Below are 104953 nucleotides of genomic sequence, written 5' to 3'. Positions count from 1 at the left end.
CACACCATCCCCTGCGCGCCCGGAAGGAAAGACCGCGTACGACAGCAACCGGACCAGCCTGCAAATTCCACAACGACATCAAAGAACACGGCTGGACCGTCACCCAACCAACACCAGGCCGATTCCTCTGGACCAGCCCACCGGACGCACCTACGACGTCACACCCAACGACGAATACCCACCACCACCGTTCTAACGGTAGGAAGGAGCGCCGGCGAGGGTCCGTCGGAGGCAATATTTTTGGCCTTGAGCCCCGCAATCGGCACTGCCCTACCCCCGAGTGATGAGGATAGTCGTCTTCCTGGCCGACATGAACAACCCGCGGTTCACCATCGGGACCGCACTCGCGGTAGTCGAACGCGATCATGTCGTGGCCTGCGCTCGGCGTAGTGCCATCCCCTGCGCGCCCGGAAGGAAAGACCAGACCACCCCCGAGGGAGGAATACCCCGCCGTTACGCGATTTCCACGCATCAGTGCCCAGCGACAAGGGACTGCGGGACCGCATGTTGCGCTGTCAGTCGACGGCGTACGCGCGAAGGAAAGTGTCCACGGCGACCTTGCGTGCCTCGGCGGCGAGGACCCGGCGGGTGCCCAGCCGCGACCGGGTCTCCATCGGCGCGGTGAGCAGCGCGAGAGATCGAAGCTAGCAGATTCGGCCCGGGTCTCCGATCCAGCAAACCTGCTTTTTGCCGACGACGCACTGGCCCGAACAGTTGTTGACCTTCAACGTGTACTTTATCGTGTTCATGCGGCCGTTGTAACAAACGCGAACGGGGTTCGCGCAGCTGTCACAGGGGTCCGGCGGGCGACACGCGGCCGCGGTCGTACGGGGCAGCAGCCACCGGACGGCGGCGTCGGACAATTTCGCGAGGGACATGTGGTCTCCATTCCGTCGGGAATTACTGGACAAATCCGCTAACCACGCAGCCGGCGTACGACAACGCCAGGCACCACGTCCGCGAGCAAAGCGACCGCACGTTTGATCAACCACGGCGGCCTCCAGAACACAGGTCGGAGTCATGGGTGTCTCGGACCACCGTGGCCGCGACCAGCCGCGCCCGTACGACCAGCGGTGACACCGAGCGGGAGCAGCTCGAGCGCGATCATGAGCGGAGTGTTCCCCCGGGCCGCTAACACCTCGCTAACACGATCCTGTCCAGAACGATCAGACCGTCCGTTCCGGCACTGTGAAACACCACGCTGACCACTTAGGTTGGGGTCGTGGTGGCGCACCAGGAAATCGAGTTCGGCGTATTGGGCTGCGTTGAAGCGTGGTCGGGTCCCAGGCGGCTGGAACTCGGGCCGCCGAAACAGCGGTTGGTCCTCGCCGTCCTGCTCCTGGAGGCGAACCGGGTCATCTCGACCGAACGACTCGTGGACCTGTCCTGGCCACAAGACCCGCCGGCGTCGGCGCGGACCGCCATCCACGGCCGGATTTCCCGGCTGCGGGCGACGATCGCGGCCGCCGACGGGCTCGCGCACGGGGTGGCGTTGGTCAGCGAAGGCTCGGGATATCGGCTGAACATCGATCCAGAACTGGTCGACGCACACCGCTTCGTCGCGACGCTCGGGCAAGCCCGCGAAGCCGCCACGGACGAGATCGCCGTCGGGCTGTACGACCGCGCTTTGCGGCTGTGGCGGGGAACGGCACTGGACGGCGCGGTGTCCTCGGACGTACGACTGCGGCTGTGCGGAAATCTCGAAGAGGCTCGGCTGCTCGCACTGGAGGACCGGGCCGACGCCTTGCTGCGCCTCGGGCTGCACCGGAGCCTGATCGACGGGTTGACCAGCCTGCTGGAGGCGCATCCGATGCGGGAGCGGATGGCCAGCCAGCTCGTCCTCACGCTCTACCGGTCGGGTCAGGCCGGTCATGCGCTGCAGGTGTGCCAGCGGGTACGGGCGAAGCTGCGCGACGAGCTCGGGATCGATCCCGGTCCGGCGCTCAGTGAGCTCGAACTGGCCGTACTGCGCAACGACGAGTCACTCCTGGCGCCCGCCGATGTGCGTCTTTCGGTCGGTACGGCCAATGCCACCAGCGAGACGACACCTCGACCCGCCCGGCAACTGCCCGCCGCGCCGACTGGGTTCGTCGGCCGGGAGGACGCCTTGGCGCACTTGGACGCGGCACTGGCCGACGACACCGTCCGTATTTCCTCCATTGCCGGATCCGGTGGGATCGGCAAGACATGGTTGGCGCTGAACTGGGCCCACCGGCATGCCGACCAATACCCAGACGGCCAACTTTTCGTGGATTTGCGGGGTTTCAGCCCGGACACCGCACCGATGGACCCGGCCACCGCTGTCCGCGGATTTCTCGACGCGCTGGGCGTCGGGCCGGACCGTATCCCGATCGACCCGCATGCCAGGGCCGCGATGTTCCGCGATCTGGTGGCGGACAAGCGGATGCTGATGGTGCTCGACAACGCCACCGACAGCGGCCAGATCGTCCCGTTGTTGCCTGGCGGCCAAACCTGCACCGTGGTGGTCACCAGCCGCACCCGGCTGACTGGCCTGATCACCCGGCACGCGGCCCAACACGTACCGCTTGACGCGCTGTCCGAGACCGAGGCCGGCGCCCTGCTCACCAACCGGCTCGGCGAGTGCCGGGTGGCGGCCGAACCGGCCGCGGCGGAGCAACTGATCGAGTTGTGCGGCGGATTTCCGTTGGCACTGAGCATTATCGCCGCGCACGCGCAGGTCCGCCCGCGGCTGCCGTTGGCCGTACTGGCCGACGAGCTGCGCGACCTCGGACTGGACGCGCTGGCCGACGACGATCCGACCGCCAGCCTGCCAGCCGTACTGTCCTGGTCACATCGTGCGCTCACGCCTCCTCAGCGAACGACGTTCGCGCTGGTCGGCATCGCGCCCGGACCGGACATCGGGCTCGCCGCCGCCGCCAGCCTGATGCACCACGACCCGAGCGACACCAGAAAACTGTTGGGTGGCCTGGAACAGGCCTCGCTGATCACCCAGAGCGCCGACGGCCGATATCGAATGCACGATCTGATTCGGCACTACGCCAGCGATATCGCGAAGTTGCTGCCCGAAGAACGACGAATCTCGGCGTTGCGCCGCCTCTGCGACTTTTACCTGCACACTGCCCACAACGCCGACCGGCAGCTCAATCCGCATCGCGAGCCGATCAGCCTGACGCAACCGGTGCCCGGCACTCGCGCGTACTCGCCGCCCGACGACCAGTCCGCGCTGACCTGGTTCGACAGCGAATACCGTTGTCTGCTGGCGACCCGAGAGACCGCCATCAGCCACGAATGGCACCAGTGCGTCTGGGGCCTGACCTGGACCGTGGAGCCCTTCCTGCGCCGGCGTGGGCAACTCCGCGACCGGCTGGCGATTTGGCAGACCGGCCTGGCCGCCGCCCTGCACCTCGCCAACCCGACCGCCCACATCCTGGCCCACCGGCTGCTCGGCCGGGCGCACGCCGATCTGGGCGAGCACGACGAGGCGATCGACCACCTCCACCAGACCCTCGCGCTCGCCGAACAACACCAGGACGACACGAACCAGGCACACACTCACCGGACCGGACCCTTGCCGCCGCGTGGATGACGCGCGGAGACATCGGCAAGGCGCACGATCACGCCATCCAAGCCCTACGACTCTGTCGTACGCTCGACAATCCCTTCTGGGAAGCCGGCGCCCTCAATGCCGCCGGCTGGTACGCCGCACAGCTCGGCGACCACGGCCAGGCCCGCGAGCACTGCCATGCCGCGCTCGAGCTGTTCCGTCGCCATGACGCTCTTGAGGGACAGGCGACGACGCTGGACAGCCTCGGCTACATCGCCCACCAAACCGGACACCACGATCAGGCCGTCGAGCATTACCGGTCGGCCCTTGCGTTGCTCAGCCGCATTGGCTCGACTTACCTGCTGGCATCCACCCTGGACCGGCTCGGCCATCCGTACGAGTCTCTCGGCCAGTACGACCACGCCCGCGAGGTGTGGCAGGAGGCGCTGGATCTCTGTCGGCAGCAAGGACGCGACGAAGACGCCGAAAACCTGCGAGACAAAATCAATGCCCTCCGGTGATATCGGTCGTCAGAAGAGGCGGTCGCTTGCCTCTATTCGCTTGATAGCGCTTCCTCGATCCCCATTGGGCGATCCTGTGGTGCCCGTACAGAACCTGTCCTGTGCCGGGAATGCTCCGCTGACCAGGAACTGGGTGGCGATATCGGCCGCACAGGCATTCTGGCTCAGCAGATAGACACCGTGACCGCCTTGGTCCACGCTCACCAGCCGAGCCCGATTTCCCAGTGCCGCGCGCATTTGTACGCCACCGGGATAGTAGGTTGCCGGGTCGCGCAGATTCTGCATCACGAGAATGTTCGACGGACCGTCCGCGGTGATCTTGACCAGCGGCTCTTTCGGGGCCACCGGCCAGAAAGCGCATGGCCAGACATTCGACGCCATCGCGCCGGAAATCGGGTAGCGCTTCGCGTCACGGACACTGTCCGCTTGGTACGTGGCGAGGTCCTTCGTCCATGACGTGTCTCCACAGATGATACTCAGCAGCACAGCCGTGCTGGAGTCATCCGGCTGGTCGGCCAGTGCCGTACGTTTCACCGTCCCGTTCTTGTCGACCTGCTGCCACATCTGCGCCAACTCAGGAAAGTTGTCATCGCTGATGAGGGCCACGCGGGTGGTGTTACGGAAACTGTTGCCGGTCAGGTCTTCTTGCGGGTGCGCGTCGAGCTTCGCCGCCAAACCGGAAGTAAGTCGCGCGTACGGCGTCCGGGGTCGCGCCGAGCGCGTACGTGTCATGGTGCGCCGCGGCGAATTTCTCGAAGTCGGGAAAGCGAAGTTCGTTCGCCGGCCCAAAGCCGCGGAACTGGTCCCGCCACACCAGCCGCGGACCGACGGAGCTGTCCAGCAGGACCCGATCGGTTCGGGCCGGGAACAGCGTCGAATAGACCGCACCCAGGTACGTTCCGTACGAGAACCCGAAGTAGGAGATTTTCGGCTCCCCCAAGGCGATCCGGATCTGGTCCATATCGCGAGCGGTGTTCGCGGTGGTGAGGTACGGCAGGACCGACCGCTGCGCGCGAAACACTGGTGAACGAGCTGTTTCTGGCTGGCCGCGTCCGCGGCGAACCCGGCGGAGGTCGGATACGGCGGCAAGATGCTTTGCTGGTCCGGGGTCGTGCCGCAGGTTTGTGGCGTGCTGCGGCCGAGTCCGCGCGGATCGAACCCGATCAGGTCGTACGTCCGCAACAGGCTGGCCGGCGCCAGCCCGCCCACCTCCAGCGGCCAATCCAGCCCGGGACCGCCCGGACCGCCCGGGTTCAGCAGCATGACACCACGCGCCGTTGCCCGCCGGCGATCGCTGGAAGTTTCGATACCGCAACGGAAATCTGCCGCCCCTGTGGGTTGCGGTAGTCCAGCGGCACCGAAATCGAGCCACACCGCAGCGCGTCGCCGCCCGGCTCGGCGGCGATATCCGGCGGACACACACCCCAGGCGACGGTGGGCCGCGCAGTGCCGGCCAGCAGTGCGGTGGTGGCTTGAGCCGGCGCTGTCGCGGTCAGCAAAGCTGTCGCCACCTGCGTAGGCGCGGCCGCGGCCGCCAACGCCGTCACCGCGACGAGCGCGCCACCGCCAGTACGCCTACGCGTCTGGTTCTGCGCATTCTCTTCCTTTCTGGGAATCGAGACGTGTTCACGATTCCCAGAAAGACAGCCGAATGCGTCGCGCGGCGGGATGAGCCGTACTGCTACTCGCGGACGACCTCCGGCTCGCGAATGTCAGCCTTCGTCGGGCCAGTGCGGGGAACGGCCGAGCAGCGCGACGATGTGGTCGAGGTCCGATCCGCCGGACCAGGTCACCTCCGGCCCGAATGCGGCGTCCGGCGAGAGGCGTGCCGCACCGGACGGCACGGTTTGGGCGACCGTGACTCCGACTTTGAGCAGTTCCGCCTCGAATTCCACCGGCCGGCCCAGAGTCTTCGCGACGTCCCAGGAATGAACGACGTAGTCGATGAAATGCGCGCAGATCCCGATCGCCGCGGTGAGGGTCGCCGCCGGATTGATTTCCGGTAGCGCGAACCGTTTTTCCAGGATGTTCTCGGCCGCGAAGGCCGCCATCAACCGCTCCGCGGACGCTCGGTATTCCTCGATCGGATGGTCACTCAGCGGCCGCTGCGCCCATGCCCGCGGATCGGTGCCGCCCTCCGCCGCGGACGCGAATCCGTTGTGCTGGGCAATCATGTGGCTAAGCAGTTCCCGCAACGTCCACTCCCCGCAGGGAGTTGGCGCGGCGAGATCGGCGTGGGTGAGGTGGCTGACAAGGTCGATGCTGGTGCGTACCGCTTGGGCGTCCAACGCGACCAGATCAACCTGCGTTGCCAGCCGGTCGTACGCGTGAAGCTCATTAGTAGGCATGTGCTTATGATCTATCTGCGCGTACGATCTGTCAATCGGTATCCTGAGCGACATGGATGCCGACCGCCGCGACCTCGCCGCGATGCTGCACCCACTGGTCGAGTCCCTGATCGCGATGGAGCTGCCGATCCTCGCCGAACACGGCATCTCGATGTGGGCATATTCGGTGCTCAGCGTCCTGGACGACAGCCCGATCCGGACCCAGGCCGCGCTCGCCACCGCCATCGGGGCCGATAAGACCCGGATCATCAGCACCCTCGACGCACTCCAGGCCGCCGGCCACATCACCCGCGAACCCGACCCGCAGGACCGCCGCGTCCCGCCTGCTGGCGATCACCGCACAGGGCCAGAAAGTCCGCCGGTCCGCCCGAGCGCGCATCCAGGCCGCCGAGGACCAGCTGTTGTCCGGCCTGACGACGGCCGACCGCCGGGCATTTATGCGCGTCGCGCGGCTATTATCGAACCTGTCACATTAACCGCGGAATTACCTTTCCCTTCCGCGTGAAGTTAACGAAAAATCCTGATCACCGTCCGTTTTGTCCGTCATTTTCGAACAATTCCCGAAGGACGTTGACAGCGGGTATTTCGCGATATACGTTGCGAAATTGGAAACATTTTCACATGACGCGACATCGCACGCGTTTTCGCCGGGAGATGTGCGAGATGACGGCAGCGATATGACCACGGTGGACGCGGCATTTGACGAAGCAAGGGCAGCGCACGCCCGGCTGGCCGGGCAGAGCCGCTGGGGCGAGGCAGACGTGATCGTCACCGCGGCGATCGAGGGAGCCAGTGCCGGCCACCGGCAGCGATTCGGCGAGCTGATCCACGTGCCAGGCGGCCTCTGTTCCGACAGCCAAGACGCGCTTATGGCTGTCATGATGACCAATCGCGGAGCTCAGCGGGAAGCCGCGGTGGCCGCCGCGCGTCGGGTGCTGGCCGCGCCACGATGGCGACTGGAGGCGTTCTGGCTCGCCATTGTCGTGCTGTTCGCGGCCGACGAGATCGGGTACGCCACGCAGGCTCTGCGGCACGCTTGGGAGTGCCTCGGCCGAGCCGTGCCGACCCGCGATCGGGACGCGTTGGCGCTGCTCAGCGGCCGGTTGGCCGGACTGGTGGGAGAGCCTGGCAGGGCCGCGGAACTGCTCGCCGGAGCACTTGACCGGGGCGTCCGACCGGGCCTGCGGGACCTGGCGCTGGCCTGGCGGGTGGCCGCGCTCGCGGACGCCGGCGAGGTGCAGGACGCGTACGACGACTTGCTGGACGCCGGGTTCGTCGGCGCGCTGGACGACGCTGCGGAGCGGATCGACCTGCTGGCTGCCCGCGCCACCCTGCACGCCGCCGCCGACCGCCTCGACCTCGCGTACGTACGCCGACTGGCTCGCCTGCGGCCGAGCGCTCGGCGAGCGAGCGGTGACGTGCCCGGCGGTGCTGCCGTGGCGGTCGCGGGCGGCGCTTTGCGCGTACGCGATGGGAAGAACGGTGTTCGCGGAGGCGCTGGCCCGGCAGGAATCGATGGCCGCCGAGCGCTGGGGCAGCCGCCGCGCGATCGGCGTGGCGACGCATGCGCTGGCGGTCTCGATCGGCGGTGACCTCCCGCTGCTGCAGCAGGCGGAGGAGGAGGAGCTGGTGGGCAGCCAGGCGATCGGGGAACTGCTGCTGCGCGTCCGGCACGATCTCGCGTTGGCCCTCGCGGCGGCCGGAAAACGCCGGGAAGCGGTCCGGCTGGTGGAGAAAGTACGCGCGGAAAGCGGCGGCTACCGGCTGTGGAAACAGCGTGCCGACGCCACCTGGCACCGGATCGTGAACGGCACCGGGGTGGCGGCGTTGACCCGGCAGGAGCGCAAGATCGCGGCGCTCGCGCGGGCCGGCCACAGCAACCGGCGGATCGCCGAGGAAGAGTCGCTCACGGTGCGTACGGTCGAATTCCACCTGTCCGGGGTCTACCGCAAGCTGGGCATCGCCGGCCGCCGTGAACTGATGACATTCTTCTCGCGAATTTAATTGACAGGCCCGCCCCAACCAAGGGCGAAGCGGGCCGGCAAGACAGACTAGTTGACGAACTTCCAGGTGACCTGGATGACGCCAATGTCACGGTTGGCCAGCGATCCGAAGGCCGGCGCGCTGAGATCGATGTGCGAGGCGTCGCAGCTCGGGCACTTGTCCCGCACCGGAACGCGAATCGTGTTGCCCTGGTAGGTCACCTCGATCGAGAGGTTGCAAATCGGGTCGTTGTTGGGGTTCGCGGTCGTCCAGTATGCGTACGGCGCGGCCACCAACCAGTCGGTCGCGGCGTTGAGTTGCGTGCCGCAAGCGCCGTAACCAGCGTCGTTGTACCAGGTGGAGATGCCGTTTATCGGCTGACCGATGGGAATGCTGGCGGATGCGGGACTCGCGGTGGCCGCGACGAAAGCGACCGCGATGGCCAGAACAGCCGCGTACCTACGCAGTCTGGGCACGTGGATTCACCAACCTTTCGGGGAAAAAGAGGGTTGACCATCAGACCTGATGGAAGGTGATTCGGAAGCCGTTGCACGAGTTGCACTGATAAACGACCTGGTTGCCAGGCTCCTGGTCTTGTTTCGACCACGCGTACGCCTTCGGGCAGTGCGATTTGATCGCGTCGCTGTAGTCCGTTTGCGCGTCCCGGTTCGGATTGACGCATTCATCGGCCGGCCGTCCGGCCAGTGCTGCAGGTAGGCGGAGGGGCAGTACGGCAGCAGGTTTTCCGGGCAGCCAGCGGTGCCGCAGGACGTGGTCGCGTTAACCGGCTCAATGGTGATCGGCACCGAGAATGCGTTGACGTAACTCACGTCGTACCAGGGCGCCAAACCGTCGGAGCTGTCGAAGTTGAATTCGGCGAGGCTCGCCGGCTGTTCGCCGAGGCTGCACCGGTCGGCGTACGGGCCGCAGTCGGCGACCTGGCAGTGAAAACTGGAGCCGGAATTGCCCGAACACCCCTGCCGGGCGAAGAACTTGCCGCGCCAATGGCCCGGGTCGGTGGTCTCCGGAATGGTGATCGTTGCGGACTGGCCGTTCGCGAGCGTCGGCAGGCCAGCGAAATTGACCGAGCGATCGGCGTTCACCGTGCTGCCGATCCACACCGTCTGCCCGGTCTGATTGACGAAGGTGACCGTGTGGTTGATCGCCGCCGCCGCGGCCGAGAATCCGGCTCCGGTGACTGCCATCGCGACCGCCAACAGCGCCGCGACTGTCCAACGTCTGGTCATTTTTGACCTCCCGTGGAGAATGTGCGGACCATTATTCGACCGCTTCCCCGCGCCGTCTCTACGGTCGTACCGACCGGATCGGCGCCGCCGACCACGCGAGGTCCTCACGACCGGCGATGCCGAGCTTGGCGTACGCCCGCGACAAGTGCGCCTCGACGGTGCGTACGGCCAGAAAGAGCTTGTTGGCGATTTGCCGGTTCGTGTAACCGGCGGCGGCCAACCGGACCGCCTTGACCTCCATCACCGACAGCCGGCCGGTCGGCGACCGGGTCGGCAGCCGCCGCAGCTGGTCGTCGGCCCGGGCGGCCCGCACACCGTTTCCCACCGCGACAAACAATCCGCGAGCCCGCTCCAACCGCTGCCGGGCGGCTGCCGGCCGATCGGCGGCGAGCCGGCAGCCCAGTTCGTACAGCACCGCGCCCTGTTCGGCCGGCGCCCGCGCGATCTCGAACAGCTCGGCGGCATCGGAAAATAGGTCCGTACGAGCGCTGCCGCCATCCACCACGCCCAGCACGAAAGTGGCCCGCCCGAGCGCGTACGGCTCGGCCCAGCCACTCGCGGCGGTGTATGCCTGCCGGGCGAGCACGGTGGCAAGCCGCTGCCGGCCGGTCGCGTGCGCGCACAGCGCCGCGTTCGACCGCCAGCAGGAGACCGCCGGGCCGCGAATGCCACGTGCTCCGAATTTCCGTCCAGCATCAAGATAGTCGGACAGCGCCGCCCCGAAATTTCCGTTGCATCGGTGCATGGCCGCCCGGCCGATCCGCAGGAACGGCGCGCAGGTCACCCCGGCCCGCAGCGCCGCCTCCAGCTCCGACCCAGTGATCAGCGCGGCCGCGAGGTCCGGGTCCTCACGCTGGGCCGCCAGCTCGGTCGCCGCCGCCGCGCGCCAGTAGCCGCAGCGTCGGGTCGGCGGCGGACCGACCCAGCTTCTGGTAGGCGTCCAAGGCTCCATCGAGGTCGCCTCGACGGCCCGCCAACCGCCCGTTGAGCAGCACGATCGTGTCCGCAAGTGCGGGCGCGTCGGTTGCCGTTCGACGCAACGGTTCAGCCAGCTCATCGGCGAGGGTCAGCTGGCCGGCGTAGACGAACACCGCGAAGGCGCGTACGAGACAGGCCGGCTCGGTCCGGCAGGGTGGCGTCCGCAACGCGTGGGTGGCCCGTTCGACGGCCCCGCTCCAGTCCTTGCCCGCCAACACCAGCCGCAGCGCCGACATGTCCGGGCATTCGGCGGCCATCGATGCGACAGCGGGGCTGAACCGGTTCAGGGTTTGCGGCACAATTTCCCTTTCCACCCATGAGAGGACTTTTCGGTATCACCACCGACATCACCGCAAAAAAATGACTATCCCTGCTGGCAGCCGAGAAGTCCATCACCGTCACGTTCCAGCCCCGTCACCAAGGAATCGGGCCGTGCGCGCTGAGATAGCCGCCGGTCTGGCCGTCGGGTCCGATCTGGGCCATCCGTACGATAATCTCGGCGCCTTCCTCGACGGTCTGGATGCCGGTGTTCGCATTCAAATCCGTTTTGGTGTAACCCGGCTCCACCGCGTTGACGCGCATGTTCGGAAGAGCCTTCGCATACTGCACAGTGATCATGTTGACCGCGGTTTTCGAGGCCGGGTAAGCGATCCCGGGATAGCCGAAGGTCGGCAGTCCGGGAGCGGTGACCGCGGCCAGCGAGCCGAGCCCGCTGCTGAGGTTGACCACCACCGGCGCGGCGGAGCGCTGCAGCAGCGGCAGGAACGCGTGCGTCACCCGTACCAGGCCGAAGACGTTTGTTTCGAACAAAGTCCGCATCTGGTCGGCGGTCTCGTCGGCCGCACCGACGACTCCCCCCCCCATCGGGCGTACGCCCCTCCACGCCGGCGTTGTTGATCAACACGTCCAATCCGCCGTCGGCCTCGATCGTCTGGACCGCAGCGGCCACCGACGCATCGTCCGTGACATCGATGACAACCATTCGGGCGCCGATCTTTTCGGCCGCCTGGCGGCCCCGATCGGCGTCCCGGCTGCCGAGGTAGACTGTGTGCCCAGCGGCGATGAGTTGGCGGGCGGTCTCGAAGCCGAGACCCTTGTTCGCTCCGGTAATCAGCATTGTTTTCATGCCCCCAAGACTGCGACCGGGCCGTGCTGCCAGCCAGTCGACCCGTCTTCCTGGGACTGCCGATACCAGGCAGGCCAGCGATTTTCGGCGCACACTTGTCAATATGACAGCGACCGAGTTCGGGCAGGCCGTACGACGGTGGCGCGACCGGGTCACGCCAGCGGCGGCCGGGCTGCCCACCGGCGGTCACCGACGCGCCGCCGGGCTGCGCCGGGAGGAACTGGCCCTGCTGGCCGGCATTTCGGTCGACTACGTCACCCGGCTGGAGCAGGGCCGCGCCGCCAACCCGTCGGCGCAGGTCGTGGAGGCCCTGGTCCGGGCACTCCGCTGCTGGCCGGAACCGAACCGAGCGCGGTCACCTGTTCGAGCTGGCCGGCCTCGCCGCGCCAGGACGGGACACCGTCCCGGCGCACGTCACGCCGAGCGTCCAGCGGATGCTGGACCGGCTGACCGGCACCCCCGTCGCGGTCTACGACGCGACTTGGACGCTGCTGGTCGCCAACCAGCCGTTCGCCGCACTGATGGGCGACCCGTCCGAGCTGCGCGGCAACGAACGCAACGGCGTCTGGCGTACGTTCCTCGGCCCAGTCAACCGCGTCCAACCGACCGCGCAAGCCCGGCGCCAACTGGAAGCCGCCCAGGTCGCCGACCTGCGTGCCGCCGCTGGCCGCTATCCGGCTGACCAACGGCTCCGGCAACTGGTCGCTGACCTGCAGACCCGCAGCGAGCGGTTCGCCGAGCTCTGGGACACCGGCACAGTCGGCAGCCACGAGGCGGCCCGCAAGACCCATTCACCATCCCGATGTTGGTCCGGTGACGCTCGACTGCGACATCCTGACGGTGGCCGGCAGCGACCTGCGGATCATGATCTACACCGCCGAACCCGACAGCCCAGACGCCGAACGCCTCGCGCTGCTCACCGTGCTGGGCACCCAGACACTAGCTGCTCGGGATCATCAGTGACTTGCCGCCGTTGAGCCGATACCAGGCGAGGGTCTCGGCGATTCCAGTCTCGTAAGGTGTCGCGTCCGCGTCGAATCTTTTGTGGTATTTGCTGGAATCCACCACGAAAGGTTGCTCGAATTGGTAAAGCACCTCGCTGCCGATCCGAGCCACCGTCGACACCAGTCCGAGCATTTTCGCAGTCCGGCTGGAAAGGGTGCGTACGCCAGCGGCCCGACCAACCTGGCCGCACAGCACGCCGGCGAATGCCCGGCCGGTGATCGGCGCCCCGTGCGGCACGTGCCACACCTCGCCCCAAGCCTCAGGATCCGCCGCAACACTGGCCAATCCCTGGGCGAAGTCGTTGATGTAGGTGGGCGTGATGATCCGGCTGGTCGGGGTCGCCAAACCACATCGGCTTGCGGCCAGCCACCGCCCGCCCGAACAGGCTGCCAGCGAGCACCGAGTCAACGCGCGGGCCGTAAAGCTCACCGGCTCTTGCGACCACGACCTGGGCGTCGCCTCGGTAGTGAGCGGCCAACAGCATGTCGGCCATCCACGCCCGCATGACCCCGAGCCCACTCACCGGCCGCGACGGCAGGTCCTCGGTCATCGGGCCGTCGACCTTGCCATACATCCACGTGTCGTCAGCGAAAACCAGCACCGCGCCGGCCGCCCCGGCAGCGGTCACCAGCGACCGGTTGACCTCCGGATAGACCGATCGCCACACCGGCAATGGCGGCCGTACGCAGTGGTAAACCGCGGCCGCGTCCGCGCAGACCGCACGCATCCGAGCGGCATCGCAAGCGTCGGCCGCCACCGCTTCCACCCCATCCGACCCGCTGCCACCACGCCGGCTGACCGTACGAACCGGCAGCCCACGACCCCGCAGCTCGCTAACCAACGCCGTCCCGGTGCCGCCGGTGCCCCCGACCACCACATGCGTTTTCATCTCGTACCCCTCTCGATTGCGCTACACTACTGTAGCGCAAAGGAGGGTAATGGGACGTACACAGGATCCTGACCTGGATGCGGCGATCGGCACGGCGACACTGGAACTGCTCGGCGAAATCGGCTTCGACCGGCTGAGCATCGCCGCGGTCGCCACCCGGGCCGGCACCGCCCGCACCTCGATTTACCGCCGCTGGCCTGATAAAACGTCGCTGGTCATGGCCGCGATCCGGGAGGCGCTCACCGGCCCCGATGGCATCGACGACACTGGAACCTTACGTGGAGATCTCATAGTCCACGCCCGTGCCCTCGCGAACCGCCTCGAACCCGGGATTTTGGCCGGACTTTTGACCGCCCTCCGCGACAACGCCGATCTCGGCACCCTCGTACGAGCCAGCATCGTCGCCCGCGACCAGAAGATCATGGTCGCGGTGATCTCAGCCGCGCCATCACCCGCGGCGAACTACGCCCAGACGCCGCCGCGGACGACCTGGTCACGACGGTCGCTGTGTCGATGATGTTCGCCCGTACGGTCCTTATGGACCTGGCGCTCGATGACGAATACGTGACCCAATTGATTGATCGAGTGGTGTTGCCCCTCTATCGCCCGTACGCCCAGGTAACGTCTCGCCGACGGGGATATACGTCGCCGTCCCAAGCGTCATAGGCTAGCAATTCCGGAGAATCAGCCCTCTCGCTCGTACGTCGGAGTTGAACCCGCGCTCTATGTTTCGTTGGGATTATTGTGAAAGTATCCATTTCCTGATTGCCCGTACGCGGCCATATTGTCGGTGCCGGCGGTAGAATTGATGTCATGGCCGCCGGCGACGAAGTCACCTCTCCAGAGCTCTGGAGGTGTGACCCGGACGAGCTTGGTGAGTTGCTGCAGGAGAAAGAAAAAGCGGTCCGGCTGCTGCAGGTCGAGGTGCTGGGACATTGTCGCGGCGATCCACCGGGGAAACGTCGGCAAGACGCTCGGGCACCGCAACACCCTGGGCATGCTGCAAGACCTCCTGCGACTGTCCCCCACCGAGGCATCCCGACGCTACAAACGGGCCCTGAACCTGTGCCCCAGCCAAGCCCTCACCGGGGAAACACTCGCACCCACACTCAGCATCGCCAGTGAAGCGATGCGCCGCGGGGAGCTCGCCGACTCCCAAATCGACACGATTGTTGGGGTCGTGACCAGGCTCCCGGCCAGGGTGACCATCAAAGACCGTGAAGAAGCCGAAGCGTCGCTGGTGGAGCACGCGAAACGGTACACCGCACCAGGCCTAGCCAAAGTCGGCAGGCGCATCCATGATCACCTGGACCCCGACGGACCCGCGCCCTCCGAACACGAAAACGAGACACCACGCCGAGAACTATCCCTCCACACCGGCACAGACGGACGACTGAACTTCAGTGGCTCCATCGGCGGCGAAACCGGGACCTTCAGCGAGATCCTCAGCCCCCTGGCCAAACCCCGCCCGGCCGAGAACGGCACCCCTGATCAGCGGTCAGTGTCCGAGCGCAACGGGGACGCGCTCGCGGAGGCCCTGAATCTGATCGCGGACTCCGGGAAACTCCCCATCCAGGGTGCGGAGCGGCCGCATCTGACTATTACGATGACGTGGGACATGCTGCGGGACCGGCTCGGTGTCGCTTATCCGCACAGTGGCGCACCGATTTCCCCCGAAGGCGTCCGCCGGCTGGCGTGTGACGCGGACATCATCCCGATGGTGCTGGGCAGCGACAGCGTACCGCTGGATGTCGGACGCAACGAACGACTCATCACACCAGCCCTACGCAAAGCCTTGATAGCGCGAGACAAAGGCTGCGCCAGATGCGGCCGACCACCCCGCTGGACACGGGGCCACCACGTGCAGCACTGGGCCGATGGTGGGCATACCTGCCTTGACAATTGCGTACTTCTCTGCGATCGCTGCCATCGTTTAGTGCACCACGGCGGCTGGGACGTACGCATCGTCGACGGAATTGTTGAATTCCTACCGCCCGCGTACGTTGACCGCGAACGAAGACCCATCCGCGGCATCAACCAGCTCGCCGCATAGAAAATCCACCCGGCCGCCGGGCACCACCACACCCGGCGGCCCACACCCCTTGCCGCCACCCACCAAATCCGCGCCTGTCGACCGCTACTGTAGATGACCTATGCCAAGGGCGTGGCCTGCGCAGAAGTTGTGGCGAGGGCGTCCATGATCGTTTGTGACGAACAACCTGGACACCCTCGCTACCGCACTGTAGGTGACGGTAGACGACTGCTCAGACAGTCTCCTGGGCTGGCGCCGTGGCGACCTGAGGTGGGCATCGCGCCGAAGCTGACCGGTGCGGAGTTGGTCACCTTGGCGGTGATGCAGGCCTTGCTCGGATTCACCTGGGAGTCATGATGGTTGCGCCACGCTCACGCCCATCTGATGCGCCTGTTCGGGTATCTCCCTAACAACCTGGCTACAAAAAACGGCTCAGGGCCGCGGCTGAGTTGATCAAAACAGTGATCCGCGTGCTGTTCATGCCCACGTAGTCGCTGGCCCGCACCGGGTCGTACGCGATCGGCTCGGGGTCGCGGTCGACCAGGCCGAGATAGTTCTCCAACGCCCAGCGCCCAGCGCCCAGCGCCCAACGGCCTGCTTGAAGGGAATGCCTTCAAGTTAGGCACATAACGGCGTACGGGTGCGTCCAACTCGACCAGTCTGTCCGCGACCAGGCGCATCACCATGGTGGCCGTGACGGTCTTGGAGACCGAGCCCAGCGCGTAAATCGTGTCTCTATCGACCGGCAGCGGGTTCTCCAGGCTGGTCACGCCATGACATGCGTCCCACTCCTGACCGCCGGCCCAGACTCCGACAGCTACCGCCGGAATCCCCCACTTGTCGGCCGTTTGCCCAACGAAATCCACGAGATGCGACATTTTCTCCCCCTCATCAGCGACGAGGGTTCATAGTCGACCCCTACCCTCGGGGGCAAGGTCAAGCTAGCCGGCGTACGCGCGCAGGTGCCGACCAGTGACGGAGTGGTCGGCTCGTACGAGATCACCTGGCGTGCCCTGGAAAACCAGCCGCCCGCCATGCCGGCCGGGACCGGGGCCGAGGTCGACCACCCAGTCGGCTTGGCTGACGACGTCCAGGTTGTGTTCGATCACCACCACCGTGCTGCCACCGTCGACCAACCGGTTCAGCAGCCTGATCAGACTGTCCACATCGGACATATGCAGGCCGGTGGTCGGCTCGTCGAAGACATATACCTGGCCTTGTTTTCCGAGTTCGTCCGCTATCTTGAGACGCTGTCGCTCACCGCCGGAAAGTGTGTTCAGGGTCTGGCCAAGGCAAAGATAGGTCAGCCCGACCTCGCCGAGCCGGTCCAGCACCCGTGCGATGGTTGGCTCCGGGAAGACCTTGCCGGCTTCGCCCACGCTCAGGTCGAAAACGTCAGCGATGGTCAGCCCTCGCAGCCGGTGCCGCAGCGCTTCCTCGGTGAAGCGGCTGCCACCGCACTGCTCGCAAGTGGTGGCGACGACGGTGTCCAGAAACGCGAGATCCGAATAGACGACGCCCAGCCCGTTACAGCCCGGGCAGCCACCTTCGGAGTTGGGGCTGAAAAGTCCGGCACTCACGTCGTTGTCGGCCGCGAACAACGCGCGAATCGGATCCAGGATGCCGGCGTACGTGGCCAGGCTCGATCGTCTCGAGCCGCGGATGGCCGTTTGGTCGACAATCACCGCGGCCGGCAGATATCCGCGTACCAGTGTGCTTTTCCCCGAACCAGCCACACCAGTGACGGCGGTCAGGACACCGGTCGGAAAGTCGACATCGATCCCTCGCAGATTGTGCCCAGTGGCAGCCCGGACCGACAGCACACCGGTCCTTTCTCGTACGACCGACTTCAGCCGGGGCCGCCGGAGCAGTCTCCGGCCGGCCGGGGTGTGGTGAAAATCGTTGCCGGGCCAGCGAAAACGATCTCGCCGCCGTGCTCGCCAGCGCCCGGCCCGAGGTCGACGACGTGGTCGGCGGTGGCGATCACCGCCGGATCATGCTCGACCACCAGCACCGTGTTTCCCTTGTCTCGCAAGGCATGCAGCAGGTCAGTCAGCTGACGTACGTCTTCCGGGTGCAGACCGATCGTCGGCTCGTCGAAGACATAGAGCAAATCGGTAAGGCTGCTTCCCAGGTGCCGCACCATTTTCACCCGCTGTGACTCGCCGCCGGACAGCGTCGCGGTGGCCCGCGCCATCGTCAGGTAGCCGAGGCCGATCGACACCAGCCGGTCCAACTGCGCGACCAGCGCGGCGACCACCGGCGCACTGCCGTGCGCGTCCACGTTCCGGATGACCTCGGCGAGGTTTTCCGCCTCCAGGTTCGAACATTCCGCGATATTGCGGCCATTCACCCGGCAGGACAGGGTCTTTTGCGACAGTCTGGCGCCATCGCAGTCCAGGCAGGTGCCTTCGGTGACTACCCGTTCAAATGCCTCCCGGGTGTTGCCCTTGAGCGTTTGTACGTCCTTCGGCAACCAGATACGTTCGAACCTGCCGAGCACGCCTTCAAGTTTTTCCGGTACACCATAGAGGAAAGCGTGCCGCTCATCGGCGCTGAAGCGGTCAATTGGCCGATCCACGTCGAAAAGGCCGGACTCCGCGAACGTACGCCACGTCCAGCCGCCGACGTGAAAGGTCGGGAACCGGATCGCTCCCTCGTTCAACGACCGCTTCTCGTCGATCAGTTGGCCAACATCGACCGTACGTACGTGACCAATGCCTTCGCAGCGCGGACACATGCCTTCGGCTTCGTTGAAGGAAAATGCGTTCGAATAGCCGACAAACGGTCGGCCGACCCGGGACCACAGCAGCCGCATCAACGGCTGGATGTCGGTGACCGTCCCCACTGTGGAGCGCGAGGTGCCGCCGAGCCGTTTCTGGTCGACCACGATCGGCGGCCGGCAGGTGCTGGATCGAGTCAACCTCGGGCTGGCCGTAGTGCGGCAGCCGGTGCCGGACGTACGCCGGAAACGTCTCGTTCAACTGGCGCCGGGACTCCGCCGCGATGGTGTCGAAAACCAGCGACGACTTGCCCGATCCGGATACCCCCGTGACGACCGTGAGCTGGCGTTTCGGGATGGCGACGGTGACGCCCTTCAGGTTGTGCTCGCGGGCGCCGCTGACGGTGAGGTGTTCAGCCATGAAATCCACGCTAGGCTGAGTTGTGGCCAGATAGTGTCCACAATTGTGGACGACCCTGTGGATAACTCCTGTGGACAAAGGTCGGAACCCGTGAACGGACCCAGCGTCCGGATGTTGGAGCTGCTCTCGGTGCTGCAGAGCGGTCGCAGTTGGCCCGGTGGCGAGCTCGCCGAGCGGCTGCGTACGTCCCCTCGTACGCTCCGCCGGGACATCGACCGGCTCCGGGAGCTCGGCTATCCGGTGCTGTGTCCCACCCGCGGCCCGGGCGGCAACTACCGGCTGGTCGCCGGCCGGGCCATGCCGCCGCTGCTGTTCACCGACGACGAGGCGGTGGCCGCCGCGCTGGGCCTGCGGATGGTCGCGTTCGGGCAGGTGGAGGGCGCCGCCGACAACGCGCTGCGCAAGCTGGAACAGGTGTTGCCTGCGCCGCTGCGGCACCGGTTGGAAGCGGTGTCCGCGTCCACCGAGGCGGCCTCCCGGAGCGGGCCGACGCTCGATCTGGACGTGCTTCGGCGGCTGAGTACGGCCGCGTACGCACACCAGGATGTCCGCTTCTCGTACCGGAACCGGGCCGGCACCAGCAGCCGGCGGCGAGTCGAGCCGTACCGGCAGATCCTGCTCGGCCGCCGCTGGTATCTGCTCGGCTGGGACCTCGACCGGGCCGACTGGCGCACCTTCCGGCTGGACCGGATCACCGAGGTGACCACGTCCGGCACCACCTTCCGGGCCCGTGACCTGCCCGAAGACGGCGCCGCAAGCTTCGTCCAACGGACCACCAGCGGCCCCGACGCCAGCCGGCAAGGCGTCGTACGGTTCGCCGCACCGGCCGAGATGGTGTCCGAGCGGCTGGTCGCCGAGGCCGGCTCACTGACCCCGATCGATGGCCACAACTGCCGCTATGTCACCGCCGCCGAGTCGTGGGAGTGGCTCGCCGTCGCGCTCGCCGCGGTGGGCGTCCCGTACACCATCGAAGGCCCGCTGGAACTGCTCGCGCACTCCCGCACCCTCGCCGCCCGCGTCACCGCGGCGACCGCCTGAGTCAGGAAAACAGCGGCAAGCTGAAAGGTCCGCCGTGGCGGGACAGCCGGCGGAAGAATCCCAGCGCACCGGCCACTCCGAAGGCCAGCGACGCGCTGCCGTCTTCGACGGATTTCGCGGTGAGGACGGGATGATTCGCCGGGCCGGCGGCACGGATGAGAATGTGCGCCGCGGTCGCCTGGGCGGGCGCCCAGTTTCCGTCGCGCAACGCGAGCGAGGTCATGAGGAAATTGCCGGCCCCAACCAGCCCACAGCACTGGATGGGCACGATAATGTGCGGAAGGAAATCGGTGACCGCGGCACCGGTTTGGTACGCGAGACGAGTCAGGTCCACGTTGTCCAGAACCTCGCCCGCCCGCAGCAGGGTCTGTCCCACGCCGGCGAGGCCCTGACACCAGGACGCCGACAGCGGCAAGGTGAATCGGGTGCCCATTCGCGTCAACAGCGACTCGGTCCGTTTTACCAGCAACTCAACGAAATCATCGACCGCGGCCGCCGCCGCCGGATCGTACGGGCTCGCACAAAGCAGGAATTCGGTGATCCCGGCCAACCCGTGCGCGCTGCCCACCGACGGTTCCACCGCCGCCGCGGGCGGGAGCGGATCTGGGTCGCCGCCGACTGGATCGGCCGCCAGCACCGCTCGTACGCACCGCCGGACCACAGCCAGATGGGCCGGATCACGATCGTTGCCATACAAAAGAAGATGGCCGATCCCGACCCGGCCGAACCGCCGATCAAGTCGGCAATGTCGGTGTGCCAGCGGTCGCCTGGAATGACCGGACCGGGGTGCCCCGGAATGTCAATGCCCAGGCTTTGCGCTCGTTGCAGGAAAATGTCGACACCGGTACGGCCCAGCAGCAGACCCGGCTGCAAGTGGACCGCCGTCGCCGCCCGCAGGGTGAATGCCGCCAGCTGGGTGATCCGCTCGGGTACCCCCGGCCGGTCGACATGCTCCAGCAACTCCAGACCAATGCCAGCGGTGCCGGTGTAGACGCTCGCGTCGTAGGCTGTTGAATTCCCGGTCGTTCCGGACAGAATCTCGTCCGTACGCACCAGCACGTCCGCCAGCAAGTTGTCGGTAATCTCGGTGGCCAGCTCGCCGGTCACCACCGGCAGCGAGGGCAACGCGGTTTTGGCCGTACGCGTCATATTCCCGGCCAGGCAACGGGCGGCGGCGCGGACGATTTCGTCCTCGCCGCTGAGCAGGTCCGCGACGATCGCGATCACCCCGGTGGGCGCCGGACCAAACCGGGCCCGCAGCAATTGCAGTGCCCGCTGACGCGGAATGTCATGGTCGTCCGCAAAAGAAACCGGACTGACGTAAATGGCGGCGGACAGCAACGTCATGCCCAGGGCGTGCAGATCATCCACGTCGAGCGCCGGTTCACCGCGCCGCTGCCGCGCCGGCGCGTAGCCTGGCGTCGAGCCGTTGATCCCCGAGCCGTCATAGTCGGCCAACCCGAAGTCGACGATGCCGATGTGGTCTGCGTCGACGACGACGATTTTTTTCGGTGCCAAGTCGTGCATAACGACGCCTCGGCGGTGGATTTCGGCCAGGATGCGAGCCAACCGCTGGCCAAGACGCTCCAGCGTACGACCCGGATCCGCGAGCGGATCGTCCGCCGGCAGGTAGCGACCGTTGCGTACCACGTCCTGCGAGAGGTTTTTTTCGGCCCGAGATCGCTGAGAGCGAGGAACTCGTCGGCGCCGTGCCGGAAATGGTCGAACACCCGCGGAACACCGTCCACGTCGGCCAGCGCGGCCAGCACCCGACGCTCGTTGCGCAACCGCGTCCGTACGTCCCCGGAGTTGTCCTGTTCGTCCACCAGCGCCCGAGCCTGCTTGACGATCAGCGCGGTGCCGTCCCGCTCGTCCACGGCGCGATACACGTTTCCGCGCCCAGACTCGAAAAGCCCGGAAGTGATCCGGTAGTGATCGCCCAGAATCGCCGGACCGGTCAGGTCCTGGGCGGCCGCGCTGGTAAAGGGGTCGGTCTCCCAGCCGGGCTGCCGATAGTTCATGGTGGCCAAGCCGCCGAATTCCTCGCCGTCCGGCCCGTGGACGACGGTCAGCAGGCGGCCGTCCGAAGCCGCCTTCCAGGACCGCGAGAACGGTCCGTACCGGTAATAGACCGGAGCCAGCGGATCCACCTGCCGGTCGCTGAGAACCCGCGGGCCTGGCCGGCCGCGCAGGAGATCCGCCAGCCTCAGGCCCAGGTCGCGTACGCGGGCCCGCTCTGGGTAAACGGTGAATGCCTTACCCACCGTGGCCGGCGAGGTGTGCCCGTCATTCACTGTCCGCAACACCGCGGTTGAACGCGCGAACTTGAAGGCACACCCCTCGGCCAACAGAACAGGCACCACCACGGCGGCCAGTTCGGAGAAGTCGGCCGCCCGCGACGATAGATGAATTTTCCAGCCGTGCTCCGGAAGGACCACGCCATCTGGAGCGACCACAGTCCAGACTGGTCCGGTCCGAATCATCCGGCCGTCATGGTCTCCCAGGATCTTCGCGGCGAGATCCATACTGTCAGCATCCGTCACCGCGACAATCCTCCCCGTTCCGGGCAACCATGTCGGCTACTGGGTCGGCTACTGCGTTGCCGAGTGGGTATTGATGTTGATGTTGGTGAAGTCGAAGCAGCATCCAGCGCACTTCGACATCTCCATCAACGGATTAGTACCGGCGGCGAACGCGATCGCCGGCTCAACCACGTCCGTGCCAGCTACTCGCGGCTCCAGACTCGACAGCACTGGTGGCATGACTACCCGCCTTTCGTTGAAATCGGAAACCCACGTCACCGTTCTGTAGCCGATGACAGTCCGAAGCCAACCAGCCAGGGTTGTCATCTCGTTGTCACCCCGTTGTCATGAGCGTGCACACGCGCCACCGCATTCGTCCTCACGCGGGTCAGAGCCGGTAACAACGCCATGACAACGCCATGACACGACTCTTTGATTTGATCCAATGGTCGGCACGTACGCCGGCAGAAGAGGGACTGCTCACGCCGACGAAAGGACACGTTGTTTTGAACAGCACAAAATGGTCGAGGCTGCTCCTGGCCGCCACCGGCACTGTGGTCATCGCCGGGTCCGCCCTGGCCGCCACGGCTAGCCCGGCGATGGCGTCGTCCCACAAACCCTGCACCAACACGTTCGAATGCTTCAACGGCTTCAGCTTCGGCGGCGGCACGCTGAGCATCGACATCGACGCCATCGGCGGCCCGCAGCGGAACCTGCAGTGGCAGGTCGACGGCGTTTGCTCCGCCACGTACACGACAAACGACCCGCCGAGGTCGTGGGTGTGCCGAAACGTTCCCGCCGGGAACTACACCTTGCGCACCTCGGACGATTTTCGGCACAACTGGAGCATCGGCACCCGCCCGTAAGTTCCTTCCCCGAGACACAAGCGCCGTGCGTCAGCGCTGGTGGATCGCCTCTCCCCACCAGAGTCGGTCCGGCAGCACCGTCGCACGGCGCTTGCCTGTGCCATGATCTGCTGAGTGCGGCAAGTGACGCCACCGTCGAGCGGAGCACGGCAATGCAGGAGTTCCTGGTAGAAATCACCACCACGCCTCCGGAGGGCACCCCGCAGGCCGAGGTCGATGAGCGCCGGGCCGCCGAAGCCGTACGGGCGAAGGAACTCGTCGCCGCCGGCCATCTCGCGCGGTTGTGGCGCCCGGTGGGCGAAAAACGCAGCCTCGGCATCTGGCTCGCCGCAGACGAGGCCGAGCTACAGGCCAAGGTGCTGGACACGCTGCCGTTGCGGCCATGGATGACGGTGAAGGTCACCCCGCTGGAGTCGCACCCGAACGATCCGGGAAAGGTCAGCTGACCTCAGCCCGGCGCGATCCGAACCTCCAGCAGGTGTTCGCGGCGCGGGCACACGATGAGCAGCGGAGTGTAGGCTTCCAGCAGTTTTTCGCTGCCACCGCCCTAAACCAGCCGAGAGCCCGGCAGCCGGATCGGCACCCGCCCGACATTTCGCAGGATCCACTGGGATCCGATCCGACTGATGTGACCCTGCTCGCGGCTGACGTACGGGTCGTCGACACCGACCGACACGTGCACGTACGGCTCGTTTCGGCCAAAGACCAGCCGGAACCGTGCGGTCGGCGCCACCCGCATCCCGCCGTAGGCGCCCAGCACAAACAATGTTCCGGCCGGCGCCGGTGGGAGCTCGCCCGCCGGCAACACCGCTACCCCCCCCCCCCGGCGGCAAATCCACGCCCACTCCTCACTGTCCGCACTCCGCCCGCACGCTAACCCGGCATCCGCGAGACCGGTCCCGGCGGGAATGCCCGGGCGTCGGGCGCTGTTGTCCACCGCCAGACGACCGAATTTCCGAGGAGTTCAGATGGTCAAGGCAGTGCGGCTTTCCGAATACGGTGACGTCAACGTGTTGACGGTCGAGGAAGTGGACCAACCGGCGCCGGCCGCGGGACAGGTTCTCGTACGAGTGAAGGCCGCTGGAATCAATCCTGGTGAAGCGACGATTCGACGCGGCCTGCTGCACGAACGCTGGCCGTCGACCTTTCCGTCCGGGCAAGGCAGCGACCTGGCTGGCGTGGTGACCGAAGTCGGCCCAGAAGTGTCCACAGTGGACGTTGGCGACGAGGTGATCGGATTCACCCACCAGCGCGCCAGCCATGCCGAGTTTGTGCTGGTGGAGGCCGAAAACCTGACACCACGACCGAGTGCGGTTTCCTGGGGGAGGCGGCCGGCGCGCTTTTCGTCGCCGGAACGACCGCGTATGCGGCGGTGGCCGCCGTCGCGCTTAACCCAGGCGACACGGTGGCAGTATCGGGAGCGGCCGGCGGAGTCGGCAGCCTGGTGGTCCAACTGGCCAAGAACGCCGGCGCGACGGTGATCGGGATCGCGAGTGAGTCGAATCATCAGTGGCTTGTCGACCACGGTGTCATTCCGGTCGCGTACGGCGACGGTGTCGCTGATCGCATTACCGCCGTCGCTGGCGGAAAGAAAATCGACGCGTTCGTCGACACGTACGGTGCGGACTACATCGAGCTCGCGCTCGGCCTTGGCGTGCAGCCGGACCGGATAAACACGATCATCAATTTCGCCGACGCGCAGAAATACGGCACGAAGACGGATGGAAATGGGTCAGCCGACTCGGCCGCGGTGCTCGCCGAGCTGGCCGAGCTGATCGCGGCCGGCAAGTGGATCTGCCGATCGCCAGGGTCTATCCGCTCGAACCAGGTCCGAGAGGCCTTCCAGGAGCTCGAAAAGCGGCACACCCGCGGCAAGATCGTGCTCCAGCCGTAGCCGGGAGTTGCCTGCAGCGCCCCCATCGTCGAAAGTGGTGCGATGAAGGCTGCTGGCGAAGAGCGGGACGGCGTGCCGCTGACCAACCTCGACCAACCCCTGTTCGAGGGCGCGGACGCCACCAAACGGGACCTGGTGGACTATCTGGACGCGGTCGCCGACCGGATCGTGCCCGAGCTGGCGGATCGCCCGCTCTCGGTGGTGCGAGTCCGCCTCGGGCAACCGCAGTTCATGCAGAAAAACGTCCCGAAATACACGCCGCCGTGGGTGAAAACGGTGTCGTTGTGGGCGGAAAGCTCCAAGCGCCAGGTTTCCTACGCGCTGTGCGATGATCGTCGCACCTTGTTGTGGTTCGCGAACCAGCGGGCAGTGGAATATCACCCGCCGCTGGTTCGCGGTGGCCGGCAGACATATCTGGTGCTGGACATCACCCGCCTTCCGCGGATGCCTTCACGTTGGGCGTACGCAGCGCCGAGTTGGTCCGCCAGGCACTGGCCGACGCCGGAATGACTGGAGCGGTCAAGACCAGCGGCGCCAAGGGTGTACACATTTTTGTGCCCCTGGAAGGCCAACCGCCGATCGAGGACGTGGCCGCGGCGACCCGGGCGCTGGCGGCTCGGGCCGAGCGGATCGACCCGGCGCTCGCGACTACCGCGTATATCAAGGAAGACCGGCAAGGAAAGGTCTTCCTCGACTCCACCCGGGCCGGTGGCGCCACGATTGTGGCGGCCTACAGCCCCCGCGTACGCCCCGGCGCCACCGTGTCGTTCCCGGTCGCCTGGAGCGATCTGGACCGGGTGTCGCCGGCCGATTTCACCATTCGTACGGCCGTGGCCCTGCTGGGCGACCGAAATCCGTGGGCCGAGGCGATGCCCGCTGAGCAGACGTTGCCGGCGGATCTGATCGAGGAAGGGCACACCATCCCGGTCGCCCGGGTGGTTGCCATGCACGAAGGCAAACGCCGGGCCCGGGCCCGCGCGGCGAAGGACGAAGCTGCCGAAAAATAGCCGGAAGACTGTGCTGATCACCGGCGGACGGGCGCCGGTCGCGCTGGATTTGGCCCGCAAGTTCGCCCGCCGCGGCGCGCGGGTGGTGGTGGTCGCCGAGAGCGTTTCCGCGCAGCTGTGCGGACGGTCCAGAGCCGTCGCTCGTACGCACCGGGTGCCGCCTCCACGACAACGGCCGGCGGCTTTCGTTGCCGCACTTGCCGATATCGTCCGGCGCGAGGAAATCGACCTGATCGTGCCCACCTGCGAGGAGATTTTCGCTGTCTCCCGCGGCTTGGACGCGTTGCCCTGCGAGGTGCTGGCCGCGCCGCTGCAGGTTTTGCGGCGGCTGCACAGCAAGTGGGAGTTCATCGAGGCGGCCCGCGCACTGGGCTTGCCAGTGCCGGCCACCTGGTTGATCACCTCGCCCCGGGATTTGGCGGGACATTCCGCGGCCGTACGTGCTCAAGCCAGTCTTTTTTCCGCTTCGGCACCCAAGTCCGGACAGTGCGCGATTCGCCGCCCGCAGTGCACATCAGCGCGGAACAGCCGTGGGTGGCGCAGGAATTCCTGACCGGCCAACAAATCTGCACGTACTCGGTCGCGTCCGGCGGACGGCTGCTCGCACATGCGGCATACGCGACAGAGTTCACCGCCGGCCCCGGTGCGTGTATCGCCTTCGAACCCTGTGACCAGCCCGAAATCGAGGCTTGGGTGCGGCGATTCGTCAAGGGATTCCCGGCGGACGGCCACATCGCCTTCGATTTCATCGTCACCGACGCCGGTGAGGCACTGCCGCTGGAATGTAATCCGCGGGCCACCAGCGGTGTCCACCTGCTCGGCGACGAGTTGGCCGACCTGATGTTCGGTGCCCTACCAGCACAAACCCTGCGGCCGGCGGCCGATGCGCGAGCCATGATCGCGATGGCGATGTTCTCTTTCGGGCTGGCCTCGGTCCGGTCTCGGCGCGAGCTGAGGCGGTGGACGCAAGTCGTCCGCGGCTCGTACGACGTGATCGCGGTGCCGGGTGATCGCCGGCCGTTCTGGGCGCAGTTCGCCGTTCTGGGCCACAATCTGTGGCAGGCGGCCCGGACCCACCGATCGCCGATCGCATGCTCCACCTCCGACATCGAGTGGGACGGCCAGTGACGGTCGAGCTTTACACCAGCGCGAACCTCGTGGACCTACGCTGGCCGGACACCGAGAACGGCCGCTATGCCCGCGACTATCTGACGCCACTGATCACCCAGGGACCGGACCGATTCGTGGACAACATTCGTACGACGTACGGCGCGCTGTTCGTTGACGACTCGGTGATCCTGCCGGTCTCCTGGAACACCACCGACTACGACAACTCGTATGTGTGCTCGCCTTACACGCATTATGTGACGTACGCGAAGGAAGAGCTGCGGTTGCTGAAAAATCGCGCCCTTCGTTCGACACTTTCCACCGCTCTCTCGTCGTCGTGGGCCTGCTCTGTCGTTTCTGCAGCGTCAACAAGGTCGTCCTGGTCAACAACTGGCTGCTGTCCACCAACCTCTATCCGGCCCTGAGCGCTGGCCAGGTGGCTGCGGTGACGGCATTTCTGCGAAGCCATTTTCCGCACCACGCCATCGGCTTCTGCTCGGTCAACAACACCCTCATTCAGGCCTGCGTGGCCGCTGGCTGCCTGCTCGTACCGGGGCGGCAGATCGCGCTGGCCCGCCCGTGCGACCATGCCGGCAAACTGCGCCGCCGGTGGCGACGGGATCTGCTGCTTGTCGACCGCCGCGGCTACCGGATCGGCGAGCCCGGTCCGGCCGAAGTGCCACGTCTGGTCGAGCTCTACAACAACCTCTATCTGGACAAATACTCCAGCAACAATCCACAGTTCAACGAGCATTTCGTCCGCGAAACGCTCGCACGCGGCACCATCACGTATATCACGCTGACACGCGACGACCGGATCGACGGCGTGCTCGGCTATTTCGTCCGAGACGGCGTGATGACCACACCAATCTTCGGATACGACACCGCGCTTCCCCAGCAGACCGGTCTCTATCGAATGCTGGGTGGCATTCTCTACGACCTCGCCGCGCAGAAAGGCTGGCTGCTCAACGACAGCTCGGGAGCGGCGGAATTCAAGCGGCTCCGCGGGGCGGTGCCGGAGCTTGAATATCGAGCGGTCCACGTCCGCCACCTCCGATGGCGGCAACGGTTCGGTTGGGTGACACTTTGCTTCTTGTTCAGTAAAATCGCCGTACCGCTCGCCCGACGCTACGAGTTGTGAGGTGCTATGGACCTGGTCCGCGAAATTCTGGACTCATGCGCTCGTACGCCGGCAGCCACCGCGATCATTGGTGCGCGCGGGGACAAACTGACATATGGCGACTTCGCCGAGCGAGCGCTGCGGATCCGCGACGACGGTTGACCGCGGCCGGCCTCACCCGCGGCGATGGAGTGCTTTACGCCGTCGAGCCGTCGCCTGATGCGATCGCGGTGGCCCTCGGCGTGGTCGCCGCCGGCGGCGTACTGGTGCTGGCGGATCCCGGGTTGGCTCCCGGAGTTTTGCAGGCCCGACTGAAACTCGCACGGCCGCGCTGGGTGGTGGCCGAGTCGCGGGCTTTACGCCCTCACGTCGTTCGGGCCGCTACGGGCTTTGGTACGCCGCCGCGGGATTCTGCTGCCGGACCTGCGGGATCCCCTGCCTGGCTGGAAACTAAGCCACGCGTACACCGGCCGCTGGCTGCCCGGGGTGCCATCGGCAGCGGTCCGGCTGCGCGGCCTCACCGGCCCGGCGAACCCGGTGCTGGAGCAGGCAGATCTCGATGATCCAGCGGCCATCATCTTCACGTCCGGCACCACCGCCCACCCGCGAGCGGTCGTGCACACTCGCGGATCTTTGGCCGCTGGCCTGGAGATTTTTCGTGGTCGCCTGCCGATGGGACCTTCGGACGTGGTGCACACCGACGGCCTGATGCTCGGCCTGCCGGCGCTTATCGCCGGCGCGACCTGGTCGATGCCAGGACATCCGGATCTCATCGCCGAGCGCGACGTGACCCATCTTTACGCCGTGCCAGTGGAACTGTCGAACCTCATCGACCGCGTCGGCCAGTTCCCGGCCACTGTCCGGCACATCCTGCTGGGCTCCGCTCCGGCCCCACCCGCCGTGCTACGCAAGGCGATCGCCGCAGCCCCGCACGCGGAAGTTCTCAGCATCTACGCCATGACCGAAGCGCTCCCCATTGCTTTGGCCACCGCACAACAGAAACTCAACCATCTGGACGGCGACCTGCTCGGCCTGCCGTTGCCCGGGGTGGGCGTACGACTCGCCGACGACGGTGAGTTGCTGGTCAGCGGGCCGCACCTGGCCCTGGGCTATCTCGGTGAACCTGCACACCTGGAGGTCGCCACCGGCGACCTCGCCAGGATCGACGAAGACGGGCAGCTTGTCCTGCTGGGACGGAAAAAGGACATGATCCTCCGCGCCGGCTTCAACATTTACCCGAGCCTCTACGAGCCGGCCGTGGCCGCCCAGCCCGGAGTCGCGGAGGCGGCGATCGTCGGCCTCGCCGACCCGGACACCGGCGACGAGGAGGTCGTGCTCGCGGTCGTACCCGCTGAGGGATTCCGCGAGGACCGGCTGCGGGCCGCACTCCCGGACCTGCTCGACGCGGGTGCCCTGCCCGATCGGATAGCGGTGGTGACCGCCTTCGCACGTACCGGCCGATCGTCCAAACTGGACCGAGCCGCTTTACGCGAAGCCGTACGACATCACTGAAGCCACCGTTATTCGCCGTAGAGTTCGGCCCACATCGCCGCCGCCTCGGAATCGCGTCCGGTCGCCTCCAACACCCTCGCCAGCACATCCTGCGCCTGCTGCGTTGCCCCTTCCGGCGGGTCGTCCCGCAGCACCCGGCGCACCATTTCCTCAGCCGCCACGAAGTCCTGAAGATCGAACAGCAGACTTCCCACCAGCACAGAGGAACTCGCCACACTCTCCAGATCCCCGGCTATCAAATAGCCGTCCACGGCGTTGCGTGCCATCTCCAATGCGGCCGAGAACTCGTCTCGCTGCTGCAAAGCGCGCGCCACGTCGTCGGCGGCGTCCGCTCTCATCCATCCCACGTCATATTCCTCGGACTCCGGCAATTTCAGAGCCCGCGCGTACGCCTGTCGCACCACCTCGAAAATTTCGTCCGCGTCCGGGTCATCGGAGCAGAAGAGCGCGCGGGCCCTGCGTTGCAGCGCGACGATCGCGCCGCATTCCCAGTCAGCCTGTTCAAACATCCGCAGAGCCTCGGTAAACTGCTCCAACGCGTCGGTGGATTCCCCTAGTCGCAGCGAAACCGTGCCTGCCTCCAGGAGTTCCTCGCCGGCCCGACGCGGTTCACCCAGCGCGGCGAAGCCGGCGGCCGCCGTGGTCAGGTTGTCCACACCATCGGCACGCTCTCCGAGCCTGACCGAGCGGTCCCCAACAACGAGCGTGCCACCCAAACATCGAACCCCTCGGCCATGCCGGCCGCTTCCCACCCATACAACGTTTGTTCCAGCGTTTCGGCCGCGTCCAACCACTGCTCACGGTTGAAATGCGTGATCCCGAGATGCAGGCTCGCGAGCACCGCCCCGATCCGCTCCCCGCCGGCGTGCCAGTTTTCCAGCGCTGCCAGGGCTTCGTCCAGCGCCTCCTGGTCAGCCACCCGGCCGGCGTCACGCAGCACCATCCACCGCAGGTCGTGCACCCGCGCCAGAATTCCCTGGACGTGCTTGGTCGCCGGCGCGGTGATCCCCAGCGCCGCCTCGGACATCTCGTACGCCTCAGCCAGTCTTTCGTTGTTATAGAACAACTCTGCCAGCGTCTGTGTCTGCCGCAACAGGACCGACGCGCTGCCGGCCTCGCCCGCCAACACCCGGGCCTGCTGCACCGCCGCCATGCCCTCGTCCGGCCGATCCACCACAGAGAGCCAGGCCGTAGAGGCAGAGTGCCTCCGACTCCAGAACCGGCAGGCCGGCGAGGCTGGCCCGTTCGGCGGTTTCCTTCGCGGCGACCAAAGCGTCGTCATAGCGATCAGCCTGCGCCAGCGATCTGCTGCGGAGAAACATGATCTCGACCAGAACGTCCACTTCGCTCAACTGCTGAGCGGCCTCGTACGCTTCCTCCACCGCCGCGAGACCACCGGAATGGGGGGTTCTTCTGCAAGGTCATCGCGGCACCGAGGGTGGCCGACACACGTAACCGGCGGGACTCGTCGCCCATCCCGTCATAACCCTCGACAGCGGCCTTCGCGTGCTCGATCGCGACTTCGACCGAACCGAACTGCAGTTCCGAGTCGGCTCGCGCCTCGGCTAGCCGTGCCCGCAGGTTGGCCGGCAACCGGCCGGCCTTTTCCAGCTCCGCCAACCGATCCCAGCCGGCCTCGGACTCCTCGCGACGCGCCCCACCGCGCCTCATCCGCGAAATGGGCGATTTCCTCGGCGGACATCGCTTCCGGGATTTCCACCGGCGGCGCGGCCGGCGCCGTAAGGCCGGGCGTGGCGGACTCGGTCAGCTGGTCAACCAACGGCCGACTCGCGAGGAGTTTCCGCAAGACCTCGCTCTGGTACGTGTTCGCGTTGCGGGCATCGAACTGGGCTGCGATGGACAGCGCTCGCTCGGTGAGTTCGGCACGCAGGTCGGCGACCGCTACCTCGGCCGCCACTCGGGTCCCACAAGCGGGCCGGATAAGGGAAAGATCGCCGTGGCCGAGTTCTTCCAGCCGCCGCAACACCACCAACGCGCCGCTGGCCGCGAACGCCATGTCCGAGTAGGGCTCCCGGGGCCGGTCCACCCACTCCAGGTGCCGGGTGAGAATCTCCAGCCCACGCATCTCGTTTCCGGTCAGCGCACAGAATTCCAGGTGGTCGGCGATGTCGCCCATCGAGTCCCGGTTGCCGCGATGGTGCCGATACGCCCGCTGGTGCGCAGCCCCAGGCCTCGCCAAGGCGGCCGGCCCGTACCAACGGAAACATCATCGCGGTGAGCATCGACTGCGGCTGCTCCCGGCAACCGCGTTCGCCCGCCAAGGCCGGCTCGGCCAGCGCCAAACCCTCCGCGTCCCGGCCCATCCAGACGTGATGGTTGAGCTGCTTGGTCGGCTCGCAGCCAACACAGTCACTGTTTTCGTCGCGAGGGCTGGAAAGCCAACTCCCGAATTCTTTCTCGGCCGCCTCCCGGTCACCGAGATGACTGTGCACCAGACAGCGCAACATGTGCACCGCGTGCATGCTGTGCCCACCAGCCCGATAGCGGCGCTCCATGTCCGCGAGCGCCGCATACACCTGATCCAGGCTGATGCTCGGGAACCGGCGCATCGCGCCGATCATCCATTTGTAGTACCAGCGCAGAAGTTCCGCGTCCCACGCGCTGAACTCCAGCTCGCCGCGGTCGAAAGCGGCGAGGCACCAGGCGAACGGCACGAATGCCCGGTCCGGCAGGGCACCGTTCTCGTAGCAGCTGATCAGCTCCATTCGTACGTCGAATGCCAACTTCGACATACCCAGAGCGTCTGTCCGCACCAGGATTTCCTCGACCACCGCCGTACGGGCATCCCCGTACGGCAGTTGCTCGCTGTCCTCCAGACGGTCGCGCAGTTCCGCCTCGGACATGGTCATGCGATCTCCTACGCTGTCATTTTTTTTCGAGCCGGTCAGCCAGATCCCGGGCGCTGCCGCTCGCGGATCCTACCCTGCAACCAGAGCGCCTTGTCGACGTCCTTGACACCTTTTTCCATGCCTGCGGCGGCAAACAGGTCCAGTGCCGCGGCCACCGTGTCGGCGGCCTCGGGAAGTCGGTCTTCTTCCAGACAAATCAGCGCGACCAACCGCAAAGTGGTGGCAGCGGACCGACGCAAGGACGAGTTCTCGTATTCTCCCGCCGCCTGGCGACCGACCTCTATCGCCTCGTCGTTGCGGTCCAATTGCCAGAGCGCATAGGCGATGTCGTAGGTGGTCGACGCCTTGAGCCAGGCATACTGCGAATATGGGGGCAGTTCACCAGCAAGCTCGTGCGCCCGCACCGCCACCTCGTGTGAGGCTTCGTAGTTTCGGGCATCGGCAAGGGCATCGACCTGCTCACGCAGCAATCTCACCGCGTCGAGGGGAGATCCTTCGGCCAGGTGCGCGGCAGCCGCCTGGCCGTATCGAACAGCGGCCTCCGCCGGCTCACCACCCTCGGCCAACGCCTGCGCTGCATTGGCGAACAACATCGCGGTCCGCTCTGTCTTTCCGGCCGCCGCCAACCGGTCCGCCAACTGCCCGAAGGTCGCGCCGGCGTCCAGGTCCTCGTGCAGCTCCTGCTGGCATTCCCCGAGCAGGATCAACGTTTCCTCGGCCTCCGGCGAAGAATCGGTGAGACCTGCGGCCTCGAAGTCGTACCGAGCCAGTTCCAGCGCCTCGGCCGCGTCTAGCCACTCGGACCGCTCTTCATAGGTCAAGCCCAGCCGCAGTTCGGCGATCGCCCGGCTGGCCCGGTCGTCGGTCTGGCGCCATAGTTGAACGGCCGACAACGCGATTTCCAGCGCCTCCGGTGATTCCAGCTCGTATGCGTCCCGCAACCGCAGCCACTGTTGGTCGTACTCCAGCGCCGCGGCCAGCAACTCTGGCCCTTCCAGCGGCTGGCCCGACGGAGCCGACACAGCCGGCACGAGCACGCTGGTGATGCGCTCAGGTGCGGACAACGGCAGGAAATCCACCAGCGGTTCGGCCGCCAGCAAATCCTCGGTCACCCCGCCCTGATAGCTGTTTCCGTTGCGTGCGTCGAACTGTGCGGCGATCGACCGGGCCCGCTGCTCAAGCTCGGCACGCAACTCATCGATCGGAACCCGCGACACCGGCCGCATGCCCAGCGCCGGCCGCTCGACCGTCAACCCGGCCGGGCCGACCTTTTCCAGCCGGCGCAACAACAAGGCCGCGGACGCGGTGAAGGTCAGCAGCTCACTCGCCGGATCGGTCGGTTGATCGAGCCACCCGACATGGCGAACCAGGATCTCCAGCCCACGGGCCTCATTTCCGGTCCGTGCACAGAACTCCAGGTGAGCGCCCATTCGGTCCACCACCCCCGGCCGCCCTCGGTGCAGCCGGTACGCCCGCACATGCGCGTCCCGCGCTCGGTCCAGCTTTCCGATGCGTACCAACGCAGGCGTGATCACGGTGAGGATTCCCTGCGGCTCCTCCAGGCAGGTCAGTCGGCGTTCGACCACCGGCCGGGCAGCCTTGACCGCGGCCTTGAACCGACCCATCCACACATGGTGTGCGGCCCGGTCCGAAGCCTCGCACGCTTCACAATCGCTGATGTCGTCTCGCGCGCTGTCAGTCCACAGCCGAAAAGACTCCTCGGATGCCTCTCGATCGCCCAGATGGCCGTGAATCAGGCAGCGCATCGTGTGGACCGCGTGCATGCTGTAGCCGGCGATCCGGAAGCGACGCTCCATATCCGCCAGCGCGCTGTCCACTTGTTCCCGACCGATGCTGGGATAGTCCGGCATCGCCGCGATGATCCACTTGAACCGCCAAAGCAGCTTCCGAGTGTCCTTCGGCCGGAACTCGACAGCACCCCGGTCGTACTCGCCCAGGCAGGCCGCGAAGGGCGGAAACGCTTTCGCTGGCTCACCCCCGAAAGTGAACGCCTCGATCAGCTTCATCCGTACGTCAAAGAGCAAGCGAGGGTCTTCCAACGCCTCGGCCCTGGACAGGATTTCCTCGACCGCGGACGTACGGGCGCCGCCGTACGGCAGCTGGACAGCCTGTTTGAGCTCGGCCCGGAGGTCCTGGTAAAGGTCAGTCATCGTCCGAGCCGCGAACCGCGCGGTCGATCATTTCCAGGAAAGAGCGGTTCAGCACTGCGGTGTCCTGCGCCCGCAATGGATGGTGGCCGGACAACAATGCCTGCCCGTAAAGGGATTCGATCACCAGGGTCACCAGTCCCGGATCAGTCAGGCCGGCAATTCGGCGGACCAGCGGGCTCCGGTAGTTGAGAATCAGCTGCGGGCGGCTGCTCTGGTCCAGGTCGTCCAAGGCCCCCAGAACCCCGGCCCACAGCGGGTCCGCGGTCTCCTGCGTTTCGCGCAACCGCTGGACATGCCGGGCGTTCGGATCGGAAAGGTAGAGCGCCGGCAGACTGGCCGGGCTGAACTCGCGGATTTCGGCATCACAGTTGAGCCGGTCCAGTGCCGCCCGCGCGGTCTGCAGGAAGGCCGCCATCCGCAGCTCGACGTGATTGTCCAGCGTGTCAAGGTAAGTGGTGACCGCGCCGGGTTCCAGCGGCTCCACGTGAATGCCGGAGTTGGTCTGGCCGATGCGCTCCAGCAAGTCGGTCGCGTAAACATATCCGCCGTTGACCACGCCAATTCCCTGCGCGGTGGCCACCGCGGCGATCTGCCGGAAGTTGTCGACCGTACGAGAATAGCGGATGACCGGGTGAGTACGCCGGAATTCGGCCAGCGGCATCGGGCCAAGGGTGGTCTCGAAAGGCATCCACCGCTCCACCAACTTGAGCGTTTCGTCGTCATGCAACGCGAGTGCTTTCACGCCCAGGTCGTGAATGTCGAAGAACTCCTGCAACCGGTGCGGCGCGGTCACCGACAACCGGACCAGCCACAACCGCAACTGCTCGCCAAGCGCTGTACGGGTGCTCTCCAGCAGCTCGTCCTCATAAAGCGCCTCTCGGCTGGCGGTCGGCCGCAGCTCGCTCGCATCCACCACCACACGGGCGAAAAACGCCCACTCCGGCAGCAGATCCGGCGTCCGGTCGGTCAGCAACATCCGCTTGAGGTAAACCCGGTGGGCACCGCGTTCGGCCGGATTGGCGGAAAACGGCAACACGAAGGCACAGCCCGTCAGTCCGGCCTCGGGCACCGACAGGTCGATGATGTCAAATGGCCGGAATCCGAAGTACTTCTCGCAGTAGTCGCCGAGCAGCTCGGTACGGGTGCTGTCGGCCGGCCGGCCAACCCACGGTGGCGGCGAGGTGACCAGATCGGACGTGCCGTCGGCATTTGCCACCAGTACGTCAAAAGGCAGCAGGCCCCCATAATGCGCCGCGAGTTCTCGTACGGACTCGTCCTGGAGCCAGCGTTCCATCCCGGGCCGTGGCACCAAGGACACCGTGGTGCCCGGAGTTTCCCGTTCCTGCTCGGCCTTTTCCAGCGAGTAGCGGCCGTCCGCGTACCCTCGCCACACCATCGTTGGTCCGCCGGTGGCGCTGCGGGTGACGACGTGGATCTCGTCCGCGACCAAAAAGCACGAGAGCAGGCCAATGCCGAACTGGCCGAGGAACTCGTGCCGCGCGAATCCGAGGTCGTCACGCTTGGAGCTGCGCCCGATGGTGGCGAGCAGGGTGTGCACTTCATGCTCGGTCAGCCCGATGCCGGTGTCGTGGATCCGCAGCATCGGGCTTTCGTTCAGCCCCAGCGGTTCCAGCCGGATCTCGATGGCCGCGGCCGGCTCGGTGGCCCGCCGGGCGGTGGTCGCGTCCACCGCGTTCTGCAGCAGCTCCCGAAGGTAGACCCGCGGGCTGGAATACAGGTGATGGCTTAGCAGGTCCACGACCCCGCGGAGATCCACCTGGAAGGACAGGTCCACGCTGCTCAGTACCTCTCGTTGGATGGCAGTACGCCCTTGGACACCAAACAGCCCTACGGCGCGGTCGCCGCAGGGCCACTTTTTCCCCGAGTTATGGGTAGGTTAACCGGCACCGCCGTTGGCCCAACACGATCTTTCCCAAGGGTGCCCCAACAGGCATCCAGGACGAGCTGCTCGGGAGGCCGGCAGGCCCGTCGAAGATCATGGTGCGCGAACGCATCCCGGCTGCTGGTGTCCCTCACTGACCACATCTGGTCAGGTGAAAACACGGCACAGCCCCGGCGACCGGTGCGGGTTCCGGTCGCCGGGGCCGCTGGCCGTACGGTCAGCTCACCTGCAGGTCGATGCAGGAGTAGAACGCGTTCGCGGTGTCCGCGATATTCCAGATCGCCAGCACCTTCTGCCGGCCGCTGACGTTTCCGAGGTTGATGGTGTGGGAAAACGCGGTCGGCGGCACGGAGTTGTTGCCGTCCACGAAACCGACCCGGGTGTTGCCGATGTAGTACTCCCAGCTCGCGGTCCGGTGCGCGGCGGTCAGCACCCAGTTGAAGGTGACCGTACGACCGGTCGCGGTGGCGTGCCAACCTTTGGTGTCGTCGTTCAGCTCGGCGAACCGGGCCACCCCACCGTCACAGCGGCGCAGGCCTTTGGGTCCCTCGACGCTCTGCGGCTCATATTTGATGTCACCGCAGGAAACCGTGCCGGCCGCGCATTGCGCCTGCCGGCTCGGCGGTGCCGAGACATAGCCATGCGCGCTGGCCGGCGCGACCGGCAGTGCGAGCACGATGAGCGGCACCGCGGCGGCGGCGCGGCCAGCGTGCGGATGAGCTTGCGTTTCACGTTCATGACGGCTCCCTCTGCTGGGCGACGATCGAGGGTCTTTTGGACCCTTTTATGGGTGATCTGGTCGCACTATTCGCGGTCGGATCGGATCCGCTTGGCGGTCCGGCCGCAACGCTGGCCGCAGCGAGAAGTTTCGGTGTTCCGATGCGGAAAACGCACAGAATCACCCTCAAGTCAGTGGGTGGCGAGCCACCCGGGCTCTGCACGTATCTGCTCGATAGGGTCGAGTTTCGAGCAAAAAGATAATCCCCATGTCCGGTCGCGGTCAACAGTTCGTAATTAGTGGTTCGTAATCCGGTCTCGTCGACCAATATCACCAAAAACCCGGCTCTTGACAGCAATCCGCGGATCCTCCAGGCTCCTACACACTCTTCCGCATCTGCCCAGTTCGCGGCCCGTTCAGCGGCCGTACGGAGCGGCGCCGCCCCGCGATGTGGACGGGTGCAGCCCCCTACGTCTGGAGGAACCCCATGCGTTCCAGGCTCCGCCGTGCCATGGCCATGGCTCTCGCCACGGTCGCGACCGTCGCTTTGGCCCCCGCCGCCCAGTCATCGGCCGCTCTCGCCCCAATGGCCGCCAGCCCGATGGCCGCGCCCTATCTCTACGAGGGCTGGGGAGATCCACCCAGCCCGACCAGCGTGATGTCGGCGACCGGCATCAAGGCATTCACGATGGCATTCATGCTTTCCAGCGGTGGCTGCAATCCGGCGTGGGACGGCAGCCGCCCGCTGACCGGCGGCGCCGACCAGTCGGCGATCAACGCCATCAAATCGGCCGGCGGCAACGTGGAAATCTCGTTCGGCGGCTGGCAGGGCAACAAACTCGGACCGAACTGTGCCAGCGCCAGCGCGCTCGCCGACGCGATTCAGAAGGTCATCAACGCGTACGGCCTGAGATACGTCGACATGGACATCGAAAACACCGATGAATTCCAGAACGCGACTGTGCAGGACCGCATTCTCGGCGCCCTGAAAATCGTCAAGGCCAACAATGCCGGCATCAAGACGATCGTCACTTTTGGGACCACCACGACAGGCCCGGACTCCAACGGCGTTCGGCTGGTCAGTCAGGCCGCCGCGTTGGGTGCCAACGTTGACGTTTTCAGCATCATGCCGTTCGATTTCGGTGGCGGCTCCAACATGTACGGCAGCACAGTCAATGCCGCGAATGGACTGCGGGACCGGCTCAAGAGCGCCTTCGGTTGGTCGAATGCCACCGCGTACGCCCATCTCGGCATTTCCGGCATGAACGGCCTGTCCGACCAGCAGGAACTGACCTCGCCGGCGATCTGGACCCAGATCCGGGACTGGAGCAACAGCAACCACATCGCCCGACTGGCCTACTGGGCCGTGAACCGGGATCGCCCATGCGCGGGCGGCGGAGTGGTTTCCAACTGCAGCGGCATCAGCCAGAACAACTGGCAGTTCACCTCCATCACGGCCGGCTTCACCGGTTAGAACCGGCCGCGTGCTGCCTGGTCCTTGCCATCTGGCGGGACCAGGCAGTTTCGCATTGTGCCTGGTCCCGCCTGCGTCTAGGGTACGAGGTCAGCGACGACCGTTCGCGACGGAGGTCCAGGTGGGAGAATCCGCGGCGACCTCCGCGCCGGTCGCCTCCGGGCGTGTTCCGCTGCTCGGACATGGCATCCAGATGTTGCATCATCCGCTACCTTTTCTGCAGCGGCAACGCGATCGCGGCGAGGTGGTGAAGATCTTCCTGGGCACCCGGCCGGCGTACGTGATCAATTCACCGGAATTGATCCACCGAGTATTGGTCGCGGACGCCGACCGCTTCGACCGCGGCCGGCTTTTCCAGAAGGCGTCGGCTTTGGTGGGCCACGGGCTGGCGACCTCAGACGGCCCCTTCCATCTCCGGCAGCGGCGCATCATGCAACCCGCCTTTGGCCGGCTGCAGGTTCGTACGTACGCGACCGACATGAACGCCGAAGTGCGCCGGTTGGTGGACTCTCCTGGAAACCTGGTCAGGTCGTCAATGTCTCCCAGGACATGGGTGAGCTGGCGCTTTCTGTCACCGCGACCGCTCTCTTCCGTGCCGAGATTGGCAAACAAGCCGTCCAGGAAGTGCATCGCTGGCTGCCGGTGATCGTCGCCGGGCTGCTGCCGAGAGTGGTCGCACCGGATGGCTGGGAACGCGTGCCGACGCCCGGAAATCGCCGGTTCACCGAAGCTCGCCGCCGACTCCGGGCGATTGTCGAGGATGTCATCGAGTCTTATCGTGTCTCGGCCGGAAATCAGCGCGATGACCTGCTGTCGGCGCTGCTCACGGCTCGGTACGACGACACCGGCGAGCCGATGAGCGCGGAGCAGTTACGCGACGAGGTCATCACCATCCTGATGAGCGGCACCGAGACGACGGCCAGCGCGCTCAGCTGGATGTTCCATCAACTGGCCGAAAATCCGGAGGTCGAGCGCCGGATGCACGCCGAGCTGGATACGGTTCTGGCCGGCCGTGCGGTCACGCATGCGGACATCGAGCGGCGGCTGGACTACACCGGTCAGGTGCTCCGGGAGACGCTTCGCCGGCACAGTCCACTGTGGTTCGTGATGCGTCGTACGACCGGGCCGGTGGACCTGGCCGGCGTCCGGATTCCGGTCGGCAGCCAGGTCATCTACAGCCTGGCGGCGCTGCATCGCGACCCCGCGGTTTTCGCCGCACCGATGGTCTTCGACCCAGACCGGTGGGCGCCCGGCCGTCCAGTGCCAGACCGGCAGGCCTTCCAGCCCTTCAGCAGCGGCCGCCACAAGTGCATCGGAGAATCCTTTGCCTGGGCCGAAATGACGATCGCGGCGGCGACCGTCGCGGCGCGATGGCGGCTGCGTCCGGTGCCGGGCCGGCGGATCCGCGAACGTACGCTCGCGACCCTGCGCCCGAGCACCCTGTTGATGATCGCCGAACCTCGGTTCGCTACTACAGCTGCTCCCACCACCAACTAATCGACGGCACCGGAATTGGTTCCCTGCTGGGATCGGAAGGCTTTGCCGCCCAGCCAGCAAACTCCGGCTGACCGCCATAGCGCGGGACGGTCAGGCTCCATTCGATGTTCCCTCGAATGGTGTGCCCAAGACCATCCACATAGGACGCCAGCGCCGGGCCGCCACTGCCTCGATATTTCTCCGACAGGAGCAGGAAAAGTGCCATCACACGATCCCGCAGCGCAGTGGCGCTTACGATAGCGTCCTGACGCGAACAACGATCCTGCCGGTGAATCACGTCGACGAGGGTGGTGCCGGTCTGATTGAGCCGGCGTTCCTTTTGGCCGGACACCAGGTCGTTGTCCAGCGCGGCGACCATTCGGGCCGCCTCAGTTGTCGCTCGTACGCCGGGAGAATCCAGCTCTGCCGCCGGAACCTCCTGGTTGTTGACGATCTCGATCATCGCGGTGGTCGGTTCGCCAGCGCATGAATTCAACCGCATCGTGAGATAGTCGTTCAGATCAGGCTCGGTGCCAGCTTCGACATACGACACCTGCCACGCGGTCGCAGACAACCAGCCAGCATGGCCGTTAATCCACCGTCGCATTTGGACCGGGGAAGCGATCGCGGACAGGTCGGCGCCGATCCGGCCCAGCGTGACCACATACGGGTCTTCCGTAACGGGATGGGAAACCGCCGGGTTTTCCAGCGTGGTCATCAAACGCGCTGCGAGATCCTTGAACGCGTCGGTACGCGTGCTGGTCGGTCCGCTGTCGCAGCGGGCATCGTCGAAGGCGAATCCCCAGTAGCACCAGTGCACCGCGGGCTGCAGCCGGTCAATGTCCGCCTCGGGTGTGATGCGCGCGTAGAACTCGGCACTGTTCGTACCAGCGAGATGTGGGTGCAAGTCGTGGTCCGCGAGCCACCGTAGCGCCCGGTCCTGTACCAACTCGACCTGCGGATGCAGCACGGACGGAAGGGGGCAGTAAAATGGGAGGAGACTCACGGACGTCTCGGTCACCGTTGCCTCCTTACCCGAGTCTTGTCACTACCGCGCGCGACTTTACGGCCACGAACGCCAGTTGACCAGGGCCTACCGGCACTTTCGGCGATCCGGTCCGCGGCATCGACGCACACTTCGTATTGCCCGGTGTGTTGAGTGCCAGCATCAGCCGTTGTCAGCTCACCCCAGGCCGACGAGGTTTCGCTGCCCTGGGGAGAAAAAGCCACCGCCGCCGGCACGGTCACCAGGTGGGTCCCGCTCCCCGGGACGGTAAACGTGGCCTGACTTCGCAGTGTAAGAAGATCAAACACCGAAACAGTGGTGGAGTGGTCGTTGGACCCTGTCGCGCAAGAAATTGAGCCGCCACTCACGCGGAGTGCCCTGGCCTCACGATACGCGTCCGGGTCCAGGCACGAGCCAAACTGCCCTTTGGGGATATTGTGTCGCTGCCGAGAAGCCAGGTCATACCAGGCATATTTTCCGTCGTCCAGGTAGAGCAGAACTCCGGCGGAGGTGACCGCGGAGACAATCTCCATGGACGAGCTGTAGGCATAATTCCCCGAGGAGGCCGCCAGCACGACCTCGATCGCGTCACGGTCCCCCACCGAACCGACGGTTACCCATCCTCCATCGTTCGACTCGAGGCCGACCTGGCCACCTTTGGGTCTGTCGAAGGTCTTCTGCCAGGTGACGACTCCGGTACGGTCGGGATAGCCGACGAGAGTGTCCCGAGTCGCACCAGGGCATCTCATATCCAGCACAAAAGTGTCGGCCGTCGCGGTTGAAGTCGTTCTCGTACAATCCGCCGGCAAGGTTTTGGACCAGAGCACCGAACGATCCAGGAGATCGCGTACGACCACGCTCTGGTTGTCGTCGCTCCAGGTAGCGTATGTGGTGTTGGTCAGGCGATCAGAGAGATCCTCGCCAGTTCCTTTCCCTGGACCAAAAGACGCGGCCGCATCCGGTCCGGACACCGGCTGGACGCTGCGCAACTGGCCGGTCGCGGTGTCCAGCACGACCAATGAGTTCAGGTCCCCGCGGACCGGTTTTCTGGCCGAACACAGCAACAACAGTCGGTGGTCCGGTGTGGTCAACGTACGATCAACTTTCCCGTCGCCGCGGCGATAATGCCATCGCGGCCGACCATCGCGGCCACCTACCGCCACCACGCCGTCCGCCAGCACCACGATCGCGCCATCCACCGACGACCGCACCTGCGCGATCCCGGACGGCGCTTGATAATTCCAGGCCACCTTCGTCGGCCGAGCCAACGGCACTCCACCAGCAACCGCCGGCGCATTCGACGCGTCGACAACCTGTTGCCCAGCCCGGCTCACGCGTACCGACTGCCGGTCCGCACCGGCAATTCCGGCGCCCACCACTATTGCCAGCGCCACCAGGCACGTTGCCGCAGCCACCGGCTGCCGCCAGACCGACTTGCCCACTGGCACTTTCACTGCCAGCAACGCCAATGCCCCCAACGTCACAGCGCCAGCGGCGACAACCGACCAGACGCCACCCCGCAACTCGTCGAGATCCGCCGCCGCGGTCGTCGCACCGCCAAAGATGCCAGCACCCAAGCCGAATTCACCACCGCGAAAACACCAGACACCGCGGCGACCAGTGCGACTGCCCGTACGATCCGCTGCCGTATCGGCCACCGCATCACCACCGCCAAGCCCAAACCCACCACAATGGCCGACATCGCAATCAAAGCCAGCCACCACCGGCCCGGCTGCCGTGCTGCCCCAGCACACCGCCGCGACCACGGCACCCACCAGCAGACCCACAGCCGCACCGACCTTGACGAAATCCCCCATGTCGGCAAGGTAGCCGCCCGCCGCAATCACCCGAAACAACCAAGATGCCCTTTAGCGCATCCGCGCACATGGCATAACGTTGCATCTGAGGTGCCCCAGACGGATGTGAGTCCGGTGGCGCGCGAGGGGTCGAAAGAACTGCATTCTGTTGCGGTTTCGCGGTTGAGCGCGGTGGCGTCGCCTCGTTACGTGCGCCCCGGCCTGGATGTACCGGCAGGGAGCTGGGTTCGGCCCTTGTTTCGCCTGGCTTTTCGTCGAGAGTGGGGCCCCACCCTCACCAAATTGCTTAGGGCTTGAACGCGCGCGCTCTGTGTTTTGCTGAGATGATTGAGAAAATGACCACGTTCCGATCGTACGAACTCGATCTTTTTGACGGTGATGGCGGTAGAATGGTGTCATGGCCGCCGGCGATGACGTCACAGATCCAGAGCTCTGGATGTGTAAACCCGGGCAGTTGGCCGATTTGCTGCGTGCAGCCGAGCAGGACATTCGGCGGCGGCAGGCGCGGGCGTTGGATATTGTCGCGGCAATTCATCGGAACCGGGTCGGCAAGGCAGTCGGACATGACAACACCATGAGGCTGCTGCAAGATAATCTCCTGCTGTCCCCGACCGAGGCTGGTCGTCGCCTGAAACGGGCATTGAACCTGTGCAGCAGCCAAGCACTCACCGGTGAAACCCTCGCGCCCAAACTTGGTCTTGTCAGTGCAGCTATGCGCAGAGGTGAAACTCGCGATTCCCAAATCGACACGATCATGGGGATCGTGAACAGGCTCCCCGCCAGGGTGAACATCGAAGAACGCGAAGGCGTCGAGGCTTCCCTGGTGGAGCACGCGAAGAGTCACCCCGCCCGCCGTCTTGTCGAACTTGGTCGCCGCATCCACGATCACCTCGACCCCGACGGCCCAGCTCCTTCGGAACGGGAGAACGAGAAACCGCGCCGCGAACTGTCCCTGCACACCGGGCGTGATGGGCGACTGAATTTCCGGGGCTCCTTCGACGGCGAAACAGGCACCCTGCTCACCGAAATCCTCAGCCCACTGGCCAAACCCCGCCCCACCGAAGACGGCCGCCGAGATGAGCGGTCAGTCTCCCAACGCAACGGCGACGCGCTCGCCGACGCGCTTAATCTTGTCGCGGACTCCGGGAAACTCCCCATCCAAGGGCAGGAACGCCCTCACCTCACTATTACCCTGGACTGGGAACTGCTCCGCGAACGTCTCGGTGTCGCGTACGCACACACCGGCATCGCTATATCCCCAGAATCCGGCCGCAGGCTCGCCTGCGACGCGAACATCACCCCGATGCTCCTGGGCCGCAACAGCGTACCGCTCAACGTCGCCCGCACCGAACGACTCATCCCCGCACACCTACGAAAAGCACTCATAGCGCGAGACAGAGGCTGCGCCAGGTGCGGTCGACCACCCCGCTGGTGCCGCGGCCACCACGTCAAACACTGGGCCGATGGTGGCGATACCTGCCTGGAAAACTGCGTGCTCCTGTGTGATGCCTGCCATCGACTGATCCACCACAGCGACTGGGAAGTACGCATCATCGACGGAATCGTCGAATTCATCCCACCCGCATACCGGGACCCTGAACGAAGACCCATCCGTGGAATCAACCAACTCGCCGCATAACAAACCACCCCGGCCGCCGGGCAACCACCACGCCCGGCGGCCCACAACCCTGCCCGCCCCCCGACGTTGCACTTCGAGTTCGCGTTGTGGACCAGGGATATGGCCGCTGATGTGATCGCCCGGGAGTTCGATGCCCGGTTGGCGGTGACGACGGGGGAGCTTGCTGCGGAAGATGGGCCTGTCGCCGCAACTGCCGCACGGTTTGATCGTGTCTGTCGCGCGACTTTTCTAGGCGTTACAACGGTAAGTGTGGGTGCCGGGGCCGGCATCCGCGCTGGTGCCGTCGGGCAGCCGGATTCCTGCGCTCGTTCCGGCCGGGATTTCCACGGTCAGCTCAAACAAACCGTCGGTGATCTGCCATTGCGAGGAAATCCGCCCGTACGGGCTGTCGTGCTGGGCCGACGCGCGGGTAAGTCCGCCACCGGGCACCGGCTCGATGGAGAATCTGCGATAGGCGGGCGAGTCGCCGAGTCGGATGCCGGCCGTACGGGTGTGCAGGAACGAGACGACGGCACCCTTGCTGTAGTGGTTGAGTGAGGCCTTTGGCTCACCAGTGGCGGAAATCCCTTCCCAGTCCTCCCAGATCGTGCTCGCGCCGCGATCGATCATGGTCAGCCAGGCCGGCGCGGAATCCTGGAAGAGCAGCTCGTACGCCACATCCGGGTAGCCGTGGTCGGAGAGCGTCGGCAGAAGGTCAGGCGTGGCAAGGAAACCGGTGGTCAAATGCGTCCCGGCGGCGCGTACGAGCCGCACCAGCTCGGCTGCCGCGGCCGGCTGGAGTTCCGGCGGAACAAGCCCCATTTTCAGCGCTCGTACGTAGGTGGCCTGCGTCGGTGGGTTGACCGTGCCGTCCGCGCCAAGATATTCGGCCCGCCAAGCGGCCAGCGCGCCATCGGCGATTTCCTGATAGCGAGCCGCATCCTTCCCCAACAGCGCGGCTATCCTGGCCAACAGGGCAGCCGAATAGTGCAGGAAGGCCGTCGCGATGGGGCCGTTGTCCCGGCTCGGATCCAACGCCGGCTCCTCGCCCGGTTCCAGCCACTCGCCCCAGTGAAAACCGCTGTCCCAGAGGAAAGCCTCGTGCGGTGCCGGCTCGGGACGAGCGGCCGCCCGATCCGGATGCCGGTTCTGGCGAGCGGTTTTCGCCGCGTAGTCAACCCAACCCGTCATCGAGTCGTACTGTTCGGCCAAGACGTCTTTGTCGCCGTACGCGCGCCACAGCTCCCACGGCACGATCACCGCCGCGTCTCCCCATCCGGCCGAGCAGCGCAGGGTCGCGAGTGGACTGTCGGGGGTGACGGCATCGGGCGGGTACGGGACGAACTGCGGTACCGCGCCGTCCTCGTACTGGTCGGCTGCGAGGTCTCGCAGCCACTTCAGCGAAAAACCGGCCACGTCGTAGAGAAAGGCCGCTGTTGGTACGTAAAGCTGCCAGTCCCCGGTCCAGCCAGCGCGTTCTCTGGTTGGGCAGTCGGTCGGCACATCGCAGGCGTTGCCCCGAAAACTCCACACCGCGGCCTCATGCAGCCGGTTGATGCGGTCGTCGTCGCAGTCGAACCAGCCGGTCCGGCGCAGGTCGGTGTGTACGACGACACCGGTCACGTCGGCCGCGGTCAGCTCCTGCGGATGGCCTTGGATCCGGACGTACTGGAAGCCGTGGGTGGTGTGCCGTGGCTCAAAACTCCCTTCGCCGGCGGAGATGACCTGGTCCACCTGACCGGCCGGCAGCGGCTCGCCGGTGACGAAGTTGAAAGCGGCGAGGTGATCGGTGGTGACATCGCCGTCGGCGGCGAGCGCTTCACCATGGGTGAGTGTCAAAGAAGTGCCCGCTGGGCCGAGCGAGTCCACCCGAACCCAGCCGTTGATGTTCTGGCCGAGATCAATCACCTGCCGATCCGGCGCCGGCCGACTGATCCGTACCGGCCGAATTTCCTGGATCCGTCGAACTGGCGGTGCCGGCGATGCCTTCAAGTTGCCGAAATCCCCAGAGATTTCAAGGGTTTTGGCCCATTCGCTGTCATCCCAGGCAGCTGCCGACCAGCCCGGCAACGCTTTTCGTACGTCCACGACCTGACCGTCCCGTCCATCAAGTCGGCGGCCACGATGTCGGCGGTGCTGAATCGCCAGTCCGGGCCAGTGCCAATGATCGTACGAGTGCCGTCGTCGTGGTCGATAACGAGCTGCGCCAACAAACCAACTCGATTCCCGTAACCGTCCGGCCAGCGACCGAAGCCAGTACGGCCACGAAACCAGCCGTCGGTCAGCACCGCGCCGACCGCGTTTGCCGACGGCTCAAGGAAATCCGTGATGTCGTACGCCTGCACCAGCAGGTGGGACCGATAGGAGGTGAATCCGGGCGTCAGCTCAGCGTCACCGATCCGTTGCCCGTTAAGGAAGAGTTCGTAAACGCCATGCGCGGTCGCGTACGCACGCGCTCGTACGACCGGCTTCGCCAACGAAAATCCGTGCCGCAGCAGGTAACCCGGCCGCTGGCCGGCCTCCGGTGGTGCCGTCTCAACCGGCTCGATCCACCGAGCGGCCCAGTCCGCCGGCTCCAGCAGTCCCATCTCCCACCAACCGGCCGCCGACCAGTCACTTTCCCCGAGATCGGTCCACACCCGGACCTGCCACCGCACCCGTTGCCCGGCTGCCAACGCCGGCCCGTGGTAGTGCACGAGGACGCTCTGATCGGACTCGATCCGGCCGGAATCCCAGTCACCGGCCCGAATCTGGTACGCCAGCTGGGCCTGAGCACCGGCCGGCAACCACCACGACAGTCGCGGCTGGCGGGCGTCGATGCCGAACGGCTCGGTCAGATGCTCCACCTGAAGGTGGGTCGGGTTCGTCATGTCGTACGAACCTTTCGGAGCGGCGGTTGATACGTTTCAGACTCCAGTCGCCGCCGCGACAGATGTCAAGCCCGCGAGTCGTACTGCATGGCGCCAATCGCGTTTCCGGACGGATCGGTGAAAAAGATCAGATGCCCGACACCGCTGATGGTGAACCGCGGCATGATGATCTTGCCACCGGCATCGGTCACTTTCTTCGCGCGATGGCATCGACATCCTCAACCCCGAAAGTGCATTCCAGACCGATGGTCGGCTGCCCTTCGACCAGGTCACGGCGCTTTTGCAGGGCACCGGGCAAGCCATCGTCGCCGGTCGCGATCCGGAAGAATCCGGGCGGCCCGAACGCCTGGAACTGCCAGCCGAAGACCGACTCATAGAAGGTGCGGCTGGCGTCCGGATCGTCGGCGTTGATGGCGAAGTGCGCGAGGTTCATGGTCATGGCCTCATCGTGACATCGCGCAGACTTGTCGGGCCATTTAAGATCTGACAGGAAATGTCGAAATCGCGACGCGAGCCGGACGTACGCGGCTACTCGGTGACCCACCCGCCGGGCCGCGCCACGCTGCCCATCGAGCCGGGTTGGCACCAACTGCTCTACGCCGCGTCCGGCGTCATGACCATCTCGACGGCGACCGGCGCGTGGGCGATCCCGCCACACCGGGCACTGTGGATCCCGGACAGCGCGGCGGCGACCATCGCCAACCGCTCGCGGGTAGCCGTACGCACGCTCTATCTCTCGTCCGACCTCCCCGCACTGCCGTGCAAGACACGGGCCATCACCGTCTCCGGACTGGTCCGCGAACTGCTGCTGCACGCCGTGAAGACGAGCCCTCTCGACCTCTCCAAGCCTGTCGACGCCGCTCTGATCACCGTCCTTATGGACCAACTGAAAGCATTGCCCGACGCACCACTGCTGCTGCCGCTCCCCCAGGACCCGCGGGCGGCCGACGCGGCTCGTGTCCTTATGGACGACCCAACGCTGTCCTTGGATGACGTACGGGTCGGTGCCAGCAGCCGTACGCTGGAGCGCGCCTTCGCCGCCGAGACCGGCCTCACGCTGGGCGGATGGCATCGGCGAGCACGCATCCTGCACTCTCTCGACTCGTTGGCCAGCGGCGGATCGGTCACGGCCGCGGCGAGCGCTGCAGGCTATGCGACCCCGTCCGCCTACGTGGCCGCCTTCAAACAGGAACTCGGCGAAACCCCGCGCCGCTTCCTTTCCTAGAAGGTCAGTGCACCGAAAGCGGAGGTGCCGATTCCGCTGGGCAGGAACGAAAAGGCGAGCGACGGGACGCGGCCCCGGCGGAGTTCCTTCTCGCCGTACCGGGAAGTGTGCTGATGCCAGGCCAGAATGCCGGACATCCAGTCCTTCAGGTCCTCGGCGTGTTTGGTGAGCGCGGCACGAGCCGCCTCGTCGAGCTGGGAATCCGCCAGCAGCGCGGGCAGATCGGTCTCGGCGATCTGCTCGAACTGGCGGACCCTGGACTCCAGCAACCTGGCCACGATGTCCCGGGCGATCACCCGGTCCACGTTCAGGAAGTTCTCCACGACGACAACGATGTTGTGCATCTCGCCGTCGAACTCGACCTCCTTCTGGTACGAGAAAAGGTCATTCGTGAAACAGCCGACATCCTCCGCGGCGGTGTCCATCTCATGCAGCACCCGGTGCTGGAAAATCTCGGCCGGGACGATCTCCAGATAACTCAGCCGAGAAAGGAACTGGGTCAGCGCCGACCGAAAGTCCGCCGACGCATCTCCACGTAGTCGATCGGGTCCGGCACCCGGTTGCCGAGCTGGTTGGCCAGCTCCCACAGCCAGCTTTCGGTCATGTCCAGCACGGCATCTTGGAAGACGCCCCGCAGTTGCGCGGCCATCGGACCGGCCGTACGGACCCACAGGTCAGCGAGACCCGCGCTCGACCGGGTTCAGCGGCTCGGGCATCGGCTGGTCAGCCTGCACCGGCATGAACAGCGCGAGCCGCTCGTGCTGGAGCCTGGCCGCCAGCAGGTCGCGACTTGCCCCAAAAACGTAAGGGAAATAGTCGTCCGCGTAGGTGCCCCCAGGTCAACCAGTCCGCATTCAGCCGGACGTCCCGGGGCACTGCTGTCCGGATGGATTCGGGCCGCGCAATGGGCGAAATCGTAGCCGGCGAGCCGGCTCATGTCCCACATGCTCCCGCCCTGGATCCCGGGCACGGAGTCCAGAAATCCCATTAGCCGCGACCATTCCAGGCTGCGCCGCGAGCCTGCGCCTCATGTTCGCTGACCCGGACCGGGAAAGGCTGATAGATGTCCGGCAGCGGCAGGTGACCGACCGGTTTGTACGGCTGGTACGCCCGCTCGCGCAGCCGCCCGCGCAGCCCCAGCCGGATCGTTGCCGCGGACATCCCCAGCCCGGAAAGTCCCAGCCCCAGAGCACTGTCGGAGTCCGACGCGGTGGCCTGATTCATGTAGCGACTGGAGGTCGCGTGCCATTCGTGGCCACCGGCCTGCCAGTCCTGCAGGCCTTTCACGTACGCACCAACCCCGACCTGTTGGTCGACCGCGATGCCGTGGTCGGCCAGCAATTGCGGCACCTCGACCAGCGCGGTGGTTTCGAACTGCTGCAGCCGGGAAGTCATCAGGTCGTTCACCAGGTCGGCGGCTTCCTGAGTGGGACAGTCGAAAAACTTCTCGAAAACCAGCACGGCATTGGAATTCTCGCCCTCTTCGCGAACTTCGCGCTGGTACGAGAAAGATCGTTCCGCAGGTGGACGGAGTCGGAGAAGGTGTCCCGCAGGACCTCCATCGGCCGGGTAGCCGCGATCGCGTCCGGGATTTCCGCGCCAACCGCGTATTCGACCAGGTTCGCGGACCAGGGCGCACCACCGACCCGGCGGCGCATCTGCACGTACTCAATCGGGTTGGCGATCCGGCCGCGGTCGATGTTCTCCAGCTCCCACATCGACTCGACCATCAGATTGTGAGTGCTGGTAACAAAACGGCGTCGCCAGTCGCGGGACATCGCCGGGGTCGTACGCGCCCACAGGTCTTTCAACCCGGCCTCAGCCGGATTTTCCGGCGCTGGTGGATCGTCGCTCATGAAAAGTTCCAACCGGTCCAGGTGCGCCTTGGCGCCGGCCATATCCCGGGAGTATTTGAAAAGCTCCAGAAAGTGGTCGTCGAAAAAGAAGACCCAGACATACCAGTCGGTGATCAGGTCCAGCGTCGGCCCGTCGCAGTCGGGGCGCGTACGCGCACATCAGGCCGTAGTCCATCCGGGCCAGCGCCGGCTCGTCCCACACCAGGCCGCCGGTGGGGGTAGCCGCGTCCAGCATGCCCATCTGGCGGGCCCACTCGGTGCTGTGCGTCCGGGACCGCTCCAAATGTGGATTCAGCCGCGCGGGATAGGGCAAGTAGAAGTCCGGCAGCGTGAACGCCTGCATGGGCATGCCTATTCTCTCGACCGACGACCAGCTCCTTGGGGTGCATCGTGCGCCGTGCCCACTGTCCCAGACCCAACTTTTGTTGGGTCCTGTCGATCTTCGATCGCCGCGGCCACGATCAGTCCGGCAACATCAACCTTAGGTGACCCTAACTTGTGACCGGAAGAGGCACCCGACCGTACGAACGGGCCACTGGTCTAACCGCATTCGGGCGGCGTCGTTGCGGCCGTCGCGGGCCGCCAGCAGAGTGGGCGCTAACCGATCTCCGTCGTGAGGACCCCAGATGCCGCAGCAAACGGCCGTTTTCGCCGAGCCCGCCACCGCGGACGGATTCCTGCCCCTGTTGGCCGAGATCCAAGTGCAGTACGAGCTGCTGCCGGTGGCCGATCTTGAGACCACTGACCTGCGCGAGTACGCGGCGGTGATCGTGCTCGCCGACGGCTACCGGCAGGTGCGGCCGGAGCCGGTGAAGCTTGGGGCATCCATGGCCGAGCGGTTGATGGCGTACGTACGCTCCGGCGGCCGCTGCTATGTGGAATACGCCACCGGGCTGCTGCCCACCCAACCACCACGGCCGTCCGGGTTTCGAACGGATTTTCTCGCCTTCGCTGGAGATTTTCGACGAACAACAGTCGTGGTATCTGCCGGTCGAGCGGCCTGCGGACGCCTCGGAGTTGCTCCTTTACGGTCGGGTCGCCGGCGTTTATTCCGCCGTGTACGGCCCGCCCGAGCAGTGCTTTCCCGCCCTGTTGGAGATTCCGTCCGGCGCCGGCAAACTGTTCTTCGCCACCACGGCCTTGAGCAACTTCCAGCACGGTCACTACCGGCTGACGAGTCGCTGGCGGAAGGTAGTCCGAGATTTGCTGATGTCGCTGCAAAACGCGCCGGTCGACTTCAGCGAGGTGACCATTCGTACGGCTCCACCGGAATGGGCCGCTTCGGGCGCTGGGGTACGACTGCGGGTGTCCGCCACGAAACCGGTCGACTCCGAGGTCCCGCTGCACGAGATTTCGGCCGGAGAATGGGAGTCGGAGCCGCTGAGCCTGCCGGACGGCGACCACGTCTTCACCGTACGATCCGGCGATCAGACGTGGCAGACGCGGCTCGTCGTCGGTCCCCGCGAGGAGCGCTATTCGCGGATGCTGGAGCGAGGTTTTCGCTGGTATCACGAAGCCGGCATGTTCTATGACCAGCCGGACGGCTCGGCCGGCATCGCCGAGGGCTTCGCCAGCGAGATCCAGCCCGACGGTTCGCATCCGTTCCGCGGAGTCCGTCGCGGCGACGGCTATGTCGAGAACGCGTACGCATTCCAGCTCTACGCGGAGCTGACTGGCGACGATCGCTATGCGACCATCGCTGGCAATCTCATGCGGCTGGTCCTGGATCGCATGCAGGTGTTGGATCGTACCGCCGTCTACGGCTCCTGGGAGACCCGCGAATACTGGAAAACGCTGGTCGAGATGGATAATCTGTTCTCGGACGACAATGGCTGGATTTCCGCGTTGGTGCTGGCCGACGGCATCCGCCGCGGCGATGACGAGACTGTCGCGCAGGGACTTCGCGGGGTCGAAGCACTGATCCGTACGTCCGACGCCGAGTTCGGGCTGCAGGTCAATCCGTGGCGTACGCCGTCATATCTGATTGGCCAGGGCTGGGAAGCCATTTCTCGGCTGCCGCTGACCGAGAACCTCGACGTCAGCGCCCATTGGCAAAGCACCCCGCAGACCGCGTTGCTGCTAGCGTACGCGGCGACCAGCGACCAGCGCTATCTCGACTTCGCCACCCGCGGCCTCGACCACATGGTCGCGGAATTTCCGCGGATGCGGCTGGAAACCAGTCGGACCGCGGAATACATCCGGTTTCTGCTGCCTTTGCTGGCCGCCTATCACTACACCCAGAAGTCGAGCTATCTCGACGTGATCATGCGGATCGGTGAGTTTCTCCGTGAGCGCCAGGATCCGGACAGTGGGGCCCTGGCCGAATGGGACGGCCGGAATCCCTCCAGCAACGCGACGTACGGGCAGGATGAGCAGTCGATCGTCCAGCAGAACGGGGACACCGTCACCGACCAGCTCTACACTGTTGGTTTCGCCGCGATGTTCCTGCCGTTGGCGCACCAGGTGACTGGCGAGTCCGTCTTCGACGAGCTTGGCACCGGCGTACTCGACTATCTGTCCCGGATTCAAATCGACGACGACTCGCCACTGTCCGGCGCCTGGATGCGGTCCTTTGACTTCGGCCATTGGGAGTATTTCGGCAGTAACGCGGATATTGGCTGGGGGCCGTACTGCGTCGAGACCGGTTGGGCGAACGCGCCCATTCTGATTGGCGCGATGCTGAAGCTGACCGGCCGCGCGTTCTTTCCGCCCCCCGCGGTGCGGACGGACCTGTCGACCAAGGTCACCGCGGAATTCGACGCGATCGCCCACCCCACCCCGATCCCGGCCGGTCCGCCGGTGACCGGCGGCCAGGTGGTAGCCAGCAGCCTGCTCAGCAGCACGCAGATCTTTTGGCGTGGTGACGACGATCTGGTCCACCACACACGTACGTACGACGGGCGACGGGCCGGCCGGGCCGTGGGATCGGCATGATATGCAAGCGGTAGCGGGAAATCCGGTCGCGGTGGATAATCCGGCGACCGGGAGCATCGAGGTCTATGCCCGCGATCAGGCCGGCCGGTTGGTGCACACGTACCTTCACCGCGACACTGGTCGCGGGCCATGGCGGCCGGTCGGTGACCTGGTTTTCCAGGGCGATCCGGCGCTGCTGTTCGACGACCAGGCCGCCGAGGTCGAGATCTACGTGCTGGCCGCCGACGGGCGCGTGCACCACACCAGCGCTTTGGACCTACGGCACGGATACACGCCCTGGGAGCCGATTCGGGCGGTACGCTTCGGGGCCGCACCAACAATCGTCCAGAACGCCGCCACCGGCCGGACCGACATTTACGCGATCGACACGACCGGGGTTCTTCGTCGTACGTACAAAATCAACCGAGACCACGTGGGCTGGCGGCCGGTCACCGACACGCCGTTGACCGGGAGCCCGGCCGCGGTGTTCCATCCGCCCTCCGGTCAGGTGGAACTCTTCGCGCTGGACGCGGACGGCATTGTCCACTATGGACGGGCAGACCACAGCTGGCGGGCACTCGGGAACTTCGCGGCCGTTGGACGACTTGTAGCGGTCAACAACCCGACGGCCGGTGCGGTCGACCTGGTCGCCCGGGCCCGCGGCGGCGAGCTGCACCACCTGCGATGGGACCCTTCTTCGAGCGTCGCTCCGGGCTGGAAGGCACTGGCCGGCCGCACTGTCAGCGATCCCGCTGTGGCGTACCATCCCGGCCGGCAGGTGGTCGAGGTTTACGCGACAACACCGCGGGGGCGGCTGGTCCGTACCGATCTTGGTGGTGACGGCTGGGTCACGGTCGGTTCGAGAGCTGGTCTCCTTTAGACCACCGGTCTACTCTGACCACGGCATTCGCGCAGGACGCTGGCACGGGCGTGCGACCACTGGGCAGAGCAATGGTCTACGAGCAATCACCGGTTATGGTGGCGCCCGTGTCTGCCGGAGGTTTCTATAAGACACCGATTGTGGATGGAGGGCGGCCGGGTGCGCTACGGCAAGTACAGATTCATCCTGAGTTTCCTCGCGCTGCCGTTCGTTCTCTACGCGATTTTCGTGCTGTCCCCGTACGCGCAGGCCTTCTACATCGCGCTGACCGACTGGCAGGGCTTCACCTCGCGGGCGAACTTCGTCGGGCTGGCCAACTTCGTCCGGCTCGTCCAGGACCCGATTTTCTGGATCGCGTTGAAGAACAACCTCTTCCTGCTGATCTCGATCCCGATCATCGTGATCGTGCTGGCGCTGTTCTTCTCATCGATGATCAACTTCGGCGGCAGCGGGCGTGGCCGCAAACATCGCGCCGGCATCCGCGGCGTCGCCGGTGGCCGGTTCTACCAGGTCGTCTACTTCTTTCCCAGCGTGCTCTCGGTGACGGGTCATCGCGGTGCTCTGGCAGTTCATCTACGAGCCGAAAAACGGCCTGCTGAACGGCTTCCTGTCCGCGATCGGGCTGTCCGGCGCCAAACAGGTCTGGCTCGGTGACAGCAAAACCGCGCTGGCGGCTGTGCTGGGCGTCTCGGTGTGGGCCAGCGTGGGTTTCTACGTCGTTCTTTTCACCGCGGCGATGGGATCGGTGCCCCGCGAGCTCTACGAGTCGTGCCTGCTCGATGGCGCCAACCGGATGCAGACCTTCGTGCACATGACGATCCCGCTGATCTGGGACGCCATCCAGGTCGCGTTGGTGCACCTGGTGATCGGCGCATTGGACACCTTCGCGCTCGTACAAATCCTCACCGTCGGTCCGGGCGGCCCAGACAACTCCACCGAGGTCGTCGCGCTCTATCTCTTCGACAATGCTTTCACCTACAGCAAATTCGGCTATGCGTCGGCAATCGGCGTGGCCATGTTCGTCCTCACCCTGCTCCTGACCGTGATCGCGTTCCGGCTATCCCGGCGCGAGCGGGTGGAATACTGAAGCGGAGCGCGCCATGACCCTCAGGCTGCCCACCCGCAGCGACACCCCCACGCTGACCACCGACCACAGTGGACAGAGCAAACGCCCGCGTCCCATCGGCGGCGGTCTGACGATCGCATCGCACGGATTTCTGGTGATCTGGGCCGTCATGGTGACCGTCCCGCTGCTCTGGAGCGTACTGTCCGCGCTGAAATCCGACCCGGAGATCTTCACCAGCCCGTGGACGCTGCCGGCCCGATGGCGGTTCGAGAACTTCGTACGCGCCTGGGACCAGGCCAATATCGGCAGCTATTTCGTCAACAGCGTGATTGTCGTACTGGGCGGGGTGGCGCTGACCTTGTTGCTGTCGTCCATGGTCGCGTACGTGCTTGCCCGGTTCTCCTTCCCAGGCAACCGGGTCGTCTACTACATTTTCGTCGGCGGCATGCTCTTCCCGGTTTTCCTCGCGCTGGTCCCCCTTTTCTTCGTCGTGAAGAATCTCGGCCTGCTTAACACGTACCAAGGCCTCATCCTGGTTTACGCCACCCAGTCGATGTCGTTCTCGATTTTCTTTCTCTGCGCCTTCTTTCGTACCCAACCGTCCACCCTCGTCGAAGCCGCCCTACTCGACGGCTGCTCGCATTGGGGCGCATTCTTTCGGGTGATGCTGCCGCTGGCCAAACCTGGCTTGATCAGCATTGGTATCTTCAACTTTTTGGGCATGTGGAACGAATATCTGCTGCCGCTGGTGCTCACCACCGACCCGAACAAATTCGTGATCGCGCAGGGCCTGGCCAACCTCAGCGTCAACCGTGGCTATCGCAGCGACTTCAGCGGCCTTTTCGCCGGGCTGGTCATCTCGATGGTGCCGGTCCTGCTGGTCTATGTCATCTTCCAGCGGCGCATCACCGAAGGCATGACCGCGGGCGCCCTACGGTGACCTAACAGCCGTGGCCGTGACTGCCGTGCCGGGGACCGCCAGATCCGAAGCGGTGCCGGCCGGGGCCATGGCCACCGCCGCCTGGCCAGCTGCCCGGCGGTGGGAACGGGTCGAAGGTGGGCGGACCCGGCCGCGGCCGGGACGGCGGCGCGGGCTTGACTGGCGCGGGCTTCGCTGGCGGCGGCGCCGGCCGGCTACTGCGCGGTGGAGATGCCGCTTGACCTGCACCAACGTGTCCGCCTGGGGCAGCGATCGGAGCGTTGGCGACCGTCTGCGTACGGCCGGTCTGACTGTCCGGCGGCAGCGCACCAGGTGTCGGCGAAGGAACCGCCGAAGGGGTTGGGCCTGGCGTCGCGGGCGTGCTGATCGGAGCCTGCGCAGCAGGTTGCTGACTGACCGGCGGGTGACCGGACGAGGTGAGCGCGTACGCACCGAAGCCGACGACTCCGGCCGCGGCGAGAACGCCGGAGCCGATCAGGAGCTGCCGTAACCGCCGCCGGCGCCAGTAGTAGCCGGGGGCGAGGTTGTGCAGAAACTCGTCGAGTCTCATCGATCGGCACTCCGTACATGCTGGTCAGCCCGGGATGAGTGGTGCGAAACCGGATTGTACGGGTGCCGGTCGCCTTTTCGCACACTCGGTGGTAGCGATTTGTTGTAGTACGCACCTTTTGCTGCGATAAACTGCCCCCAAGTCGGCCAGGTTTTCGAGGCCTCGGACCGATCTGACTCCCAGCCGAGCTGAGTGGACACCTGCGCGGCGGCCCTCGCGGTGACCCGGCCGGCCACGTGCAACCGGTCGCCGATCCGCTCGGTCGGCGCGGAGATGTTCAGCGCCGCGATCACCCGGCCACGAAAGTCCCGTACCGGCGCGGAAACTCCGGACACGCCGTCCTCGAACTCCTCGTAGACCCGGGCGTAACCGTCCCGCCGGCAGCTCTGGATCTGAATCCACAACTCCGGCAGCGTACGCGCCGCGGACCGCGGAAAACCGGCGGCGAGATCGTTGTTCGCACCGAACCGTACGTAAAGGTCATCGGGAGTCGCGTCCATCAATAACACCCGGCCCGCGGACGTACAAGCCGCCGGCACCCCGCGGCCCTCCCAACCATGCAGCCGGAAAGAATGGCCGGAAACAGACAGCAACGTGAGCACCTCACTGTCCCGCAACACGCACAGATGGCACGTCTCTTCGAGCTCGGCGGACAGCCCGTGCATCACCCGCTCGGCGGCTTGCACGAGCCGGTTTTCGACCGTACGCGCGACCAGCGAGAACAACCGCCAGCCGAGCCGGTAGTGGAGGGTGTCCGGGTCACGCTCGACGACGACACCCTCATCGGCCAGCGCCTTCAACGCCGCGACACCTGGCTTTTCTCCCGGCCAGCCAACTGGCTCAGCCGAACCACCCCGAGGCCGCCGGCCCGCTGCGCCTCCGCGGACGCCAACGCTTCCAGCAGGTCCAGGTCGCGCCGCAGGCCGTACCCGACTTGCCGCATGGCGGACGCGTCACCGTCTTGCGACGTCATATCCCGAAGCGTAATCCACCGGAGACGCCGCGTTCACCCCGGTGATTCGCGGATCCGAGTTGGCGCCACCGCAACGTGCGTTGCGATTCCCCCGACAGCCTTGCCCAGCGGGAATTCCGGCTCTTACCGTCGGAGCTGTCGAGCTCTTGGCTGGAGGTTTCCGATGGCTTTCGCGCTTCCCGCGCTGGTTCGTCGTGATGGCACGGCCGTGACAGGGTGAAGATCACCGATATCACCTTGGACCGGCTCCGGCTGGACCTGGACCCGCCGCTGCGGGCGGCCTGGGATCCCGTCCCCCGCGACCATTTCGACGCCACCGTCGTACGAGTGCACACCGACGAGGGCCTGACCGGCATCGGCTCCGGCGACACGATGGATGGTTTCGAAGCTTTCAAAAACCTTTTTCTGGGCGAGGACCCGCTGGACATCGTCCGGCACGTGAAAGCCATTGAGACGGCCAATTTCCACGGTGGCTGCTACTGGCCGCTGGAAGTCGCGCTGTGGGACATCATCGGCAAGGTCGCCGGCTTGCCGGTCGCCACGCTTTTCGGCAACGCTGCGCGATCCCTGCCGGTTTACGCCTCCTGTGCGGAGCTGAAACCGCCGGCCGAACGCGTCGAGTCGGCCCTCGCGGCCCGCGAAAACGGCTTCCGCGCGATGAAAATCCGGATTGACCGAGACCGCGCGGCCGAAGGCGTCCTGACGGTGGCCGCGGTCAGGGACGCCCTCGGCCCGGATTTCGTGGTGATGGTCGACTTGAACCAGTCCTGGCGGATGGCCGGCGACACCGCGGCCGGCACCGACCTCGCGGCTACCCGGCGGTTGGTACGGCGGCTCGCCGAACTCGACGTCTTCTGGGTCGAGGAACCGTTGCCGTACGCGGACATCGACGGTTTCAGGACGCTTCGCGCGGAGAATCCCGGGGTCCGGATCGCTGGCGGCGAAATGCAGCACTCGGTGCCGGAAATCCTGCGCTACCTGGAAACCGACGTGTTGGACATCTACCAAATGGACGTGGTGCTCGCGGTCGGCATGCTCCGCGCCCGTACGCTCGCCGAGCTGGCCCAGCTCCGGCACCGGCAGTTCACCCCGCACAGCTGGACCAACGGCGTCGGCGTGCTGGCCAACCTACAGGTCAGCGCCGGCGTCGGCGGCGGCCCGTATTTCGAGTTCCCGTACGACCCGCCGCGGTGGACCCCGGCGCGCCGGGATTTCCTGTTGTCACAGCCTTTGACGATTACCGCGGCCGGTGAGTTGGAGGTTCCGGCGGCGGCCGGCCTCGGCATCGAACTGGACGAGGAGGCGATCGGGCGATGGCGGATCTCCTGACATGACCACCTTCAGTATCGAGCCCACCGGCCGCATCGAGTTCGGTGCCGGCATCCTCGACCAACTCGCCAATTTCATCGCCTCGACTGCTCAGCACCGCGTTTTACTGGTCACCGACCAGGGCCTACGTGCCACCGGAATCGTCGACCGCGCCCTGAAAATCCTGACCGCCGCCGGTCTCGAACACACCTGCTACGACGCGATCGGACCCAATCCGTCCACCACCGCCATCGACACTGCCGCGGCCACCGCACGTGTCTTCGGCCCCGCCGCGATCGTCGCCCTCGGTGGCGGCTCGGTCCTGGACGCGGCCAAGGCAATCGCTCTGCTGGCCGCGAACCCGTCCGCATCCACTGGCGACTGGACCGCGCCCGGCTGGCCTCTCATCGCCATCCCCACCACCTCCGGCACCGGCGCGGAAACCAATGGCTTCGCCGTCATCGAGGACACTCACCGGCGCCGCAAGGTCTACATTGGACACTCATCGGTCAAACCCCGCATCGCTGTCCTGGACCCGGAACTGACTCTCCGCCTCCCACCCCACGTCACCGCCGCCACCGGCATCGATGCCCTCGTCCACGGCTTGGAATCGTTGGCTTCCCGCAACGCGAACGCCGTTTCCATCGGGTACGCGGCAGAGGCCGTGCGACTGGTCAGTCGCTGGCTGCCAGTCGCGTACGCGGATGGGTCCGATCTGGACGCCCGCGGTCAGGTGATGGTGGGCGCCCATTTGGCTGGGCAGGCTTTGACGATTTCCGGGCTGGGGCTCGTGCACGGCTTTGGTCACGCGATAACGGCGTTTACCGGCACTGCGCATGGGGTCGCGCTGGCTTCGGTACTGGCCGCCGTGATGAGATTCTCCCCTGAAGCGTACGAACCCGCCGGTTTTGCTTTGAGCGTTGATGATCCTGTCGCCGCCGCCCTCGACATCGCTGACGGTGTCGATATAGTGCGGCCATTACGCGACCTTGACGTTGACCGAGGAATGCTGCCCGCGATCGATCGCCGCCACCGCCCTGGCCGACGCGGTCACTCGCAACAGCCCCCGAGTTCCTTCTCTCGCCGAAGCGACAGCGCTACTCGAGTCTGCGTACTAGTTAAGCACTTTTGCGTAGTCGGCTATCAAAACGGGTGTCCGTGTCCCACAGGTGCGCGCACTCAGGGCATTGTAAGAAGACTTGCGTGCCAGCGGTCGCCAGCAAATACTGCCAATGATCGGCGCAATTCTCGCCGTCCGCGCACGCGGCACAGCCAGCGGCGTGATCGCGTACGGGACACGGCAGCCAGGCGCGGCGGGCGATGTCGGCGGTGGGGTCAAGCGGCATCATGGCGGACCTGCCGATCGGGGAGTACGCCCGCGCTGACCAGTTCGTCGTAGATCCGCTGCTGCTCGGCGTCCAGACCGGAGTAAAGCATCGCGTAAGCCTGCTCTTCCTCGAGCAGGGCCGTCACCGGGTCCCAGGTGTCGCCGAGCGCCGCCAGGACGGCCGCCCGCCGGCGCACCTCGTCGAGGGTCAGATCCAGCGCGAAGGACACCTCGTTTGTTTCGTCAGTCACCTGACACCTGCCATTCGTACGATGCTCCAACGACTTAGGGTGCCCTTACTCTTCGGTGAATCGCAATGAAGCCGGTCACGTTCGGACCGAGAAACGGGTCACCGGCAAACCGGACGTTCGACGTACAGAACACGCAATCCTCCTCGAATTTCTTCGAAATCCCGGAGACATGTTTACGTCACCGAAGTAATGAGATAGAACGAGCGGCGTGAAAGCCTCCTCGCGGGTGCAGAGCAAGATCGCCGCGCTGGTACTGGCCGTCCTGGTGGCGGTCCTCGGAGCGCCATCCCCAGCCAGCGCGCTCGCGCCACCGAACACGCTGCGTAACCCCCTGCGGATGAGTACGCCGGATCCACAGGTCACCTCCGCGGGCGGCTTCTACTACCTGACGTACAGCCAGGGCGCGGTGATCTCGGTGGCGCGGGCGGCTTCGCTCACCGGGCTAGCGCGGCCGCGCCGGCGACCGTGGTGTGGACCGGCGCGACCGACGATCCGGCACGGTGCTGCGATCTGTGGGCGCCGGAGCTGCACCAGGTCGGGGACCACTGGTACGTCTATTACGCGGCTGACGATGGTACGGCCAGCCATCACGCTCTCCAGGTGCTCGAATCAGCCGATCCCCTCGGGCCGTACCATTTCAAGAACACGCTGACCGGCGGCGCCCTGTCCACCGACCCCACGGTGCTCGACCAGGGCGGCACACATTTCTTGTTGTGGTCGAAAGATCTCGGCGACGGCACGTCTGGCCTCGCGATTTCGGCGATGTCCAACGCATGGACGTTGACCGGCACACCAACGGTCATTTCTCGGCCCACCAACAGCTGGGAGACCGTCGGGCAGGCGGTCGACGAAGGTCCGAGTGTGCTGCAGCGCGACGGAAAACTCTTCGTCACCTTCGCGGCCAGTTCGTGCGGCTCGGCGGACCAGGCGCTGGGCATGCTGAGTTTCACACCGCACCGACGTGCTCTCCGCGAGCGCATGGACGAAATCCGCTGGCCCGGTTTTCGCCCGTTCCGACGCGAACTGGGTTTTCGGCCCTGGGCAGAACAGCTACTTCTCGTCGCCGGACGGCAGCGAGGTCTGGAACGCCTACTACGCGGTGACCTCACCCGGCGGAGCCGCGTACGGAAGCTGTGGTGCGGACCGTTCGTTGCGAGTCCAGAAAGTACGCTGGAGTGCCAACGGCACGCCGCTTTTTGGTGCTCCAGCGGCATCCTGGCAATCCCAGACGCTGCCGGCGGGTGACCCGGGCGGGGCGGTGGTGCCGACCGGCTTCTACCGGTTGACACCGCAGCACGACACCGGAAAGGCACTCGACGTCGGCGGCTGTTCCTCCGCGGACAACGCGAAAGTCGACACGTACGCGTACAACGGCGGCCGGTGCCAGCAGTGGTTCATCGACTATCAGGGCGACGGCTCGTACACGATCTCGGACCGCAACAGCGGAAAAAAAGCGCTGGAAGTGCTGAACTGCGCGAGTGCCCGGAACTCCACAGTGGACATCTACCCGTACTGGGGCGGCGACTGCCAGGAGTGGTATCTCGACCCGGTCGGCGACGGCTCGTACAGAATCACGCACCGGCTCACCGGGCAGGCCCTCGACGTGCTGAACTGCTCGACCGCGGCGGTGCCGCGGCGGTGGACATCTATCCGTACTGGGGTGCCGGTTTGGGCACCTGCCAGCAGTGGAAACTGGAGCCGGTCACATGAGAATTCGCAGCATTCTGGGCATCCTCGCGATCTTCGCGGTGATAGTGGCGGCACCCGCGCCGACCGTCGCTGGCGAACATCGCATGTCGGCCGTACGAGGAATTCCGGCCGGCGGCCTGCGGGCCAGCAAGGGCACCGGAAACACCATCGGCACCACGATCTACGAGAAAAACCCGCGAGCGGACGGCTATCGGCATATCGATACTCCCGCGACCATCGCCAACCTTAAGGCGATGGGACTGACACTTTCCTTTACGACGTATGGGTTTCCCCGAAAGACTGGGACGACCTGCGCAAGGAGTTCGCGCCAGCCGCGCTCGCCGCACACCTGAACATCTGGGTCTATTTGGCGCCGCCGTCCGAATGCGAGCGGCGGATCGCCAACGGCGATGGGAACTGCCCGCGGCCGTACAAGATCGACTACCGGAGCTGGGCGAACGCGGTCGCCACTCTTTCCCTGCAGTTCCCCAACATCACCGCCTGGGCAATCGACGACTTCTTCGCCAGCCAGGAGAACCGCGACCTGTTCACGCCCGCCTATCTCGCCGGACTGCGAGCGATCACCGACGGCATCAATCCAGATCTCGGCTTCTATTCGACCTTCTACCTCGGAAACGCCAGGAACCCGACCGACCTGGCCACCATCAGCGGCGCGGTGGACGGGATCATTTTCCCCTATCTGGGCTACGAGGGAAACAACGACACTCAGGACTCCACCGCGGTCGCCCAGCAGCTCAACGACATTCTTGGCTTCACCACGCCCAAACACCTCGCTGTGGTGCTGCTCATCTACGCCGGCCGATTCCTGGACGCGCCGCTGGCGCCTACCGAAGACTATGTCGGCCAGGTGATGGACGCGGCCGCACCCTACGTGGCTGACGGGCGGATTCAAGGCATCGTCAACTACGGCGCGCCCATCAGCGACGATCCGCAGGTCAACTCGGACGACCTCGCGCCGTCCGGCAACGGCCGGCTCAGCCTGGTCGTGCCGCGACACAAACCAACCCCTACCGACTCGTACGAGCAGGGATCCCAACAGATCACCGTCGATCCGAACGCCAGCTCGTACCAGCTTTCCTTTTATCACTACGACGAAAACGCGCGAGTGCAGGCGGTTTTCGGTTACCAGATCAAGCAGGCGCTGATCAACGGCACGGTGGTGTGGGAGTCGGATGTGGAGGATGACCCGAACTACCAGTGGGCGCAGGCCACCGTACCGAACGTCACCCTCTACCCCCACTCCTGCATGGCCAAACCTCAGCGACTCTGACTTTCCGGCTGCTGGAACGCAGAGGCGTCGGCGACTTCCCGATCGATGTCGGCTTCGACAACGTCCAGACGGCTGGGATGACCGTGCCAGACGCGGATTTCGAGACCCCGCACAGCTGGACCTTGGCCCGTACGGACGTGTCGTTGCTGCCGTCCCAGGACGTCTGGTTCGCGGACCGGCCAGTACGCATCCGGAACGCCATCGCGGCCCGCTGGGGTGGGGTCCAACAGCCGGTCAGCGCCGGCCCGGTGGCACCGAAAAACCTTTCCATGTATGGGAAGGGACGGCTCAAACTGAGCCTGCCCGATCAGACCAGCACCTCGGCGGGAATGTGTACGTCGGCCACCCAAGAAGTCACAGTCGACCCAAGTTCGCCACACTACGAGCTTTCCTTCTGGTCCTTCGACCAGTATTTCGCGACGCCGTCCGGCCAGGGGCTATCACGCGAAGGACGTTTACATCACGAACAGGCAGCGGCCAGCATTTGCTGTCCCGGATGGACGTGATGGACGACTGGGCGCTGTGGATCAACAGCCAGAGCAGCTGGAACCACATCGACGTCACCGATTATCTGAAGGGCCAGAGCAGCGTGACCTTCAGTTTCGCGCTCTGCGAACTTAACGGCGTCGGTGACTTCGGGGTGGACGTCGGCTACGACAACCTCGAGACAATTGGTTTCCAGTTCGCCAACCCCGGATTCGAGACCACCGGCGGCTGGATCATGTATAACAACGGCCCCTTGCACGCTGAGATCTCGACCTCGTGACGGGGTGAATCCGGAGAGTCCTAAGCTCCCCCTATGGCGAAGTACTTCGACATGCATCCAGAGAATCCGCAGAAGCGGGCGGTCAGTCAGGTGACCGCGATTGTCCGCGACGGCGGCCTCATCGCGTACCCGACGGACTCGTGCTTCGCGCTGGGCTGCCAACTCGGCAACCGGGACGGCCTGGACCGGATCCGGACCATCCGGCATCTGGACGACCGGCACCATTTCACGTTGGTCTGCCAGAACTTCGCGCAGCTGGGCCAGTTCGTCCAGATCGACAATGCGGTTTTCCGCTCGATCAAGGCATCCACGCCGGGCAGTTACACCTTTATCCTGCCGGCCACCAAGGAGGTGCCGCGCCGGCTGCTGCACCCGAAAAAGAAGACCGTCGGCGTACGGATTCCCGACCATGTCGTCGCGCAGGCGCTGCTGGCGGACCTCGGCGAGCCGCTGCTGTCCAGCACGCTGCTGCTGCCGGACCACCAGGAGCCGATGACGCAGGGCTGGGAGATCAAGGAGGAGCTCGATCACTCGGTGGACGACGCGTGATCGACTCCGGCGACTGCGGCACCGAGCCGACCACCGTCGTCGACTTCTCCGACAACGAGCCGGTCATCCTGCGCTACGGCGCCGGCGACCCCGCCCGCTTCGAATAGCCCCTCTCCTCACTCACAGCAACCCTCCACTCGGCTACATTGACCGCATCGACGCGATGCGTGCGTCCAGCGCACGCATCGCGTCGATGCGGTCAAAAGGGCCGTGACGGAGAGTTAGTCAACGAGGGCTGGGGTCGGCTCCGGGACGGAAGCCGAAGCCGGTACGGGCACAGCGGCCGGTTCGGGCGTACGACGGGCGTGGGCGATCAGGCCCAGCACCGCGACGAGCAAACCGAGGGTCGCTACGCCGGAGATCACGAACAGCGCCGGACGGAAACCGGCCAGCAGTGCCGCCGACGAGGCCTGCGTGCCGCCGCTCGCGGTGACGACCGCGGTCACCACGGCCAGCACCACCGCCCCACCGATCTGTACGGACGTGTTCAGCAGCCCACCGGCCAAGCCCTGCTCGTCGTCGCCGACCCCGGCGGTGGCCTGGATGTTGTACGCCGGGAAGGCCAGCATGAAACCCACCCCCAGCAACAACATGCTCGGCAGCAAGGTGGTGAAGTAGTTGCTGTCCGGGCCCACGTCGAAGAACAGCAGGTAGCCGGCGACGTGCGCGACCACGCCGGCGGCGATCGTCGGGGCGGTGCCGATCCGGTCCACGATCTTCGCGGTCTGCGGCGACCCGATCGCCACGATCAGCGCGGCCGGCAGGAAGGAACGCGAGCGCGGTCTGCAGCGGCGACCAGTGGCGTACGCCCTGCAGGTAGAGCATCACCACGAACTGGAAGCTGATGTAGCCGCCGAAGAACGCGACCACACCCAGGTTGGCCCGCCGCAACGCGCCGCCCCGCAGGATGCCCAGCCGCAGCAGTGGGTGCTTGGTGTTGCGTTCGACCAGGACGAACGCGGTGGCCAATGCGGCGGCGATGACCAGGCCGGCGATCGTACGCACCGACGCCCAGCCCGCCTCCGGCGCGCTGACCACGGTGAACACCAGCAACATCGCGGCCGCGACGCCAAGGATCGCGCCGGCTATGTCGTATCCGCGACCGTCCTTCTCCGGCCGCGCGCTGCGCGGGATCAGCCGGTACGCCGCGAACAGCGCGTCGCCACCGCGATCGGGAACGGCAGCAGGAAGGTCCAGCGCCAGCCCACCTGGGTCATCACGCCGGAGAAGACCAGGCCGAGGGAGTAGCCGCTGGCGCCGAACACCCCGAAGATGCTGAGCGCGCGGTTGCGGGCGTGGCCCCCTCCGGGAAGGTGGTGGTCACGATCGAAAGCGCGGCCGGCGCGGTGAAGGCGGCGGCCATGCCCTTGATGAAGCGGGCCGCGATGAGCAGCGCGCGCGTTGTCCACGAGCCCGCCCAGCAGCGAGGCGACCGCGAAGACAGCGAGCGCGATCAGCAGCACCCGGCGGCGCCCGAGCAGGTCAGCGGCCCGGCCGCCGAGCAGCAGCAGGCCGCCGTAGCCCAGCACGTACCCACTCACCACCCACTGCAGCGCGGAGGTGGAAAGGCCGAGGTCGGCGCGGATGGCCGGCAGCGCGACGCCGACCATGGAGACATCGAGAGCGTCGAGGGCAACCACGATGCAGACAACCAGGAGAACGCCCCACAGGCGTGCGTCCCACCGCTGTCCGACCGGTAAGGCCCGGGAGGTCCCGGGAGAGGTGGTGTCGAAAGAAGTCACGTTGATCAAGCTACATGCATATGCATAAGATGCCAACGCAATTAATGGTGACGCATCTTATGCTCATGCATCTGGTACGATAGCCGCCATGGCCACCCTTGCCAAGGACATCACTAGGCCGGTTACCAGCGTAAACGCTGCCACCGACAGTTCCGCCGAGCGCGATCTCGTGCACGAATGGCACGAACTACTCGCCCGACATTCGACTGTGAGCTGCGCCATTGAGCGCGCGCTCCAGGAGGGTCACGGCCTCGGAGTGAGCGAGTTCGAGGCGCTGGAGCGACTGGTGGAGATGGACAAGGACCAGTGCCGTGGCCAGGATCTGTTCGAGAGCCTGCCGCTGAGCCAGAGCGCCGCCTCCCGGCTGATCGCCCGGCTGGAACGCGAGGGCCTGGTCACCCGCGAGATCTGCGAACTGGACCGGCGGGCCATTTTCATCTGCATCACCGACGCCGGCCGGGCCCGCTACCAGGCCGCCCCCGCCCCACCCAACGCGCGGTCCTCGCCGCCACCATGCACTAGAAGGACCTCCACCAACAACGCCCCTTCGCCGCCCGCGAAGGGGCGTTGTTGACGTCTGTACGCCAATAGCAGTGAGCACCTGCTAACGTACGTTTGCATGTGGACGGGCGGCTCCGGGGACGACCTGGTCAGTGCGCTCAGTACGCTCGCCAACCCGCATCGCCTGCGGGTCATCGCCGCTCTCGCCGACCAGGAGACGTACGTGAGTGAGCTGGCCCGCCGGCTCGGGATCAGCCGCGCGCTGCTGCAGGCGCACCTGCGTCGGCTCGAAGCCGCCGGGCTGGTCACGTCCCGACTCGAGCTGTCCGCGGACGGCAAGGCGATGAAGTTCTACCGGGTGAACCCGTTCGTTTTCCACCTGACGCCGGAAACCGTCGCGCTCGCGGCGCAAACCCTCAGCGTTCCCGACCACACCGACGAGAAAGGACAGCCTTGATGACCTGGCAATGGCAGGAGGTGATTGGCACCGCCGGCGCGTTCGTCCTGATTATCTCCGTGGTGACCGTGACCATTTGGCAGGTCGGCGCCACCCGGCGGGCCAAGGCACTGCTGGCGGCCCAGCACGACTACCGAGATCTCGCCGAGAGAGTGGCGCGTACGCAGGAAAACACCGAGAAACAACTGACCGCCCTCGCGGAGCGGATGGCCGACGTGCAGGCTCGGATGGGCTCGGTCGAGCGAATCCTCAAGGACGTCGAGTAAACCCTGGACCGCCGAGCTGCCACTCGACGGTCCAGGCAACCGGAGAAACGCGTGCTCCTCCTGAAGGGACCTTAGTTCATGCTGTCCGAAAACCGGCCGTTGACCGGGCGCATCGCCGCCTGGGCGGTAAGGCACCGAGCCCCCGCGATCGGCGGCTGGCTCGCGCTCGTGGTGATCGCGATCCTCACCGGCACGCTCGCGAACGGGCCGAACGCCCGTACCCAGGATCCGGGTGAAGCCGGCCGGGCCGAGCGAATTCTGGCCACACAGAATGGCGTCGAACCGATCCGCGACAACGTTTTGTTGCAGGGCAACGATCGCGACGACGCTGACGACGATCTGGTGGCGACATTGGGCACGATGCCGGTGACGGACGTACGCACCGCCGTACGTTCTCGGGATTTGCTGGTGTCCTTTGCATTCCTTGGACCGGCAACCCAACTCCACGCACAGGCCACCGCGATTGCCGCCACTGTACGGAAAGTGGCCGCGCGACACCCGAACGTGGTGCTGACCGAGTCCGGCGACCTCAGCCTGGCGGCCGCCGTCGACCAGGGCATCAAGGCGGACTTCCAGGGCGCGGAAAGAACTTCCCTGCCGCTGACCGTAGTCATCCTGCTGGTCGTCTTCGGTTCGCTGATCGCCGCGTCGATCCCCCTGCTGCTCGCCGGGACGGCGGTGGTGGGCGACCTTTGGTTTCCTCGCGCTCATCGAAAAATGGATCTCCGTCAACAGCGCCACCTCGGCGATGATCCTGCTGATCGGGATCGCGGTCGGCGTCGACTACACGCTGTTCTCCTTGCGCCGCTACCGCGAGGAGCGATCCGCGGGCCGCACCGCGAACGACGCCTCACGGATCACCGCCAGCACGTCCGGCCGGGTGGTGCTGGTCTCCGGACTGACCGTCATGCTGTGTCTGACCGGACTTCTGTGCACTGGCCTGGACAACTTCCGCGGCCTGACGGTTGGCGCGGTGCTGGTCGTCGGTTTGTCCCTGACTGGTGCGGTGATCGCGCTGCCCGCACTGCTGGCCGCCCTCGGTCCGTGGGTGGACCGGCTCCGCGTCCCGTGGCTCGGCCGCTGGCGTACGCACGCGCGCCCGTCCCGTCTTTGGTCCGCGACAGCCCGAAAAGTGACCCGGCGGCCGGTCGTCTGGGCCGTCGTGGGTGCTCTCACGCTGGCCGCGCTGGCACTTCCCGCACTCGGGATGCGGTTGCACGACCCGGCCGCCACCGACAGCCTGCCGCACAGCACTCCGGCGGTCGCCGCGGCCCTGCGGGTCCAGACGGCCTTTCCCGGTGTCCTGACCCCGGCCAAGGTGGTGGTGAGCGGACCGGCGCAAGGTGCCCAGATTTTGGCTGCTCTAAACGCAGAAGTTGCGGACAGCGGCGGGTTGCTGGCCGAGCCGGTGATCGCCACGAAAGTCGGCGGCGTGCTCGTCGTACGGGTGCCGCTCGCCGGCACCGGCGCGGACGCGGTGTCCGACCGCGCGCTGGAATTCCTACGCCAGCAGGCACTGCCATCGGCACTGGGGCCGATGCCGGGAGTCACCTACGCGGTGGCCGGAAAGACAGCCGTTTCGTACGACTTCAACCAACAACTGGGCAGCCGTACGCCACTGGTCTTCGCTTTCGTGCTGGTGCTGGGTTTCGTGCTGCTGGCGGTGACCTTGCACTCGGTGGCCGTTTCGCTGTTCTCGATCGCGCTCAACCTGCTCTCAGTCGGCGCCGCTTACGGCCTGGTGACGTGGATTTTCCAGGATGGGCACCTGTCGTCGGTGCTCGGATTCCGGCCGTACGGTGGAGTCACCGGCTGGCTGCCGCTGTTCATGTTCGTCCTGCTTTTCGCGCTGAGCATGGACTACCAGATCTTCATCGTGAGCCGGATCCGGGAACGTCAGGCCGACCTGCCTACAAAGGAGGCGGTGGTGGCGGGAATTGGCGCGAGCGCGGGTGTGGTCACCAGCGCCGCCGTCATCATGACTGCCGTGTTCGGCGTTTTCGTGACCCTGTCGGCTATCGAATACAAGATGCTCGGTATCGGGATGGCTGCGGCCATCCTGCTGGACGCGACCGTTGTTCGCGGAATCCTGCTCCCAGCCGGCATGTGCCTGCTGTCGTCGCGACCCGGAAAGCGAACTGTGGAAGGTGCACGCGGCTAGGTCCTGTCTGGTTATTGCGGTGGGATGAGAGTCGAGATCCAGGAGTTGGCTGGTGGTGCCGCGGGAAAGCCTTCATAGCAGCGCTATGGGGGCTTTTCCGCGGTGCCGCCAGCCGGCTCCTGGGCTCGGCTATCGCCCGCCGCAATAACCAGACAGGGCCTAGAATCGGCGCCATGTCCAGCCTGATGATGAAGTCCATGACCTTGGTGCTGCGGGCCAGTAAGGCCCGCGCGGCCCGCCGGTTCGCACGTACCGGCGGGCCCGGCCCGGTCGCTGCTCCGGCCGAACCACCGGCGTCGCTCATGAAGGCGTGCGTTGTCACCAAAAGGGACTTCGAGGGCCTGCCGGCGTACGAGATAGTGCCGAAGAACGCGCCGAAGCCCACCAAAACGCTGCTCTACCTGCATGGCGGCGGCTACGTGAGCCCCATTCTGACGGCCCACTGGTGGTTGGTGCACCGGCTCGCGGTCGCGAACGGGATCCGGGTGCTGGTGCCGTTCTACCAGTTGGCACCCAAGGGCACCCATCGCGACGCCTTCCCCAGATTGCTGCGCTATTACGAGAAAGCGCTCACCAGCGCCGAGAGCGTCATCATCGGTGGCGACTCGGCCGGCGGTGGGCTCGCGCTGGCGCTGGCTGCGCAGATCAGGGAGGCCGGGCTGACCTCGCCGGCCCGACTGCTGCTTTTCGCCCCCTGGCTCGATGTCACCATGAAGAACCCGGACATCGGCGACCTGGCGAACACCGATCCGATGCTGACGCTGCCCCGGCTGATCGAGGCCGGCCGGCTGTGGGCCGGTGACGACTCCCCCCGACCTGCCGTCGGTGAGCCCGATCAACGAGGACCTCGCCGGACTGCCACCGATAGAGGTTTTCGTTGGTACGAACGACATGCTCGTCGCCGACTGCCGCAAACTCGCGACAAAGGCCGGCACGCCCGTGGTCGTACACGAATATCCGGGCGCTTTCCATGTCTTCATCGCGGTCGTCCTGCTGCCTGAGTCACGCCGTGCTCTCGCGCGAGGTCAGCGCAGTGATCGCGAGCGCTGGCTAGCAGGTGCTGGGGACCGCGATTACTCGACGCCGAGCATCACCTCGGTCGACTTCACCAGCACGGTGACCCGGCTGCCCTCGACGAGCTTGAGGTCCTCAGCGGCCTCCCGGGTGATCGAAGCGGTGATCGGGTGACCGCCGTCGACGGTGACCTTGACAATCGCCATGGCCTCACCGAAGTCGACGGAGTTGACGATGCCGGGCAGCTGGTTGCGGGTGGACAGGCGCATGGAAGCCTCACGGTTGCGAAAGATTGACTGGTCAGCAACCAAAGCTAGGGCAGGAATCCGCCGAATGCGAACGAAGCCGCAAAGGCGGAGTTCGGCCGGCCTGTCGGAGCGTAAATGCGGTGATCAGTTGGTGACGGTGATATTTGTGAGGCCGCTGCCAGCGTTCTTGACCGTGTTGCTGGCGTAGACGACGTTCGGCTGGTCGCATTTCTTCTGATCCGTCACATCGATGGCGTACCCGCCGGCGCCACCGAGGTCGGAACTGTTGCTGACAAACGCGTTCTGACATCCCCAGCCGTCGACGGCCTGGTGCACCTGATAACCGTCCACCAGCGACCCCACTCCGTCGTACGTGCCGGTGTTGTCGGAGAGCTGATAGCCGTCGCCTTTCACGTCGATCCAGGAATCGGCGGCATTCTGGCCGGAGATACCGTGCCCGTCAAAGGTGTTTCCCTTCACCACCCCACCGGTGGTGCCCTCCTTGATATCCACTTCCTCGGCCGCCACATTCGGTCCGAGGTGGTCGCCGATCACCTGGTTGCGGTCGCTGCGATCGGGACCACCATCCACCCCGAACTCATCCCAGTGGTTTTTTTTCGCCGACCCGAGATAGATCGCTTCGCCGTATTGCGGCTGAGTCCGACCGGTGTCATGGACGACCGAATCGCTGATCACGTTGTCGGAGCTGGAGCCGCGCAGGTGGATTGCCTCGGAGTCCACATCGGACACCTCGACCCGGTCGATCACCACGTGACTGGATCCGTCCAGCACGATCCCCTTCGCCGCGTCGGATACCGCGAAACCGGTCAGGTTCCAGTAGTCGGCGCCGTGCAGATGCATGCCATAGCCGCAGAACTTGATATCGCCGTCGCCCGGATCGCATTTCCCGGCTGAATTCGACAACACGGCGGTACGCGGCCCAGTCAACGTGATGGGCTGGCCCGCGGTGCCTTTTCTGGTCGCGAAGAAATTGCCATCGTAATGCCCGGGCGCCATGTCAATGGTTTGGCCGGGGGTGGCCGCGGCTAATGCGGCGACGAGTTCATCGGTCGTACTCACCGCGATATTCGGCTTACCTACCGCAATCTTCTCACTACCGTCACCCGAGCCGTACGCGCTGCCGACATTCTCTTCGGATCCATGCGCCGCGACCGCCACGGCGGCCAGGACGGCGGCCATCGCCACCTGTGGCAGCGCCACCATAACCACCCTGGAAATGCCGCTGGATCGAATCCGCGCACGTCCGCCCCCTTTGTTCGACCAGTCCGGTCCCATAAATCCCGCACGTCGGGCATAATGCCGGCTCCACTCGGGACGGGTCCCCGACTTTTCGGCGCTTTCAGGTGACTGCCCGAATACGGGTTGTTGATCTTCGTACGAATCATCGGACATATCGGACGGAATTTCGGGGATTGGTTACATTCGGCGATCTGTGGCCGATAACTCTTCGGAATCCCCGCGCGCCAGGAACAACCGTCATCAGGCGAACCCCCGATCGCCTCGACCGCGAAGGACCCAGAATGAGAACAAGCCGTGTCTTTGTCGCGCTCTTTTTAGCCCTCGGTACGACCGCGGTGACCACCGCGGTGTCCGTGACACCAGCGCAGGCCGCTACTACCGGTGACTACGTGAACCAGGTCGTCACGCTGACGAACCAGAACCGGCGCGCGCACGGATGCCCCAACCTGACGCTCAACGCCACGCTGACCAAGGTCGCGCAGCAGCACAGCGCGGACATGGCCGCGCACAACTACTTCTCCCACAACACCCAGAGCGGCCGCGCGACCGGGCGCCCGGATCACCGCCGCCGGCTACCGCTGGCACCGCTGGGCGGAGAACATCGCGGCCGGCTTCCCGACCCCGGCCAAGGTGGTGTCCGGCTGGATGGCCAGCACCGGCCACCGGGCGAACATCCTGAACTGCAGCCTGCGGGACATCGGTGTCGGTTACGTGCAGACCACCCACGCGACCTACCCGACCTACTGGACGCAGGACTTCGGCACCCATTAGGGCGTGCCAGGCGGACTCGACGGGGTGGCAGTCCCGTCGAGTTCGCCTACGCTCGTACGCATGCGGACGTACGACGCTGAGCAACTGTTGGCGGTGGCGCGCGAAGAGGCGCTGCTGGGCCGAGAAGCCGGCGGCGTACCGATTGGCGCGGCGCTTTTCACGGTGACCGGCGAGCTGCTCGGCCGCGGCCACAACCGGCGAGTGCAGGACGGCGATCGATCCGTCGATGCACGCCGAGACCTGCGCGTTCCGGGCCGCTGGCCGCCGCCCGCACTACCGCGACACGATCATGGTGACCACGTTGTCGCCATGCTGGTACTGCAGCGGCCTGGTCCGCCAGTTCGGCATCTCGCACGTGATCATCGGCGAGGCCACCACTTTCCACGGCGGCCACGACTGGTTGGCCGAAAACGGCGTCGGGATCACCTTGCTGGACGATCCGGCCTGTGTGTCGCTGATGACGGAATTCATCGAGAAGCATCCCGATCTGTGGTTCGAGGACATCGGCGTCGAAAAGACCTAGAACTCACTGGCCTTTTCTTGCGAAACCAGCCTCTTCCCGTATTGCTCGGACATTCCACCTATCCGGCCGCTATTGCCGCCGATTATCGCGAAGAAAAGCTGGACCTCGGCGCGGTTGGATAGGCTGCGCAACGCCGACGAAACATCCTCCGCTTATTTTCCAGTGGGGCGTGCAAGAGAGGCGGACACTATGGCCACCGTACGACCGAAAGCGGCGACCACCGCCGTCGGTGAATACCGGGACAAGGTCGTGGCGGTCGAGCCTGGCGGAATCGAATCAGTGGCCGACGCCGACCGGCACGGCAAACCGCACCAGCTGTTCTGGACCTGGGCCTCGCCGAACCTGGAGTTCGCGACGATCTTCGTCGGAGTGCTCGCGGTGTCGGTTTTCGGGCTGAATCTGTGGCAGGCCGTGCTCGGCGTGGTGATCGGCAATGCGCTTGGTTCGCTCGCTCATGGGCTGCTGTCCGCCCGTGGACCTCGCTACGGCGTGCCGCAAAAATGGTCCTCAGCCGGCTCGGTTTCGGCTATTGGGGCAACACGCTGCCGGCTGGCCTGATGTCCCTCACCGCCGGGATCGGCTGGTTCGCGGTGAACAGCGTCAGCGGCGCGTTCGCGCTCAACACCCTCACCCGGCTGCCGGTGTTGTTGTGTGTCTGCTGCTCATCATCGTGGTGGCGCAGGTCGGGATCGGATTCTTCGGGCACAATCTGGTGCAGGCGTACGAGAAGTACGTTTTCGTGGTGCTGGCACTGATTTTCGCGATCAGTGGGATAGTGATTCTTGCCAAGACGCAACCCGGCGGTGCGTCCGCCGGTGGCATTGGCGGCTTCCTGCTCACCGTCGGCACCGCCTTCGGCTACACCGCCGGCTGGAACCCGTATGCCGCCGACTACACCCGCTATCTCCCCAAAACCGTCAGCCCGCGAGCCGTCGGCTGGTTCGCCGGACTCGGACTTTTCCTCTCCTGCAGTGTTTTGATGCTCATCGGCGCCGCTTCGGCCACGATTGGTGGAAAATCCACCGACACACCGACCGCTGCCTTCACCAGTCACCTGCCCGGTTGGCTGGCCGCGCTGACCCTGCTGGCGATCGCGTTGGGAGCGGTCGCCGCGAACTCGCTCAACATCTATTCCGGCGCGCTCGCCTTCCTCGCCCTCGGGATCACGCTGCCGCTGGCCTGGCGCCGCGCCATCGTCGCGCGCGGCTCGCTTCGGTACGGTCGGGTTTTTCCTCGCGTGGCTGGGCCTTTCCGACGCGGGCGCGGCGTACGAGAGCTTCCTGCTGGTCATCTCGTACTGGATCAGCCCGTGGCTCGCGGTGGTCTTCGTGGACCAGTTCCTGCGTCGCGGCCAACAGGCCGGCCATCTGCTCGAGGACCGTACGCACAGCAACTGGGCCGGCCTCGCCGCGTTCGTGCTCGGCGCGGCCGTTTCGATCGTGCTGTTCGCGAACCAGACGCTCTACACGGCGCCAGTGCCCAAGGTGCTCCCCGCCGTCGGCGACATCACCTTCCTGGTCGGCTTCGGCATCGCGGGCCTGCTCTTCCTCGCCCTCGGCCGCCGCCCGGTCGCTCCGTAACCAAACCACCAGCAATGGCACATTGCCGGCATCCGACCCTCGTTAAGTCATTATTTATGAATTATTATTGACAGTGAGCCAGGTCACCTTGCATGCTGCTTCGGGCGAGTAGCCCCGCCATGCCGTCGTGCCGACGAAAGGTGCTCTGCCATGCCCTCCAGAAGCCGCCGATGGCGCCTAGCCACCGCGTTTCTCGCTGCTCTGACCTGCGTTTTCGCCCTCTTCACCGGTCCAGCCGCAGCCAGGTACGGGCGGACCACCGGCGCCGTCGACCAGGGCGCCCCGACGTACTACGACAGTGGCCTGGCGCGTACGCCCTCCATGGGCTGGAACACCTACTACGGACTCGGCGCCCCGTCTGAGGACAAGATCAAGGCGGTCGCCGACTATCTCGTGTCCAGCGGGCTGCGGGCCGCCGGCTACGACATCGCCTGGATCGACGGCGGTTGGACCGCGCCGCAACCGCGGGACGCGAGCGGCAACCTGCTCGCCGACCCGGCGAAGTTTCCCAGCGGCCTGCCGACGCTGGTGGGCTACCTGCACAGTCGTGGGCTGCGGGCCGGCATCTACACCGACGCCGGCGCGTCCGACGGCAAGAACTGCGCGCGGCGGCAGTGGCGGACACTACCAGACGACACGAAACGCTTCGCCGGCTGGAAATTCGACGCCATCAAGATCGACTTCCTTTGTGGCATCGCGCAGAACCTGAAGCCGGCCGACGTTTTCGCGCAGTTCAGCGCCGCCGTACGCACCGCCGGCCGACCGATGCTGCTCAATCTCTGCAACCCGGTCACCAACGACTGGGGCGTGCCGCACGGTCCCGACCAGGTCGCCGGCGTCTCGTACTCCTTCGGCCCGTTGATCGCCGACTCCTGGCGGACCGACACCGACATCGCCTTCGGTACGCCGTACGAAGGCATCTGGGTCGACGTGCTGCGGAACATGGACGACAACGCCGCCCATCCGGAGGCGAACGGGCCCGGGCACTACAACGACCCGGATTACCTGATTCCCATGCGCAAGACCGAAAAGGGCACGTACGAGCTGAACGAGGAAGAATCGACGAGCCAGCTGGTGATGTGGTCCGAAATGGCCTCCCCGCTGATCATCGGCTCGGATCCACGGACGCTGCCGCAGTCCATGGTCAACACCTTGAAAAACCCGGAAATCGTGGGCGTCGACCAGGATCCACTGGCCATCCAGGGCGTCCGAGTGGCCTCCGCCAACGGCACCGACACATACAGCAAAGTGTTGTCCGGCAACGGAAACCGCGCGGTCGTGTTGCTCAACCGGAACACCGCACCAACATCGATGACAGTGACCTTCGCGCAGGCCGGACTGCGGGGCACCGTCGCCGTACGCGACCTGCGGGCTCGCTCTGACCGAGGCTCCGCGACCGGCTCGTACACCGTCACCGTCCCCGCACACGGCACGGCTTTCCTGCGGTTGCACGGAACCGACCTGGTGCCTGGCAGCGATCTCGGCGGCGACGCCTCGGCCAGCCCGGCACTGGTACGACTCGACGACACTCACGCGATGGTGTTCGCCCGCGCCGCGAATGGCTCCCTGGAAGCGAAAACGACGGGCCAGCCGGGGTGGACCCCACTCGGTGGCGCGATCCTCGGGCAGCCCGCCGCGTACCGCGGCACCGACGGGGCGGATCGACGTTTTCGTCCGTGGCCTGGACAACGCCGCGTACCAGCGGACCCTGCAGCACGGCACCTGGGGCGTCTGGGTACGCCTGGGCGGCCAGCTCACCGACGCGCCGACCGCCGCGTTCACCAGCCCCCAGTCGTGGACGTTGGTCGGCCGCGGCACCGACGGCCGGGTGTGGAGTCGTACGCAGTCCAGCGGTTGGACCAGTTTTGGCGCACCGAATAACAAACCGATCTACGGCCGGCCTTCAGCGGTGACCGATGGGACCGGCATGTACGTGGCCGTACGAGCCGCGGACGACAGCGTTTGGGTGCGTACGAACGCAGGCTGGTCGAGCCTTGGCGGCGTCGTCAGCGGCAGCCCGACGCTGGTTTCCACGCTCGGCCAGATCTATCTGTTCGCCCGAGCCAGCGACTACACGCTCTGGCAGGTCAACCACACCGACGGCGGCTGGGGCGGCTGGTTCAACCGCCCGGAGTTTCCCAGCAACGCCGTCATTGGCTCGGTCGGCGCGGCCGCCGGCCCCGACGGCTCCGCCTGGCTGGCGGTTCGCGGCCCGGACAACCACCTCTACCAAACAACTTTGTAGACCACGGGGTGTGACAACTGCCTCAGCGGGAATCGCTTTTACCAATAGCCGGACGGACGTAAGTTAGTCACGGGTTGATCGTTTCGGCTGATCGGCCCTGGAGCCATGGCGGCACGGATTTCGGTCTGTGCCATGCCATTGGGGGACCTACCGGTCCGGCGCCTGATCTGTATGACGGGTTGGGCGCCGGACAGGTAGCGTTGTTCTCCCTGTCCCAGAGGTCATTCCACCTGCTGGGATCGCGAAAAAATATTCCGAAGTCGCAAAAAAAAAAACGGCTGTTCTGTCGCCCCTCCTCCGCATCTGCGGCAACACCGGCGCCAAATGTGCCTCCTGCACAAACACGCCCAGGGCAAAGTGGGCAAACACGACTTCGTTGGACGTGGTGCGCTGTGTCACACTCTGCGCCTGAATTGGATGCTTCGACGTACGCCCGCGGATGCCGGCGCATCCGGGTAACCCGTTAGCCGACCGGCACGCCCCGCTGCCAGCCGGCCGAAAGGACAGCCGATGGCAGATCACCGTCGATCGCCCCAGCCACAGCCTCAGCACGCGGCTGCCCCCTCCGGCCTGAGAAGGCGCAGAGTGCTCGGCTACCTGCTCGCCGCGCCCACCCTCGCGGTCGCCGCCGGCATCGGTGCCGAGTCGTTCGCTGGCCGCGACGCGGACGCGGCGATCCCGTCCCCACCGGAGCCCGCGGAGCTGCTGGACCTCGGCGACGCGCTCACGCTGGCGGCCGCACCCACCTCCGGACTGATCGCGATCCAGATGAACAGCGACGGCACCGCGTCCTTCGCGGTGCCGCGGGCCGAAGTCGGGCAGGGCATCACCACCACGATGACCATCCTGCTCGCCGAAGAGCTCAACATGCCGATGAGCAAGGGTGCACGTCACACTCGCCGACGCGCGCCCGGAGCTGCTGCTCAACCAGCTCACCGGCGGGTCGAATTCGGTGCGCTCGCTCTACACTCCGGTGCGTACGGCCGCCGCCATCGCCAAGTCCCGGCTGCTGCAGACCGCCGCCACCAAATGGGGGGTGCCAACCTCGTCACTGACCGTCAAGGCCGGCGTCATCCACCACGCCCAGACCGGCCGGACCGCGTCGTACGGCTCGCTGGCAGTGGCCGCCCGGAGCAAGAAGGTGGAGCAGGTCGCCGTCCACCTCAAGGACGCGTCGGAATTCAAAGTCGTTGGTACGCCGCAAAAACGGATCGACGCGCTCGCCGCGGTCACCGGCAAGAAGCAGTTCACGATGGACCTGGACGTGCCGAACGCACTGCCGACCATGGTGTGCCGGCCGCCGACGATCAAGGGCACCGTCAAGTCCGTCCAGAACCTCGCGCAGGTCAAGGCGATGCCGGGCGTCACCGACGTGGTGACGATCTCGACCGGGGTGGCCGTACGAGCGCAGACCTTCGGACAGTGCATCGACGCCGTACGGGCCCTGCAGGTCACCTGGAACGGTGGCAGCGTTGACAAAGAGTCGGACGCGACGGTGTTGGCCAAGCTCAAGGCCGCCTCGCTGCCGCTGATCGTGCCGCCACTGCTGACCAAATACATCGACGCGGAGTTCGTGTTTCCCTTCGCCAGCAACACCGCACTGGAAACCAACTGCGCGATCGCGGACGTACGCGCGGACAGCGCGGAGGTCTGGGCCGGCCTGAAGTCGCCCATCGACGTACAGGAAGAAATCGCCACCAGCCTCGGCATGCCCGTGACGGCGGTGAAAGTTCATGTCATCACCGGCGGTGGTTCCTTCGGTCGCAAGCTGTTCGGCGACGCCGCGTACGAGGCGGTCGAGGTCTCCCACAAGATCGGCAAGCCGGTCAAACTGATGTGGCACCGTACCGACGACATCCGGCATGGCCGCGCGCATCCCATGTGCTACGCCAAAATTCGAGCCACTTATGCGGCCGGCAACGTCGTCACGTACGAACAACGGCACACCAGCGTGTTCACCGACTTCACCCACGGGCTGGGCGAGGCGCTGACCGCCACCGCGTCCAAACTTCCGGTCGGCGGGCTCGGTTTTTTTTCCGAGACGGTGTTCTCGCTTTCCCAGTCGGTGCCGTATAACTTCGGGGTCACTACGCAGCTGTTGAACGAGGTCCAGCTGGACTTCCACACCGGCAGCATGCGCAACGTCTATTCGCCGAACGTGACCTGCGCCCGGGAGCTGGTGGTCGACCAGCTGGCCGCCAAGATGGGCAAGGACCCGATGGCGTTCCGTCGGTCTTTCATGAAGAACGACCGATTCCGGGCGGTGTTGGACAAGGTCGCGCAGGCCGGCGACTGGGGCAAGGCGATGCCGGCCGGAATGGCGCAGGGCATCGGTTTCCACGCCGAGTACAAAAGCTGCGTCGCCGTCCTGGTCGAGATCGACTGCCGGCCCGCGACGGTGAACCGGAAAGTACGCGACGGTGTGACCGGCCCGCGGATCACCAAGGCGACCATCGCGGTCGACGTGGGCCTGCCGATCAACCCGCTCGGGTTGCAAGCGCAGATGATCAGCGCACTGTCCGACGGCATTGGCCTCGGGCTCACCCAGAGCATCCACATCAAGGACGGCCTGCCGCTGGAAGGCAGCTGGGACCACTACTTCTACACCAGGCAGTGGAACGCGCCGACCGACGTGCAGGTTTTCGTGATGCCAGCCAACAGCGCCGATCCCGGTGGCGCCGGCGAACTGGGCGTGGCCGCCTCGCTGGCCGCGGTCGCCTGTGGTTACGCCCGCGCGACCAAGACGATGCCGACCACCCTCCCGATCAATCACGGCACCCTCGGTTTCGAGCCACTGCCCCGTACGCCGTCCATTCCCGACTCGCCGACCGACGGCCTCGATTACGCGTTCTAGGAGCTTTGGTGCCCAAACACACTCATTCATTCTGAACGGCGAGAAGATCACCATTGAGGCCGAGGACAACGAGCGGCTGCTGTGGGTGCTCCGTGACCTGGTCGGCTTGAAGGGACCGAAATACGGCTGCGGGCTGGATGTCTGCAAGTCGTGTACGAGCCACATCAACGGCAAGGCGTTCAACCCCTGCTCGGTGCCGGTCAGCAAGATCAAGGCCACCGACGAGATCACCACGATCGAGGGCCTGGCCAACAAGGAGACCGGCGAGCTGCACCCGATGCAGCAGGCCTGGCTGGATTACGACGTGGCCGAGTGCGGCTACTGCCAGCCCGGCCAGATCATGGCCGCGATCGCGAAGGTCAAGCAGGCCCGGGCGAATGGCCACGAGATCAGTGACACGGACTTCGACGAGCTGCGGAACATCTGCCGCTGCGGCACGTACTTCCGGATCCGTGAGGCGGTCCGCGCCGGCGCCGCCAAGATGTAGCTCGATGCTAGGGGTGACGTCCTCCGGGCGTCACCTCTAGCTGTGTTTTACCAGGCGACAGGCAAGGTGCCGAAGCCGGACATGATGCCGGCCGTACGGCGTGAAGGCGGGCCGGCCAGGGTCATCGCGGGCAGCCGCCGAAGCAGCGTGGCGATGGCGATGCGGCCCTGGGTACGGGCCAGCGGCGCGCCGACGCAGTGGTGGATGCCGTGTCCGAACGCCAGGTGACCGGAGACCTTCCGGCTGATCGCGAGGTCATTGGGATCCATGTACTGTCGGGCGTCCCGATTGGCGGCGGCGAGATCGACAACCACCACGGCGCCGGCCGGGATCGTCTCGTCGCCGATCTCCACATTCTCGACAGCGCAGCGAAAAGTGCCATGCCGGACCGGCGGGTCGTACCGCAGGAACTCCTCCACCGCCGATCCCAGCAGCTCCGGCCGGGCCGCCAACATCGCCCGCTGCCCGGGGTTCGTGAGCAGCGCGTGGACGCCGTTGCCGATCAGGTTCACGGTGGTTTCATGGCCCGCGACCAACAAAAGAAATGTCATTGACGCCAGCTCGGCGGCGCTGAGCCGATCGCCGCCGTCGCTGACCTCGACCAGGTCGGACAACAGCGCGCCGTCCGGGCGCTGGCGTTTTTCCCTGACCAGATCGGCGATATAGCCGCGCAGGTCCTGTCCAGACGTGTTCTCCTCAGCGAAAAGCCGAGTGGACAGCTGCCGTACCAACGCCCGGTCGTGCGCCGGCACGCCGAGCAGCTCGCAGATCACCGTCACCGGAAGCGGCGCGGCGTAGGCGGCGATGAGATCGACAGCACGGTCGTTGCCCAACCCGTCGTTGCCAAACCCGTCCACCAGCTCGTCCGCGAGCCGCTGGATCCACGGCTCCAGGTCGCGAACCCGCCGGCCGGTGAACACCCGAGCCACCAACGATCGAAGCCGGGTGTGCACTGGCGGATCGGCGTGATTCATGTCGGCGCCATCTTCGTCATCGGGCAGGTCGAAACCGGCCGCGGCGGCCAGCGCCGTTCGCCCATTCCGCAGGTCCTTGCTGATCCGCGGATCGGTCAGCACCGCTCGTACGTCGTCATGGCCGGTGACCATCCAGACCGTCAGTCCGTTCGGCAGCCGGGTCTTATGCATCGTCCAGTTCCTTACTGTCACGGGGAACGCTCGGCCCACTTATTAATCGATCGATAAGTACGGTCGAATGCTAGGCTACTAATCGATCGATAAGCAAGGGGATGTCTTGAACGAGATGCGTGAGCGGATCCTGGCCGCGGCGATCGACCTGTTTGGCGAGGTCGGCTATGACAAGGCGTCGATTCGCGAACTCGGCCGGCGGCTGGGCGTCACGTCAGCCGCGCTCTACTACCACTTCGGCAACAAGGAAGAGATCCTGCTCGCGCTCGCGGACACGGTCCGGGAGGCGGTCGAGGCGGTGGTCGCGGCCGGCGAGCCCATCACCGACCTGGCCGGGCGACGGAAGCGGATCCTGGCCGACTACTTCGACGTGGTGTGGCAGCACCGGAAGCTGATGGCCGTGTTGGAGAGCAGCCTCGCCGCGGTCCGCAACCTGCCTCCGGGCGTACGAACGAGACAGGCTCTGGAGCGGTTGACCGAACTGCTGGCCACCGACCCGGAGGCCGGCGGCCGGCTCCGGGCCGCCGCCAGCCTCAGCCTGCTCACCAGCTCCCCCCGACTGGTCGGCAGGCTAAGCGAACCGCTGGCCCGCCGGCATCTGCTCGCCGCGGCACGCGGCGCCCTTGAGTACGCCGCCGACGAGCTCACTGTGGGCAGCAGCGGCGGCTGACGCGGCGTTGACCAGCGCCAACGGCATGCTGTGGCCTAGACTTGGGATGACTGTCGGGCGACGGCACGAGTGAGCGCGAAAAGAGCACCGGTGAGCGAGCCAACGACAGGACCCAGCGGTGGGCGGGAGCGCATCCGCCGCGCCGCTTACGACCTGTTCAGCCGCGAGGGCACCCGCGCGGTCGGGGTGGACGCCATTATCGCCCGGGCCGGGGTCGCGATGACGCTCTATCGCAATTTCGCGTCCAAGGACGACCTGATCCTGGACTTCCTGGAACAGCGCGAACAGACCTGGACCAAGGACTGGCTACAGGCCGAAGTACGCGAACGCGCGTCCACCCCACGCGGACAGTTGCTCGCCATTTTCGACACCTTTTCCGACTGGTTCGTCCAACCCGACTTCGAGGGCTGTGCGTTTCTCACCATCATGGTCGAAATCAACGACCCGACCAGCCGGATCCACCAGGCCACCGTGAGGCACCTGGCCAACATCCGGATCTTCCTCAGCGAGCTGGCCGAAGCCGCCGGCGCCGCGGACCCGGACGCCTTTGCGCGGAAATGGCACATCCTGATGAAGGGCTCCATCATGGCCGCCCATGAGGGTGACACCGACGCGGGTCGGCGGGCCCGCGAACTGGGCGAGCTTTTCCTCCAAAGCCAGGGAATCCTCGCCGATGAGGACCGCTCGGTCTGGTGAAACCGTGCCGTCGATTCACCGAGCCAGCGCGGCCGCGTCCAGGTCGGTGACGATCAGGCGGAGCTGCGCTTGCGCGTACGAGCTGGCCGCCAGCACTGGTTCCAGGACCGCGGTCGCGTGTGCCAGCAGCGGTGGCAGTGGCAGCGCGGTGGCCACCAGTCGGATCCGGACCGACTTCTCGTCCACGTCGATGGCCAGAGTTTCCAAGCTCCAGCGGCCAAAAGACGCATTTACCGGCGGAGTGGCCGGCCGCAACCCGGGCAGCGACGCCAGCGCGGCGAGCAGGTGGTCAGTCAGATCCGTACGGGCGGTCATACCGGCACCACCGCGATGTCCACAATGGACACCAGGACGGCTGGTACGACCACACCGGTGGCCGCCTCGACGGCTCGTACGACCGAGCGCTGCACCGCCTGTCCGACCAGCGCCGCCGACTCCGGGCCGCGAACACTGACCGAGACGCGTACGACCAGGTCCTCGGCGACGGTGACGCCTTCGGCCGGCGCCGGGGTCAGCCCGAGCACCTGCTGGCGGGCGGCCCGGCTCCAGCCGCCGACCAGGGCGCCGACGCCCGGCTCCAACCTGGCTACCCCGGCGGTGCCGAGCGCGGCGTGCGCGGCCACGCTGGCGACCACGGCGGGGCCGATCACCCATTCGGTGCTCATCGGTCCCCCTCGTACAAGTCGTCCACCAGCAGGTCGAGCCGCGCCAGCCGGAAGCCGACCCGGGCCGTACAAGCCGCCGACGCTCTCTCTCGTACGAGCTCAACCGCCTCATGCGTGTGGCTCAGGTAGCTCACCGCCAGCGTCAACTCGGCCTCCACCAGCGGCTCGCCGTCCGGGCCAAGGCCGGTGACGCGCAGCCGGCAGCGACGTGCCCGGACGCCTTGGACACCGTCCGCGGCGAACCGCAGCACCGCGGCCACCGCCTGCTCACTGACCTCCACCCCGCCGGACAACGGCAGCATGTCCCGGCGCCGGATGTCCGCTCGTACGGCCGCCATGATCCGGTCGGTCAGTCCACACTCGGCTCGTCGGTCTCGGCGATCAGCTCTTCGGTCGCCGCCCGGAGCGCCCGCAGGCTCTCGTACGCGGTCCGGCAATGCCGGCAGGTCCGCCCGTGTTCATCCGGCTGACCAGCCCAAACGTCGTCCAGCAAACGACCGCAAGGCAGCCGGTAGTCGGTACCCGTCTGGTCTACCGCCATGGTTTCATCACCTCCGCCAGTTGCGCCCGGGCCCGGGCGATCCGGCCGCGGACCGCGGTCGCGGTGCTGCCGACGGCGTCGGCGATCTCCTCGTACGAGCGGCCGTGCACCTCACGCAGCAGCCAGCAGGCCCGCTGCTCGGCGGTCAGCTCCTGCAACGCGCCATTCAGCGCGGTGAGCTGCGCACTCACCTCGGCGGCCCGCTCCGGATGGGCGTCCGGGCGGGCCGACTCGGTGGCGTCCAGGTCCAGGTCGGTACGCGGCCGGCGGGCCCGGATGACGTTCAGGCAGCGGTTCGTCGTGGTCCGGTAGAGCCAGCGACGAATGCCGCGTCCTCCTGCAACTGCGGCAGTCGCCGCCACGCGGTCAGGAACACGTCCTGCACCACGTCCTCAGCGTCTCCGCGGCTCGCCAGCATCCGGGCCGCCAGCCGGAACATCGGTCCCTGATAACGCAGGACCAGCTGCTCGTACGCCGGCACGTCGCCGTCCTTCGCCCGCGCCACCAGCGTGACGTCGTCGTCGAGCTCGACGGTGGTCACACCGCTCCCCCCTCCCGCGCCTGTCGATGAACAGACACCGCGGCCGGCCGAATGTCACTCTATGTCTTGGTGATGCCGGTCACCTCTCGTACGCGACTGAGCCCGGACCGACCGGCCCGGGCTCAGCGTTTGCTAGTTGCTATGAAGGCATCAGGACGGTGTCGACGATGTAGACAGTGGCGTTGGCGGTCTGCACGTTGCCGCAGACGACCTTGGCGTTGCCGTTGACCGTCAGGTCCTCACCGCTGCCGGTCACGTTGACGGTGCCCTTCTCGACGGTGGTCTGGGTGCCGATCAACTGCTCAGGAGTGAGTTTCTTGCCGGCCACCACGTGATAGGTCAGGATCTTGGTCAGCAATGCCTTGTCGGCCAACACCTTTTTGAGCTGGTCAGCCGGGATCTTCGCGAAAGCCGCGTTGTCCGGCGCGAAAACAGTCGCGGCCGGCAGGCTGTTGAGGGTGTCGACCAGGCCGGCTGCCTTGACCGCGGCGACCAGGGTGGAAAGGACCGGGTTGGCCGACGCCGCGTTGGCCACCGACGCGCCCGACATGCCCTGGAAGCTGCCGGCGCCGGTCTTGGGCACCGACGCGCAGCCCGAACCGAAGTTCTCCCCTACCGGAGCGGCCGCGGCCGCCGACGTGGGCGGCGCCGCCGGCGCCGACGTGTTGCTCGTGCTGGTCGTGCCACCACTGCAGGCGCTCATCGCCAGCGCCAGGGTGGCGGCCGCCGCGACCATGCCGAGTCGGGCGATTTTGTTGGTGTTCCACGGATTCACGGCGGAACTTCCTTTCCGGTTGTGGGATTTCGTACGAGTCACAGCACGTTGACCGCGACGGTGTGCCAGCCACTGGCGCCATTCGGGAACGGATCGGCGCGCTGGTCGGTCTGCACCGCGCCGGTGCCGTCGGTGGCCCGTACCGCCAAGGACTGAATTCCGGTCCCGGCCGGCACCCATTTCCACCACCACTGTCGCCACGTCTGGTTGTTCGCGGCAGCGGCCAGTTCGGTTTGCTGCCAGTCGCCGTTATTGACCCGAACTTCCACTTTCTCGATTCCGCGGGTCTGCGCCCAGGCCATTCCGGCGACCGCCACCGGCTGGCCGGCGGGTACGTCCACCAGCGCCCCCGGAGTGTCGATGCGGGCCATCGTTTTGATGGGCGCGGTGGTTTTCCACTTTCGCTGCACCCAGTACGGTTTCGGGCCGGTCGCGAATGTCGTCAGTTCCATGTCGACGATCCATTTCGTACCGGACACATAGCCGTAGAGGCCGGGCACAATCATTCGCACCGGAAATCCGTGAATGACCGGCAACGGCTCGCCGTTCATCCCGACCGCCAGCATCGCGTTCGGGGTGTTCATCACCGCGTCGGTCGGAGTGCCACAAGTCCAGCCATCGGCTGACGTGGTGAAGATCTGGTCGGCCCCGGGTCGTACGCCGGCCTCCCGCAGCAGGTCCGCCAGTGGCACCCCCAACCAGCGCGCCTGGCCGGTCAACTTGCCGCCGATTTCGTTCGAGACGCAGGTAAAAGTGATATCCCGCTCGATCAGATCCCGGTTCACCAGCTCGGCGAAACTGATCTCCATCTCGCGGTCGACCATGCCGTGAATGCGCAACTGCCAGTCAGCTGGATTGATCTGCGGCGGCACCACCGCGGTGTCCACTCGATAGAAAGAACTGTTGGTCGTACTGAAAGGAGTCAGGCCCGGCAGTTTCAGGTCCACCCCGGCCGGCAGCGCCGGCGCCGGACTCGCTGGCCTGGCGAACCGCAGTTTTGCCCCGAACGGTGGCCACGTTGTAGCGCTGGTCGACCAGGAACTTCCCGACACCATTGCCTACCACGCCAACCGCGAGCGAGATGCCCGCCGCCAAAAGGAAACCACGCCTGTCCAGGCCGGTACGCTCGGTCGGCATCTCGACGGGTTCGGGCTTCTTGCGGCGAATCATCCACCACAGGGCGAAGGCTCCGGCGATGCCACCGGCGATCGATGGCGCCACTACTACGAAAGTGGCGTTCGGAATCGTACGCAGGGCAGCGAAAGCACCTATCAGACCGAACAGCCCGATACCTATGATGCCCAGCTCTCGGCGAAATCCCGACGCCATGCCAATCGCCATCGCCACCAGCGCGACCAGGAGCAACGTCCCGATCATCAGGGCGAGCTTGTCGTTTTCGCCGAACGTACGGATGGCGAATTCCTTCGCCCATTCCGGCGTCAGCACCACCACACCTTGGTCCACCGCACTGACCGGGGCCGTCGCCGGTCCGGTCAGCACGGCAACCAGTTGCCCGACACCGAGCGCGACAGCGGCGGACAGCAGGCCCGCTGCCGCCGCCAAAACGGTGTCGACCAACGAAAACCGGTGGCTGACCTTTGATGTGGGCGGGGTCACGGCCTCATCTGTGGTCATGCCAGTCATTCGCGCCGGCACCGGTTCCGGATTGCCTCCGATATCGTGGCCGGACGCTACAGGGTAGATTTCAGTGAGCGGGCAATCCAAATCGACGGCGCGCACGAATGGTGGGCGTGACGAGGAGCCTGATGGTCGAACCGGAGCGGTGGGCAGGCACCCATGGGGTGCCCGCCGACGCACGCCGTCGCGCGTCGGCGAGCGTGCACGAAGGCAATGACACCGAGGTCAGTGACACCAAGGTGAGCGACACGGAGCTGGTCGCTCGGCTGTTGGAGCGAGACGCGGACGCGCTGGACCTGCTTTACGAGCGGTATGGCCGACCGGCGTACAGCCTGGCCAGGCGAGTGATCGGCGATGACGGCTTCGCCCAGGACGTGGTCCAGGAGGTTTTTTCCTCGCGCTCTGGAAGGATCCCAGCCGCTACACCGCGTCCCGCAGCGGCTTCGCGTCCTGGCTGCTGTCGATCACCCACCACAAGGCGGTCGACGCGGTGCGCCGCGAGGAGTCGCTGCGCCGCCGCCGGGCCCAGGCCACCGAACAGTTCGCCATCGACCGCGGCGCCCACGAGGTCGCCCATGCTGTCTACGACAAGGTCTGGTCGACGCTGCGCGGCGAAAGAGTCCGCGAAGCACTGCACAAACTGCCCGACCCGCAACGCGAGGCGCTCGTGCTGGCGTACTTCGGCGGATACACCCAACGCGAGGTGGCGGCGCTGACCGACACCCCGCTGGGGACCGTGAAGACCCGGATGCTGACCGGTATGCGCCGGCTGCGCGACCTGCTCGGCGGCGGCTCGGTCACCGACGGGGGTGCGCTATGAGTGAGTGGGAGAACTCCGTCCACCGGGAGTACGAGGAACTGGCCGCCGGCTGGGCGCTGCACGCGCTCGAGCCGACCGACGAGGCCCGCTTCGCCGCCCATCTGCCGCAGTGCGCACACTGCCAGCGGATGGTCGCCGACCTCGGCGAAACGCTGAGCGAGGTGGCGCAGGCACCGTCACCGGATTCCGAGCCGCCGCCGCAGCTGCGGGATCGGATCCGGCAGGCCGCGCTCGCGGACCTTGGCACGTCCACGCAGGTCACCCACCGTCAGCCGACGGCCGGCCCCGGCACTTCTACTGATCGATCGATGAGTGGTGGGCGCCAGCCTGCTGATCGATCGACTAATAAGCGACCGGCTGCCGTGCGCCCAGAGGCTGTCCGCCCGGCAGACGGCCGACCCGCTGGCCGGCCTGACCGCGCTGGCCGACCCGCCAGCCGGTCTCGGCGGCGGACGCTGCCGTGGGTGCTGACCGCTGCGGCAGTGGTGATCGCGCTCGTGTTGGGCGGCTGGAATGTGGTGCTCCAGCAGCAACAACGCGCTCGTGACCAGGTCGCCGCGCAGCAGCAGGACCTGATCCGTCAGCTGGTACGCCCCGGCAACCGGCTCGCCGCACTGTCCACGCCCGCCGGCAAGCCGATCGCGTATGTGCTGTCCTCGAACGGCCAGCTGGAGATCGTCACGGACGGAATGGCGGCCAACGCGGCCGGCCGCACGTCGTACTGGCTCTGGGCGGTTCCCGGCGGCCCGAACTCGGCCCCTCAGCCGGTGGCCCGCTTCGACGTGACCGGCACCGGCATCGCCGTCCACCAGCTCGGCGCGACCGCTGCCAGCACCTCGGCCGCGGCGGCGTACGCGGTGAGCATCGAACCCGGCCAGGCCCGCCCAGCCAAGCCCACCACCGTGCTGGCCAACGGGACCGTCAACAGCTGACCCTGGCTCGTACGAACCGCCGCCCAGCCCATCCGCTGCGGCGGCGGTTTCGTCCGATTGTCACCACCAAAACCAAACCCGCGGCTCCGGCGGCCCCCGTCGTGACAATCGGATTCCGATTGTCACGACGGGAGCGACTTAAGCCGCGGGTTTCGTAGCGCTAGGAGCAGACCCTACGAAGCCTTCGCGTTGTGGACGAAGGTGGTCGTGGTCGGCGAGCTGGCCGAGGTGGCCGCCAGCGTGGCCGGGTCGACGAACTGGCTGCCGGTCGAGCCGGCCTGGACGGCCTGGTGGGTGGCGCTCTTGCCGAGCACGTCACTCCAGCCGAGGAACCAGTCGGTCCACCCGTCGCCCGGCTCGCCGCCGAGCGGGCTGTCGGTGATCGTTACCGGGTCACCGGGGATCTCCATCTTGTAGTACGACTCGGCGTTGGCCGGCGCCATGTTGACGCAGCCGTGGCTGACGTTCTCGGAGCCCTGCTGGTCCACCGACCAGTACGCGTCGTGCAGGTAGTCGCCGGCCCAGGTGAAGCGCACCGACCACGGCACCTTGAGGTCGTAGTAGCCGGGCTGACCCTTCTTGATGTCGGCCGGGCGCATCTCCACCGGATTGCCCTTGTCGATCGTCAGGTAAGTGCCGTTGGGCGTGTCGTGCCCGCTCTTACCCGTGCTGATCGCCCAGTTGTACGCGAGCTTGCCGTCCTTATAGACCTTCATCCGGTGCGTACGAGTGCTGGCCACCACGATCAGCGAGCGACCGATGGTGAACGTCTGGCTGAGGTTCCCAGCCGCGTACACGCCGTTGGCGCCGGCCACGCCATTGAGGTGCGCGTTCAGGCTGACCTGGGTGTTCGCCGGCCAGTAGTCCCGCGGCCGGAAGTCTAGGTGCTGGCTGTCGATCCAGTACCAGGCACCGACGACCGGCTGCGAGGTGGTGAGCTGCATGGCCTTCTCGACCGCGGCCCGGTTGGTGATGGCCCGGTCGAAGCTCAGCTGGATCGGCATGCCCACGCCGTACGTCCCGTGGCTGCTCTCGGCGATCTGGGTGTCGAAGGTGTGCGCCGGCTTCAGCGTGGTGAAGGTGCTGGTCTGCGTCACCGTCTTGCCGGCCGAGTTCACCGCGGTAGCGGTCACCGTGTAGCTCTTCGCGGTGTTCAGCGCCCAGTTGCTCTTCCAGCTGGTGCCGTCCGGACTGAGGGTGCCCACCACCGTGTCACCAGAGTTCTGGACGACCACGTCCTTCACTTTGCCACCGCTCGCGGTCACCGTGATCCCACTGCCGGGCACCACGTTCTGACTGCCGGTCGCCGGACTTATAGACAACTGGGCCGCTGGCACAAGGGGTTTGGTCGCCGCTGCCGGCACCTCTTTGTCCGCACAGCCGGTGGCCAACAGGCCGACCACCGCCATCGCGGCCACCCCAGCCGTCCACCCGTGCCACCGTCGAGCCACGCCGCTCTCCTGCTGCACTCTCTTCATCCTTCCGATCCACCAGATCCGCACTTATATCATGATCCCACGGTCGCGCCGCCCCCATCGTTGAGACGGTCCAGCTGGGGCCAAGGTTGCCCCGCTTTCCCCGTCGAATACGCGATAAGGCAACCGGTCAGTCGCTGGCCCTCGACGAGCGCATGCCGGCGACCAACCAGCGCAGGCCGGACTCGAAGATCATGTCGGGGTCGGCGGCCGCCTGGGCGATGCTGGCGAGCCCCGGATGAGCGTCCAGCGCACCATCGACGTCGGCGAGCCGGACCCCGTCCTGCTGCTGCTCGACAATCGCCGTGCCGAGCGCGTAGTTGCTGATCACCGCGAAAGCCTGGCCAGCCTCCTGACCGCTAAAACCCGAGCTGACCAGCAGATTCAGAATCCAGTCGAGATAACCCAGCTGGTAGTCGGCGAGCGGCCGGGCGGCCAGCATCAGCAGCGGCCCATCCCGATGTGTTCGGACAGCCTGGCGCTGTGCCCGCCCGAGGTGCATGAGCCACTCGTCCCAGCTGTCGGCGGTGACCTGCGGATCGTCGCCGGAGACCACCTCCAGCATGATCGCCCGAGCCATCTCGTCGAGCAGTTCCTGTTTGTTCTCGAAGTGCCAGTAGAGCGCGGACGCGTGCACATCCAGCTCTTTTGCCAGCCGACGCAGCGACAACGTGGAAAACCCGACGTCGTCGAGCAGGCGCAGCGCGGTTTGGACGATCTGATCTCGGTCGAGTGCCATCGGGGGGTCATCCTACGGGCAATCCCTTGCCTCCTCAACACTGTTCAGCTAGTCTCCTGAACACCGTTCATTGAACACTGTTGAGTTGGAGGGTTTCCTATGCGTACCCACGAAGACCGCATCCCGCCCGGCATCCGGCTGGGTGTCGTCCGAGGGATCAGCTATGGCCTGCTGGGCGAGCCGGAGGTGTTCCTGCCGCAGGTACGCGCACTGGGCGCTGGCACGGTCCGGATCTTCCTGTTCTGGTCGCAGATCGAGCCGGAACCCGGTCGCTACGACTGGACCGCGGTCGACCATTTCCTGGCGCAGTTGGGCGCCGATGTCGAGGCTTGGGTGACGCTCTGCTCGAGCTCCCATTGGGCGACCATCCGCAGCACTGACTTCCTGCCCCCGTCACCGGCCAAGGACCCGGCCGTCTTTGGGGATTTCGTACGTAAAGTCGTGACCCGCTGCGCCGGCCGCGTGACGTACTGGCAATGCGACAACGAACCGTCGGTGCCGATCCTTTTCGCTGGTACGCCCGCGGAATACGTCACGCAGCTGAAGGCTTTTACCGCCGCCGTACGAGAAAGTGACCCAGCCGCGCTGGTCGTCCTGGGCGGTGCGCCGCCCGGCGCCGCCAACGGAGATGACAAGGCGGTTTTCCAGTACATCCTGGAGAACGCTGAGGATGACTTCGACGTGTTCGACGTCCACTTCTACGGCAGCGCGTACGAGATCCCGGACGCCGTCCAGAGCTGCCGCGACCTGATGGCGGCCGCCGGCTACCAGAAACCGATCGTGGCCGGCGAGTACGGCGGGCCGGTGCCGTTCGAGTTCCCGGCCGCTTTCGGCCACCTCGCGCCGGTCATTGAGGCCAGCGGCGGGATGGTCGGCGGCGGCCTGCCAGCCGACTGGACCCAACCAGACCACGGACCTGGACCGCCGGCGGCCCGAGCACGACGCGCTGGTCGCGCTGTACGCGCGGGTCGACGACCTCTCGCCGGAGGTGCAGATGTTCGTGCCCGACTGCCCGCCCGCTGCGGCCGCCCTGCTGGACCGGCTACACAGCCGCGATGTGGTCATCCGCAACCTGTTCGCGCTGGCCGCGGGCGTACGCCGGACGCTGTGCTGGAACCTTGGCCCGGAGACGCCGGACCTTCCGGTCACGTACGAGGTGATGGGCTTCCTGTTCGACAGGCTCCGGTTGATGGACTACCAGGACGGCGAGCTCACGCACCGCTATCCGGCCGCCGACACCCTGGAGCTGACCGCGTGGATGCTCCGGGACGCCACCGCTGTCCGCCGGCGCGAGGTGCCTGACCAGCCCGATCTCTTCGTTTTCGAGGTCGAACGGCCGGACCGTCAGCCGCTTCTGGTGGCGTGGGTTCGGCGCCCGGCGGTCACCGGCGAAGACTCCCCACCGGTTGATTTCCAGTGGCCCTGGCCGGCGGAGTCGGCGTACGGAATCGACGCGCACGGCAAGCCACTGTCGCCTCAGGTGGACCACGATCGCATCCATTTCCCGCTCACCGTCGTACCGGTATTCCTGTCCGCGAATCCGGTCGATTAGAACATGCGTACGATGGCCGGTTGGCTGGCTGTTGTTAAGAAACACCCGGCCGACCGTCCATTTCGGACGTCCACACACCGCGTACTGGTAGACAATTCCGATCGTGCAGGATAGGAAGGGAGGACATCCACGGCTGCCGGCGCCATTATTTCCGGAACGGGCCATGGATTCCTGACCTGCCAACGGTTCTGACCCGGCCAGAAGACGACCAACAGGGACCTCACGATGACGGACAGCGACCCGGTGATCGACACCAGCCGGCCGAGCATCGCGCGCGTGTACGACTATGCCCTTGGTGGCAAGGACAATTTCGAGGTCGATCGCCAGGTCCTGACGAACATGCTCGCGATCGACCCGCAGATGCCCACCCTGGCCAAGGAACATCGCGTCTGGTCCCGCAAGGTGGTCCGCTGGCTCGCCGGTGAGGTGGGCATCGACCAGTTTCTGGACTGCGGCTCGGGTTTGCCGACCATGGAGAACACCCACCAGTCCGCGCAACTCGCCAACGGGGACGCGAAGGTCGTCTACGTCGACAACGATCCGGTGGTGATCGCGCACGGCCGGGCGCTGCTGGAGGACAACGCGAACACCCGCTTCGTGAACGCGGACCTGCGGCACCCCGACGACGACCTGCTGGACAGCAAACCGGTCGCCGGCTTCCTGGAGCTGGACCGGCCCATCGCCCTCATCCAGTGCGCGACCATCCACCACATCGACAAGCTCGAACAACAGCAGTCGATCATGGCGCGCTATATCGACCGGCTGGCCAGCGGTTCGTACGTGGTGCTCACGCACGTACACAATCCCGGCGACGGCGGCGAGGTCAGCCAGCTCGCCGAGCGGATGGAAGCCGCGTACCGCTCCACCAACGCCACCACTCACTGGCGCCCGCGCGAGGAAATCGAAACGCTGTTCGACGGCGTCGACCTGGTGGAGCCCGGCCTGGTTCCGTTGCACCGCTGGTGGCCGGCCGGACCGGCGACCAAGGCGGTACGGCCGATCTTCGACCTCGTCCTGGGCGGCGTCGGCCGCAAGCCTTGATAGCGGCAAAATCTTGATAAATCGGCGTAAACTCACCGCAGATTCTATATGAAGAGATATCTGATCTAGACAGATCTTGTCGGCCGGGGTGATAGTGGGCAGGGCTTTTGTCCGGCCCCGCCGAGGAGGACACCGTGCCCGTTGACCAGACCCTGCGGGTCGTTCCCGATCGGCACCTCCGGCATTTGTTGCGTCACGGCACTTTCGCGCAGGTACTCGATCATGCGATCACTGTTCGCGGGCTAAGCCTGGAACGGGTGCAACACCATCTCGGCGAAGGTGGGGTGCAGGTCAGCCGGACCGCGCTCAGCTACTGGCGACACGGCCGCAGCCGGCCCGAACGCGCCGAGTCGCTTCGGGCCGTCCAGCTGCTGGAGAAAGTTTTGGGACTACCGGCGGCATCCCTGGTGTCGATGCTCGGGCCACCCCGACCGCGAGGCCGCCAACCGCAGGAGCCCGGCACGCTCGACCGGCGCCGGCTGTGGCCGTCGCACAGCCCGTTGCTGGCCGCGCTGAACGCGCCACCGGACGGCCAACTGCGTTATCTCGACGTCCACGAACACGTGCAGGTGGACGAAAACCGGGTGATCAGCACGGTTCGTACCCGGCTGGTGCTGGAAGCTCTGGTCGATCGAGTCGACCGTTGTGTGGTCTACCAGTGGAATGAGGAGCCACACCAGCCGGCGGTCACCGACGTACGGTATTGCCGGCTCGGCCGGGTACGCGGAAATGGCGCGGCCGGAGCGACCGTGAGTGAGCTGCTGCTGCTGACCAACGGCTGTCGGCCGGTGACCGCTCGGTCGTCGAATACGTGTCGGCCTATCCGTCCGGGCAGGAGCTGACCTGGTTCCACCGCCGCTTCACCCGGCCGGTTCAGCAGTATTTACTGCAGGTCAGTTTTGCTTGCCCAGCACCGGCAACCTGCACCCCGTATCGGCAAAACACCCTCGAAGGGCCGCGCCGGCTGGAGCCGCCGCTGTGGATTGGCGCCTCGAACACGGCCCATCTCGTGGTCACCAACGCTGGACCCGGCATTGTCGGCCTGACCTGGGCATGGGACTGACTCGACAGACCCTCCGGATCGTTTGGTGCACGGGTGGGCAGCTTTCCGGGCCCGAGGGCCACGGATGCATGATCGATATTGCCGCCTTTCACGCCGACTGCCTACCGTGACGGCACCATGCCGGAAACGATCGGCAGACCCACCGCAGACACCTGGATGCCGAGTGCCTGACCCGATCCCGCCCGCACCGGGCCACGACGGACGCCCACCAAGCGATCCGAACTACCCGGCATTCGGATCGCCGGACGCCCACGAGGACACCCGCCCTGGCGGTTTCGGTCAGTCGCCCGCCGGCCTGGACCGACCCGAAGGCTATTTCCAGGCGTACGACAGCGAGGAGCAGCGAGCCACCGGTAGGACAGTTCCGCTGGATCGGGTCTTGGCCCAGGAACGCCAAAAACAAACCGACGGCGAGATCGGCTGCTTGGGGGCAGTGATTGGCCTGATCGCGACGGTGGCCGTCCTGATCGGCAGCTACTTCTGGTGGCTTCCGCTGTTCGTTGAGCTGCACTGGCCTCCCCGTTCGCCCAGTGGTCCCGCAGCGTTTTTGCGCGGCTGGCACGGCCGCGCTGTTCGGGTTCCTTTTCATCTGGGTGGTCTCCTTCGTGCTCGCCCGCATCAGGGCGGCAGCACGCCGGCTGGGTGAGTTGTCGCCGCGGAAATAGTGGGCCGTGCTGGCGGGTTCCCGCCTTTGACTGAAGCGGGAACCCTCGCATTGCGCGCGGTTTTAGTAGACGAACCAGGTGAACTGGGACCTTGCCGGTGGCCCCGCCGGCGTCGGTCGCGGTGACCGTCGGCTGGAAGGCGCCGGTGGCCGATGGCCGCCCGCTGATCACCCCGCTGCGCGAATCAACAGACAACCCGGCCGGCAGGCCGCTGGCTGACCACGCGTACGAGCCGGTGCCGCCGGTCGCCCGCATCGGGAGCGTCACGGACTGGCCGTGCTGGGTGAACTGCAAGCCCGGGTCAGCGACGGTGAGCTGGCCGCCGGGTGAGCCCCCGGTGACCGTCAACGCGACCGCGGCTGAGTGCGTCACGTCGGTACTTTTCCCACTGACACTGATATTGCTGGTGCCACCGGTTGCTGAGGCAGCGGCCGTCAAAGTCAGTGTCGAGGACTGGCCGGCCGTCACCGAAGTCGGGTCGAAGGTCGCGGTCACGCCGGTGGGCAGGCCCGTCGCGGACAGCGCGACGCTCTCGGCGCTGCCCTTCGTCACGGTCGTACCCACCGTCGTGGTGACCGACTTACCGGGATCGACGGTGACCGAGGAAGGGCTTGCGGACATCGAAAAGTCGTTGGTCGGGGCCGGTCCGGCACCGTTCGCGAGCGGGTCCGCCAGGTTGTCGCCCTGCATCGAACCCCAGCCCGTACACAGGTCATAGCCGGTGCCAGCGTTGTACGTGCCGTTGTTCCCGGCCGTCACGTCCCGGAAAGTCGAGGAATACTGAGAAGACTGAGCGACCGAGTAAACGGTGGGGTTGATCGCACCAACATTGCTCTTCCCGCCGGCCGTGGCTTTTTCGTTGACCATCGCGATATAGCCGGCCCACAGTGGCGACGACAAACTGGTGCCACCCACGTCCTCCCAGTTTCCGTTCATGTAGACCGAAAGCGCGCCGGCTCCATAGTCGGCAAGCAGCGCCACATCGGGCACCGACCGGTACGCGTTGCTGCCGGGCTGCCAGTCAGGTTTGGCGAAAATCGACGAATAGCCGCCGCCGGACCGGGTGTTGCCGGACGAGCCCTGGTTCCAGCACGACTCGGACTGGTAGGTGCCGGCGCTGTCGCTGGTCCGCAGCTGGGTGCCACCCACCCCGGTGAACAGTGGATCGCTGGCCGGGAAATCGGTCTCAACAGTGGAATTGTCGCCGTTGTAGCCGCAGCCGGTCGCTCCCCAGTCCCCGGATGCGGACAGCATCGTGATGCCCTGCGCGGCCATTTGGGTGTACGAGTCGTGTGACGCCTGGATCGGCGCGGACGCGCATTTCTCGCCGTTCAACCAGGAACCGGACAACACCGTGATGGCGTTGTCGCTGGCGATCTTGGCCATTTCGTCCACCCAGGCGCTGTCGGTGTTTCCGGCCTCGTAAACGACCTGTTTCGCGCCCGGCGCGGTGGCCGCGACCGCTTCGACATCGAGCGTGACCTCCAGCTGGTTGCTGCCAGGGCCCGACACTCCGCCGTCGATCGGCACGACGGTCGGCGTCACCGCGGGCTGGCTGGCTGTAATAATTCGTCCACGCGGTGAGGTCGGACTGTTTGAAGGCGTCAAATTCGATCAGTCCGACGGTCTGCCCGGATCCGTTGTACGAAGCCGAAAGCGACTTCATCGAATATGCCGTGCGCAGCTGCGCGGGGGTGTATCCGCCGCCCGGGCCGCCCGGCCCCGCCGGCGTACTCACCGGAAAAACGGCCTGCTGATTCGTCAAACCAGCGACGCCACGGATCGTACTGGCCAGTGACGATGGCACCGATGGCGCGGAGTCGTTGGCATAGAAGTGCTGGCCGTTCTTCCCCGCGTAGTCACTGATCCCCGTGCCGAAGGCTGCCTTGACCTGGTCCGCGGTGCCGGTGGCGTCGACCACCTGGCGGTTGCCGGACACCGCGGTCACCGTCAGCCCGCTGTCTTTCAGATACGCCCGCACCTTGTCCACATCGGACTGTCGCGGCCCGAAATACCGGCCGTACTGGTCTGAGGTCAAGTAGTGTCGATAGGCAGGTGACGCGGGATTGCTAACAGCGGCAACGAAGTTGGTGAGTCCTGCCTCGTCGTGTGGCCGCAGCGAAATCGCCAGGCCGAGCCGTTGGCTGGTGCTCAACGGGCCGTCGCGGTGCGACCCGGCCGGCACCGACGGACCGTGGTCGGCCAGCGGCGTTCGAGCGGCGGCGGCCGCCGGACTCGCCGCCGCCGTCAGCGGGGCGAGCGCGGCGATCGCGGCCAGACCAGCCGCGACCGCGGCCGTCCGCCGGAACAGGGCATGCGCCATCGTGTCCTCCAACAAACCGTTGCGACGACCGGACCCGCGGGGCCCGGCTGGACAGACGGCACGGTAGGTCGGACCGGCGGCTGCGGCGCAGGTTTTAGTGAAGGTTCCAGGACTTACCCAAAGGCTCCGGTTCGTACCGCATCGGCCCTGGTCACAGGCCGAACAATGGGCCAGTTGTCAACAGATATCGCCGATCGTCACTGTCCCGTACGAACTCAAAGCTGCTGCTAAACGCGGATCTCGCGTTCCCACTGGTCGCGGGGTTGGGTGTGCAGCCGCCAGTAGTGCTCGGCGATGTCGTCTGGGTCGTACGGGCCGCCTGGAGCGACCGCGCCGCCGACGGTCACCGACGCGAAATGGACGCCGGCCGGGTCGTAGCGCTGGGCGAGCAGGTCGACGAGCGCCCGGATGCCGGCCTTTCCGAGCGACAGGCTCACGTAGTCCGGACTGGGGTCGGGCATCCCGCCGGTGACCAGGAAGGTGCCGGCGCCGCGCTCGACCATTGCCGGAGCGACGTGCGCGGCGGCGGTGATCGCGCCGACGACGTTGACGGCCCAAGCGTCCTTATGAGCACGTACGGACAACTCTCCCGGGGCGTCCGCCTGAATGATCGCCGCGTTGTAGACGACGACGTCCGGCGGGCCCAACTCGGCGGCCGCCGCGTCCAGAGCGGCACGCAGGGCGGTGTCGTCCGCGCTGTCGGCGGCCAGGGCGACCGCTCGTACACCGGTGATCTCATCGGCCAGGGCCTGCGGTTTTTCGACGCGAGATCACCGCGACCGGCAGGCCTTCCCGGGCGAACCGGAGGGCGACGGACCGACCAATCCCCGGTCCGGCGCCGATCACCACTGCTCCTGGCATTTCGTGTCTCCTTGCTTGCGCGGCTGAGTCCTCCGCAGGCTAAAGGCTGACACCAATGACAAGGTCAAGCCCGCGGCGCCACCAGCGGCGACGGATATCCCGGCGAACCGCCGAATTTCCACGGCTCATGGACGGCCGCACCAGGCACCGAGGCCAACTCCGGCACATATCGACGGACGTAGTCCCCGTCCGGATCGAAGCGGTACGCCTGCCGCAACGGGTTGAACTGGCGGTTCGGCCGGGTGTCGTTTCCGGTGCCGGCGATCCACTGCCAGTTGCCGGCGTTGTTGGCGATGTCGCCATCGACGAGCAAATCAAAGAAATGGTTGGCGCCGGCCGTCCAGTGCACGTTGAGCTGTTTTGTCAGGAAAGAGGCCACAAGCATCCGCGCTCGATTGTGCATGAAGCCTTCGGCGAGCAGTTGGCGCAGGCCGGCGTCGATGATCGGATAGCCGGTCTGGCCGGCGCGCCAGGCCGCCAACGCGTCCGGGTCGTCCACCCAGTCCTGCCGGCGCGGCCGGTAGTCGCGGGTCGGCAGGTCCGGGAAGGCGGCGGTGACCTGCAGATGGAAATCCCGCCAGCAGAGCTGCCGCACGTACGCCTCGTGCGCGCCAGCCTTCGTCGCCAGCTCGACCGGTGACAGGCAACCAAAATGCAGGTCGGCGGACAGCCGTGACGTGGCGTCGCCGGGCAGGTCGTCGTGCCGGTTCGGATAGTCGGCGATGCCACCGGCCAACCACCGGCTCATCCGTCGACGAGCCATGGTCTCGCCGCCGCCAGCGCCGTCGCCCGCTGGCAGCGACCCAGCGTCGATTCCGTCCGGCAACGTGATCTTCCTTGGTACGGTGTGACAATCTCGCCACTGGGTATCCGACCACGCCCGCCAGTACGGAGTGAAAACCTTATAATGGTCGCCGTTCGCCGGGTGCACCGCGCCGGGCGGGACGACACCGACCGAATCGACCGTACGCAGCGAAATCCGATGCTCAGCGCACGCCGCCGCCAACCGTTCTTCACGTCTTTTGGCGTACCGGCTAACATCCCTGGCGACGACGACGGTCTGCGCGTGCTGGTCCCGAGCCAACCGGATCGTTTCCTCGACCGGATCGCCGCGCCGGATCACCAGGTCACCGCCGCGTCGGCGCAGCCCGTCACGCAGATCCGCCAAGCAATCGGACAGGAACCTCGTCCGGTTCGGCACCGCGAACCGCAAACCCTCGTGCAGCACGAAAAGTGGCACCACTCGCTCGGCCGACCGGCGGGCGAGGTCGAGCCCGGGATTGTCGTGCAGCCGCAGGTCACGGGTGAACAGCAGCACCGCGGTCCGCATCGGCTCTCCTCTTCGTTCGGCCCACGGAACGATACGCTCGGTGCCGGCAGACTTTCTCGCTGGCGAGACCTCGGCGGATGCGCACGGTGGTGGGGCGTACGAACCAGATCGTCGTCGTCGGCGCGGGCCTGGGCGGACTGGCCTGCGCGATTCGGCTGGCCGGCGCCGGGCGACAAGTCACCGTGTTGGAGCGGGCCGACCAGCCGGGCGGCCGGGCCGGTCAACTGGTGGATGGCGGCTATCGCTTCGACACCGGGCCGACCGTGCTCACCATGCCGCAGCTGATCGATCGATGACACTTTCGCCGCGGTGGAAGAAAAGATGTCCGACTGGCTGGACCTGGTCCGGCTCGACCCGGCCTATCGCGCGCACTTCCCGGATGGGTCCACTTTGGACGTACGAGCGCAGGTTCGGGACACCGCCGAGGAAATCGCCCGGGTCTGCGGCCCACGGGAGGCGGACGGCTATCGACGATTTATCGACTATTCGCGGTCGCTCTTCGACATCGAGTGGAACACGTTCATCGATCGCAACCTCGACACCCCGCTCGACCTGCTCGGCCGTCCGCTCGCGCGACTGGCGCTGGCCGGTGGTTTTGGTCGGCTGTCACCGAAAATCAACCAGTTCTTCGAGAATCCCCGGACGCGGCGGATCTTTTCCTTCCAGGCCTTGTACGCCGGCGTGCCACCGCACCGGGCGCTCGCCCTCTACGCGGTCATCTCCTATTTGGACACCGTCGCCGGGGTCTACTTCCCGCGTGGCGGCATGCACGCCGTACCGGTCGCGATGGCAGCGGTGGCCGCGAAACACGGCGTCGACATCCATTACGACCGGGAAGTCACCAGCGTCGAAGTCGTCAACGGACGCGCCCGTGCGGTACGCACCGCGGACGGCGACCGCATCCCCGCCGACGTCGTCGTCCTCAACCCCGACCTCCCGGTCGCCCGCCGCGACCTTCTGAACCGACCGCTTCGACGCCCGCTGCGCTATTCACCGTCGTGCGTCCTGCTCCACATCGGCGCCAGCAAGCACTATCAGGGCGCCGCACACCACAACATCCACTTCGGCGGCCGGCCTGGCGGCGGACCTTCGACGAGATCACCCGCCAGGGACGTGTGATGAGCGACCCGTCGCTACTGGTTAGCAACCCCAGCCGCACCGATCCTTCGGTGGCGCCAACCGGAAAACAGACGTACTACGTGCTGGCCCCAGTGCCCAACCTGACCGCGCCCATCGACTGGGCGCGTACCGGAAAGCGTTATGCGGACGAGATTTTGGTGGAGCTGGAAAAGCGCGGCTACCCAGGACTGACCGATGCCACCGAGGTCCGCCACCTCGTCACGCCGGACGACTGGGCGGCGGCCGGGATGGCGATGGGAACACCGTTCGCGTTAGCGCACACGTTTGCCCAGACCGGGCCGATGCGGCCGTCGAACCTGCTGATGGAGAACGTCGTCTTTGTCGGCTCCGGAACCCAACCGGGGGTGGGAGTGCCGATGGTGCTGGTCTCTGGTCGACTGGCCGCGGAGCGCATCATCGGGCGCTAGAGATCCCGCACTCATCCCGAGATAAGTACGGGATCAACGAAATCAGATGTGCAGCCAGGTCATTTTGAAGGTGCCGCCGGAAAGTGCTCCGGGCTTGGCCTGCTGCGTACTTCCGTGCGTAATCACCACGGACTGGGCCGCATAGCTGGCGAACGACTTCCCGTCCAGCTGACAGTTCGTGAAGGTCACCGAGCCGAAGTTGTCCACGTGCGTGTCCAACCGCTCCATGATGACCTCAGCGGTGGCATCTTGCGCACCGGAGAGCGAGTCGTGGAACGTCCGGCTCCAGTTCTGCGTACGGTCCGCCAGCGTCAGTGTGTACGAGGTGCCACTGTTGTGAACGACGGTCGCGGTCATGGTGTCGCCGGCCCGGGTGGTCTCGGTGAAGTAGATCGAGTCGCGCGGATACATTTCGTACCACGGCAGGTATTGGGCCTGTCCCGAACTGCAGTCGAGGTCGATGCCGATCTGCTCGACGGTGTTCGTGCCGTAGCCGTCAAAACCGGCCCACACCGAGTTGACGTTTCCGGCGCATTTCACCGTCGGATTGACCCAGGTGGTGGTGACGGTGGTGCCGCCTCGCTCGATCGCGTAGCCGCCCCAGGCGGAGTCCGCGTGGTTGCGGACCTGGGTGTCGGCGGGATGTGGATGGGCGGCGGCAGCGGCCGGGGTGGCGCCGGCGGCGAGCGTCAGGAAGACGCCAATTCCCAATGCTGCGGCGGAAAACACTCTGCGGGTCACGGATCGCGAGGGTGCGGCGGACATGCATGCCTCCATGGCGACGACGCCCGGAAATCCGGGCGTGAGCGGGGGGAACGCTGTGCAGCTTCGCATCCGATAGCGGGGTTGTGCGGGAATAGCAACGAAAAACGGAGATTTTTCGGTATCAGCAAGGGACAAAAGTTGCGTTCGGGTTGTTAAGGGTCGCCGACCGTCCTACTGAACCCTGCCCATTCGTACGAGCCGGACGCTGCCGACCGGCTGGCCGCAGCTCGCGCACACCGTCTTGGGGTGCAACTCGGCAACTCGGCGCCGCAGGTGTGTTCCCAGACGGTCGGCGGAGGACCTTCGGTGACATACCGATCGCCCCACTCCATCAGGTTCATAAGGATCGGCTGCAGGGCTTTACCGGCCTCAGTCGGGACGTATTCGTACCGAGGTGGATGTTGCTCGTACTGACGCTTCTCGAGCACCCCGGCCTCGACCAGCTTGCGCAGCCGGGCCGCCAGGATGTCCCGGCTGGCGCCGGTGTTGCGAGCGATCTGGTCGAACCTGCGCTCGCCGAACATCACCTCGCGCAGCGCGAGCAGGCTCCACCGCTCCCCGACCACCGCCAGCGCGTTCGCGATCGAGCACTCCCGGCCGGCCATGCACACTCCCTAGTACGTCCTTAATTCCAACTTAGCACCTGAGCGACCAGTTTTTAGTTAGGAACGAAACCTTCCTAATTGGTCTTTAGGGTTGGTCTCACAGGCAAGACGAACCCAAAGGGAAAGAGCGGACGATGGACTACAAGCTTGAGCTGGTGGCGATCCCGGTGACCGACGTGGACCGCGCGAAGGCGTTCTACGAGCAGGTGGGCTTCCACGCCGACCATGACCACAAGATCAGCGACGACCTGCGGTTCGTCCAGCTGACCCCGCCCGGGTCGGCGTGCTCGATCGCGCTCGGTGTCGGGGTCACCGACATGGAACCTGGTACGGCCCGAGGCGTACAGCTGGTGGTGTCCGACGCGCACGCGGCCCGCGGCCCGCAGGAGCTGATCGAGCGCGGCATCGAGGTCAGTGACGTGCAGGAGTTCCCGTGGGGCTCCTTCGTCTTCTTCAGCGACCCGGACGGGAACAAGTGGGGCATCCAGGGGTTGCCGGACCGAGGTTAGCCTCTTCGACCTTTACCATCGGGTAAAGGACCGAGAGGGGTGGCGAGGTGGCATCCATGCGGACGCGCTCGGGCGGAAGCCTGTTCGGCTGGCGGGGTGCGCTGCTGGTAGCGGCCGCGCTGCTGCTCGGGGCCGGGATCGGGTGGGCGCTGAACGGGCCTGATCCTGGCCGGCGGCGCCGATCCGGCGCCGATGCCGAGTCCCTCGCCCGCCCAAAGCGCGCAGGACGGCCACCTCACCTTCCTGGTGCTGTCCTTCGGATGCGGCCTCACCGCGGCCTCCGGCACTCACGCGGAGGGGCAGCCGGACGGGCAGTTCTGCGAGGTCCGGTTGCGAGTGGACAACCACGACCCGGATTTCCACACGTACGAGTCGAAGATCCAGCTGCTGGCCGGGGTGCCGTCCGGCAGCAAGCCGGACTTCTTCGCGATGGCCATCCGGCGGCAGCTGGACACGGTCCAGATCGGCGGCCACGACGCCATCGAGGTCGAGCTTTGGTACGACATCCCGAAAACCGCGCGGCCGACCGGGCTGCACCTGTCCGGCGACAACGACCCGGTCGGATTCCGCGGCGA

At 66.1% G+C, this 104953-nt stretch carries 109 protein-coding genes and 23 pseudogenes (1 of these 132 only partly in view); 70 read left to right on the top strand and 62 right to left on the bottom strand.

The window, feature by feature from the left end:
- From GNX96_RS51890 to GNX96_RS51885, 3 genes are all read left to right on the top strand, one after another.
- A partial coding sequence (locus GNX96_RS51890) for a hypothetical protein (RefSeq protein ID WP_279580370.1) occupies positions 1-196 on the top strand: 196 nt, incomplete at its 5' end.
- Positions 197-1222: 1026 nt separating this feature from the next.
- On the top strand, positions 1223-3568 hold the full coding sequence (locus tag GNX96_RS14715) for an AfsR/SARP family transcriptional regulator (protein ID WP_279580369.1): 2346 nt from the start codon (positions 1223-1225) through the stop codon (positions 3566-3568).
- Entirely contained in the window at positions 3565-4047 is a 483-nt protein-coding gene (locus tag GNX96_RS51885) for a tetratricopeptide repeat protein (protein ID WP_279580368.1), read from the top strand. Before GNX96_RS14715 ends, GNX96_RS51885 begins: the two co-directional genes overlap by 4 nt.
- A 9-nt stretch (positions 4048-4056) precedes the next feature.
- On the opposite strand, the gene GNX96_RS51880 is transcribed toward GNX96_RS51885, so the two are convergent.
- The 4 genes from GNX96_RS51880 to GNX96_RS14705 all read right to left on the bottom strand — a co-directional run bounded on the left by GNX96_RS51880 (position 4057) and on the right by GNX96_RS14705 (position 6395).
- Positions 4057-4722 carry an alpha/beta hydrolase gene (locus GNX96_RS51880; RefSeq protein ID WP_279580367.1) on the bottom strand — a complete coding sequence of 222 codons (666 nt, stop codon included), beginning with the start codon at positions 4720-4722 and terminating at the stop codon, positions 4057-4059.
- The gene (locus GNX96_RS51875) at positions 4664-5068 is read right to left on the bottom strand and encodes an alpha/beta fold hydrolase (protein ID WP_279580366.1); all 405 of its coding nucleotides are present in this window, start codon (positions 5066-5068) and stop codon (positions 4664-4666) included. The genes GNX96_RS51880 and GNX96_RS51875 overlap by 59 nt, the downstream gene beginning before the upstream one ends.
- 232 nt (positions 5069-5300) lie before the next feature.
- Positions 5301-5594, bottom strand: a complete 294-nt coding sequence (locus GNX96_RS51870; RefSeq protein ID WP_279580365.1) for a hypothetical protein — start codon at positions 5592-5594, stop codon at positions 5301-5303.
- 165 nt (positions 5595-5759) lie between these two features.
- A complete protein-coding gene (locus GNX96_RS14705; RefSeq protein ID WP_163568508.1) occupies positions 5760-6395 on the bottom strand; it encodes a TIGR03086 family metal-binding protein in 636 nt (211 codons plus the stop codon).
- A 52-nt stretch (positions 6396-6447) separates the two neighbouring features.
- Between GNX96_RS14705 and GNX96_RS14700 the strand changes: the two are divergent.
- The 3 genes and pseudogenes from GNX96_RS14700 to GNX96_RS14690 all read left to right on the top strand — a co-directional run bounded on the left by GNX96_RS14700 (position 6448) and on the right by GNX96_RS14690 (position 8399).
- Positions 6448-6871, top strand: a pseudogene (locus GNX96_RS14700) (MarR family winged helix-turn-helix transcriptional regulator).
- 201 nt (positions 6872-7072) lie between these two features.
- On the top strand, positions 7073-7987 hold the full coding sequence (locus tag GNX96_RS14695) for a hypothetical protein (protein ID WP_163568507.1): 915 nt from the start codon (positions 7073-7075) through the stop codon (positions 7985-7987).
- Positions 7950-8399: a helix-turn-helix transcriptional regulator gene (locus GNX96_RS14690; protein ID WP_279580364.1), complete on the top strand. Its 450-nt coding sequence runs from the start codon at positions 7950-7952 to the stop codon at positions 8397-8399. Before GNX96_RS14695 ends, GNX96_RS14690 begins: the two co-directional genes overlap by 38 nt.
- A gap of 47 nt (positions 8400-8446) precedes the next feature.
- Here the strand turns inward: GNX96_RS14690 and GNX96_RS14685 are convergent, their stop codons facing one another.
- From GNX96_RS14685 to GNX96_RS61150, 6 genes and pseudogenes are all read right to left on the bottom strand, one after another.
- On the bottom strand, positions 8447-8854 hold the full coding sequence (locus tag GNX96_RS14685; protein ID WP_163568505.1) for a cysteine/serine endopeptidase inhibitor: 408 nt from the start codon (positions 8852-8854) through the stop codon (positions 8447-8449).
- Positions 8855-8860: 6 nt separating this feature from the next.
- On the bottom strand, positions 8861-9625 hold the full coding sequence (locus tag GNX96_RS14680; protein ID WP_279580363.1) for a thaumatin family protein: 765 nt from the start codon (positions 9623-9625) through the stop codon (positions 8861-8863).
- Positions 9626-9683: 58 nt separating this feature from the next.
- Complete coding sequence (locus GNX96_RS14675; RefSeq protein ID WP_163568504.1) at positions 9684-10577, bottom strand: LuxR C-terminal-related transcriptional regulator; 894 nt, start codon at positions 10575-10577, stop codon at positions 9684-9686.
- Positions 10474-10902, bottom strand: a complete 429-nt coding sequence (locus tag GNX96_RS14670) for a hypothetical protein (protein WP_163568503.1) — start codon at positions 10900-10902, stop codon at positions 10474-10476. The genes GNX96_RS14675 and GNX96_RS14670 overlap by 104 nt, the downstream gene beginning before the upstream one ends.
- 115 nt (positions 10903-11017) lie before the next feature.
- A complete protein-coding gene (locus tag GNX96_RS61155) occupies positions 11018-11467 on the bottom strand; it encodes an SDR family NAD(P)-dependent oxidoreductase (protein ID WP_313885671.1) in 450 nt (149 codons plus the stop codon).
- Positions 11468-11528: 61 nt separating this feature from the next.
- Positions 11529-11720 (bottom strand): annotated as a pseudogene (locus tag GNX96_RS61150) (SDR family NAD(P)-dependent oxidoreductase); the annotation flags it as partial.
- Between GNX96_RS61150 and GNX96_RS63525 the strand changes: the two are divergent.
- Positions 11665-12018 (top strand): annotated as a pseudogene (locus tag GNX96_RS63525) (helix-turn-helix domain-containing protein); the annotation flags it as partial. The pseudogenes GNX96_RS61150 and GNX96_RS63525 sit on opposite strands and share 56 nt — an antisense overlap.
- A 145-nt stretch (positions 12019-12163) precedes the next feature.
- A pseudogene (locus tag GNX96_RS63520) lies at positions 12164-12692 on the top strand (MmyB family transcriptional regulator).
- On the opposite strand, the gene GNX96_RS14655 reads toward GNX96_RS63520, so the two are convergent.
- Together GNX96_RS14655 and GNX96_RS14650 are read right to left on the bottom strand one after the other, a co-directional pair.
- Complete coding sequence (locus tag GNX96_RS14655) at positions 12669-12971, bottom strand: Rossmann-fold NAD(P)-binding domain-containing protein (RefSeq protein ID WP_163568502.1); 303 nt, start codon at positions 12969-12971, stop codon at positions 12669-12671. The pseudogene GNX96_RS63520 and the gene GNX96_RS14655 sit on opposite strands and share 24 nt — an antisense overlap.
- Positions 12972-12993: 22 nt before the next feature.
- Positions 12994-13623 carry an NAD-dependent epimerase/dehydratase family protein gene (locus GNX96_RS14650; RefSeq protein WP_163568501.1) on the bottom strand — a complete coding sequence of 210 codons (630 nt, stop codon included), beginning with the start codon at positions 13621-13623 and terminating at the stop codon, positions 12994-12996.
- A gap of 49 nt (positions 13624-13672) precedes the next feature.
- Here GNX96_RS14650 and GNX96_RS14645 point away from each other — a divergent pair, with 49 nt between their 5' ends.
- From GNX96_RS14645 to GNX96_RS67225, 4 genes and pseudogenes are all read left to right on the top strand, one after another.
- On the top strand, positions 13673-14140 hold the full coding sequence (locus GNX96_RS14645) for a TetR/AcrR family transcriptional regulator (protein WP_163568500.1): 468 nt from the start codon (positions 13673-13675) through the stop codon (positions 14138-14140).
- Positions 14071-14289 (top strand): hypothetical protein, encoded by a 219-nt coding sequence (locus tag GNX96_RS63515; protein WP_163568515.1) that lies wholly within the window; start codon positions 14071-14073, stop codon positions 14287-14289. Before GNX96_RS14645 ends, GNX96_RS63515 begins: the two co-directional genes overlap by 70 nt.
- Before the next feature lie 190 nt (positions 14290-14479).
- Entirely contained in the window at positions 14480-15676 is a 1197-nt protein-coding gene (locus GNX96_RS14635; RefSeq protein WP_163568499.1) for an HNH endonuclease, read from the top strand.
- Positions 15677-15869: 193 nt separating this feature from the next.
- Positions 15870-16143 (top strand): annotated as a pseudogene (locus GNX96_RS67225) (IS982 family transposase); the annotation flags it as partial.
- A 132-nt stretch (positions 16144-16275) separates the two neighbouring features.
- Here the strand turns inward: GNX96_RS67225 and GNX96_RS67220 are convergent.
- Together GNX96_RS67220 and GNX96_RS67215 are read right to left on the bottom strand one after the other, a co-directional pair.
- Positions 16276-16533: pseudogene (locus GNX96_RS67220) on the bottom strand (serine hydrolase domain-containing protein); the annotation flags it as partial.
- A 63-nt stretch (positions 16534-16596) separates the two neighbouring features.
- A pseudogene (locus tag GNX96_RS67215) lies at positions 16597-18798 on the bottom strand (ATP-binding cassette domain-containing protein).
- 90 nt (positions 18799-18888) lie between these two features.
- On the opposite strand from GNX96_RS67215, the gene GNX96_RS14620 reads away from it, so the two are divergent.
- Positions 18889-19836, top strand: a complete 948-nt coding sequence (locus GNX96_RS14620) for a helix-turn-helix transcriptional regulator (RefSeq protein WP_279580358.1) — start codon at positions 18889-18891, stop codon at positions 19834-19836.
- Between the two features lies 1 nt (position 19837).
- Here the strand turns inward: GNX96_RS14620 and GNX96_RS14615 are convergent, their stop codons facing one another.
- A complete protein-coding gene (locus tag GNX96_RS14615) occupies positions 19838-20533 on the bottom strand; it encodes a lanthionine synthetase LanC family protein (RefSeq protein ID WP_163568498.1) in 696 nt (231 codons plus the stop codon).
- Between the two features lie 56 nt (positions 20534-20589).
- On the opposite strand from GNX96_RS14615, the gene GNX96_RS51850 reads away from it, so the two are divergent.
- Both GNX96_RS51850 and GNX96_RS14610 read left to right on the top strand, forming a co-directional pair.
- Complete coding sequence (locus tag GNX96_RS51850; RefSeq protein WP_279580357.1) at positions 20590-20850, top strand: hypothetical protein; 261 nt, start codon at positions 20590-20592, stop codon at positions 20848-20850.
- 73 nt (positions 20851-20923) lie between these two features.
- Positions 20924-21115: a hypothetical protein gene (locus GNX96_RS14610; protein WP_163568497.1), complete on the top strand. Its 192-nt coding sequence runs from the start codon at positions 20924-20926 to the stop codon at positions 21113-21115.
- A 64-nt stretch (positions 21116-21179) separates the two neighbouring features.
- Here the strand turns inward: GNX96_RS14610 and GNX96_RS14605 are convergent, their stop codons facing one another.
- Together GNX96_RS14605 and GNX96_RS14600 are read right to left on the bottom strand one after the other, a co-directional pair.
- Complete coding sequence (locus GNX96_RS14605) at positions 21180-22379, bottom strand: class III lanthionine synthetase LanKC N-terminal domain-containing protein (protein WP_163568496.1); 1200 nt, start codon at positions 22377-22379, stop codon at positions 21180-21182.
- 48 nt (positions 22380-22427) lie between these two features.
- On the bottom strand, positions 22428-22685 hold the full coding sequence (locus GNX96_RS14600; protein ID WP_279580356.1) for a hypothetical protein: 258 nt from the start codon (positions 22683-22685) through the stop codon (positions 22428-22430).
- Positions 22686-22864: 179 nt separating this feature from the next.
- Here GNX96_RS14600 and GNX96_RS14595 point away from each other — a divergent pair, with 179 nt between their 5' ends.
- Both GNX96_RS14595 and GNX96_RS14590 read left to right on the top strand, forming a co-directional pair.
- On the top strand, positions 22865-23224 hold the full coding sequence (locus GNX96_RS14595) for a hypothetical protein (RefSeq protein ID WP_163568494.1): 360 nt from the start codon (positions 22865-22867) through the stop codon (positions 23222-23224).
- Positions 23225-23376: 152 nt separating this feature from the next.
- A complete protein-coding gene (locus GNX96_RS14590) occupies positions 23377-23670 on the top strand; it encodes a muconolactone Delta-isomerase family protein (protein WP_163568493.1) in 294 nt (97 codons plus the stop codon).
- Between the two features lie 101 nt (positions 23671-23771).
- Here the strand turns inward: GNX96_RS14590 and GNX96_RS14585 are convergent, their stop codons facing one another.
- A complete protein-coding gene (locus GNX96_RS14585) occupies positions 23772-24161 on the bottom strand; it encodes an FHA domain-containing protein (RefSeq protein WP_163568492.1) in 390 nt (129 codons plus the stop codon).
- A 31-nt stretch (positions 24162-24192) separates the two neighbouring features.
- On the opposite strand from GNX96_RS14585, the pseudogene GNX96_RS14580 reads away from it, so the two are divergent.
- The 9 genes and pseudogenes from GNX96_RS14580 (at position 24193) to GNX96_RS14550 (ending at position 29864) form a co-directional block, all read left to right on the top strand.
- A pseudogene (locus tag GNX96_RS14580) lies at positions 24193-25118 on the top strand (NADP-dependent oxidoreductase).
- 42 nt (positions 25119-25160) lie between these two features.
- A pseudogene (locus tag GNX96_RS14575) lies at positions 25161-26125 on the top strand (DNA polymerase domain-containing protein).
- 10 nt (positions 26126-26135) lie between these two features.
- Entirely contained in the window at positions 26136-26678 is a 543-nt protein-coding gene (locus GNX96_RS14570) for a glycosyltransferase (RefSeq protein WP_163568491.1), read from the top strand.
- Positions 26660-27253 (top strand): ATP-grasp domain-containing protein, encoded by a 594-nt coding sequence (locus GNX96_RS14565; protein ID WP_163568490.1) that lies wholly within the window; start codon positions 26660-26662, stop codon positions 27251-27253. The genes GNX96_RS14570 and GNX96_RS14565 overlap by 19 nt, the downstream gene beginning before the upstream one ends.
- Positions 27250-27657: a hypothetical protein gene (locus GNX96_RS14560; RefSeq protein WP_163568489.1), complete on the top strand. Its 408-nt coding sequence runs from the start codon at positions 27250-27252 to the stop codon at positions 27655-27657. The genes GNX96_RS14565 and GNX96_RS14560 overlap by 4 nt, the downstream gene beginning before the upstream one ends.
- Positions 27570-28373 carry a GNAT family N-acetyltransferase gene (locus tag GNX96_RS14555; protein WP_163568488.1) on the top strand — a complete coding sequence of 268 codons (804 nt, stop codon included), beginning with the start codon at positions 27570-27572 and terminating at the stop codon, positions 28371-28373. The genes GNX96_RS14560 and GNX96_RS14555 overlap by 88 nt, the downstream gene beginning before the upstream one ends.
- 6 nt (positions 28374-28379) lie before the next feature.
- On the top strand, positions 28380-28514 hold the full coding sequence (locus GNX96_RS51845) for a hypothetical protein (protein ID WP_279580355.1): 135 nt from the start codon (positions 28380-28382) through the stop codon (positions 28512-28514).
- On the top strand, positions 28511-28915 hold the full coding sequence (locus GNX96_RS51840; RefSeq protein WP_279580354.1) for an AMP-binding protein: 405 nt from the start codon (positions 28511-28513) through the stop codon (positions 28913-28915). Before GNX96_RS51845 ends, GNX96_RS51840 begins: the two co-directional genes overlap by 4 nt.
- Positions 28839-29864: a class I adenylate-forming enzyme family protein gene (locus tag GNX96_RS14550; RefSeq protein WP_279580353.1), complete on the top strand. Its 1026-nt coding sequence runs from the start codon at positions 28839-28841 to the stop codon at positions 29862-29864. The genes GNX96_RS51840 and GNX96_RS14550 overlap by 77 nt, the downstream gene beginning before the upstream one ends.
- Before the next feature lie 8 nt (positions 29865-29872).
- Here the strand turns inward: GNX96_RS14550 and GNX96_RS14545 are convergent, their stop codons facing one another.
- The 7 genes from GNX96_RS14545 to GNX96_RS14515 form a co-directional block, all read right to left on the bottom strand.
- Complete coding sequence (locus GNX96_RS14545; RefSeq protein WP_163568487.1) at positions 29873-30520, bottom strand: hypothetical protein; 648 nt, start codon at positions 30518-30520, stop codon at positions 29873-29875.
- A complete protein-coding gene (locus tag GNX96_RS14540) occupies positions 30508-31038 on the bottom strand; it encodes a hypothetical protein (protein ID WP_279580352.1) in 531 nt (176 codons plus the stop codon). The genes GNX96_RS14545 and GNX96_RS14540 overlap by 13 nt, the downstream gene beginning before the upstream one ends.
- 113 nt (positions 31039-31151) lie before the next feature.
- Entirely contained in the window at positions 31152-31535 is a 384-nt protein-coding gene (locus tag GNX96_RS14535) for a hypothetical protein (RefSeq protein WP_163568485.1), read from the bottom strand.
- Between the two features lie 101 nt (positions 31536-31636).
- Positions 31637-32728: a hypothetical protein gene (locus tag GNX96_RS14530; protein WP_279580351.1), complete on the bottom strand. Its 1092-nt coding sequence runs from the start codon at positions 32726-32728 to the stop codon at positions 31637-31639.
- Between the two features lie 41 nt (positions 32729-32769).
- Complete coding sequence (locus tag GNX96_RS14525; protein WP_163568483.1) at positions 32770-34905, bottom strand: hypothetical protein; 2136 nt, start codon at positions 34903-34905, stop codon at positions 32770-32772.
- On the bottom strand, positions 34898-36700 hold the full coding sequence (locus GNX96_RS14520; RefSeq protein WP_163568482.1) for an HSP90 family protein: 1803 nt from the start codon (positions 36698-36700) through the stop codon (positions 34898-34900). Before GNX96_RS14520 ends, GNX96_RS14525 begins: the two co-directional genes overlap by 8 nt.
- A gap of 325 nt (positions 36701-37025) precedes the next feature.
- The gene (locus GNX96_RS14515; protein ID WP_163568481.1) at positions 37026-37496 is read right to left on the bottom strand and encodes a lytic polysaccharide monooxygenase auxiliary activity family 9 protein; all 471 of its coding nucleotides are present in this window, start codon (positions 37494-37496) and stop codon (positions 37026-37028) included.
- A 547-nt stretch (positions 37497-38043) separates the two neighbouring features.
- Here GNX96_RS14515 and GNX96_RS14510 point away from each other — a divergent pair.
- Positions 38044-39000 carry a chitinase gene (locus tag GNX96_RS14510; RefSeq protein ID WP_279580350.1) on the top strand — a complete coding sequence of 319 codons (957 nt, stop codon included), beginning with the start codon at positions 38044-38046 and terminating at the stop codon, positions 38998-39000.
- A gap of 193 nt (positions 39001-39193) precedes the next feature.
- Positions 39194-40497, top strand: a pseudogene (locus tag GNX96_RS14505) (cytochrome P450).
- Here the strand turns inward: GNX96_RS14505 and GNX96_RS14500 are convergent.
- Entirely contained in the window at positions 40472-41497 is a 1026-nt protein-coding gene (locus tag GNX96_RS14500) for a terpene synthase family protein (RefSeq protein ID WP_163568479.1), read from the bottom strand. The pseudogene GNX96_RS14505 and the gene GNX96_RS14500 overlap by 26 nt on opposite strands.
- The gene (locus GNX96_RS14495; protein WP_279580347.1) at positions 41494-43329 is read right to left on the bottom strand and encodes a hypothetical protein; all 1836 of its coding nucleotides are present in this window, start codon (positions 43327-43329) and stop codon (positions 41494-41496) included. Before GNX96_RS14495 ends, GNX96_RS14500 begins: the two co-directional genes overlap by 4 nt.
- A 367-nt stretch (positions 43330-43696) precedes the next feature.
- Between GNX96_RS14495 and GNX96_RS14490 the strand changes: the two genes are divergently transcribed.
- Positions 43697-44938 carry an HNH endonuclease gene (locus GNX96_RS14490; protein WP_163568477.1) on the top strand — a complete coding sequence of 414 codons (1242 nt, stop codon included), beginning with the start codon at positions 43697-43699 and terminating at the stop codon, positions 44936-44938.
- Between the two features lie 228 nt (positions 44939-45166).
- Here the strand turns inward: GNX96_RS14490 and GNX96_RS14485 are convergent, their stop codons facing one another.
- From GNX96_RS14485 to GNX96_RS51820, 4 genes are all read right to left on the bottom strand, one after another.
- Positions 45167-47005 carry an alpha-L-rhamnosidase gene (locus tag GNX96_RS14485; RefSeq protein WP_279580346.1) on the bottom strand — a complete coding sequence of 613 codons (1839 nt, stop codon included), beginning with the start codon at positions 47003-47005 and terminating at the stop codon, positions 45167-45169.
- The gene (locus GNX96_RS51830) at positions 46906-47787 is read right to left on the bottom strand and encodes an alpha-L-rhamnosidase N-terminal domain-containing protein (protein WP_279580345.1); all 882 of its coding nucleotides are present in this window, start codon (positions 47785-47787) and stop codon (positions 46906-46908) included. The genes GNX96_RS14485 and GNX96_RS51830 overlap by 100 nt, the downstream gene beginning before the upstream one ends.
- Positions 47788-47852: 65 nt before the next feature.
- The gene (locus tag GNX96_RS51825; protein ID WP_279580344.1) at positions 47853-47978 is read right to left on the bottom strand and encodes a VOC family protein; all 126 of its coding nucleotides are present in this window, start codon (positions 47976-47978) and stop codon (positions 47853-47855) included.
- On the bottom strand, positions 47975-48220 hold the full coding sequence (locus tag GNX96_RS51820; RefSeq protein WP_279580343.1) for a VOC family protein: 246 nt from the start codon (positions 48218-48220) through the stop codon (positions 47975-47977). The genes GNX96_RS51825 and GNX96_RS51820 overlap by 4 nt, the downstream gene beginning before the upstream one ends.
- A 60-nt stretch (positions 48221-48280) precedes the next feature.
- Here GNX96_RS51820 and GNX96_RS14475 point away from each other — a divergent pair, with 60 nt between their 5' ends.
- Positions 48281-49012 carry an AraC family transcriptional regulator gene (locus GNX96_RS14475; protein WP_163568476.1) on the top strand — a complete coding sequence of 244 codons (732 nt, stop codon included), beginning with the start codon at positions 48281-48283 and terminating at the stop codon, positions 49010-49012.
- Here the strand turns inward: GNX96_RS14475 and GNX96_RS51815 are convergent.
- From GNX96_RS51815 to GNX96_RS51795, 4 genes and pseudogenes are all read right to left on the bottom strand, one after another.
- Positions 49009-49494, bottom strand: a complete 486-nt coding sequence (locus tag GNX96_RS51815; protein ID WP_279580378.1) for a terpene synthase family protein — start codon at positions 49492-49494, stop codon at positions 49009-49011. The two genes, GNX96_RS14475 and GNX96_RS51815, sit on opposite strands and share 4 nt — an antisense overlap.
- 17 nt (positions 49495-49511) lie before the next feature.
- A pseudogene (locus GNX96_RS51810) lies at positions 49512-49688 on the bottom strand (terpene synthase family protein); the annotation flags it as partial.
- 311 nt (positions 49689-49999) lie between these two features.
- A pseudogene (locus GNX96_RS63510) lies at positions 50000-50937 on the bottom strand (terpene synthase family protein).
- Entirely contained in the window at positions 50831-51211 is a 381-nt protein-coding gene (locus GNX96_RS51795; protein ID WP_279580341.1) for a hypothetical protein, read from the bottom strand. Before GNX96_RS51795 ends, GNX96_RS63510 begins: the two are co-directional and overlap by 107 nt.
- A gap of 530 nt (positions 51212-51741) precedes the next feature.
- Between GNX96_RS51795 and GNX96_RS14465 the strand changes: the two genes are divergently transcribed.
- The 5 genes from GNX96_RS14465 to GNX96_RS14450 all read left to right on the top strand — a co-directional run bounded on the left by GNX96_RS14465 (position 51742) and on the right by GNX96_RS14450 (position 56667).
- Complete coding sequence (locus GNX96_RS14465) at positions 51742-53802, top strand: hypothetical protein (protein WP_163568475.1); 2061 nt, start codon at positions 51742-51744, stop codon at positions 53800-53802.
- Complete coding sequence (locus GNX96_RS14460; protein ID WP_279580340.1) at positions 53729-54661, top strand: hypothetical protein; 933 nt, start codon at positions 53729-53731, stop codon at positions 54659-54661. Before GNX96_RS14465 ends, GNX96_RS14460 begins: the two co-directional genes overlap by 74 nt.
- A gap of 159 nt (positions 54662-54820) precedes the next feature.
- Positions 54821-55315 (top strand): carbohydrate ABC transporter permease, encoded by a 495-nt coding sequence (locus GNX96_RS51790; protein ID WP_279580339.1) that lies wholly within the window; start codon positions 54821-54823, stop codon positions 55313-55315.
- Positions 55218-55748 (top strand): carbohydrate ABC transporter permease, encoded by a 531-nt coding sequence (locus GNX96_RS51785; RefSeq protein WP_279580338.1) that lies wholly within the window; start codon positions 55218-55220, stop codon positions 55746-55748. Before GNX96_RS51790 ends, GNX96_RS51785 begins: the two co-directional genes overlap by 98 nt.
- Positions 55749-55761: 13 nt before the next feature.
- On the top strand, positions 55762-56667 hold the full coding sequence (locus tag GNX96_RS14450; RefSeq protein WP_163568473.1) for a carbohydrate ABC transporter permease: 906 nt from the start codon (positions 55762-55764) through the stop codon (positions 56665-56667).
- Position 56668: 1 nt separating this feature from the next.
- Here the strand turns inward: GNX96_RS14450 and GNX96_RS14445 are convergent, their stop codons facing one another.
- From GNX96_RS14445 to GNX96_RS51780, 3 genes are read right to left on the bottom strand one after another with little or no spacing between them, the layout of a single operon-like run.
- A complete protein-coding gene (locus tag GNX96_RS14445) occupies positions 56669-57217 on the bottom strand; it encodes a hypothetical protein (protein ID WP_163568472.1) in 549 nt (182 codons plus the stop codon).
- Positions 57214-58017: an IclR family transcriptional regulator gene (locus GNX96_RS14440; RefSeq protein ID WP_279580337.1), complete on the bottom strand. Its 804-nt coding sequence runs from the start codon at positions 58015-58017 to the stop codon at positions 57214-57216. Before GNX96_RS14440 ends, GNX96_RS14445 begins: the two co-directional genes overlap by 4 nt.
- Positions 58014-58190 carry a hypothetical protein gene (locus GNX96_RS51780; protein WP_279580336.1) on the bottom strand — a complete coding sequence of 59 codons (177 nt, stop codon included), beginning with the start codon at positions 58188-58190 and terminating at the stop codon, positions 58014-58016. The genes GNX96_RS14440 and GNX96_RS51780 overlap by 4 nt, the downstream gene beginning before the upstream one ends.
- 216 nt (positions 58191-58406) lie before the next feature.
- Between GNX96_RS51780 and GNX96_RS14435 the strand changes: the two genes are divergently transcribed.
- A complete protein-coding gene (locus GNX96_RS14435) occupies positions 58407-59519 on the top strand; it encodes a mandelate racemase/muconate lactonizing enzyme family protein (RefSeq protein WP_163568471.1) in 1113 nt (370 codons plus the stop codon).
- A gap of 1 nt (position 59520) precedes the next feature.
- Positions 59521-60897 carry an iron-containing alcohol dehydrogenase family protein gene (locus tag GNX96_RS14430; RefSeq protein WP_279580335.1) on the top strand — a complete coding sequence of 459 codons (1377 nt, stop codon included), beginning with the start codon at positions 59521-59523 and terminating at the stop codon, positions 60895-60897.
- Here the strand turns inward: GNX96_RS14430 and GNX96_RS14420 are convergent.
- Complete coding sequence (locus tag GNX96_RS14420; protein ID WP_163568469.1) at positions 60834-61076, bottom strand: DUF6400 family protein; 243 nt, start codon at positions 61074-61076, stop codon at positions 60834-60836. The two genes, GNX96_RS14430 and GNX96_RS14420, sit on opposite strands and share 64 nt — an antisense overlap.
- 465 nt (positions 61077-61541) lie before the next feature.
- Between GNX96_RS14420 and GNX96_RS63505 the strand changes: the two are divergent.
- From GNX96_RS63505 to GNX96_RS14390, 7 genes and pseudogenes are all read left to right on the top strand, one after another.
- A pseudogene (locus GNX96_RS63505) lies at positions 61542-61994 on the top strand (family 43 glycosylhydrolase); the annotation flags it as partial.
- A gap of 43 nt (positions 61995-62037) precedes the next feature.
- Positions 62038-62208: pseudogene (locus GNX96_RS63500) on the top strand (hypothetical protein); the annotation flags it as partial.
- Positions 62209-62337: 129 nt separating this feature from the next.
- Positions 62338-63015: an RICIN domain-containing protein gene (locus GNX96_RS14410; RefSeq protein ID WP_279580334.1), complete on the top strand. Its 678-nt coding sequence runs from the start codon at positions 62338-62340 to the stop codon at positions 63013-63015.
- A gap of 117 nt (positions 63016-63132) precedes the next feature.
- Positions 63133-64056 carry a hypothetical protein gene (locus GNX96_RS14405; RefSeq protein WP_163568466.1) on the top strand — a complete coding sequence of 308 codons (924 nt, stop codon included), beginning with the start codon at positions 63133-63135 and terminating at the stop codon, positions 64054-64056.
- Between the two features lie 77 nt (positions 64057-64133).
- Entirely contained in the window at positions 64134-64562 is a 429-nt protein-coding gene (locus GNX96_RS14400; protein WP_163568465.1) for a hypothetical protein, read from the top strand.
- Positions 64562-64822: a hypothetical protein gene (locus GNX96_RS14395; RefSeq protein ID WP_163568464.1), complete on the top strand. Its 261-nt coding sequence runs from the start codon at positions 64562-64564 to the stop codon at positions 64820-64822. Before GNX96_RS14400 ends, GNX96_RS14395 begins: the two co-directional genes overlap by 1 nt.
- 33 nt (positions 64823-64855) lie before the next feature.
- A complete protein-coding gene (locus GNX96_RS14390) occupies positions 64856-65371 on the top strand; it encodes an L-threonylcarbamoyladenylate synthase (RefSeq protein WP_279580333.1) in 516 nt (171 codons plus the stop codon).
- A 221-nt stretch (positions 65372-65592) separates the two neighbouring features.
- Here the strand turns inward: GNX96_RS14390 and GNX96_RS63495 are convergent.
- Positions 65593-67155: pseudogene (locus GNX96_RS63495) on the bottom strand (MFS transporter).
- Between the two features lie 46 nt (positions 67156-67201).
- Between GNX96_RS63495 and GNX96_RS14380 the strand changes: the two are divergent.
- From GNX96_RS14380 to GNX96_RS14370, 3 genes are read left to right on the top strand one after another with little or no spacing between them, the layout of a single operon-like run.
- Positions 67202-67687 (top strand): MarR family winged helix-turn-helix transcriptional regulator, encoded by a 486-nt coding sequence (locus tag GNX96_RS14380; protein ID WP_279580329.1) that lies wholly within the window; start codon positions 67202-67204, stop codon positions 67685-67687.
- A 45-nt stretch (positions 67688-67732) separates the two neighbouring features.
- Positions 67733-68071 (top strand): ArsR/SmtB family transcription factor, encoded by a 339-nt coding sequence (locus tag GNX96_RS14375; protein ID WP_163568463.1) that lies wholly within the window; start codon positions 67733-67735, stop codon positions 68069-68071.
- Positions 68071-68337 carry a hypothetical protein gene (locus GNX96_RS14370; protein ID WP_163568462.1) on the top strand — a complete coding sequence of 89 codons (267 nt, stop codon included), beginning with the start codon at positions 68071-68073 and terminating at the stop codon, positions 68335-68337. The genes GNX96_RS14375 and GNX96_RS14370 overlap by 1 nt, the downstream gene beginning before the upstream one ends.
- A 71-nt stretch (positions 68338-68408) precedes the next feature.
- On the opposite strand, the gene GNX96_RS51760 is transcribed toward GNX96_RS14370, so the two are convergent.
- Entirely contained in the window at positions 68409-68951 is a 543-nt protein-coding gene (locus tag GNX96_RS51760; RefSeq protein WP_279580328.1) for a hypothetical protein, read from the bottom strand.
- Positions 68952-69046: 95 nt separating this feature from the next.
- Here GNX96_RS51760 and GNX96_RS14365 point away from each other — a divergent pair, with 95 nt between their 5' ends.
- From GNX96_RS14365 to GNX96_RS63490, 3 genes and pseudogenes are all read left to right on the top strand, one after another.
- The gene (locus GNX96_RS14365) at positions 69047-70498 is read left to right on the top strand and encodes an MMPL family transporter (RefSeq protein ID WP_313885673.1); all 1452 of its coding nucleotides are present in this window, start codon (positions 69047-69049) and stop codon (positions 70496-70498) included.
- A 173-nt stretch (positions 70499-70671) separates the two neighbouring features.
- A pseudogene (locus GNX96_RS14360) lies at positions 70672-71289 on the top strand (alpha/beta hydrolase); the annotation flags it as partial.
- Positions 71290-71296: 7 nt separating this feature from the next.
- Positions 71297-71419 (top strand): annotated as a pseudogene (locus GNX96_RS63490) (hypothetical protein); the annotation flags it as partial.
- Between the two features lie 152 nt (positions 71420-71571).
- Here the strand turns inward: GNX96_RS63490 and GNX96_RS14350 are convergent.
- Together GNX96_RS14350 and GNX96_RS14345 are read right to left on the bottom strand one after the other, a co-directional pair.
- Positions 71572-71781: a TOBE domain-containing protein gene (locus GNX96_RS14350; RefSeq protein WP_163568459.1), complete on the bottom strand. Its 210-nt coding sequence runs from the start codon at positions 71779-71781 to the stop codon at positions 71572-71574.
- A gap of 123 nt (positions 71782-71904) precedes the next feature.
- The gene (locus GNX96_RS14345) at positions 71905-72984 is read right to left on the bottom strand and encodes a right-handed parallel beta-helix repeat-containing protein (RefSeq protein ID WP_163568458.1); all 1080 of its coding nucleotides are present in this window, start codon (positions 72982-72984) and stop codon (positions 71905-71907) included.
- A gap of 317 nt (positions 72985-73301) precedes the next feature.
- Between GNX96_RS14345 and GNX96_RS67210 the strand changes: the two genes are divergently transcribed.
- The 5 genes and pseudogenes from GNX96_RS67210 to GNX96_RS51755 all read left to right on the top strand — a co-directional run bounded on the left by GNX96_RS67210 (position 73302) and on the right by GNX96_RS51755 (position 78139).
- Entirely contained in the window at positions 73302-73871 is a 570-nt protein-coding gene (locus GNX96_RS67210) for a CAP domain-containing protein (RefSeq protein WP_279580327.1), read from the top strand.
- Positions 73852-74314, top strand: a pseudogene (locus GNX96_RS14335) (nucleoside deaminase). Before GNX96_RS67210 ends, GNX96_RS14335 begins: the two are co-directional and overlap by 20 nt.
- A gap of 189 nt (positions 74315-74503) precedes the next feature.
- A pseudogene (locus tag GNX96_RS14330) lies at positions 74504-75894 on the top strand (purine-cytosine permease family protein).
- Between the two features lie 150 nt (positions 75895-76044).
- A complete protein-coding gene (locus tag GNX96_RS14325) occupies positions 76045-77775 on the top strand; it encodes a glycoside hydrolase family 27 protein (RefSeq protein WP_279580326.1) in 1731 nt (576 codons plus the stop codon).
- Positions 77776-77803: 28 nt separating this feature from the next.
- Positions 77804-78139 carry a hypothetical protein gene (locus GNX96_RS51755; RefSeq protein WP_279580325.1) on the top strand — a complete coding sequence of 112 codons (336 nt, stop codon included), beginning with the start codon at positions 77804-77806 and terminating at the stop codon, positions 78137-78139.
- Between the two features lie 593 nt (positions 78140-78732).
- Here GNX96_RS51755 and GNX96_RS51750 read toward each other — a convergent pair.
- Positions 78733-79020 carry a hypothetical protein gene (locus GNX96_RS51750; protein ID WP_279580324.1) on the bottom strand — a complete coding sequence of 96 codons (288 nt, stop codon included), beginning with the start codon at positions 79018-79020 and terminating at the stop codon, positions 78733-78735.
- 2 nt (positions 79021-79022) lie between these two features.
- On the opposite strand from GNX96_RS51750, the gene GNX96_RS14320 reads away from it, so the two are divergent.
- Positions 79023-80993: a molybdopterin cofactor-binding domain-containing protein gene (locus GNX96_RS14320; protein ID WP_279580323.1), complete on the top strand. Its 1971-nt coding sequence runs from the start codon at positions 79023-79025 to the stop codon at positions 80991-80993.
- Positions 80980-81480: a (2Fe-2S)-binding protein gene (locus GNX96_RS14315; protein WP_163568513.1), complete on the top strand. Its 501-nt coding sequence runs from the start codon at positions 80980-80982 to the stop codon at positions 81478-81480. Before GNX96_RS14320 ends, GNX96_RS14315 begins: the two co-directional genes overlap by 14 nt.
- Before the next feature lie 47 nt (positions 81481-81527).
- On the opposite strand, the gene GNX96_RS14310 is transcribed toward GNX96_RS14315, so the two are convergent.
- Positions 81528-82625, bottom strand: a complete 1098-nt coding sequence (locus GNX96_RS14310) for a cytochrome P450 family protein (RefSeq protein ID WP_163568457.1) — start codon at positions 82623-82625, stop codon at positions 81528-81530.
- Positions 82626-82740: 115 nt separating this feature from the next.
- Between GNX96_RS14310 and GNX96_RS14305 the strand changes: the two genes are divergently transcribed.
- Entirely contained in the window at positions 82741-83295 is a 555-nt protein-coding gene (locus tag GNX96_RS14305) for a TetR/AcrR family transcriptional regulator (RefSeq protein WP_163568456.1), read from the top strand.
- A 90-nt stretch (positions 83296-83385) separates the two neighbouring features.
- On the top strand, positions 83386-83991 hold the full coding sequence (locus tag GNX96_RS14300; RefSeq protein WP_163568455.1) for a TetR/AcrR family transcriptional regulator: 606 nt from the start codon (positions 83386-83388) through the stop codon (positions 83989-83991).
- A gap of 15 nt (positions 83992-84006) precedes the next feature.
- Here the strand turns inward: GNX96_RS14300 and GNX96_RS14295 are convergent, their stop codons facing one another.
- From GNX96_RS14295 to GNX96_RS14275, 7 genes are all read right to left on the bottom strand, one after another.
- Entirely contained in the window at positions 84007-84306 is a 300-nt protein-coding gene (locus GNX96_RS14295; RefSeq protein WP_163568454.1) for a hypothetical protein, read from the bottom strand.
- Entirely contained in the window at positions 84303-84656 is a 354-nt protein-coding gene (locus GNX96_RS14290) for an Asp23/Gls24 family envelope stress response protein (protein ID WP_163568453.1), read from the bottom strand. Before GNX96_RS14290 ends, GNX96_RS14295 begins: the two co-directional genes overlap by 4 nt.
- The gene (locus GNX96_RS51745; protein WP_279580322.1) at positions 84653-84994 is read right to left on the bottom strand and encodes a hypothetical protein; all 342 of its coding nucleotides are present in this window, start codon (positions 84992-84994) and stop codon (positions 84653-84655) included. The genes GNX96_RS14290 and GNX96_RS51745 overlap by 4 nt, the downstream gene beginning before the upstream one ends.
- An 11-nt stretch (positions 84995-85005) precedes the next feature.
- Positions 85006-85197, bottom strand: a complete 192-nt coding sequence (locus GNX96_RS51740) for a hypothetical protein (RefSeq protein ID WP_279580321.1) — start codon at positions 85195-85197, stop codon at positions 85006-85008.
- On the bottom strand, positions 85188-85559 hold the full coding sequence (locus tag GNX96_RS14280) for an RNA polymerase sigma factor (protein WP_279580320.1): 372 nt from the start codon (positions 85557-85559) through the stop codon (positions 85188-85190). The genes GNX96_RS51740 and GNX96_RS14280 overlap by 10 nt, the downstream gene beginning before the upstream one ends.
- Positions 85481-85738 carry an RNA polymerase sigma factor gene (locus tag GNX96_RS51735; protein WP_279580319.1) on the bottom strand — a complete coding sequence of 86 codons (258 nt, stop codon included), beginning with the start codon at positions 85736-85738 and terminating at the stop codon, positions 85481-85483. Before GNX96_RS51735 ends, GNX96_RS14280 begins: the two co-directional genes overlap by 79 nt.
- A gap of 139 nt (positions 85739-85877) precedes the next feature.
- Positions 85878-86321, bottom strand: a complete 444-nt coding sequence (locus GNX96_RS14275; protein ID WP_313885668.1) for a fasciclin domain-containing protein — start codon at positions 86319-86321, stop codon at positions 85878-85880.
- Between GNX96_RS14275 and GNX96_RS61135 the strand changes: the two genes are divergently transcribed.
- Positions 86314-86565, top strand: coding sequence for a hypothetical protein (locus GNX96_RS61135; protein WP_313885667.1), 252 nt, complete (start codon positions 86314-86316; stop codon positions 86563-86565). The two genes, GNX96_RS14275 and GNX96_RS61135, sit on opposite strands and share 8 nt — an antisense overlap.
- Here GNX96_RS61135 and GNX96_RS51730 read toward each other — a convergent pair.
- Positions 86552-87460, bottom strand: coding sequence for a molybdopterin-dependent oxidoreductase (locus GNX96_RS51730; RefSeq protein ID WP_279580318.1), 909 nt, complete (start codon positions 87458-87460; stop codon positions 86552-86554). The genes GNX96_RS61135 and GNX96_RS51730 overlap by 14 nt on opposite strands.
- Positions 87360-88148: a hypothetical protein gene (locus GNX96_RS51725; RefSeq protein WP_279580317.1), complete on the bottom strand. Its 789-nt coding sequence runs from the start codon at positions 88146-88148 to the stop codon at positions 87360-87362. Before GNX96_RS51725 ends, GNX96_RS51730 begins: the two co-directional genes overlap by 101 nt.
- A gap of 406 nt (positions 88149-88554) precedes the next feature.
- Between GNX96_RS51725 and GNX96_RS51720 the strand changes: the two are divergent.
- Positions 88555-88971: pseudogene (locus GNX96_RS51720) on the top strand (sigma-70 family RNA polymerase sigma factor); the annotation flags it as partial.
- Positions 88968-89903 (top strand): anti-sigma factor, encoded by a 936-nt coding sequence (locus tag GNX96_RS14260; RefSeq protein ID WP_163568452.1) that lies wholly within the window; start codon positions 88968-88970, stop codon positions 89901-89903. The pseudogene GNX96_RS51720 and the gene GNX96_RS14260, both read left to right, overlap by 4 nt.
- 173 nt (positions 89904-90076) lie before the next feature.
- On the opposite strand, the gene GNX96_RS14255 is transcribed toward GNX96_RS14260, so the two are convergent.
- Positions 90077-91381 (bottom strand): L,D-transpeptidase, encoded by a 1305-nt coding sequence (locus tag GNX96_RS14255; RefSeq protein WP_163568451.1) that lies wholly within the window; start codon positions 91379-91381, stop codon positions 90077-90079.
- 127 nt (positions 91382-91508) lie between these two features.
- Complete coding sequence (locus GNX96_RS14250; RefSeq protein WP_163568450.1) at positions 91509-92117, bottom strand: TetR/AcrR family transcriptional regulator C-terminal domain-containing protein; 609 nt, start codon at positions 92115-92117, stop codon at positions 91509-91511.
- 99 nt (positions 92118-92216) lie between these two features.
- Here GNX96_RS14250 and GNX96_RS51715 point away from each other — a divergent pair, with 99 nt between their 5' ends.
- The 5 genes from GNX96_RS51715 to GNX96_RS14220 all read left to right on the top strand — a co-directional run bounded on the left by GNX96_RS51715 (position 92217) and on the right by GNX96_RS14220 (position 95773).
- A complete protein-coding gene (locus tag GNX96_RS51715) occupies positions 92217-93419 on the top strand; it encodes a glycoside hydrolase 5 family protein (protein ID WP_279580316.1) in 1203 nt (400 codons plus the stop codon).
- Positions 93376-93669, top strand: coding sequence for a hypothetical protein (locus GNX96_RS51710; RefSeq protein WP_279580315.1), 294 nt, complete (start codon positions 93376-93378; stop codon positions 93667-93669). Before GNX96_RS51715 ends, GNX96_RS51710 begins: the two co-directional genes overlap by 44 nt.
- A gap of 225 nt (positions 93670-93894) precedes the next feature.
- The gene (locus tag GNX96_RS14230; RefSeq protein ID WP_163568446.1) at positions 93895-94710 is read left to right on the top strand and encodes an SAM-dependent methyltransferase; all 816 of its coding nucleotides are present in this window, start codon (positions 93895-93897) and stop codon (positions 94708-94710) included.
- A gap of 134 nt (positions 94711-94844) precedes the next feature.
- A complete protein-coding gene (locus GNX96_RS14225) occupies positions 94845-95552 on the top strand; it encodes a hypothetical protein (protein ID WP_163568445.1) in 708 nt (235 codons plus the stop codon).
- The gene (locus GNX96_RS14220) at positions 95522-95773 is read left to right on the top strand and encodes a hypothetical protein (RefSeq protein WP_163568444.1); all 252 of its coding nucleotides are present in this window, start codon (positions 95522-95524) and stop codon (positions 95771-95773) included. Before GNX96_RS14225 ends, GNX96_RS14220 begins: the two co-directional genes overlap by 31 nt.
- A gap of 101 nt (positions 95774-95874) precedes the next feature.
- Here GNX96_RS14220 and GNX96_RS51705 read toward each other — a convergent pair whose 3' ends face one another.
- The 4 genes and pseudogenes from GNX96_RS51705 to GNX96_RS14200 all read right to left on the bottom strand — a co-directional run bounded on the left by GNX96_RS51705 (position 95875) and on the right by GNX96_RS14200 (position 100952).
- Positions 95875-97059 (bottom strand): Ig domain-containing protein, encoded by a 1185-nt coding sequence (locus GNX96_RS51705; protein ID WP_279580374.1) that lies wholly within the window; start codon positions 97057-97059, stop codon positions 95875-95877.
- Between the two features lie 565 nt (positions 97060-97624).
- Entirely contained in the window at positions 97625-98761 is a 1137-nt protein-coding gene (locus GNX96_RS14210; protein ID WP_163568442.1) for a S53 family peptidase, read from the bottom strand.
- Between the two features lie 227 nt (positions 98762-98988).
- Positions 98989-99510 (bottom strand): annotated as a pseudogene (locus GNX96_RS14205) (SDR family NAD(P)-dependent oxidoreductase); the annotation flags it as partial.
- A 176-nt stretch (positions 99511-99686) separates the two neighbouring features.
- Positions 99687-100952: a cryptochrome/photolyase family protein gene (locus GNX96_RS14200; protein ID WP_163568441.1), complete on the bottom strand. Its 1266-nt coding sequence runs from the start codon at positions 100950-100952 to the stop codon at positions 99687-99689.
- A gap of 77 nt (positions 100953-101029) precedes the next feature.
- On the opposite strand from GNX96_RS14200, the pseudogene crtI reads away from it, so the two are divergent.
- A pseudogene (gene crtI / locus GNX96_RS14195) lies at positions 101030-102499 on the top strand (phytoene desaturase family protein).
- A gap of 42 nt (positions 102500-102541) precedes the next feature.
- Here the strand turns inward: crtI and GNX96_RS14190 are convergent.
- Positions 102542-103264 carry a G1 family glutamic endopeptidase gene (locus tag GNX96_RS14190; protein ID WP_163568440.1) on the bottom strand — a complete coding sequence of 241 codons (723 nt, stop codon included), beginning with the start codon at positions 103262-103264 and terminating at the stop codon, positions 102542-102544.
- Positions 103265-103435: 171 nt separating this feature from the next.
- A pseudogene (locus GNX96_RS14185) lies at positions 103436-103869 on the bottom strand (winged helix-turn-helix transcriptional regulator).
- A 134-nt stretch (positions 103870-104003) separates the two neighbouring features.
- On the opposite strand from GNX96_RS14185, the gene GNX96_RS14180 reads away from it, so the two are divergent.
- On the top strand, positions 104004-104378 hold the full coding sequence (locus GNX96_RS14180; protein ID WP_163568439.1) for a VOC family protein: 375 nt from the start codon (positions 104004-104006) through the stop codon (positions 104376-104378).
- 192 nt (positions 104379-104570) lie between these two features.
- Positions 104571-104953, top strand: partial view of a DUF4352 domain-containing protein gene (locus tag GNX96_RS14175; protein WP_163568438.1) — the 5' portion only. 70 nt of this gene lie beyond the right edge of the window; only the first 383 of its 453 coding nucleotides appear in the window; it begins with the start codon at positions 104571-104573; the stop codon falls past the right edge of the window.

The organism is Fodinicola feengrottensis (assembly GCF_010993775.1).
GTDB lineage: Bacteria > Actinomycetota > Actinomycetes > Mycobacteriales > HKI-0501 > Fodinicola > Fodinicola feengrottensis.
Note: the sequence above shows the minus strand (reverse complement) of the source record. Positions and strands in the feature narration are given on the sequence as shown.

What these genes read in the sequence shown, in the direction of transcription:
- GNX96_RS51885 (WP_279580368.1), top strand. Translation starts at nt 3,565, where the DNA reads ATGACGCGCGGAGACATCGGCAAGGCGCACGATCACGCCATCCAAGCC.
- GNX96_RS14705 (WP_163568508.1), bottom strand. Translation starts at nt 6,395, where the DNA reads ATGCCTACTAATGAGCTTCACGCGTACGACCGGCTGGCAACGCAGGTT.
- GNX96_RS14695 (WP_163568507.1), top strand. Translation starts at nt 7,073, where the DNA reads ATGACCACGGTGGACGCGGCATTTGACGAAGCAAGGGCAGCGCACGCC.
- GNX96_RS14680 (WP_279580363.1), bottom strand. Translation starts at nt 9,625, where the DNA reads ATGACCAGACGTTGGACAGTCGCGGCGCTGTTGGCGGTCGCGATGGCA.
- GNX96_RS14675 (WP_163568504.1), bottom strand. Translation starts at nt 10,577, where the DNA reads ATGGAGCCTTGGACGCCTACCAGAAGCTGGGTCGGTCCGCCGCCGACC.
- GNX96_RS61155 (WP_313885671.1), bottom strand. Translation starts at nt 11,467, where the DNA reads ATGGGGGGGGGAGTCGTCGGTGCGGCCGACGAGACCGCCGACCAGATG.
- GNX96_RS14650 (WP_163568501.1), bottom strand. Translation starts at nt 13,623, where the DNA reads ATGAAAACGCATGTGGTGGTCGGGGGCACCGGCGGCACCGGGACGGCG.
- GNX96_RS14645 (WP_163568500.1), top strand. Translation starts at nt 13,673, where the DNA reads ATGGGACGTACACAGGATCCTGACCTGGATGCGGCGATCGGCACGGCG.
- GNX96_RS14600 (WP_279580356.1), bottom strand. Translation starts at nt 22,685, where the DNA reads ATGACAACCCTGGCTGGTTGGCTTCGGACTGTCATCGGCTACAGAACG.
- GNX96_RS14590 (WP_163568493.1), top strand. Translation starts at nt 23,377, where the DNA reads ATGCAGGAGTTCCTGGTAGAAATCACCACCACGCCTCCGGAGGGCACC.
- GNX96_RS51845 (WP_279580355.1), top strand. Translation starts at nt 28,380, where the DNA reads ATGGACCTGGTCCGCGAAATTCTGGACTCATGCGCTCGTACGCCGGCA.
- GNX96_RS14535 (WP_163568485.1), bottom strand. Translation starts at nt 31,535, where the DNA reads ATGAGGCGCGGTGGGGCGCGTCGCGAGGAGTCCGAGGCCGGCTGGGAT.
- GNX96_RS14530 (WP_279580351.1), bottom strand. Translation starts at nt 32,728, where the DNA reads ATGTCCGAGGCGGAACTGCGCGACCGTCTGGAGGACAGCGAGCAACTG.
- GNX96_RS14525 (WP_163568483.1), bottom strand. Translation starts at nt 34,905, where the DNA reads ATGACTGACCTTTACCAGGACCTCCGGGCCGAGCTCAAACAGGCTGTC.
- GNX96_RS14510 (WP_279580350.1), top strand. Translation starts at nt 38,044, where the DNA reads ATGGCTCTCGCCACGGTCGCGACCGTCGCTTTGGCCCCCGCCGCCCAG.
- GNX96_RS14490 (WP_163568477.1), top strand. Translation starts at nt 43,697, where the DNA reads ATGGCCGCCGGCGATGACGTCACAGATCCAGAGCTCTGGATGTGTAAA.
- GNX96_RS51830 (WP_279580345.1), bottom strand. Translation starts at nt 47,787, where the DNA reads ATGACGAACCCGACCCACCTTCAGGTGGAGCATCTGACCGAGCCGTTC.
- GNX96_RS51820 (WP_279580343.1), bottom strand. Translation starts at nt 48,220, where the DNA reads ATGAACCTCGCGCACTTCGCCATCAACGCCGACGATCCGGACGCCAGC.
- GNX96_RS14475 (WP_163568476.1), top strand. Translation starts at nt 48,281, where the DNA reads ATGTCGAAATCGCGACGCGAGCCGGACGTACGCGGCTACTCGGTGACC.
- GNX96_RS51795 (WP_279580341.1), bottom strand. Translation starts at nt 51,211, where the DNA reads ATGCAGGCGTTCACGCTGCCGGACTTCTACTTGCCCTATCCCGCGCGG.
- GNX96_RS14465 (WP_163568475.1), top strand. Translation starts at nt 51,742, where the DNA reads ATGTGGAATACGCCACCGGGCTGCTGCCCACCCAACCACCACGGCCGT.
- GNX96_RS14450 (WP_163568473.1), top strand. Translation starts at nt 55,762, where the DNA reads ATGACCCTCAGGCTGCCCACCCGCAGCGACACCCCCACGCTGACCACC.
- GNX96_RS14445 (WP_163568472.1), bottom strand. Translation starts at nt 57,217, where the DNA reads ATGAGACTCGACGAGTTTCTGCACAACCTCGCCCCCGGCTACTACTGG.
- GNX96_RS51780 (WP_279580336.1), bottom strand. Translation starts at nt 58,190, where the DNA reads ATGACGTCGCAAGACGGTGACGCGTCCGCCATGCGGCAAGTCGGGTAC.
- GNX96_RS14430 (WP_279580335.1), top strand. Translation starts at nt 59,521, where the DNA reads ATGACCACCTTCAGTATCGAGCCCACCGGCCGCATCGAGTTCGGTGCC.
- GNX96_RS14400 (WP_163568465.1), top strand. Translation starts at nt 64,134, where the DNA reads ATGACCGTGCCAGACGCGGATTTCGAGACCCCGCACAGCTGGACCTTG.
- GNX96_RS14395 (WP_163568464.1), top strand. Translation starts at nt 64,562, where the DNA reads ATGGACGACTGGGCGCTGTGGATCAACAGCCAGAGCAGCTGGAACCAC.
- GNX96_RS14390 (WP_279580333.1), top strand. Translation starts at nt 64,856, where the DNA reads ATGGCGAAGTACTTCGACATGCATCCAGAGAATCCGCAGAAGCGGGCG.
- GNX96_RS14380 (WP_279580329.1), top strand. Translation starts at nt 67,202, where the DNA reads ATGGCCACCCTTGCCAAGGACATCACTAGGCCGGTTACCAGCGTAAAC.
- GNX96_RS14375 (WP_163568463.1), top strand. Translation starts at nt 67,733, where the DNA reads ATGTGGACGGGCGGCTCCGGGGACGACCTGGTCAGTGCGCTCAGTACG.
- GNX96_RS14370 (WP_163568462.1), top strand. Translation starts at nt 68,071, where the DNA reads ATGACCTGGCAATGGCAGGAGGTGATTGGCACCGCCGGCGCGTTCGTC.
- GNX96_RS51760 (WP_279580328.1), bottom strand. Translation starts at nt 68,951, where the DNA reads ATGACTACGGTCAGCGGCAGGGAAGTTCTTTCCGCGCCCTGGAAGTCC.
- GNX96_RS14350 (WP_163568459.1), bottom strand. Translation starts at nt 71,781, where the DNA reads ATGCGCCTGTCCACCCGCAACCAGCTGCCCGGCATCGTCAACTCCGTC.
- GNX96_RS14345 (WP_163568458.1), bottom strand. Translation starts at nt 72,984, where the DNA reads ATGGTGGCGCTGCCACAGGTGGCGATGGCCGCCGTCCTGGCCGCCGTG.
- GNX96_RS67210 (WP_279580327.1), top strand. Translation starts at nt 73,302, where the DNA reads ATGAGAACAAGCCGTGTCTTTGTCGCGCTCTTTTTAGCCCTCGGTACG.
- GNX96_RS14325 (WP_279580326.1), top strand. Translation starts at nt 76,045, where the DNA reads ATGCCCTCCAGAAGCCGCCGATGGCGCCTAGCCACCGCGTTTCTCGCT.
- GNX96_RS14310 (WP_163568457.1), bottom strand. Translation starts at nt 82,625, where the DNA reads ATGCATAAGACCCGGCTGCCGAACGGACTGACGGTCTGGATGGTCACC.
- GNX96_RS14305 (WP_163568456.1), top strand. Translation starts at nt 82,741, where the DNA reads ATGCGTGAGCGGATCCTGGCCGCGGCGATCGACCTGTTTGGCGAGGTC.
- GNX96_RS14295 (WP_163568454.1), bottom strand. Translation starts at nt 84,306, where the DNA reads ATGACCGCCCGTACGGATCTGACTGACCACCTGCTCGCCGCGCTGGCG.
- GNX96_RS14290 (WP_163568453.1), bottom strand. Translation starts at nt 84,656, where the DNA reads ATGAGCACCGAATGGGTGATCGGCCCCGCCGTGGTCGCCAGCGTGGCC.
- GNX96_RS51745 (WP_279580322.1), bottom strand. Translation starts at nt 84,994, where the DNA reads ATGGCGGCCGTACGAGCGGACATCCGGCGCCGGGACATGCTGCCGTTG.
- GNX96_RS51740 (WP_279580321.1), bottom strand. Translation starts at nt 85,197, where the DNA reads ATGGCGGTAGACCAGACGGGTACCGACTACCGGCTGCCTTGCGGTCGT.
- GNX96_RS51725 (WP_279580317.1), bottom strand. Translation starts at nt 88,148, where the DNA reads ATGACCACAGATGAGGCCGTGACCCCGCCCACATCAAAGGTCAGCCAC.
- GNX96_RS14260 (WP_163568452.1), top strand. Translation starts at nt 88,968, where the DNA reads ATGAGTGAGTGGGAGAACTCCGTCCACCGGGAGTACGAGGAACTGGCC.
- GNX96_RS14255 (WP_163568451.1), bottom strand. Translation starts at nt 91,381, where the DNA reads ATGAAGAGAGTGCAGCAGGAGAGCGGCGTGGCTCGACGGTGGCACGGG.
- GNX96_RS14250 (WP_163568450.1), bottom strand. Translation starts at nt 92,117, where the DNA reads ATGGCACTCGACCGAGATCAGATCGTCCAAACCGCGCTGCGCCTGCTC.
- GNX96_RS51715 (WP_279580316.1), top strand. Translation starts at nt 92,217, where the DNA reads ATGCGTACCCACGAAGACCGCATCCCGCCCGGCATCCGGCTGGGTGTC.
- GNX96_RS51710 (WP_279580315.1), top strand. Translation starts at nt 93,376, where the DNA reads ATGCTCCGGGACGCCACCGCTGTCCGCCGGCGCGAGGTGCCTGACCAG.
- GNX96_RS14230 (WP_163568446.1), top strand. Translation starts at nt 93,895, where the DNA reads ATGACGGACAGCGACCCGGTGATCGACACCAGCCGGCCGAGCATCGCG.
- GNX96_RS51705 (WP_279580374.1), bottom strand. Translation starts at nt 97,059, where the DNA reads ATGTCCGCAAGCCCTTCCTCGGTCACCGTCGATCCCGGTAAGTCGGTC.
- GNX96_RS14210 (WP_163568442.1), bottom strand. Translation starts at nt 98,761, where the DNA reads ATGGCGCATGCCCTGTTCCGGCGGACGGCCGCGGTCGCGGCTGGTCTG.
- GNX96_RS14200 (WP_163568441.1), bottom strand. Translation starts at nt 100,952, where the DNA reads ATGCGGACCGCGGTGCTGCTGTTCACCCGTGACCTGCGGCTGCACGAC.
- GNX96_RS14190 (WP_163568440.1), bottom strand. Translation starts at nt 103,264, where the DNA reads ATGTCCGCCGCACCCTCGCGATCCGTGACCCGCAGAGTGTTTTCCGCC.
- GNX96_RS14180 (WP_163568439.1), top strand. Translation starts at nt 104,004, where the DNA reads ATGGACTACAAGCTTGAGCTGGTGGCGATCCCGGTGACCGACGTGGAC.